The following is a 113,043-nucleotide window of genomic DNA, read 5'->3' on the forward strand; positions in this document are numbered from 1 at the left end:
GATTCGCCTGGCGGCGCCCCTCGGCGCCAGTGAGTCCGCCGCCGAGTCGGTCTCGACCGAGCCGGGGAACCAACCGAAGTTCCGGGGTGAATCCGCACCTGCGGTAGGGGTCACTGTTCCGTCCCGAACCCGTCAGCTAACCCGGTAGGCGGCGCGCGAAGGGACAGATCGTGGTCAATGCGCGACGCCGCGTCGCAGTGCTGCTGATCGCCGTGCTCGTCACCGTGGGCGCCTGGGCCGTGCCCGCATCCGGCGCACCGGGCGACCCGACGGCCCCGCCGGACGAGGGCTCGGCAAACATGACGCTCGGCGAGGCCTTGGACAAGGCCAACCGGGAGTGGCTCGACGCCCGGGCGGTGCTCGACGCCTCGAAGAAGAAGCAGGCCGAGCTCGACGAGCAGGTCGTCGCGATGCAGAAGGCGATGGAGCCGGTCCGCGCGAGCGTCAACGTCATCGCCGCCGCGGCGTACCGCACCGGCGGCCTGCGAACGACCGCGGCGCTCATGACCACCGACGGGCCGGAGCATTTCCTGGACCGCATGCTGATGGTGAACACCATCGCGCGATACAACGACCGGCAGATCGCCCATCTGACCCGGCTCGAGGCGGATCTCAACGCGTCGAAGAAGGCCATCGACGACGAGGTCGCCAAACAGCAGGCCCAGACCGACATCATGGGCAAGAAGAAGCAGGATGCCGAGAAGGCGCTCGTCAAGATGGGCGGGAAGGCCAACGGATACGTCAACGTGAACTCCCCGCTGGCGAACCCGGCCCCGCGCAACGCCGACGGTTCGTGGCCGAAGGAGAGTTGCATCATCGACGATCCGACGACGTCGGGCTGCATCACGCCGCGGATGATCCACGCGGTCAAGGAGGCACGAAGCGCGGGATTCACCCGCTACTATTCGTGCTTCCGGCCGTCTGGGCCGTATGAACATCCCAAGGGCCGCGCGTGCGACTTCGCCGCGCAGAGCAACGGATTCGGCGGCGTGGCCACCGGGGGCGACAAGACCTACGGCGGCAATCTGGCCGCGTTCTTCGTCCGCAACGCCAGCGCCCTGGGCGTCCTCTACGTCATCTGGTTCCGCCAGGTGTGGACCCCGGCGGCGGGCTGGCACGCCTACAGCGGCGGCAATGGCGATCCGTCGAGCGACCACACGAACCACGTGCATCTGTCGGTCTACTGAGCAGCCGCTCGACGGGGTCGGTCGGATCGCTCACGGGCGGCGGCGGGACCAGCCGAACGGGTCCTCCGCCAGGCCACGCTGGATGCCGACGATCGCATCGCGGATGGTCGACGTCACCTGCCCCTCGGCGGCGCCCGCTATCGTGAACTCGCCGTCCTTCGTCCGCGCCGTGCCGATCGACGTGATGACCACACCCGTGCCGCAGGCGAACGTCTCGCGCAGCTTGCCCGACTCCGCGTCGGCCCGCCACTCGGCCAGCGAGTAGGGGCGCTCGGCCACGCCGTAGCCGAGGTGCTCGGCCAGCCGGAGCACCGAGTCGCGGGTCACACCCGGAAGGATGGAACCGTTCAACGGAGGCGTGACGAGCAGCGGCACGCCCTCGTCGTCGTAGACGAAGAAGAGGTTCATGCTGCCCGACTCCTCGATCCAGCGCCTCTCCACCGCGTCGAGGAACACCACCTGGTCGCAGCCCGCCTCCTGGGCCTGCGCCTGAGCGAGCAGGCTGGCAGCGTAGTTGGCCGCCGTCTTCACCGCGCCGGTGCCGCCGGGCGCGGCCCGTGAGTAGTCCTCCGACACCCACACCGTCACGGGCTTGGCGCCGCCGGCGAAGTAGGAGCCGGCCGGCGAGGCGATGACGGCGAACAGGTACTCCGTCGACGGGCGGACACCGAGGAACGGGTCGGTCGCGATCATGAACGGGCGCAGGTAGAGGCTCTGGCCCGGGCGGGTCGGCACCCAGTCGCGATCGGCGTCGACCAGCGTCCAGACGGCGCGCAGGAACAGCTCCTCCGGTAGCTCCGGCATCGCGAGGCGCGCCGCGGTCGCGTTGAGGCGGCGCGCGTTGGCCTCCGGGCGGAAGAGCGCCACGCCACCGTCGGGCGTCGCGTATGCCTTCAGGCCCTCGAAGATCTCCTGCCCGTAGTGCAGGGCCGCGGTGGCCGGCGACAGCGAGAGCGGGCCGAAGGGGACCAACCGGGCGTCGTACCACCCTTTGGTATCGGCATACCGGATGGTGACCATGTAATCGGTGAAGACCCGGCCGAATCCGGGATCACCGAGCAGCGCGGCGCGCTCCTCGGCCGAGCGGCGAGGCGCGGGAACGATGTCGAATTCGAGCATTCCGCGACTGTATGCGGAACCTGAACGATCGCTAAGCCACGTCCCGACGACTGGACGGTAACGGTCCGCAAAGGGCCACTCAGAACAGATCGGCCGGCGGCGCGGGCGACGGTGTCGCGGTGGCGTCGGTGACCACCCGGGCGGCGCCCACGAGGTCGGCGAGGCCCTCGCCGTCGACCAGCCGGGCGGGGAACGGATCCGCCGCGGCGGCGCGGGCCAGCTCGGCGGCCGGGATCCGCCCCCGCGTCGGCGAGGCCACCAGGACGACGTTGCCGAAGCGGCGGCCGCGCAGCACCGGCGGCTCGGCGAGGAGCACGACCTCGGCGAAGACGGCGCGCAACGTCGCGGCCTGCCCCCGGGCGAAGGCCAGGCCGGCGCCGTCGGCGAGGTTGGCGACGTAGAGCCCGTCCGGCCGCAGCACACGGGCGGCCTCGGTCAGGAACTCGCGCGACGCGAGATGAGCCGGAACTCGCGCGCCACTGTACACATCAGCGATCACGAGGTCGAACCGCCCGGGCGCCGTCGACGCGACGGCGGCACGCGCGTCCGCGGCGCGCACGCGGATGTCGGCGCCGCGCGGCAGCGGCAGCTCCCGGCGCACGAAGGCGATCAGCGCCGCGTCGAGCTCGACGACCCGTTGCGCCGAGCCGGGCCGCGTGGCCGCGACGTACCGCGGCATCGTCAGGGCACCACCGCCGAGATGCAGCACGGACAGGGGCGCGCCGGCCGGCGCCATCGCGTCGACGACGGAGGCGATGCGGCGCATGTACTCGAAGTCGAGCCGACCGGGATCGGCGAGGTCCACGGCGGACTGCGGATAGCCGTCGAGCAGCAGCGTCCAGCGATCCGGGCGCCCGTCGTCGGGGCGCAACTCGGCGACACCACAGTCGACCTGCTCGACGATGCCGGCGTTGCGCTTCCGTCCGCCCATGAACTCAATCTTGCAACCTGCAACGACAGAATCTTGAGCCAGGCCAACAGGAACTACTCTCTGTTGATTGGCCGACTACGCTCGCGGAGTTGTTCCCTCCAGCAATTGGGACGACGATTTGGTCGACTCCTGACTCGGTGTCCAAGTGATGGAGACCTCAACCTCACACGGAGGCGCGATGCAAGTACCGGCCGCATTCGAATACGCGAAAGCCACGAGCGTCGACCAGACGTTGGAGTTACTGGCCCAGTGGGGCGAGGACGCCCGCCTGATCGCCGGCGGCCACAGCCTGATCCCCATGATGAAGCTGCGCCTGGCCCGCCCCACCGCGCTCATCGACATCAACGACGTCGCCGAGCTTTCGTATATCCGCGTCGAGGGCGCCGAGCTGCGCATCGGTGCGTTGACGCGGCACGCCGAGCTGCTCGCCTCCCCGCTGGTCGAGGAGCACTACCGCATCTTCGGCGACGCCGAGAAGGTGATCGCGGACCCGCTCGTGCGCAACCGCGGCACCGTCGGCGGCTCGCTCTGCCAGGCCGACCCGGCCGAAGACCTCTCCGCCGCCTTCGCCGCGGTCGACGCCTCGGCGGTGATCCAGGGTGCGCGGGGGTCGCGCACCGTGCCGCTGTCCGAGTTCCACGTCGGGCCGTACGAGACCGTGGTCGAGCCCGGTGAGCTGCTCACCGAGGTGCGCGTGCCGATCCGGCCCGGCGGCGGCTCGGCGTACTACAAAGTGGAGCGCCGTGTCGGCGACTGGGCGGTCGCGGCCGCCGGCGCCGCCGTGTGGCTGGACCAGGACGTGATCAAGAAGGTCGGCATCGGGCTGGCCGCGGTCGGCGCCGAGCACTTCCGCGCGGCCGAGGCCGAGGCGTTCCTGACCGGCGAGCCGGCGACGGAAGCGTCGTTCGCCGAGGCGGGGCGCATCGCCGCCGAATCCTGCAACCCGGTCGCGGACCAGCGTGGACCGGTCGACTACAAGCGACACCTCGCCGGCGAGCTCACCGTGCGCGCGCTGCGCGCCGCGACCGCGCGTGCGCGGGGTCAGGAGGCCTGAAACACATGCAGATCACCGTGACGGTGAACGGCGAGAAGCACACCCGCGACGTCGAGCCCCGGCTGCTGCTGGTGCACTTCCTGCGCAACGAGCTCGGCCTGACCGGCACCCACTGGGGCTGCGACACGTCCAACTGCGGCGTCTGCACCGTGACGCTCGACGGCGTGCCGGTGAAGTCGTGCACGGTGCTGGCCGTGATGGCCGACGGCAAGAGTGTCGGCACCGTCGAGGGCCTGGAGCGGCCCGACGGCCTCGACCCGGTGCAGCAGGGCTTCATCCAGTGCCACGGCCTGCAGTGCGGCTTCTGCACGCCGGGCATGATGATCACCGCTCGCGCCCTGCTCGACGAAAACCCCGACCCGTCGGAGCCGGAGATCCGTGAGGCGATCTCGGGCCAGCTCTGCCGCTGCACCGGCTACGAGAACATCGTCCGCTCGGTGCGCTGGGCCGCGGAGCACTCGGCCAAGGAAGGAGCCGACGCATGACCGTGACCGAGAATCCGACCCCCATGGGCTTCGGGCGTATGCACCGCAAGGAGGACGCGCGGTTCGTGCGGGGCAGGGGCAACTACGTCGACGACATCCAACTGCCCGGCATGCTGCACGGCTCGTTCCTGCGCAGCCCCTACGCCCACGCGAAGATCGTCTCGATCGACACGAGCGCGGCCGAGGCCCTGCCCGGTGTCAAGGCCGTCATCACCGGCAAGACGCTGGAGACCCTCAACCTCGCGTGGATGCCGACCCTCTCGTACGACACCCAGGCCGTCCTGGCGACCGACAAGGTCCGTTTCCAGAACCAGGAAGTCGCCTTCGTCGTGGCCGAGAACCACTACATCGCCCGCGACGCGCTCGAGCTGATCGAGGTCGACTACGAGCCGCTGCCGGTCGTCGCCGACGCCAAGCAGGCCCTCGCACCGGGCGCCCCGGTCATCCGGGACGACAAGGAGGGCAAGACCGACAACCACATCTTCGACTGGAGCGCCGGCGACGCGGAGAAGACCGCCCAGGTCTTCGCCGAGTCCGAGGTGGTCGTGACCGAGGACGTGCTCTACCCGCGGGTGCACCCGTCCCCGCTGGAGACCTGCGGAGCGGTCGCCGACTTCGACAAGGTCACCGGCAAGCTGACGATCTACTCGACCACGCAGGCGCCGCACGCGCACCGCACGGTCTACGCGCTGGTCGCCGGCCTGCCGGAGCACAAGATCCGGGTTGTCTCGCCCGACATCGGCGGCGGCTTCGGCGGCAAGGTCGGCATCTACCCCGGCTACGTGCTGGCGATCGTCGGCTCGATCGTCACCGGCAAGCCGGTGAAGTGGATGGAGGACCGCAACGAGCACCTGACCGCCACCGCGTTCGCCCGCGACTACCACATGCACGGCGAGATCGCGGCGACGAAGGACGGCAAGATCCGCGCCCTGCGGGTCAAGGTGCTCGCCGACCACGGCGCCTTCAACGGCACCGCGCAGCCGACGAAGTTCCCGGCCGGCTTCTTCCACATCTTCACCGGGTCGTATGACCTGGAGGCGGCGTCCTGCGACGTCACGGGCGTCTATACCAACAAGGCGCCCGGCGGCGTGGCGTATGCCTGCTCGTTCCGCATCACCGAGGCCGTGTACCTCGTCGAGCGGATGATCGACATGCTGGCCTTCGAGCTGAAGATGGACCCGGCCGAGCTGCGGATGAAAAACCTGCTCAAGCCGGAGCAGTTCCCGTACACGACGCCGACCGGCTGGGAGTACGACTCCGGCGACTATCCCAAGGCGCTCAAGCTCGCCATGGACATGGTGGAGTACGACAAGCTCCGCGCCGAGCAGGCCGAGAAGCTCCAGCGCGGCGAGTACATGGGCATCGGCATCAGCTTCTTCACCGAGGGTGTGGGCGCGGGCCCGCGCAAGCACATGGACATCCTCGGGCTCGGCATGGCCGACGGCGCCGAGCTTCGTGTGCACCCGACCGGCAAGGCGGTGCTGCGCCTGTCGGTGCAGACGCAGGGCCAGGGCCACGAGACGACGTTCGCCCAGATCGTCGCGGAAGAGCTGGGCATCTCGCCCGACGACATCGAGGTGGTCCACGGCGACACCGACCAGACCCCGTTCGGCCTCGGCACCTACGGGTCGCGCTCGACCCCGGTGAGCGGCGCCGCGACCGCGATCGTGGCCCGCAAGGTGCGCGACCGGGCACGGATCGTCGCGTCGGCGATGCTGGAGGTCTCCCCCGACGATCTGGAGTGGGAGAAGGGGAAGTTCTTCGTCAAGGGCGATCCCGACCAGGCCAGGACGATCCAGGAGATCGCCATGGCCGCGCACTCCAGCCTGGAGCTGCCGGAGGGCGTGGAGGGCCACCTCGACGCGACGACGGTCTACAACCCGCCGAACCTCACGTACCCGTTCGGCGCGTACATCTGCGTCGTCGACGTCGACCCGGCCACCGGCCAGGTCAAGGTGCGCCGGTTCATCGCGGTCGACGACTGCGGCGTGCGGATCAACCCGATGATCGTCGAGGGCCAGGTGCACGGCGGCCTCGCCGACGGCATCGGCATGGCGCTCATGCAGCTCATGGCGTTCGACGAGGACGGCAACCACCTGGGCGCCTCCCTCATGGACTACCTGCTGCCGACGTCGCTCGAGTGCCCGTCGTGGGAGCTCGGCGAGACGGTCACCCCGTCGCCGCACCACCCGATCGGCGCCAAGGGCGTCGGCGAGTCCGCGACCGTCGGTTCGCCGGCGGCGGTGGTCAACGCCGTGCTCGACGCGCTCAAGCCGTTCGGGGTCCGGCACGCCGACATGCCCCTCACGCCGTCGAACGTCTGGCGGGCCGCGCAGGGCCGCCCGATCCGCACCGACCTCGCGATCAGCTAACGGTAGGGAACCCGCAGATGAACCTCCTCACCCGCGCCGACGAGCTGCGTGAAGGCCGGACGCCGTTCGTTCTCGCGACAGTGGTACGAGCCGAGCGCCCGACGAGCGCCAAGGCCGGTGACCGCGCGTTGGTGCTGCCGGACGGCACGATCGAGGGGTTCGTCGGCGGAACCTGCGCCGAGTCGACCGTCCGTCTCCAGGGGCTGCGGCTCCTGGAGACGGGCGAGTCGGCCCTGCTCCGCATCACGCCCGACGACGTGACCGGGGACGACCGCCCGGGCGCCGAAGGGCTGCTCACGGTCGCCAACCCGTGCCTGTCCGGCGGCACGCTGGAGATCTTCCTGGAGGCGATGATCCCGGCCCCGCTGGTCTTCGTCTACGGCGAGGCGCCCGTCGCGCGCGCCCTGGCCGACGTCGCCACGGCGGTCGGCTGGGCGGGTTTCCGCGCGCCCGACGCCCAGACCCCGATCCCGCTCGACGCCGGCGCCGTGGTGGTCGCCTCCCACGGCCGCGACGAGGTGGAGATCCTCATTGCCGCCGTGAAGGCCGGCATCCCGTACGTCGCGCTGGTCGCCAGCCGCAAGCGCGCCGCCGCCGTGCTGGCGGAGCTGCCGCTCACCGACGCCGAGAAGGCGCGCATCCACGCGCCGGCCGGCCTCGACATCGGCGCCCGCACCGCACCCGAGATCGCGCTGTCGGTGCTCGCCGAGGTCGTCGCGAGCCGGCCCCGCCAGACCGCGCCGCCGCCCGACCGGCAGGCACCGGAACAGCCGACGCCACAGGGGCCGCCGCGCCGGCTACTGCCCTTGATCGAGCCCGTGCCCGCCGTCGCCGTCGCCAAGGACCTGGTCTGCGACATGGACGTGGCGGTCGTGCCCGACGCGTTGCAGTACGAGCACCAGGGCACGAAGTACTACTTCTGCGGCTCCGGCTGCCGCCGCGCGTTCGCCGACAACCCGGCCCGGTATCTCTGATGGAGTCGATCGACGAACTGGCCGACGGCCTGGCCGCACAGGGATACCTCGCCGATCCGGCGCTCGCGACCGCGCTTTTCCTGGCGGTACACCTGAAGCAGCCGATCCTGCTCGAAGGAGAGCCCGGTGTCGGCAAGACCGCTGCGGCGGCCGCGCTCGCGGGCGCCCTCGACACGCCGCTCATCCGCCTGCAGTGCTACGAGGGGCTGAGCGCGGCCGAGGCACTGTACGAGTGGAATTACCCCCGCCAACTCCTCGGCATCCGGCTCGCCGAGGCGCGCGGCGAGGTCCCGCGCGAGGCGGACCTGTTCACGCCCGACTACCTGCTGCGCCGCCCGCTGCTCGCGGCGATCGAGCACCCCGGCCCCCGTCCGGCGGTGCTGCTGATCGACGAGGTCGACCGGGCCGACGACGAGTTCGAGGCGTTCCTGTTCGAGCTGCTCGCCGAGGGCTCGGTGACCATCCCGGAGCTGGGCACCCGGACCGCCGCCGTGCCGCCGGTCGTGGTGCTGACCTCCAACCGCACCCGCGACCTGCACGACGCCCTCCTGCGGCGCTGCCTGTACCACTGGATCGGCTATCCGGAGGCCTCACGCGTCGCCGCCATCATCCGGCAGCGGGTGCCCGGCGCCGACCAGCTCCTCGTCGCCCAGGTCGCCGGCACCGTGGCCCGCCTGCGGGGGCTCGACCTGACCAAGCCGCCGGGCGTCGCCGAGGCGATCGGCTGGGCCAACGCGCTGCGCCTGCTGGGCCTGCCGCTCGACGACAAGTCGGCCGACCTGACGCTCGGCGCCGCCCTGAAGTACCGGGAGGACGAGGAGGTGGCCCGCCGGACAGGGTTGGCGGATCTCGTTGCGGGGTGACTTAGCGGCCCTCGTCGCGGGCTTCGGCGAAGCGCTGCACGATGCCGGCCTGCCGGTCGGCCCCGACCGCGGCGAGCGGTTCGCCCGCGCGGTCACGCTGCTGGGTCCGCAATCGACGGACGAGCTGCACCGGATCGCCCGCGCGACGCTGACCTGCCGGCCGGAGCAGTTCGAGATCCTCGACCGGGTCTTCGACGCGATCTTCCGCGGCTACGTCGACCCGGCCGGCGCCGCGCGGGGCGACCTCAACGCACCCGGCGCTTCGACAACCACGCAGCCGGGCGGCGGTGCCCCCGCCGTGTCCGACCGTCCGTCCAGCCGAGACGCCGAGCGCGAGATCGAGGCGCCGGTGTCCACCGTCGGCAGCGCGGCCGAGCGGCTCGCCTCCCGCGACTTCGCCACGCTGAGCGCTGAGGAGCTGGCGCTGCTCGCCGACCTCATGCGCCGGCTGGCGGTCGCCACCCCGCCGCGCCGCTCCCGGCGCCCGCGGCGAACGCCGAGCGGCCGGGCCATCGACCTGCGGACCACCCTGCGCCGGGCCCGCACGACCGGCGGCCATCCGTTGCGGCTGCTGCGCCGCGAGCCGCGGACCAAGCCCCGGCGGCTGGTCGTCCTGTGCGACATCTCGGGCTCCATGGAGCCCTACGCGAGAGCGATGTTGCAGCTCTTGTACTGTGCCGCCGCCACCTCCCGCGCCGAGGTGTTCACCTTCGCCACGCGGCTCACCCGGCTGACCCGGGTGCTGGCCCGCACCCGGCCGGCGGTCGCCCTGGAACGCGCCGGCCGGGCCGCGCCCGACTGGTCCGGCGGCACCCGCATCGGAGCCGCACTCAAGTGCTTCACCGACGACTACGGGCGGCGCGGCCTGGCCCGCGGCGCGGTCGTGCTGATCGTCTCCGACGGCTGGGAGACCGGCGATCCCGCCCAGGTCGGGCGCGAGATGGCCCGGCTCGCCCGGCTGGCGTACCGGATCGTCTGGGTCAACCCCCGGACCCAGAGTCCCCGTTACCAACCGCTGGTCGGCGGGATGGCCGCCGCCTGGCCGCACTGCGACGCCGTGGTCAGCGCGCATTCGCTGGCCGCGCTCCAACCCCTCCTCGACGCTCTGCAAGGGAGTGCCCCCCCATGCTGCTCACCAATGAGTTCGTCGTTCCCCGCCCGATCGACCAGACCTGGGCGGTGCTCACCGACATCGAGCGGATCGCGCCCTGCATGCCCGGCGCGCAGTTGACCGAGGTCCGTGGCGACGAGTACCACGGCAAGGTGAAGGTCAAGGTCGGCCCGATGACGGCGGCGTTCTCGGGCACGGCGGTCTTCAAGGAGCAGGACACCGCCGCCCGCCGCGCCGTGATCGAGGCACGGGGCCGGGACGCCAGCGGCAAGGGCCGCGCGTCGGCGCTGGTGACGGCGGTGCTGCACGACGAGGGCGCCTCGACCCGCGTCCGGGTGGAGACGGACCTGAGCATCGCCGGGCCGCTCGCACAGATGGGCCGCAGCACGATCGGCGACATCAGCACCAAACTGTTGACGCAGTTCGTGCAAAACCTGGAGCGGCAGTTGGCGGCGGAGGACCCTTCGTCCGGGCCGGCTCCCACGGCCGGGCCGGCTCCCACACCCGGGCCGACTCCCACGGCCGGGCCGACTCCCACGGCCGAGGCGGCACCCGCAGCCGGGACGGCTCCCGCGGCTGCCGGAGCGGCGCCTTCCGCCGTAGCTCTCGACACCGCTGCCGAGGTGGCCACCGTCCTGCCGGCCCCGGCCGCACCCGACGCAGCCGGCTCGACCACCGCCCCGGCCGCGCAGGCCGCCGTGGCAGCCGAGCCCGAGGTCCGGGTCATCAACGGCCCCGAGGCGGAGGCCGTCGACCTGACGAAGATCGCCGGCACCGGCACTCTCGTGAAGGTCGCCGTCCCGGTGATTGTCCTCGTCGCCGTGGTTGTCGCACTGGCGATCTGGCTGCCCCGATAGCCACATCTTTCCCATGATCATGGAGTCGCGCCCGGCCCGGAACCCGCGGCCCCGATCCAGCGGCGACCACGAGCGACCGACACCACCCCGCACGACGTGAGTCGACGGCGCCGGCCGGGGCGTTGGCGGTCCACCACCACGGGTCGGTGCCGCTGTCGAACGTTCCGTTGACGATCCGCTCAACAGGGCGGTGTGCGCGACGGACGAGGCCAGCGGCACGACCAGCGCCGCGGCCGTCGCGGCGAGTGAGGGCGCCGCATGGAAACCCTTTGGCGGACGGCACCGGGAGTGCTCCGGCTCGACACACGGGAGGTGTCAACCCTTCTCGATGACCGCTATCGCTTGAAGGCCGGATAGAGGTACCAGACCGAGATGAACGCGACGGCCAGGGCGATCGCGACGGCGATCGCCCACGACGTGGCCACGACGACCTCGAAGATCAGGAACACCGCGCCGACGATCGACAACCAGAGAAACACCAGACCGACCCCTGCGAGGTTGCTGCTCGCCTCGACGAGTTCCTTCTTGCGCCCGCGCCGGAACAGGATGCGGTGATGGCTCACGGGAGCGATGAGGCAGAGGCTGGCGAGGGAGGTCAGGATGATCGTAGCGATGTACGTTGCCCGCTGCCCGGCGGTGATCGTGTCGAAGCGCTGGTTGAACGGCAAGGTCAACAGGAAGGCGAACAGGATCTGCACACCGGTCTGAGCGACCCGTAGCTCCTGGAGCAATTCATTCCAATTACGGTCGAAACGCTCATCAGGGGTTTCATCGCGATCCGCCATGCGGGTGCAAATACCCAGCGAAACAACGGATCGAACCTGACGATCGGCCAGCGAGGGCTGCGCCGTGTCGCGTGATCGGCTTATGGTCGCGAGCGTGAGTGCCCCCTTCGATGAGCTGACCACCGGCCGGCGCGCCTGGATCGCCCGGGCCGGCCTCAGGGAGCTCGCCACCACGATCGGACGTCCCGGCCGCGAGGCGGTGGCGGCCCGCCCGGACCTTCTGGCGCGCGTTGACCAGCACGCCGCTTCGATCCGCGAGTCGCTCGGCGGCACGCTGCTCGATCCGGTGGCGCTGGCCGGCTATTCGGCCGCCATCCGTGACGCCGCCAGCGAGGCAGGCGACACCCTGGACGACTGGTCCCAGCCGAGCTGGGCGATGCTCCGCCTGCTCGCGGTCTGCACGCTCACCGACCCCTGACACCCACTTCCGCGTCGATCATGCAGTTGTGGTGCCTGACAAACCCGGCATCCCGGGAGTGTCGAGGCACCACAAGTGCAAGATCGACGGGTTGGGGAGGGCTTAGCGACCGAAGTCCTGGGTCCAGTACGGGGTGCCGTCGGCCTTGTACGCCACGCCGACGCCGACCGCGACGCTGGAGCAGTTGAGGATGTTGGCCCGGTGCCCCGAGCTGTTGATCCACGCGTTGACCACGTCCTGCGGGGTGCGGTAGCCCCACGCGATGTTCTCGGCCGAGGCACCGGTCGTGTAGCCGGCACGGGCCTCACGCTGGACGAAGTTGCTGCCGTCGGAGCCGGTGTGCGAGAAGAAGTCTTTCGACACCATGTCGGTGCTGTGCGCCCGCGCGGCGGTGACCAGGCGGCTGTCGATCCGCAGCGCGCCGCAGCCGTTGGCGGTGCGGTAGTTGTTCGTGAGCGTGACGACCTGGTTCTCCAGAACGCTGTAGTCGGTCGGCGCGGCCGGCGTCGGCGCCGGGGTCGACTTCTTCTTTTTCTTCGCCTTCTTCTTCGGCTTCTTCGGCGTCGCCTTCGTGGCGGCCGTGAGGTCGGCCGAGAGTGTCGCACCGGCCGCCTGGACCGTGGTGACGGCGACGGGTGCGGCGGAGGCGACGGCGGCGACGGCAAGCGTCAGGCCGAGCGGGGCCACCACGAGGGCGGCGGCGATGGCAGTGGCGCGGCGGGCGAACCGGGTCACGATGGGTGTGCCTTCCGTCAGGGGCTTGGACACACCTGGCATCGGGCGCATCGCACCGGCCGTGAGCAACTCAACCGGGACGCAACGCTCGGCAACCGACTCGATACCCGTGCGGACGAATCCCTAATGGTCCGGCACCTGAAGTTCGGTCAAAGGTTGGAGGGCGGACGGCGCGGGCATTTCTACGGTTGAGGTACCCATCGATGAAGGAGTCCAGTGATGTCCAGTCTCGTCAGGCCCCGTGACAACCGTTGGATCGCTGGCGTCTGCTCGGGTCTTGCTCGGCGGTTCGGCCTCTCGCCGAACATCATGCGGCTGATCTTCATCATCTCGTGCCTGCTGCCGGGCCCGCAGTTCGTCGTCTACATCGTCTTGTGGGTGCTGATGCCGGACGAGTCGAAGGCCCGCAGCTACGGCTGAGTTGCTTCCTCGGTCGAGCGGGGTGCGGCCCGGGTACCGGGGTCATCCGGCGGGTGGCGCGGCCGAAGTCGACGGCATGTTCAGAGACATGGTCGAAGCCACCCGCCACACTGCGGCACGGGCGACGCTCAACGGGTTGATGACCTGGCTGGGCGAGGCCGGCTTGCACGCCGCCGCCTCGTCCGCCGGCCTGCGGGCCGCCGTCGACCAGCACGCGGCGGCAGTCCGGGACGCGCTCGGCGATCCCGAACGCGGGCCGAGTGTCGTCGCGCTCGCGGGGTATGCGACCGGCGTGCGCGACACGCTGATCGAGGCCGAGTGGCAACTGCCGCCGGTCGCCGAGCTGGACTGGGCGAAGGCGGAGTGGCCGACCCTCCGTCTGGTGGCCGTCTGCGCCCTGGCCCGCTCAGCCGGCTACCTCTGAGCCGGCCGCGACGCCCGTCTCCCGCCGAGGAGCAGGCCGAACGCGGCACCCAGCAGGCAGATGACCGCGGTGATCAGGAAGATTTCGCGGTACTCCGTGTGAAGCGCGTCCTGCAGGTCCGCCACGTAAGCGTCCATGAGCCGGCGCTGCTCGTCGGCGGGCTTGCCGAACACGAGCGGGAAGTCCAGCGACGCCGTCAGCTCGTGGAAGCGGTGCAGGCCCCAGGCGGTCAGCGCCGCCACGCCGATCAGCATGCCCATCATCCGGGCCACCACCACGGCCGACGACGCGACGCCGTGCTGGTCGCCCGGGGTCACGCGGAGCACGGCACCGGACAGCGGGGCGATGACGAGCCCGAGACCGAACCCGGCGATGACCAGGTGCACGTCGAGAGCGCGGGACGACAGCCCGTCGGCGATCATGAGGTATCCGGCGGCGGCGACCACCAGCCCGCCGACCGTCACCCACCGTTCGCCGAGCCGGGCGACCAGCCACCCGCCCAGCACCGCGCCGACCGGCAGCGCCACCAGAAACCGGGTGAGCACGAGCGTCGCCTGCACGCCGGACTTGCCGAGCAGCGTCTGCGCGACCAGCTCCACATCGACCAACGTCACCATGAGGGCGGCCCCGGCGCAGAAGCTCGCCCCGAGGGTCGCGAAGAACGGTCCCTTGCGGACGTCGGTGAGGTCCAGCAGCTTCGTACGGGCGCGGAGCTCCCACAGCACGAACAGCACCGCCCCGGCGGCCGCGCCGGCCAGGGTCCACGACCCCCACGGCGGCAGGATGGACCGCTCGGGATCCGGGTTGTACAACGCGACGACCGCCGCGCCCAGCACCAGCGCCAGGAGCGTGCCGCCCACGAGATCGGTCTTCCTGGTGCGGCCGCCGGCCGGCCCGCCCGGCAGCGCCACCCAGACGAGCACGATCGCGATCGCGACCAGCGGGAGGTTGAGCCAGAAGATGCCACGCCAGCCCAGCCATGTCGCGATCCCGACACCGTAGAGCGGGCCGAGCACGCTGCCCAGTTCCTGTCCGGCGCCGACCGCGCCGAGGACGGTGGCGCGTCGGTGCTCGGCCCACAGGTCCCCGGCCAGCGCGAGCGTCACCGGCAGCAGCGCGCCACCGGCCAGGCCCTGCACGGCGCGGCCGGACGCCAGCAGCCAGATCGAGTCGCCCGACGCCGCGGTCAGCGCCGAGCCGGCCGCGAACCCGAGCAGGCAGGCGACGATCACGGGCCGCCGGCCGAAGCGGTCGGAGAGCGAGCCGAGCAACGGCATGCCGGCGATGTATCCGAGCAGGAACCCGGTGACGACCGGTGTCACCCGTTCCAGCCGGTTGACCGCGATGTGCAGCGCGTCGAGGATGTCGGTGAGCACGCCGACGACCACGTAGGCGTCGAGCGCGGCGAGCAGCACCGTAGCGCCGCCGACGCCGATGGCCAGACGGCGCCGCGGCTGCGGCGCCGTCACCTCCGGCGCTGCCGGCTCACTTCGGAGCACTGATGTTCACGGTCGCGTCGAACTCCTTGAAGGTCACGGTGACCGTGCCGCCCTTCGCGTCGCCGACGGCCGGCAGGTCGAACGTCGCCTTGATCAGCCGCTTGCCGTCCTTGGCGATCCACAGCTTGCCGGGCACGCTGCCGGTGACCCCGGGCACGACGTTGGAGAGGTGCTCGGCGGGGAACTTCGCGGAGACGCGGTAGGTGCCCTGGCCCTCGACCGACTCGGCGGCCTCGGTCTTGCCCTCCGTCGCCGTGCCGATCACCTTGGCGATGCCCTTGTCGGAGTTGAGAATCGCCGACGGGTCGTAGACGGAGGCGGCGAGTGCCAGCGGGAGCTGCTGGTAGCCGCCGGTCGCGCCCTTCAGCCACACGGTCTGCCCGACGATCGTGAACGCCATCTCGGCGGTGGTCCCCATCTGCTCGACCTGCGCGGTGCCCTGGGCGCTGCCCTCCTTGGTCAGCACACCCTCGGCACGCTTGAGGGCCACGCCGGCGATCGTGCCGTCGGCGGTGATGAGGAACTTGGCGGTCTTGATGTCGCCCATCGCCGCCGCGGACTCCTTGAGCAGCCCTTCGGCGGCCGGCAGGTTGGCATCCGCCGCGTCCGTGCCGTCCTTCTTGTCGGACTTGCTGGTGCAGGCGGTGAGCGTGACGAGCACCGCGGCAAGGGCGGCGACACCGGCGAGGAGGACCCCGGGGCGGGTCTGGGTGCGGGACATACCGGCATGCTAGACCGCTCCGTGAAACGGCGGCTGTGCGCGCGCTCAGGGTGTGCGCAGGGTGTGCGCAGGGTGTGCGCCGGGTCAGCGCCCTGCCAGCAGCTCCGCCAACGCGCGGCCTGAGGCGGCCGTCGCGCCGAAGGTCGCGATGTGGACGGTGCCGCGGGGCTGGGCGGGCACGCCCATCCTCGACGACCACCGCGTCGGGACGCACGGTGAGGGAGGCGCTCAGGCCGTCGGCCATCCAGGGGTACCGGTGCGGCTCCCCGCACGACCAGGACGAGCGGCGATCAACGGTGCGGACGGATCGTCCAGACGATTGTCATCTCGGTGGTCACCGCGCCGTCGGCGCGCGTGATCTCGACCGCCACCGGAAACTCGGGGCGCACCCCGTTGCCGAGCTCGGCCAGCACCTCACCCACGCCGCGACCGAGGGTGGCGGTGGCCCGGACCGGCCCGACGGCCAGCTTCTTGTAGGCGATGTCGGCCCGGACCGCGAGCGGCGTGCCGAGCGCCAGGTGCGGGCCGAAGGCGGCCGTCACCACCGCCCCGGAGGCGGTCTCCCCCAGGGCGAACAGTGCGCCCGCATGCGGCCCGGCGACGTGGTTGTGCAGACGTTCCTCGTCGGGCAGCGTGGCGACGGCACGAATGCCGCCGCCGTCGATGATCACGTCAACGATCTCGATGCCGACGGTGCGCGCGAACGGCACCGCGGACGTGAGCCCCGCCGCGAGGGCTTTGGCGTCAACAGTCATGCCGGGATGTTACCGGCAAGTAGCAACTCAGGTGAACAGGTCGGCGATCGCGTGGACGATGTTGACGTAGAAGTTTCCCTCGATCTTGCGGAAGACCTCGAACTTCTGGTGCGGCTCGCCGAAGAACGGCCGCAGCGTCCACGCTAGCTGGGTGCCGACGAAGCCGAACAGCAGAATCCAGACGTTGAGCAGGGCCATGCTCGCCGGGCGCTCGCCGGGCGGGATCTGGTGGGGCGCCGGCCGCACCGGCGGCTGCGGCCCGACGTGCGGCGGGATCGGGTAGGCGTAGCGGCCGTCGGGCATCAGCAACGGCGGGCCGAGGTGCGCCGCAGTCGACTGGGACAGCACGGCCACCTGCGGCGCCGCGCCGTTGCCGATCGTCGCGGGGACGGCCGCCGGCACCAACTCCCCGTCGCCCTCGCCGCCCGCCGGAGCACCGGCCGGGGCCGGCGACACCGGCACACTCTCCGCGGGAGCCTCGAGCGCGGCCAGCGCGGCCGCCTCGGCCCGCTCCTGTTCCTCCCGCTGCCGGCGCTTGGCGGCGGCGATCGCCGCGGTGTGCTCGTTGAGCGTGCGCATGCCGACGGTGAGGAACCGCAGGCCGACGAAGGCGGCGAGCGTCAGGATCCCCACATTCAGGATCTTGAAGAACGAGTAGCTGAACGCGGTGATCAGAAAGAACAGGCTGATCGGCGCGAACGCGAGCGACAACACCGACGTGACGGTGATCGTCACCATGACCAGTGCCAATGCCTGCTTCACCTGCAGCCGCGCACCGAACACGAGGTTGAACAGGTAGAGCGTCGGCAGGCAGATGGCCAGGGTGGTCAGGAACAACAGTGGCAGCTTGAGCGCGGACAGTCCGGCCTGTGCCACGCTGTTGGACGCGCCGAGCACGGCTCCGTAGCAGGCCAGGGCCACTACGGAGCTGTAGAGCATCTGTCGTGTGAGCTTGCCGAGATCACGTTCCTCGCCGATCTGTCGCCAGATCGAATCCCGGTCGCGCAGAATCCGCTCGATAATGAGCAGCCCGCCGCCGGACTCGCCGTGAGTCGCCATCGGAGCTTCCCCCTACTCCGTCGAAGTTCGCCGCAGGGTATTCGAGCCAGATCACTCAGCGCCACCCCACGTCGATGCGTTGTCCCCTTTCGTCGAAAAAGTGCAGTGCTTCCATGCGCACGGCGACCGACAGCGGGTGACCATGAGTGACTGCGGGATACGGCGCGAGTCGCACCGCGAGCTCCGCGGGGCGGCGGTGGTGCCGGCCCGGGTCGCTCAGCACGCTCTCTTTCGCGCGGCGCGGACCGCGGCCGTTGACGCCGGCGCCCACGAGCTCCGCGGAACCCGACCCGCCCCGGCCGGTCAGCCGGCTGACGAAGCGGCGCAGGCCGCCGCCGTTGATCGGCACGTCGGTGGGCGGATTGCCGATCTCGTCGACGATCACGGCGGTGGCGCCGATGTCGAGGAACGCGAGCGACTCGTGGCCGTGGTGTTCGAGGTACCGGATCCGGCCGCGCAGGACGTCGCCGCTCGTCGTGTCGGGCACCGGGGTGAGCGCCTCGGCCCGGACGCCGATGACGATCCGCTCGCCGTGGAAGTGCGCGACCTGGCGCGAGCGCAGGTCGTTCCACGGCAGGTGCAGGACCTGGTCGCCCATGTGCAGGGCGATGTGCCGGTCGAGGTGCACGTAGACCTCGGCCTCGAGCAGGTTCATGCGGGGGCTGCCGAGGAAGGCCGCGACGTAGAGCGTCGCCGGCCGGCCGTACACCTGCGTCGGGGTGCCGACGTCCTGGAGGACGCCCTTGCGGAGGATGGCGACGCGGTCCGCCATGGTCAGCGCCTCGGCCTGGTCGTGCGTCACGTAGATCGTCGTGACGCCCAGCTCGCGCACGAGGCCGGAGATCTCGGCGCGCAGCTCGGCCCGCAGTCCGCTGTCCAAGTTGGACAGCGGCTCGTCCATCAGGAAGAGCTTCGGGCGCCGCACGATCGCCCGGCCCATCGCCACCCGCTGGCGCTGGCCACCGGAGAGCTGGCCGGGCTTGCGGGCGAGCACGTCACCGATGCCGAGCGCACTCGCCACCTCGGCGACCTGCTCCGCCCGGGGCTCGGCGTCGACACCGGACAACCGGAGCGGAAAGCCGATGTTCTCGCCCACGGTCATGTGCGGATAGAGCGCGAAGTCCTGGAAGACCATGGCGACGCCCCGCTCCCGCGGCGGAAGGTCGTTGGCGAGCTCGCCGTCCATGATGACGGCGCCCGAGGTGGGGTCCTCGAGACCGGCCACCATCCGCAGCAGCGTCGACTTGCCGCAGCCGCTGGGACCGAGGAGCACCATGAACTCGCCCTGTCCCACGTCGAGGTTCACTCTGTCGACAGCAACGGTGCCATCGGCGAACACCTTCATCACATCTTTGAGCGCGACGGTAGCCACCGTCACCTCCGCCCCAGGTCAGCAGATCGCGGATCAACCAGTTACCCCGAGTCAAATACTGTGATGAGAGGCACGCAGCTTGGTCCATCGGGTAAATGACCAGTGTTCAGCGTGTTACCGCGCAACTACCGTTATGGAACCTCGCGGTCGAGAACTCCCGATCAGCCCGCCGGGAAGTTCACGGTGACGGAGGTGTAGCCCAAGGCCCCCAGGAATTGCTGGAGCATCCGGCGGGTGTTCTCCTCGGCGCGCTTGCCCAGGTCGGCCTGCTTGGCGGCGTCGCCGATCTTCTGCTCGGCGAGCTTGTAGACCTCCTGGAGCCGGTTCGGATCGGAGCTGAACACGTCACCGATGCGGTTGAAGACGCCGCGCTCCTCGGAGTAGACGTAGCTGCGCTCGTTGTTGATCCGCACCGGTCGGAGCTGCGGCGCGGGCAGCGTGATCTCGACCGAGCGCCGGTCCTCGGACTCCTTCACCGCGCCCTGGCCGATGCTCGCGAAGTCGACGTACACCTCGACCGAGCCGGCCGCCACGAACAGGATGCGCTCGTTGAGCAGGAAGTCCGGAATGTACTTCCGGTCCTTCTGCACGTCGACGATGACCTCGAAGTTGCCCTCGGCCGCGACGTACTGGCTCAGGTCCTGCACCGACTTGAGCAGGGCCGGGCCGCTGCGGTCGGTCCGCTCCTGGGCGAACGGGTTCTTCAGCTCGGGGAAGAGCCCGACGGTCTTCGCGCCCAGCACCACGGCGACGACCAGACCGATGGTGGCGACCAGCCAGAAGAGCCCGCGCATCCCACCGCCACCGGCCGCGACCGGGACGACGGTCTCCTTGTCGGGACGGGGCTCGACGGGATCGGTCCGCGGGCCGGTGACCTCCGGGTATTCCGCGGTCTTGGGCTCCTTCGACGCCTCCACGGAGGCGCCGTTCTCATCGTTGCGGGCCATGCTGGACTCCTCGGGAGACTCGTCTCCCTAACACGGTAAGGGCGTCCGCAAAACGTTGCGAGTCGATCTCAGCACGCTTTGTCGACGATTCACCCCACCCGCGTCAGGAGAACGCGGCGATCCCCGTCAGCGCCTGCCCGATGACCAGCAGATGGATCTCCGACGTGCCCTCGTAGGTCAGCACCGTCTCCAGATTGGCGGCGTGCCGCATGACGGGATACTCGGCGCTGATCCCGTTGGCGCCGAGGATCGTGCGGCACTGCCGGGCGATCGCGAGGGCCTCCCGCACGTTGTTGAGTTTGCCCACGCTCACCTGCTCGGGCCGCAGCACGCCCTGGTCGGCACGCCGCCCGAGGTGCAGCGCCAGCAGGTAGCCCTTCTGCAGTTCGACGGCGGCGTCGGCGAGCTTGGCCTGGGTGAGCTGGAAGCCGGCGATCGGCCGGCCGAACTGCTCCCGCGTGCCGGCGTAGTCGAGTGCGGTGTGCAGGCTGTCGCGGGCCGCGCCGAGTGCGCCCCACACGATCCCGTACCGCGCCTCGGTCAGGCACGACAACGGCGCCTTGAGACCGCGGGCCGCCGGCAGTTGGGCGCTCGCCGGGAGCCGCACGTCGTCGAGGACGATCTCGCCGGTGCAGGACGCGCGCAGCGACAGCTTGTGGTGCACCTCGCGGGCCGTCACGCCGGGCGTGTCCATCGGCACCGCGAAGCCGGAGATCCCGTCCTCGGTCCGCGCCCAGACGACCGCGACGTCGGCGACCGGCGCGTTGGTGATCCACATCTTGCCGCCGCTGAGGATCCAGTCGCTCCCGTCGCGCCGCGCCCTCGTGCTCATCGAGGCCGGATCCGAGCCGTGGTCGGGCTCGGTCAGCCCGAAGCACCCGATCGCGTCGCCGGCGGCCATGCGCGGCAGCCACTCGTCCTTCTGCTCGTCCGACCCGAATTTCCAGATGGCGAACATGGCGAGCGACCCCTGGACGGACACGAGGCTGCGGGCCCCGGAGTCGCCGGCCTCGAGCTCGAGACAGGCCAGCCCATAGGCGACGGCACTCGCCCCGGCGCACCCGTATCCGTGCAGGTGCATGCCGAGCAGCCCGACCTTGGCGAACTCGCGCGCCAGGTCGCGAACCGGGACCTGGCCCTGCTCATACCACTCGGCCACGTTCGGTCGCACGTGGTCGTCGACCACCCTGCGCACCACGGCGCGGATGGCCAGTTCCTCCTGGGAGTGCAGCGCGTCGACGTCGAGCAGGTCCAGCGGTCGTGTCGTCACGATGCCCAGCTTAGGGGTCGTTCATGCTCGACGACGCCGCCCGTCCGGCATGCCGGGCGGCTACGCCACCAGCACCCGGGCATGGATCGACGTGCGTTGCTGGAGCGCCGCCCGCAGGGCGCGGTGCAGACCGTCCTCCAGATAGAGGCCGCCCTCCCACTGCACCACGTGCGGGAACAGGTCGCCGTAGAACGTCGAGTCCTCGGCGAGCAACTTGTCCAGGGCCAGCTCACGCTTGGTGGTGATGAGCTGGTCCAGGCGCACCGGCCGCGGAGGAATCTCGGACCACTGTTTCAACGTCAGCCCATGCTCCGGATAAGGCCGACCGTCGCGGACCGCCTTGAAGATCATGAACGTTTCACCCCCCTGACCGTGCCAGGGTACCGACCCCGTACGACAGTTCCCGGCCCGCGCGAGATCACAAATCGGTCCTGGTGCCCCACCGACCACGATGAGTGACCGTCTCCGAGGCGCGACGGCCCCGTTTCAGGGACGGGGACTTCTTGTCCTCCGCCCGGTAGCCGAGGGTGATGGCACCGATCGGCGTGTAGGCGTCGGGCACTTCGAACGCCGACCGGTACGCCTCCGTGCGTGCCGGCGGGATGCCGAAGAAACAGGCGCCCAGCCCCTCGTCGACCGCGCCGAGCAGGACCAGCAGGCTGGCCATGCCGGTGTCGATGTGCCAGTAGGGCACCGGCCAGCGGGCCTCGTCGCGGTCCGTCCAGCCCTTGTCCGGCTCGGCGTACCGGTCGAGGTACGCGTCGCGGTGGCTGTGCGGCACGATGATCACCGGCGCGCGGCCCATGCCCTCCAGCCAGTCCGACGGCAGGGCGTCCTCGGGCGTGGTGACCGACCAGAACAGCGCGCGGTCCTCGGGCGATGTCAGCGTCAGGAACTCCCAGCCCTGCGAGAAGCCGGCCGACGGGGCGTGCACGGCGTAGCCGAGCAGCTTGTCGACCAGCTCCGCAGGAACCGTCCGGTCAGGGTCGTAGTTGCGCACCATCCGCCGCCGGCGGATCACCTCGGCAAGCTCCACGATGTGAGACTAGATCCTGCGGATTCCCCAGGTGCCGCGCCAGGTGGTCCCAGGGGCCAGCGTCACCACGTCGCGCCCCGAACGGAAGGCGTCGGGCGGGCAGGTCATCGGCTCGATCGCGAGGGCCTTGCGCAGGCGGTCGGCCGGGAGCGTGTCCGACGAGTAGACCTGCCACCAGCCGAAGGAGGAGTCCGCCCAGACCGTGACACCGCGCCCGTCGGGAGCGGTGACCACCACCTGGGAGCCGCCCTCGGCATCCGTGTCCAGCTCGCCGAAGGCCGTGTCCAGGACGGTGCCGCCGAGCCGGCGCCCCTCCGTGAAGTCGTACTCGCTGCCGGCGACCCGCGCCGCGCCGATCGGCAACAGCCGCGCGTCGACCAGCAGCCGGCTGCGGGCCGGCACGCGCAGCGTCAGGTCGTCGACCGGGACGCCGGGAATGATCACGTACGGGTGGGTGGCCAGGCCGAACGGCACCGCCGTCCCGCCGACGTTCGTCACCACGTGCGACGCGCGCAGGCCGGCGTCACTGACCGACCAGGTGGTCCGCAGGCGCAGCGGCCAGGGGTACCCGGGCTGCGGCACCAGGTCGTGCTCGACGGTGACGCTGTCGGGTGCGGCGTCGACGAGCCGCCAGCGGGCCCAGTTGACCAGGCCGTGGATGGCGTTGTGCCGCTCCGGCTCGGTGAGCGGCAGCCGGTGCTGCTCGCCGTCGAACGAGAACCGCCCGTCGCGAATCCGGTTGGGCCACGGCGCCAGGACCTGCCCGGCGAAGCCGATCGAGCGCTCGTCCTCGGCGAAACCGGCGACGACGTCCTCCCCGTCGACGGTATAGCTGCGGACACCACCGCCCACCTCGACGATGACGGCCTCGTGGCCGCCCGAGGCGATCGTCCACTGTGTACCCGAAGGGGCGAGCGAAAGCTGCGCGGTGTCCATGGTCGCGACAATATCGTCAGTTTGACCGGTCGGTGTACCGGAGCAGGACAGGGAATGTCAGCCCGAGGATGACCGCGACCGTCGCCGCGGCAACGCCGCCGCTGACCCACGAGAAAGTGGCGTCGGTCACATCAGCGACGGAACCCGCCCGAAGGTCACCCAGACGTGGCCCTCCGGCGACCACGGCGAAGAAGACGCCCTGGAGTCGCCCCCGCATCTCGTCCGGAGCGCTGAGGAGCACCGTCTGCCGGTACACACCGCTCACCATGTCCGCCGCGCCCGCGACGGCCATGAAAGCCACGCACGCCCACAGCCACGGCACCGCTCCGGCCGCCGCCACCGCGAGGCCCCAGCCCACCACCGCGAGCACCAGCGCGACCCCCTGCCGGTGCACGCGCCCGATCCAGCCCGACGTCAGCCCGGCGAGCGCCGCGCCGATGGCGATCGAGGCGTACAGCCAGCCGAGCGACGTCGCGCCGAAACGCTCGTCGGCCACGACCGGGAACAGCGCCTTCGGCATCGCCAGGACCATCGCGGCGATGTCGATCGCGAACGTCAGCAGGATGATCTTCGAGCCGGCCAGGAACCGCAGGCCGTCACGGATGTCGCGCAGGCCGCCGGTCGCCGCCGTGCCGCTCGGCGGGACGCTCGGCAGCCGCAGCGCCGCCCACAGCACGACGGTGAAGAGCACGGCGTCGATCGCGTACGCGGCGGAGACGTCGAACGCGGCGATGACGACGCCGGCGCCGACAGGTCCGCCGATCGCGGCGATGTTCGACACCGTGAAGCCCAGTGTCTGGGCCGCGGCGACCTCGTTCTTGTCGATCAACGCGGGGATGATCGCCTGCCGGACCGGGCTGTTGATCCCGAAGCCGGCCGACTGCGCGGCGACCAGTACGAGCATCAGCCAGACGTTCTCCACGTGCAGCAGCGCCTGCGCGAACAGGCCGAGCGTCGTCACCCACATCAGCGACGAGCTGACGAGCAGCACCTTGCGCCGGTCGAACGCGTCGGCGATCGCCCCGCCCCAGAGGGAGAACAGGACCAGCGGGATCAGCCCGACGAAGCTGGAGACGCCGACCCAGAAGGCGGACCTGGTGAGGTCGTAGATCTGCACCGGGACGGCCACCGCCGTGAACTGCACGCCGAAGAAGGAGACGGCGTTGCCGACGAAGATGCGGCGGTACGCGGCGTGACGCAGGGGGCGGATGTCGATGGCGTGCTTACGGATCCAGCCGGCCGGCTTGCCCGCCGTGACTGTCACGGGGCGAGTCTCTCGACTCCGTGCGGGGTGAAGCGCAGGCGGTCGTGCAGTCGGCTGGTGCGGCCCTGCCAGAACTCGACCTCTTCGGGCGCGACCCGGTATCCGCCCCAGTGCGGCGGCGGCTCGATCACGCCGTCGCCGAACCGCCGCCCGGCCTCCGCGAACCGCCGTTCCAGCTCCTCGCGGGACCGCAGCACACTCGACTGCGGGCTGGCCCAGGCGCCCAACTGCGCGCCCCTGGGGCGCTTGGCGAAGTACTCCTCGGTCTCCTCGCGTGCGACCTTCTCGACGGTGCCGAGGACGATGACCTGCCGATGGAGGGCATACCACGGGAAGACGAGCGACGCGCGGGGGTTGCCCGCGAGGTCGTTGCCCTTGCGCGAGTCGTAGTTCGTGAAGAACGTAAATCCGCGCTGGTCATACCCCTTGAGCAGCACGGTGCGGGCGGACGGGCGCCCGTCGGCGGAGGCCGTGGCGAGAAGCATCGCGTTGGGCTCGGGAACGTCCGACTCGACGGCGTCGGCGAACCAGGTGGCGAACTGCGAGAGCCAGTCGTCGGCGAGAGAGTCCTCGGTGAGTTCGCCCGCGTACTCCGTACGCATCCGCGACAAATCTTGCGGTGATGTGCTGGGTCTCACGCTCACATCCTTCCTCCGCCGATGTCATATGCGTGAAGATGTGTCACGTATGACACATCTGAGCCCCCGTTAAGTCGGCAACGGCAACGCACCGGGGTCAAGATGTCAGAGAGAAGACCGGCGGGTAACAAAAAGGTTCGACACCCCGACCCACAGGAGTGCGTGATGTCCGATTTCAAGCCGGGACTCGAGGGTGTCATCGCCTTCGAATCCGAGATTGCGGAGCCCGACAAGGAAGGCGGCGCGCTGCGCTATCGCGGCGTCGACATCGAGGATCTCATCGGTCAGGTTTCGTTCGGTAACGTTTGGGCGCTGCTGGTCGACGGGAAGTTCGGCCCGGGCCTGCCGCCCGCGGAGCCGTTCCCGGTGCCGGTGCACTCCGGCGACATCCGGGTCGACGTGCAGTCCGCCGTAGCCATGCTGGCCCCCTACTGGGGACTCGGCCAGCTCCTCGACATCGAGACGGCCCAGGCCCGCGAGGACCTCGCCCGGGTCAGCGTCACCGCCCTGTCGTTCGTCGCGCAGGCCGCCCGCGGGCTCGGCCTTCCGGCCGTGCCGCAGAAGGAGATCGACAAGGCGTCGACCATCGTCGAGCGGTTCATGCGCCGCTGGCGGGGCGATCCCGACCCGCGGCACGTCAAGGCCGTCGACGCGTACTTCATCTCCGCCGCCGAGCACGGCATGAACGCCTCCACGTTCACCGCCCGCGTGGTCGCCTCCACCGGCGCCGACGCCGCCGCCTGCATCTCCTCCGGCATCGGCGCCCTGTCCGGCCCGCTGCACGGCGGCGCGCCGTCGCGGGTCCTCGGCATGATCGAGGCCGTCGAGCGTAACGGTGACGCCGAGGGATACGTGAAGGGCGTCCTCGACCGCGGCGAGCGCCTGATGGGCTTCGGCCACCGGGTGTACCGCGCCGAGGACCCGCGTGCCCGCGTCCTGCGCCGCACCGCCAAGGAGCTCGGCGCGCCGCGCTTCGAGATCGCCGAGGCCCTGGAGAAGGCGGCGCTGGAGGAGTTGCACGCCCGCCGCCCCGACCGCGTGCTCGCCACCAACGTCGAGTTCTGGTCGGCCGTCGTGCTCGACTTCGCCGAGGTGCCGGCCCACATGTTCACGTCGATGTTCACCTGCGCCCGCGTGGCCGGGTGGAGCGCACACATCCTGGAGCAGAAGGAGCTGGGCCGGCTGGTCCGCCCGTCGGCGAAGTACGTCGGCCCGAGCCCCCGCAAGCCGCAGGACGTCGAGGGCTGGGACCAGATCCCGCACGACGCGTGAGCGATCCGGAGTACAGCCGACGGGACGCATGATCCGGGTGTGACGCTCGTCGCCCTGAGCGTCAATCGCACCGGGGTGTCGGCGGCGCAGGTGGCAGGATCCGCGAGGTACCCGCCCGCCGCCGCACCCCGGAGTACCGACATGGCCGACATCCGCATCCCTGACGAGCTCAAGCCCGCCGACGGCCGTTTCGGTGCCGGCCCGAGCAAGGTCCGGCCCGAGGCGGTGCGGGCACTTGCCGGCATCGCCACCACCTACCTGGGCACCAGCCACCGGCAGAAGACGGTGCGCGACCAGGTGGCCCGGCTGCGGCGCGGCCTCGCGGACCTCTTCAGCCTGCCCGAGGGCTATGAGGTCGTCCTGGGCAACGGCGGGAGCACCGCGTTCTGGGAGATCGCGGTCTTCGGCCTGATCCGCGACCGCGCGCAGTTCGCCAGCTTCGGCGAGTTCGGCGCGAAGTTCGCCGCGGCGGCCAAGAAGGCCCCGTTCCTCGGTGAGCCGACCGTCGTCAAGGCCGAGCCCGGCACCGGCGCCCTCCTGCGCGCCGAAGAGGGCGTCGACACGTACTGCACCCCGCACAACGAGACCTCGACGGGCGTCGCGGTGCCGGTGAAGCGGCTGGCCGGCACGGACGAAGGCGCCCTGCACCTCACCGACGCGACCTCGGGCGCCGGCGGGCTCGACGTGGACGTCAGCCAGACCGACGTGTACTACTTCGCGCCGCAGAAGGCGTTCGGCTCCGACGGCGGGCTGTGGATCGCGCTCATGTCGCCGGCCGCGATCGCGCGTGCCGCCGAGATCAAGGAGTCGGGCCGCTACATCCCGGACTTCTTCGACCTGCGGACCGCGATCGACAACTCCCGGCTGGAGCAGACCTACAACACGCCGGCGCTGGCGACGATCTTCCTGGCCGCCGAGCAGGTCGACTGGATGCTCGCCGGGGGCGGCCTGTCGTTCGCGGCCAAGCGCAGCGCCGAGTCGGCCTCGATCCTGTACGGATGGGCCGAGCGCTCGCCGGTCGCGACGCCGTTCGTCGCCGACCCCGCGGTCCGCTCGAACGTCATCGGGACGATCGACTTCGCCGACTCGGTCGACGCGACCGCGATCGCCAAGGCGCTGCGGGCCAACGGGATCGTCGACACGGAGCCGTACCGCAAGCTGGGCCGCAACCAGCTCCGCGTGGCGATGTTCCCGGGCGTCGACCCGGCCGACGTCGAGGCGCTGACGGTCTGCGTCGACTACGTCATCGAGCGCCTCTGATCAGCGCCGTTTCCCGTTTCTCTCGGCGCGGCGCGCTTTCTTCCAGCTAGGGTTGCCGTACTGTGGCCGATAGGCGCTGAGTGAAGGCGCCTGCTAGCGGGTGGGACGGAGGCACGCTATGCGGCCTGTGCGATTCGTCGCCCTCTCGGAGGACGGTCAGGCGTTCGTCCTGGCCGACGAGGTGGGGCGGCTGCTCGCCCTGCCCATCGACGAGCGCGTCCAGAGCGCGCTCCGCCCCGATCACAGCCACCCGGCGAGCCCGATCGAGACCGGCGCGTCCCAGCTCGCCCCGCGTGACATCCAAGCCCGCATCCGCTCCGGCGAGTCGGCCGAGGAGGTCGCGCGGGTCGCCGGCGTGCCGGTCGACCGTGTCCTGCGGTATGCCGGGCCGGTCCTCCAGGAGCGCGCGATGCTCGCCCAGCATGCACGGCGCACCCGGCTGAAGACGTCCGAGAAGGGCGCGTCGCTCGCCGAGGTCGTCGACACGCGGCTGGGCCAGCACGGCATCGACACCGAGAAGATCTCCTGGGATGCGTACCGGCGCGAGGACGGCACCTGGCGGATCACCGCGACGTGGCCGAGCGGCAAGGCGACCGCGCAGGCGGTGTGGGAGCTCGACAAGGCCCGCCAGCTCGTCGCGCCGCACGACGACATGGCGCAGTATCTTTGCACCGAGCGGGCGCCGCACATCCTCGGCCAGGAGCCGCCCGCGCCGGAGCGCACCTTGCCGGCCCGCGGCGAGAGCAGCCGCGGCGACCTGGGCCTGCGCCCCGACGCCGTCCGCACCGGCGGTCACGAGCCGATGCGCCCGGCCGCGCCGGAGCGCCGCCCCGGCGGTCGCGCGCTGGGCAACGACCCGATCCGGGCCGGCCGTGACGCGCTGCTGGCGTCGCTCGACCGCCCGTTGGGCCGCAACGCGTCCGACGAGCCGCCCGCGGTGACGCCGCCACCGGTCCAGGGTGAGAACCGGGCCCGAGGCGCCGCCGCGCTGATCGGCCGCTCGCCGTTCGACGACGACAGCGACCAGAGCAAGGAGATCCCGGCGGTGCCGTCGCTGGCCGTCCTGCGCCCGCGCCGCAACACGACCTCGGCCGCCGCCGCGGTGGATCAGCCGTCGGCCGCGTCGGAGAAGCCCCGCAAGCGCCTGCCGAGCTGGGACGATGTCCTGTTCGGCGGCGCACCGGCCGCGCGCGAGACGAGCTGACGTTCGCCGCCCCGTGCGGTTCAAGATCGCGCGATAGGTTGGCAGTCATGGAGTACACGAACCTCGGGCGGACCGGCCTGACGGTCAGCCGACTGTGTCTCGGGACGATGAACTTCGGGCCGAAAACGGCCGAGCCGGACAGCTTCGCGATCATGGACCGCGCGCTGGAGCACGGCATCAACTTCCTCGACACCGCGAATGTGTACGGCTGGAAGCTCGGCGAAGGCGTCACCGAGCAGATCATCGGCCGCTGGCTCGCCCAGGGCGGCGGCCGCCGCGAGAAGGTCGTCCTCGCGACCAAGGTCTACGGCAAGATGCAGGAGTGGCCGAACGGTCAGGGCCTCTCCGCGCGCCACATCATCGCCGAGGCCAACGCCTCCCTCAAGCGACTACAGACCGACTACATCGACCTCTACCAGATGCACCACATCTCCCGGGCCACGCCCTGGGAGGAGATCTGGCAGGCGATGGAGGTCCTCGTCATGCAGGGCAAGGTGTTGTACGTCGGGAGTTCCAACTTCGCCGGATGGCACATCGCCGCCGCCCAGGAGTCGGCGAACCGGCGCGACTTCCTCGGCCTGGTCGCCGAGCAGTGCCTCTACAACCTCATGGCCCGCACGGTCGAGCTGGAGGTCCTGCCGGCGGCCCGCCGGTACGGCATCGGGATCATCCCCTGGTCACCGCTGCACGGCGGCCTGCTCAGCGGGGCTCTCGCCAAGCTGGCGTCGGGCGCCGCGGGACGCACCGCCGAAGGGCGTGCGGCCGAGCACCTGGAGAAGCACCGGTCGTCGGTCGAGGCGTTCGAGAAGCTCGCCGCCGAGCTGGGCACCGACCCGGCGAACCTCGCGCTGGCCTGGCTGCTCGCGCAGGACGGCGTGACGGCGCCGATCATCGGTCCCCGAACGATCGAGCAGCTCGACAACACGCTCGGCGCGCTCGGGCTGCGGCTCGACGAGGCGACCCTGCAGCGGCTCGACGAGCTGTTCCCGCCCGTCGGCAAGGGCGGCCCGGGGCCTGAGGCCTGGGCCTGGTAGTCCCGCGACGTCCGGTGGCGCTGCCCTTCACGGGGTCAGTGCCACCGTCGTGATCGACTCGTACTCGGGTCTCGGCCCCATGAAACTGCGCACCAGTCGCACCTCGTCGACGGTCCACGACGGTCCTTCGTACGCGTCCAGGGCCGCCAGGTCGGCGGCGAGCTCGGCGGCGGGCAGCCGGTCCCCGGGCCGGGCGATCGTGATGTGCGGCCGGAAGGGTTTGTGATCGAACGGCACCCGTCGCCGCCGCAGGGCCTTGCGGACGGCGTCCGCGAGACCGGCCAACGCCTTGCGCTCCGCGACCGCGTCCTCTCCCCCGCGCTCCGCGACCCGGTCCTCTCCCCCGCGCTCCGCGACCCGGTCCACTCCACTGCGCTCCGCGACCGCATCCTCTTCCCCGCGCTCCGCGGCCGCGTCCACTCCTCCGCGTTCCGCGACCGCATCCTTTCCCCTGGGCTCCGCGGCCACGTCTCTGAGGTCGGCGACCATGATCGTGAATCGGCCCCGGCCGAAGCGGCTCCCGCCGGTGATCCGCACCGTGGGCGGGCCCACCCGCAGGTCGCGCAGCGCGTCGGCGGCGTCGTCCGCCTGCCCCTCCGTCAGGTCGCCGAGAAACGCGAGCGTCAGGTGCCAGCGGTCCGGGGTGGCCAGCCTGGTGGAGCACCCCGGCGGCATGGGGCGCGCGACCGCGAGCCGGGCAACCAGGTCCCCGAAGTGCTCACGGACATCGGCCGGCGGGTACGCCGCGATGAACAACCTCAACGCTGCTGCGCCCCCGCGTCCCGCAGCACCAGCCCGGCGCGCTCCAACTCGCCCTCCAGCCGCATCCGCTCGAGCTCGAGGTCGGCCCCGGCCAGGTCGTCGAGGAACTCATCGACGCCGAGCTGGCGGCAGGCGACCCGCAGCCCTTCGTCATATGCCCGCTGGACAGCGTTGAACCATACCGGCGACCGCAGGGCGATCCCGCCCCGGAGCCGGTTGAGCCGCCGAAGGTCTCCCGCCACCTGCTCGATCGGCGGGCAGGCGGGAGCGTGCCGCTCACCGGCGGTGGCTTCGTGGATGCCGCGTCCGAGGCGGCTGAGCTGCCAGCGGCGCCCGAGGCGGGTCTCGGTCCACCGCCCGCCGCGCGCAGGCTGATCACGCCGACGCCGCCGGACGATCCGCCGAACGGCACGCCCGACTCGTTCAAGAATTTCGTCGGCGGAGATCAGCAACAGGCAGACCAGGCACGGCGCCACGGCGATGAGCCCTATGGCGCCGGCGACCAGCAGGCCGTGCGGCACGCCCACGGTTCGAGGCTAAGCCCGCACCAACAACGATCGCCACCAATTTGGCGGAACCGATACCTCCCAAGCGGTCGCCGACCGGCAGTGACTCATGCTCGTAGAGTTTTCTTCGGTGTCCCAGGCCGCGAAATGCCCCGCAATCGTGAGACTCCGACGCGGCGACCGCAAAATGGACATCACGGCCGGCCAACGGCGGATCGCGTCGCCCGCTCATGATCGAGCAAGGCCGCGAAGTGCAGCCGTGCGGTCGCCCGTCAATCCCGGCGTTGCGCTACGGGACGATGACGCAGAGTCGTGCGGGGTGGGTCTCTGCCGCTCGCGGTCGCCACTGCCCCCGGGCAGCGTTCCATGCCGGACAACTCCATGATCATGGGAAAGATCTGGCTATCGGGGCAGCCACATCTTTCCCATGATCATGGAGTTGTCCGGCCTAGCGGCGGGATTGCGCCGGAACGCGCGCCGACCGACAGCCGCGGTTGCATGCCAACGGGCAAATTACGCGCAAGCGGACGAAAAGGAATCAGTACCGGCCCGCGCGAGCAGTGAACCAGAGGCCGAAGCACCGCCGCCAGCCGGTCTGGGCACATGCGCGGCGCGGGCCTGGTACAGCGGGGCTCGGTCGGCGGTGCCCCCTCGCCGCCGCCGACCCAGCCCCGCTACCCGGTTCAACGCGGCAGAGCGTCCGGCGGCTACTGGGTCGCGGTGGCCAGCAGACGGCGAACTTCTGCCAACGCTTCCTCGTCACCATCCACCCGGACCGGGGACTGCGCATCGGCCGTCGGGGCAGACTCTCGCGCCCACAACCACCGCAACACAGCCACCGGGTCGCCGCTCACCGTGGCGTCGGAGGATGGCGTGGTCGGGGAAGGGCCGGTGACCGTGACGCCGTCGGGGTCGGTGCGGACCAGCCAGGCGGGGCCGCCGTCCAGCTTGACGGCGACCGTGCGGCCCTTGGCGGAGGCGAGGTCGGGCTCGAACTCCTCGCGCCAGGTGTGCGAGCCGTAGGCGACGAACAGCTTGAGCACCTCGTCGATGCCGTCCACCGCCAGGTCGTCGGGGATCGGGGCGACCGGCGCGCCGATGGCGAGCTCGGCGTCGATGCGGTGGATGACGGTCTCCTGAGCCATGCGGCGAATCCAGAAGCGCACCGTCTGGTCGGGCTCGTGCCAGGTCCACGTGGGCTCGTCGTCGCCGCGCTGGGCGATCTGGTCCGTCAGCTCACCGTATGCCCGGTCGAGCAGGGCGATCGGCTCCTCGGACTCCAGACCGGCGGGCGGCCACGGGTCCGGCCGCTCGCCTTGCCGAATCGCCGCCGCCTTGTGCAGATAGACCTCGCCGACGTGCCGGACCAGGTCGGCCGCCGTCCAGTCCGGACAGCTCGGGACCTGGGCGGTGAGATCTGTCGTGGCGGCAGACCGCAACCGCTGGTAATCGTCGGCGAGACACTTCAGCCAACCTGAACGTTCCATACCCACGACTCAACCACAGGGGTACGACATTTTTCAGCGGACCGGCTCCAGCACGGGGGTGTCCACGTGGACGTGCGGGCGGGGGCGCAGGTGAACCCGGACCTTGCCACCGACCTTGCGGAGCTGCAACACGGTCACGATCAGCGCTGCGAGCATGGACGCCGCGCCGCCGACCCAGATGCCGGAGCGGGGGCCGTAGCGCTCCGCGCACCAGCCGATGACCAGCGCCCCGAGCGGCGTGCTGCCGAGGAAGACCAGGACGTACAGCGCCATGACACGGCCGCGGAAGGCGGCGTCGGTCCCGAGTTGGACACGCTGGTTGGCGGCCTGTGCGAAGTACACCATGAAGAACCCGGTCGGCAGCAGGAGCAGGACCGCCAGGGAGAAGGACGGCGCGAAGCCGACGAGGGTCTCGAAGCCGCCGAACAGCAGTGCCGCGGTGAGCACCAGCCAGATCGACGGACGCGCAAGGCGCCGCGAGCTGGCCAGCGCGCCGCCGAGGGCGCCGATGGCGATCGCCGTGGTGAGCAGGCCGAAGTACTGCGCGTCGACCTTGAACTCGACCCGCGCCAGCACGGCGAGGGTGAGCTGGAAGTTGAAGCCGACCAGCCCGATGACCAGCACCAGGAAGATGACCAGGCTGAGATCGGGACGGCGCCGGACATATCGCAGGCCGTCGACCGTCCGGGCCTCGCGCGCGGCGATCGTGCGCCGCTCGGCCCGGAACAGTTCGGCGGCGCGCATGCGGATCAGCGACACCAGGGGTCCGACGCTCAGCGCCGCGGTCAGCAGGAAGATCGGCCCGGTGCGGTCGTCGAGGAGTGCGATGATCATGCCGGCGACGGCCGGGCCGACCACCCGCGCGGTGTTGAACGTCGCGGACGACAGCGACAGCGCGTTGGGCAGCAGCTCATTGTTGACGAGCTCCGAGACGAACGCCTGCCGCACCGGCGCCTCGATCGCACTGATCGCACCGAACAGGCCGGCCGTGACGAAGACCCACCAGAGGTTGACCACGCCGGTGACGACCAGCACGCCGAGCAGGGTCGCGACCAGGGCCGCGGCGGCGTTGGCGATCAGCAGCAGGTGACGCTTGTCGTACCGGTCGGCGAGCTGCCCCCCGTACAACGTCAGGAGCAGCACCGGCGCGAACTGCAGCGCCGTCACGATGCCCAGCGCGGAGGCCGAGTTGTCGGAGAGTTGCAGGACCAGCCAGTCCTGCGCGGTGAAGAGCATCCACGTGCCGAGCAGTTTGACCAACTGGCCGGTGGTGAACAGCCGGTAGTTGCGAACTTTCAGCGAACCGAAGATTGTGCCGCTCATGCGCTGCGACCGATCCGCCCGAGGATCTCGGCCGCCTGCGCCAGGACGGACCGCTCCTCGGGGGTGAGCGCCATGAGCTGCTTGGCCAGCCACTCGTCGCGGGCACGGCGGTGCTCCACGATCACGGCGCGACCCGTCTCGGTGGCGGCCAGGATGACCTGGCGGCCGTCGGTCGGGTGCGGGGTGCGCTGCACGAGGCCGCGCTCCTCGAGCTTGGCCACGATCTTGGTGAGCGTCGGCGGCTGCACGCGCTCGGCTTCGGCGAGTTCACGCGGCGTGAGCGCGCCGTGCAGCTCGAGACTTGTCAGGGCGGAAAGCTGGGTGATCGTGAGATCCCCGAGCGGGCGGGCCTGGCGCAGTCGCCGGTTGAGGCGGGTGATGCTGTCCCGGAGCGCCGCCGCGAGCTGGGCACCTGCGATTTTGGGAACACGGATCATCACACTCGTTAGCATATCTAATGAGCATGGCTAACGACCTGTGGCGGTGATCACGGGGAGTACCGTGGGTGCGTGACCACGCCGCCGAAGCCGCTCGACCCGCCGATGGTGCCGTTCGCACTGGCGGGCATCGCGCTGTGGGTCGTCGCCGGGCTGATCATGCTGCCGTTCCGCGACGAGCTCGCCGACGCCGGCCACGGCAACTGGTTCGGCATCACGGTCGCCGGCGCACTGTGGGGCATCCCGGGCCTGCTCACCATGATCGTCCACGACCGGAACCGCCGCCGGCGCCGCGCGAAGGAGGCCGGGGCGTCCGATTCGTTCAAGACGGAGCGCCAGACCGCCCCATAGCGTGAGCCGCATGGCACCGAAACTCAACGTGATCGGCATCGTGGTCGCCGACATGGGTAGATCGCTCGCCTTCTATCGCCGCCTCGGCCTGGACGTGCCGGACAGCGAGAACGGCAGTCCGCATGTCGAGCACGTGCTCCCCGGCGGCACGAAGGTGACCTGGGACACCGAGGAGACCCTCCGTTCCTTCCACCCCGATTGGTCCGCCGTGCCGGGCGCCGGCCGGATCGGGCTCGCCTTCGAGTGCGACTCGCCGGAGGAGGTCGACCGGCTGCACGACGAGCTGGTCAAGGCGGGCTACGACAGCGAGCTGGCGCCGTGGGACGCGTTCTGGGGGCAGCGCTACGCCGTCGTGCACGACCCCGACGGCAACGGCGTCGACCTCTACGCCCTCAACCCGGCACGGCCCTGAGACGCCTCAACCCGGCGAAACCGCGAGGCCCGGCGAAACCGCGAGGCCCGGCGAAACCGCGAGGCCGGACGAAGCTGTGACACCGGGTGAGGCCACAAGGCCCAGCACAGCCGTGAGCGGCGCGCCGGCCAGCGCCTTCACCTCACGCGAGAGGTGGGCCTGGTCGGCATAGCCGGCGACGGCCGCGACCTCGCCGAACGCCATCCCGCCGCGGGCCAGGTCGAGCGCGTCGTTGACGCGGAGGATGCGGGAGAGCGTCTTCAGCCCGTACCCGAAATGGAACAGACAGCGCCGGTGTAGCTGCCGTTCGCTGAGGCCGACCTCGGTGGCGACCGCGCCCACCGAGGCACCGGTCCGCAGCCGGGCGACGGCGGCGCCCACCCACGGCTCCGGCGGCCGGACCTCGCCGATCAGCGCCGCCTCGAGGACGGCCGCCCGGTCGGACGCCTCGTCGAGCATCCCGGCGAGCCGACGGACCCGTCGCAAAGGCCAAAACGCCTCGAGTGGTACGCGCTGATCGCGCAACGCTTCGGCCGGGACGCCGAGGATCCCCGGCGCGGTGCCGGGCGCGAACCGGACCGCCGTGAAGCGCCGCCCGGCGGGGCTCCAGGAGAGATGGGCGGTCGTGTCCGGACCCGCGACGAACAGCTCACCGGTGCAATGGATGACGTCCATGCAGCCGTCGGGCAGGATGCGGCCGGCGCCGTCCTCGCGGACGTGACGCGACCAGACGACGGCGCCCGGGATGCGCGAGCGCCGCTCGGTGTAGTCGGACTCAGCCGTGACCATAGGGCTCGGCGGGCCCGGCCTCGTCGACCGAACCCGGCGCGCGGCTCACCGACACCGACTCGACCTCGCTGTCGTCGAACACGGTGGGCAGCTCGTCGACCGCCTGGACCTGCTCGACCAGCACCTCGGAGTGGGCGCCGCAGCCGTGGTCGGCGGAGACCACCTGCGCGTCGTCGGGGGCGAACTCGTTGCCGCACACCCCGAACGCCTGCCGCAACGAGCCGGCGAGCTGGAGGAAGAACCCGCAGGAGGCGCAGCGGGCCAAGGCCGGCGCGGCGACCGAGATGGGCGCGTTGGGGCCGCGGTCGCCGTCATACCAGCGCTGGGCGGCGTCGAGCCGGCCCTCCCGGGACATCACCCGGACCCGCCCGAGGCCCAGCTCCCAGTTGACCTCTTCGACCGCCGGGTCGTCGGACCGCACGTAGCCAGGCGCGAGCCGCGGGTCGTCGGGCGGGGTCGGCAGCAGGTCGCCGACGCCCAGGTCACCCGGCTGGAGCCGCTCCTGCCAGGGCACCCACTCGGGCGCGCGCAGGGCATCGGGGCCGGGCAGCAGCGTCGACTCGCAGATCGTGACCTGCCTGCTGCGGGGAATGCGGGTGACCGTGACCGCCCAGCGCCAGCCGCGGTAGCCGGGCAGGCCGCACTCGAAGAAGTGTGTGACCAGCCGATCACCTTCCGCGACGACGCCGAGGTGCTGGCCGACGTGGCCGGGATCGACCACGTCGAGGCCCAGCAGGGCGACCTCAACAGCGTCCGCGCAGACCTGGTCGGGCTTTGCGGCGCGGGTTCCGCGTGTGGGGGCAGTCGAGGCAGTCACCTCTCCATTCTTCCTCATCGCCACGCCCTTTGAGCACGGCGGCCCCGGCGTGCCGCAAGTTGTCGCACCCATGGTTCAGGATGGTGTGCATGTCGGTGATTCGAGGCGTCGCGCAGACCGTGGTGACCACCGTCCGCGCGGCGCGGGTCGCCACCGTCGGCACCACCAGGGCCGGCCGATTCCTCGGTCGCAACCTGCTGCGTGTCCGCGAGCGAGGTGCCGGCGGCGGCGCCGGCATGCTGCGCCTGCTCGATCTGCACGCGGCGTCGTGCGCCGGCGACACCCTCGTCGCGCTGGGCCTGGCCGGCACCATCTTCTTCTCGGTGCCGGCCGGTGAGGCGCGGGACCGCGTCGCGCTCTACCTCGTCGTGACCATGCTGCCGTTCGCGCTGCTGGCGCCGGTGGTGGGCCCCGTCCTCGACCGGTTCCGCCACGGCCGCCGATATGCGCTGGCCACCACGATGCTCGGCCGGGCGTTCCTGGCGTTCCTGATCTCCGAGCACCTCGCCGGCTGGGCGCTCTATCCGGCGGCCTTCGGCATGCTGGTCCTTTCCAGGGCCTACGGCGTGGCCCGCAGCGCGGCCGTTCCGCGGGTCCTGCCGGCCGGTCTCGGGCTGTCCGAGGCCGGCGCCCGGGCGTCGGTCTTCGGCACGTTCGCGGGCGCGATCGTGCTGCCCGTCGGCCTGCTGGCCGGCCACTTCGGTCCGGAATGGCCGCTGCGGCTGTCGATGATCGTGTTCTTCTACGGCATGGTCACCGCGCTCCGGCTGCCGCCACGTGCCGACTCCGACCCGCCGGAGACGATGCCGAGCATCCTGCGCCGCCCGGGGTACCGCGGGCCCAAGGTCCTGTCCGGCAGGATCGTCGTCGCCGCGCTGCTCGGCAGCGCCACCTTGCGCGCGCTCTACGGGTTCCTGACCCTGTTCCTGGCGTTCGCCATCAAGGAGGGGACGCTGCCGGTCCGCCTCGCCTCCTGGGAGTTGTCCGACCAGGCGGCGGTCGTGGCCGTGGCCGGCGCGCTCGGCGTCGGTTCCTTCCTGGCCACAGCGATCGGCACCCGCCTGCGCATCCACCGTCCGGCGCTGCTGCAGGCGATCGGGATCGTGCTCGTCGCGCTCGTCGCGATCATCGCCGCCGACCGCAACTCCCTCGGCGCCGTCGCTCTGCTGTGCCTGCTCACCGCGATCGCGAGCGGCCTGGCGAAGCTCGCCGTCGACGCCTCCATCCAGGAGCGCATCGACGAGCAGGTCCGGGCCAGTGCGTTCGCGCACTCCGAGACGCTGCTCATGGTGGCGTGGGTGCTCGGCGGCGCGGTCGGCCTCATCCCGTTCAGCGGCCGGTGGGGCATGATCGTCGCGGCCGCGTTCGTCACGCTGGGCGCGGTCCGGGCCCTGTATTCGGCGGTCGTCCTGCGCGGGGAGCGCCTCCACGGCGCCCCGGCGGAGGAGGCCGGCGCGGTGCAGGATCCCGACGAGACGACCGCGGCCGCCCGGGCCGGCGGAGCAGCCCGCAGCGCAGCGCCGAGCACCACACCGCCGCGCACCACCCGGAGCCCGGACTCCGACGCGACGACGGTGCCGCGCCCGGCCGGCGGCGACGCGGCCACCCGGCGGACGGCGCCGCCCGACGCGGCGACGCGGAAGATGCCGGCGCAGCCGACGGGCGACGGACAACGGCGGTTCGGCTGGCGGCGCACCCGCCGCCTCTCCGACGAGATGCCGCCGCCCGGCACACGATCGCCGGTGGGCGAGACCCGCAAGATGCCCCCGGTCGACGTCGACGAAGGCGTGACGCCCTCGGCGCCGCCCGGCTACACGCTGTATCGCCCCTCGGGCCTCGACCGCACGAAGCGACTGCCGGACGACAACCACTGAGATCGATCATGCGGCCCCGCGGAAGCGGAGTCGTGAGCGTCACACCGGGCGTTTCGCCACTCCGGGTGCGACTCTCGCGGTGCGGGCTAGATTCGGGCTTGTGACGCTTTCGCTCGCTTTCTCGCCGTGCCCCAACGACACGTTCGTCTTCCACGCTCTCGCCCACGGCCGCGTCCCCGGGGCGCCGGCGTTCGACGTGACCTACGCCGACGTCGACGTCACGAACACGGCGGCCGAGCGGGGCGAGTTCGACCTGGTCAAGGTGAGTTACGCGGCGTTGCCGTGGCTGCTGGACGGCTACACGTTGCTGCCCTGCGGCGGCGCCCTCGGACGCGGCTGCGGCCCGCTCGTGCTGGTCAAGGACCGGGGCATCACGAGCCTCGGCGGGAAGACCGTCGCGGTGCCGGGTGACCGCACGACGGCCTACCTGCTGATGCGCCTCTGGTCGGCCGGCGACCCGCCCGCCCGGGTCGAGATCGTGCCCTTCGCCGAGATCATGCCCGCCGTCGCCGCGGGGCGGTTCGACGCGGGACTGGTCATCCACGAGGCCCGGTTCACCTTCCAGCGGCACGGGTTGCACGCCCTCGCCGACCTCGGCGAATGGTGGGAGGAGGACACCGGGCTGCCGATCCCGCTGGGCGCGATCGTCGCGCGCCGTGACCGGGTCGACCCCGAGCAGGCGACCGCCTGGATCAAGGAGTCGGTGCGGCAGGCGTGGGCCGATCCGTCGGCCAGCCGCGACTACGTGCTGTCCCATGCCCAGGAGATGGAGCAGGACGTCGTCGACCAGCACATCAAGCTCTACGTCAACGAGTTCACCGAGTCGCTGGGGCCCGAGGGCCACGCCGCGGTCGACGCCCTGCTGACGAGGGCCGAGGAGGAGGGCCTGGTCCCGGCCACCCCGCTCGTCCGGGGCTGAGCATCCCGAACGTCGAATGGGCCCCGCATCGAGCGGGGCCCATTTCCGTCGCGGAACGCGATCTCAGACTTCCAGCTCCCGCGCGACGAGATGAACGGCCTCGGCGACGGTGCGGGACGTCTTCCGGTCCGGGAATCGGCCCCGCCGCAGGTCGGGCTGGATCTTGGCCTCCAACACCCGAATCATGTCCTCGATCAGGCCGTGCAGCTCCTCCGGAGCCCGGCGGTTGGCGATCGCCCGGGCCTCCTGCACCGACGGCGGTGCGTCGATCAGCTTGACCTGCAGTGCCTGACTGCCCTTGCGGCTCTCGACCACCCCGAATTCGACCCGCTGACCGGTCTTCAGCTCACTCACGCCTGACGGCAGGGCCGCCTTGTGCACGAAGACGTCGCCCCCGTCGTCGTTGGTGAGGAACCCGAAACCCTTCTCCTGGTCGTACCACTTCACTCGACCCGTCGGCACGCTGCCCCTGCTCCCCAGTCTCGACCCGTCCCGGCCGCACGGCGCCGGTATATGCACAACAAGGCTAGTCACCGCTTCCCGCACGGCCAACCGAGATCATGCGATGGAGAAATGCCGGAAACGGGTGCAGATCCTCGAACACAATTGTCGCGCCGGCGGCCCGGAGTTCGTCGGCCGAACAGGGGCCGGAGGTCACCCCGACGGCCGGAACTTCCGCCAGAACTCCGGCCTGCATGTCGGCCACGTGGTCACCGATGTACAACGAAGCGCCGACGGCACGCAGTACGTCGGCCTTTTGCGCATGGAACACGTCACCGTAGACGTGATCAACCGAAATGCCCAAATGTGCAAGATGGAGCTCGGCCAGCCGACCCAGCTTCGACGTGATGACCACGATCCGCCCGCCGGCCTCGCGGACGGCGACGAGTGCCTCGAGCGCCCCCGGGAGCGCCACGGATGGTGCGATCGCATGGTCCGGATACAGCGATCGGTAGATGCTGACGGCTTCTTCGATTCGCTCCGAAGGGAACCATTCCGACATTTCCTGCCGTAGCGGCGGACCCAGTCGACTGACGGCCAACTCCGCGTCGACGCGCACCCCGGTACGGACGGTAAGCGCTCGCCATGTCGCGGCGATGCCCCGCCGGGTATCGAGCAGCGTCATGTCGAGGTCAAAGCCAATGACAACGCGATATTGAGACACCCTTAAGGATGCCCAGGCCACAGTGGGTGTGCCAGCGAAATACCCGTAACAAGCGCATCCCGGCCAGCGAACTGCTCCTCGGCATCGGCTTCTACGGTCGCGGCTGGACCGGCATCACCCAGGCAGCGGTCTGAAGTAACCGCGACCCTGACGGGCGAGGGCGGGCCTTCCACAGGGCCGCCCTCATTCGTCACCCGGGCCGGATAGCGTATGAGGCGAGATGACGAGTTCGCTTGCCGACCACCTCCGCGCCCTGCCCGACGACGGGCTGATGGCGCTCATCCGGCTGCGCCCTGACCTGGTGATCCCGCCACCGTCGGACTTCTCGGCCATGGCGCACCGGGCCCAGTCGCGGGTGGCCGTCGCCCGGGCACTCGACGGCCTCGACACCTTCACGCTGGAGATCCTCGACGCGCTGCGATACACGCGTGTGGGACACACGACGTCGGTCGAGGCGGTGCTCGCCCTCACGGCCGCCGCCGGGCTCGAGGCCGCCCGCGTGCGTTGGGCCATCGACCTGCTGCGGTCCTACGCGGTGGTGTACGGCCAGGATCAGGCCCTGCGCATCGCGGGTGCCGTCGACGAGGTCTGCTCGCCCTACCCGGCCGGGCTGGGCCGGCCCGCCGACGAGCTCGACCCGATGGCCGGGGCCCTGGTCGCCGACGCCGCGGGACTGCGCCGCACGCTGATGGCGGCGCCGCCGGCCGCCCGCGCCGTGCTCGACCGGCTCGCCGCCGGGCCTCCCGTCGGTACCGTCACCCCGGCGAGCCTGCAGCCCGACTCCGACTCGCCGGTCCGCTGGCTGGTCGACCGGCACCTGCTGGTCCCGGTCGGCCGCGACGCCGTCGAGCTGCCGGTCGAGGTGTCGCTCGTCCTGCGCCGCGATGCCGGGCCGCTCGGCCAGCTACACCCCGACCCCCCGCCGATGGACACCTCGCAGCGGGAGCCCGCCCAGCTCGACCGCGCCGGCGCGGGCCAGGTCCTCGATCTCGTCCGCAACGCCGAGGCGCTGATCGAGACGATCGGCGCCGAGCCGCCCGCCGTGCTGCGCTCCGGTGGACTCGGCGTCCGGGAGCTCCGGCGGTACGCGAAGACGGTCGGCGTCGACGAGCCGACCACGGCGCTGCTGGTGGAGATCGTGACCGCCGCCGGTCTGCTGGGGGAGGAGATCGTCGACACCAAGCGGGTGGAGAGCGTCTTCCTGCCGACGGTGGCCTACGACGCCTGGCGGGCCGGCGGCATCGCCGCCCGCTGGCACCGGCTCGCGGCCACCTGGCTGACCATGACCCGGGCGCCGTCCATGGTCGGGCAGCGCGACGACCGTGACCGCCCGATCAACGCACTGGCGCCCGAGCTGTCCCGCCCCGGTGCGCCGGCCCAGCGCCGCGCGGCCCTGCGGGTGCTCGCCGACCTGCCGCCGGGCGCCACCGCGGCGCCCTCTGCGGTGGTCGACACCCTCGCCTGGCGTGCGCCCCGGCGGGTCTCCCGTGGCGCGTCGGCCGGGATCGAGGCGAGCCTGGCCGAGGCGGCGTACGTCGGGCTCACCGGCTTCGGCGGGCTGACCAGCTACGGCCGGCTGCTGCTCGACGAGCTCGCCGCCGACGTGGTCGACGCCGACGACCCGCTCGGGCTCAACGCGCCGGAGGGCGGCGTGCTGACCGGCTCGGCCGCACTGCTCGACACCCTGCTGCCGGCCCCCGTCGACCACGTGCTGCTACAGGCCGACCTGTCCGTGATCGTGCCCGGGCCGCCGGACGCGAGCCTGGCCGGTGAGCTGGAACTGCTCGGCGTCCAGGAGTCCGCGAGCGTCTACCGGATCACGGCCGACTCGGTCCGGCGCAGTCTCGACGCCGGCTATTCCGCCGCTGACCTGCACGCGCTGCTCGCGCGCCGGTCCCGGACGCCGGTGCCGCAGACCCTCACATATCTCATCGACGACATGGCCCGCAAGCACGGCGGCATGCGGATCGGCTCGGCCAATTCGTACGTCCGCAGCGACGACGAGTCGCTGATCGCCGAGGTGCTCGCCGACCGGCGCCTCCAACCGCTCGCCCTGCGCCGGCTGGCGCCGACCGTGCTGGCCTGCCGGCACACGCCGGCCCGGCTGCTGGAGGCGCTGCGCGAGGCCGGCTACCCGCCGGTGCAGGAGGACGCGACGGGTGCGGCGATGCTGACCCGGCCGAAGGTCCGCCGGGGTCCGCCGCGGCCCACCTGGGCGTACCGCGGCGTGGAGGATCCGGCGGCGGGCGTGCGGCTGTCGGCGCCCCGGCTGGCCGGGGTGATCGAGCAGATCCGCCGCGGTGACGCGGCCGCCCGGGTGGCGCGGCGCGCGCCGGTGACCGTGCGGGCCAACGGCTCGACGAGCGGGTCGCACACCGAGGCCCTGGAGGTGCTCCAGCAGGCGCTGCGCGACCGCACCCGGGTGTGGGTCGGCTACATCGACGCGCACGGCGCGACGGCGTCCCGGCTGGTGCGGCCGGTGTCGATGGGGTCCGGCTACCTGCGGGCCGAGGACGAGCGCACGGAGATGCTGCACACGTTCGCCCTCCACCGGATCACCGCGGCGGTCCCGGAAGACGAGAACTCCTAGCCCCCTCTGGCGTCCCCTTTTTTTGCGCGTCGATCTTGCAGTTGTGGTGCCTGACAAATCAGTCATTCTGGGAGCGTCCCGGCACCATAACTGCAAGATCGACGCGCAAAAAGGGGACCGGGCTAGTCGTCGGGGTCGCTGCGGCGGATCGAGCCGATGATCGACATGACCAGCAAGACGATCAGGATCGCGCCGAGCGACTCGCTGACGGCCGTCCGCACGTCGGTGTGCGCGACCCGCGAGGAGAGCAGAAACCAGCCGACGGCCGCCGCGAGCGCGGCCAGCCCGCCGAACGCCAAGGTCACTCTCGGACCCATGCGGTCGAGTCTAGGCCCTGTCCTGCCGTGTCCTGCCGGCCATGTCCCGGCTCGGCCTGATCGGCAGGACACGGCTTATGGGGTCCCGGGTCGGACGACGCGCCCGCCCCCGATGCGAACGGCCGCCGGCGACGCCGACGGCCCGAACGCGCTCGCCCGGTTCCCGACCACCACGACGACGGCCGGCGGCCGTCAATACGCAAGACGCTGGGCGCCCCGTCCACGGTTGCAAATTGCAGGATCATCCCGCTATCTGAGAATGTCGGAGGTGCGTGCGACACTGGTTGCCGTGCCAGAAGGTCCACTGATCGTCCAGTCCGACAAGACCCTGCTGCTCGAGGTCGACCATCCGGACGCGCTCGCGTGCCGCATGGCGATCGCCCCCTTCGCCGAGTTGGAGCGCTCGCCGGAGCACGTCCACACCTATCGGCTGACCCCGCTGGGCCTGTGGAACGCACGCGCGGCCGGCCATGACGCGGAGGGCGTCGTGGACGCGCTGCTGCGCTTCTCGCGCTATCCGGTGCCCCACGCGCTGCTGGTCGACATCGCCGACACGATGGACCGCTACGGGCGGCTCCAGTTGCTCAACGACCCCGTCCACGGCCTGGTGCTGCACGCACTCGACCGGGTCGTGCTGGTCGAGGTGGCGAAGAGCAAGAAGCTGGCCGGCATGCTCGGCGCGCACATCGACGCCGACACGATCGTGGTCCACGCCTCCGAGCGCGGCCGGCTCAAGCAAGCGCTGCTCAAGCTCGGTTGGCCGGCCGAGGACCTCGCCGGTTACGTCGACGGCGAGGCGCACGCCATCGACCTGGCCGAGGACGGCTGGGCTCTGCGGTCCTATCAGCGCGAGGCGGTCGACTCGTTCTGGGCCGGCGGCTCCGGCGTCGTCGTGCTGCCCTGCGGCGCGGGCAAGACGCTGGTCGGCGCCGCGGCGATGGCGGAGGCGAAGGCGACCACGCTGATCCTGGTCACCAACACCGTCGCCGGCCGGCAGTGGAAGCGCGAGCTGGTCGCGCGCACCAGCCTGACCGAGGATGAGATCGGCGAATACTCCGGCGAGCGCAAGGAGATCCGCCCGGTCACCATCGCGACCTATCAGGTGCTGACGACCCGCCGCGGCGGCGTGTTCCCGCACCTCGACCTGTTCGGCGCCCGCGACTGGGGCCTGATCGTCTACGACGAGGTCCACCTGCTGCCCGCGCCGATCTTCCGGTTCACCGCCGATTTGCAAGCCCGGCGCCGGCTCGGCCTGACCGCGACCCTGGTGCGGGAGGACGGCCGCGAGGGCGACGTGTTCTCGCTCATCGGCCCGAAGCGTTACGACGCGCCGTGGAAGGACATCGAGGCGCAGGGCTGGATCGCTCCGGCCGAGTGTGTCGAGGTGCGCGTGACGCTGACCGAGAGCGAGCGCATGGCGTATGCGGTCGCGGAGCCCGAGGAGCGCTACCGCGTGGCCGCCACCGCCCGCACCAAGCTGCCCGTCGTGCGGGCGCTGGTCGAGCGGCACAAGGGCGAGCAGATCTTGGTCATCGGCGGCTACATCGACCAGCTCCACCACCTCGGCGAGTTCCTCGACGCGCCGATCGTGCAGGGCTCGACGACCACGAAGGAGCGCGAGCGGCTGTTCGACGAGTTCCGCTCCGGCGAGCTGAAGACGCTGGTCATCTCGCGGGTCGGCAACTTCTCGATCGACCTGCCCGAGGCCGCGGTGGCCATCCAGGTCTCCGGCAGCTTCGGCTCACGGCAGGAGGAGGCGCAACGCCTCGGCCGCGTGCTCCGCCCGAAGGCCGACAAGCGGCAGGCCCACTTCTACACGGTGGTGGCCCGCGACACGATCGACACGGAATACGCAGCACACCGCCAGCGGTTCCTGGCCGAGCAGGGCTACGCCTACACGATCACCGACGCCGACGACGTCCTCGCATAGTCCCGCCCGTGGCCGGCCTCCTCTGCGAGGCCGACTCGGCGCGGCGTGCGGCAGGGTGGCCCGGTCTCGCCGCTCACTGCGCCGGCCCACGACTCATCCAGCACCGGCCGACGCGCCGTCCCTCTCGAGATTTCCAGCGGTGCCGTCACCGCTGCGAGGCCACAACGCGCAGGAGCCCCGCTACGGGCCCTCGGCGATCACCGACAGGGCCTCCTCGACGAGTTGCCAGGGATCGTCGACGCCGTCATTCTCGACCCAGATCATGATGGCATTGATGAGGGCGCCGACGCAGGCACCCATGAACGCCACCGTCCGGAAGTCGTCCGGTGCCCGGCCGAGCCGCTCGGCCAGCGGCGCGGCCGTGAACCGGATCGACGACTGCATGTTGTCCAGCAACCGCATGCGCAGGGCCGGCACGGTCAGCGACAGCTTCGCCCGCTGGAGCACCTGCTCGATCTCGCCAGGGTCAAGATGGCCGAAGGCGCTGGCAAACGCCCGGCGGACCGTGTCGAGCGGCGACAGCTCCGGCGGCGCTGCGCGGATCGCCTCCACCATCAGGTCGTCGTAGCGGTCCTGGATGACCACGTCCTCTTTGGTCTTGAAGTATCGGAAGAACGTGCTGGGCGAGATCTCCGCCGCCTCCGCGATCTGCTCCACAGTGGTCGCGTCGTAACCCTGCTGGACGAACAGGCGCACCGCGTGCTCCTGGATCGCCCAGCGGGTCTTCTGCTTCTTGCGTTCACGCAACCCTGGTGAGCTCATCCACCGATTCTTCCGCACTTCCGGACGGCTGAGTACCGGGCAGGAGCAGGGCAGCCAGTACCGCGCCGGCCAGTACCACCCCTGCGCAGACCAGCAGGACCGCGCTCATGGCGTCGACGAACGCCCCGCGGGCGGCCAGCGCGAGCGCCTGGTCCCCGGTGCGGGCCGCGACCGCCACGGCCGACGCCACGGAGTCCTTCGCCACCTCCGGCGCCGGCCCCAACCTGTCCCGGTACACCCCCGCGGTGAGGCTGCCGAGCAGGGCCACGCCGAGCGCCCCGCCGATCTGCCGCAGTGTCATGGTGATCGCGGTGCCCGAGCCGGCCTCGTCGCGCGGCAACTCGCCCATGACGGCGTCCATCGCCGGGGCCAGCGCCAGGCCGACGCCGGCCCCGGTGACGGCCAGCCAGGTCGCCACGAAGCCGTACCCGGAACCGCTACCGGTCGTCGCGCCGATCGCCAGGCCTGCCGCGCCGATCAGCAGCCCGGCCGCGACCGGCACCCGGGTCGGGACGCGGCCCGCGATCCGGGCGCCGAGCGGCGCGCCGACGAACATGCCGACGATCAGCGGCAGCAGTCGCAGACCGACGCCGAGCGCGTCGTGGCCGAGGACCGCCTGGAGGAACAGGGGCAGGATGAACAACACCCCGAACAGTGCGAACGACGCGATGGTCCCGGCGGCGGTACCCCATGCGAAGCGCGGCCGCCGGAACAGCCGCAGGTCGATCATCGGCGTGGCCACCCGCCGCTCGACGACGGCGAACGCGGCCAGCAGGACCAGGCCACCGGCGAGCGCGCCGAGCACGGGGCCGTCGGTCCAGCCCCGGCCGGGCGCCTCGATCGCGCCGTACACGAGCGCGGTCAGACCGATCGTGGACAGGATCGCGCCGAGGAAGTCGACCGGCTTGGGGATCGCCGCCTTCGACTCGGGCACCAGCAGCCCGACGGCGACGGCCGCGATCACCGCCACCGGGATGTTGATGACGAAGATCGAACCCCACCAGAAGTGCTCCAGCAGGTAGCCGCCGATGATCGGGCCGAGCGGCAGGCCGATGCCCGCGCCCACGGTGAGGGCCGCGATCGCCTTGCCCCGCTCGTGCGGTGCGAACAGGACCGGCAGGATCGCCAGCGAGATCGGCGTCAGGATGGCGCCGCCGACACCCATGACCGCCCGGGCGGCGATGACCTGCCCGGCGTTGCCGGCGAAGACCGCACCGAGCGACGCGGCCGCGAAGAGGAGCAGGCCGGTCATGAGCATGCGCTTCCGGCCGTACCGGTCGCCGAGGGCACCCATCGGCAGCAGCAGACCGGCGAAGACCAGGACATAGGCCTCGACGAGCCATTGCAGTTCGTCGTTGCCGGCGTCGAGTTCGGTCGCGAGCGTGGGCAGCGCGACGTTGAGGATCGTCGTGTCGAAGCCGATGGTGAGCACGCTCAGCACGATCGCGATGAGCGCCCACCAGCGGCGAGGAGCCGAACTGACAGCAGCCATATTTTGAGAGTAACTGCCAGTTGAGTCATACTGTCAATAGCGACCGGCAACACAAAACGCCCCCGGCCTCGGGCCGGGGGCGTTGCGGAAGAGGGGGTTCAGCCTTGCAGCTCGCGGGACAACAGCTCGGCGATCTGCGCGGTGTTGAGCGCCGCGCCCTTGCGCAGGTTGTCACCCGTGACGAAGAAATCGAGCGCTCTCGGGTCGTCGACCGAGCGCCGGATCCGGCCGACCCACGACGGGTCCGTTCCGACCGCGTCGATCGGCATCGGGAACTCTCCGGCGGCCGGATCGTCGACCAGGATGACGCCGGGCGCGTGGCGCAGGACCTCGCGGGCACCCTCGGCGTCGACCTCCGAGCCGAAGACCGCGTGGACCGCGACGGAGTGGCCGGTGACGACCGGCACCCGCACGCAGGTCGCGGAGACCTTGAGGTCGGGCAGCCCGAGGATCTTGCGCGACTCGTTGCGCAGCTTCAGCTCCTCCGACGACCAGCCGCCGTCCCGCAGCGAGCCGGCCCACGGCACCACGTTGAGCGCGAGCGGCGCCGGGAACGGGCCGAGGTCGTCGCCGACCGCCTGGCGCACGTTGCCGGGGCGCGAGCCGAGGCCGCGGTCGCCACCGACCCGCCGCAACTGGTCGTGCAGCGTGTCGACGCCGTCCTTGCCGGCCCCGGAAACCGCCTGGTAGGAGGCCAGGACGAGCTCCTTGAGACCGTATTCGCGGTGCAGCGGCGCGAGCGCCACGATCATCGTCAGCGTGGTGCAGTTGGCGTTGGCGATGATCCCCTTGGTGCGGTTGCGCACCTGCTCCGGGTTGATCTCCGGCACGACGAGCGGGACGTCGGGGTCCATGCGGAAGGCTGCGGAGTTGTCGACGGCGACGGCGCCGCGCGACACGGCGATCGGCGCCCATTCCGCGGACACCTCGTCGGGAACGTCGAACATCGCCACGTCGATGCCGTCGAACACCTCGGGGGCCAGCTCGTGCACGACGAGCTCCTCGCCGCGCACGACGAGCGTGCGCCCGGCCGACCGTTTCGAGGCGACGAGACGGATCCCGCCCCACACGTTCTTGCGGGATGAGAGCAGCTCACACATCACGGAGCCGACGGCTCCGGTCGCACCCACCACCGCCAGGCTCGGCAACTCGTGACCACCCACGATGACCGAACCTATCGTCCGGTCCCCGCGTAGACCACGGCTTCCTCGTCGCCACCCAGGTCGAATGCGTCGTGGATGGCCCGGACGGCGACGTCGAGGTCGGTGTCGCGGCACACCACTGACACCCGGATCTCCGAGGTGGAGATCATCTCGATGTTGACGCCCGCCTCGGCGAGCGCGGCGAACAGCTTGGCCGCGACACCAGGGTTGGACCGCATGCCGGCGCCGATCAGCGACACCTTGCCGATGTGGTCGTCGAACAGCACGTCCTTGTAGTCGACGCTCGCCTTGATCCGCTCCAGGGCGGCCTTGGCCGTCGCGCCGTCGGTCTTCGGCAGCGTGAAGGAGATGTCGGTACGGCCCGAGCTCTCCGTCGACACGTTCTGGACGATCATGTCGATGTTGGTCTCCGCGGCCGCGACCGTCTGGAAGATCCGCGCGGCGACACCGGGCTGGTCGGGAACGCCGACGATGGTGATCTTCGCCTCGCTGCGGTCGTGCGCGACGCCGGTGATGAGCGCTTGCTCCACGGAAAGGTCCTCCATCGATCCGGTGACCATGGTGCCGTTGGCGGTTGAGTACGAGGAACGGACGTGGATCGGCAGCGAGAAGCGCCGCGCGTATTCGACGCTGCGCAGGTGCAGCACCTTGGCACCGCACGCCGCCAGCTCGAGCATCTCCTCGTAGGTGATCTGCTTGATGTGCCGGGCGTTCTTGGCCACCCGCGGGTCGGCGGTGAAGATGCCGTCGACATCGGTGTAGATCTCGCACACGTCGGAGTTCAGCGCGGCGGCGAGCGCCACGGCGGTGGTGTCCGAGCCGCCACGGCCGAGCGTGGTGATGTCCTTGGTGTCCTGCGACACACCCTGGAAGCCGGCGACGATGGCGATCGCGCCCTCGTCGAGCGCGGCCCGGATCCGGCCCGGGGTCACATCGATGATCCGGGCCCTGCCGTGGGTCGACGTGGTGAGCACGCCGGCCTGGCTGCCGGTATACGACCGGGCCTCGTATCCCAGGTTGTTGATCGCCATGGCCAGCAGCGCCATGGAGATGCGCTCACCGGCGGTGAGCAGCATGTCGAGCTCGCGGCCCGCCGGGGCCGGGCTCACCTGCGACGCGAGATCGAGGAGCTCGTCGGTGGTGTCACCCATGGCGGAAACCACCACGACGACCTCGTTGCCGGCCTTCCGCGTGTCGACGATCCGCTCGGCGACGCGCTTGATGCGCTCGGCGTTGGCGACGGACGATCCGCCGTACTTCTGCACGATCAGCGCCACGCCGTCGAGCTCCTTCCGCCTCTTCGGGTCCGGCCGCACCTCGTTGTGCCGCTCCTGCTGGGTCAGATCCTGTCAGGTCGCCCGTTCGGGCGAGGTCGACGCAGCCGAGCGTACCGGCGTGAGGTTCCACTCGGCAGTAGCGTTCCACGATCCGGCCGTCCCGCGACGCCTGGTGTGGCGTTGCACGATCCCGGCACCCGACGGGCGAGAATACGCGGGTGCTTTCGCGTCGGGTCGGGGTTACCGCGATCACTGTGACCGCCGGCACGGCTCTCGCCGTGATGACCGGCGTGCTCGTCGCCGCTTGCAGCTCCACCGGGGCACCGGTGACCGCGGTGAGCTCCGAGCCGGCCCCCGTCCAGGCCGACCCGCGGGGGCTGCTCGCCGGCCGGGTCGCGGTCGCCAAGGATCAGCGGTACGTCGCCGCGTACGCACTCACCGTCTCCGGCAAGGCGCCGCGCTCGATCCTGGTGTCGATCGCGACGGACCGCACCTGGCGGGTCGACATCCAGGGCGGCGCGCTCGGCGGCACCGCGGACGTGGCGATCGCCGGCCGGCCCGAGGGGCAGTACCAGTGCCAACTCAACCCGGCCAGCGGCTGCGTCAAGATCGCCCCGGCCGGCAAGAAGCTGCCGGCCGCCAACGATCCCCGCATCCAGTACGTCTTCGTCGCCTGGCTCGACGTCCTGCTCGACCGGCAGGTGCCGCTCTCGGTGGCACCCGCCGACCCGCTCGCCGGCACGTCGGCACCCTGCTTCGCCGTCGAGCCGGGGGTCACCGCGATCCAGCCGCCGATCGACCCGGGCGTGTTCTGCTACAACGACAAGGGCATCCTGACCGCGGCGAAGCTTCCCTTCGGCCAGTTGGCGCTGACCGGCGAGGTGATCGGCGCGCCCTCGACCATCTCGCTGCCGGGCCCCGTGGTCGACGGCGCCCCGCTGCCGACGACCGCACCGCCGTCGCCGTCGCCGAACCCGTCCGGCTCCCAACTGCCGAGATCGGTTTCGCCGAGCCGGTCCAAGGGCGTAGCCTGACCTCGACATGTGGCAGACGTTTCTTCTTCGTCGCCGCGACGAGGCCACTCAGGCCGGCACCTCGTCGCGGGGATGACACGCGCGTCTGCGCTCCTGCCGGTCGATCCCCCTCGTAGTACTTCGGATCAGACCCTCAAACGCTCAGGAGCAGAATCAGCATGTCCGAGATCGCCAACCAGACGCCCAGCCGGATGCCCATTCACCGCTACCGGCCCTTTTCCGAACAGTTCTCGATCCCGCTGACCGACCGGCAGTGGCCCGGCAAGGAGATCGCCGTCGCGCCCCGCTGGTGCGCGGTGGACCTGCGCGACGGCAACCAGGCGCTGATCGACCCGATGTCCGTCGAGCGCAAGCGCCGGATGTTCAACCTGCTGGTCCGCATGGGATACAAGGAGATCGAGGTAGGCTTCCCGGCCGCCTCGCAGACCGACTTCGAGTTCGTGCGCACCCTGATCGAGCAGGACCTCATCCCCGAGGACGTCACGATCCAGGTCCTGACCCAGTGCCGGGACAACCTGATCGAGCGCACCTTCGAGTCGCTGCGCGGCGCCCGGCGGGCGATCGTCCACTTCTACAACTCGACCTCGACGCTCCAGCGGCGCGTGGTCTTCGGCCTGGACCGGGCCGGGATCACCGACATCGCCACGACCGGCGCTCGGCTCTGCCAGAAGTACGCCGAGGCGATCACGCCCGACACCGAGATCTACTACCAGTACTCCCCCGAGTCCTACACCGGCACCGAGCTGGACTACGCGCTGGAGATCTGCGGCGCGGTCATCGACGTGCTGCAGCCGACCCCCGACCGGCCGCTGATCGTCAACCTGCCGGCGACGGTCGAGATGGCCACTCCCAACGTCTACGCCGACTCCATCGAGTGGATGTCGCGCAACCTGCCCCGCCGCGAGTCGGTCGTCCTGTCGCTGCACCCGCACAACGACCGCGGCACCGCCGTCGCCGCCGCCGAGCTGGGCCTGATGGCCGGTGCCGACCGCGTCGAGGGCTGCCTCTTCGGCAACGGCGAACGGACCGGCAACGTCGACCTGGTCACGCTGGGCCTGAACCTGTTCTCCCAGGGCGTCGACCCGCAGATCGACTTCTCCGACATCGACGAGATCAAGCGGACCGTCGAGTACTGCAACCAGCTACCCGTCCACGAGCGCCACCCGTACGCCGGCGACCTGGTCTACACCGCCTTCTCCGGCTCCCACCAGGACGCCATCAAGAAGGGCTTCGAGGCGCTCAACCGCGACGCGGCCGCCGCCGGCGTGCCGGTCGACCAGTTCACCTGGGGCGTGCCGTATCTGCCGGTCGACCCGAAGGACCTGGGTCGCTCCTACGAGGCGGTCATCCGGGTGAACTCGCAGTCCGGCAAGGGCGGCGTCGCCTACATCATGAAGTCGGAGCACCAGCTCGACCTGCCGCGCCGCCTGCAGATCGAGTTCTCCGGCGTCGTGCAGCGGCACACCGACGACGAAGGCGGCGAGGTCAGCCCGCAGGCGATGTGGGACTTCTTCTCCGGCGAGTACTTCTCCGACCGGCGGTTCACGCTGGAGGGGTACGAGGCGGCGACCGTCGACGGCAAGGTCACCCTGACGGCCGACGTGAAGGTCGACGGCACGGTCCGGACCATCTCGGCGACCGGCAACGGGCCCATCGACGCGTTCGTCCACGCGCTGGGCGACGTCGGCATCGACGTTCGGGTGCTGGACTACGCGGAGCACGCCCTCACCGCGGGTGAGAGCGCCCAGGCGGCGGCCTACGTCGAGTGCTCCGTCGACGGCCAGGCCCTCTGGGGCGTCGGCATCGACGCCAACATCGTCACGGCCTCCCTGCGCGCGGTGCTGAGCGCGGCGAACCGCGGCTGAGTTCCTGATCGTCCGGCGGGGTCCGGCCTCGATGGGAGGCCGGACCCCGCCGTCATGGGCCCGGCCGCAGGACCGTCCCGGGCACCGGGGACAGCCGTCCGGGCTGCCGGGTCTCTTCCTCAGGGGGTGAAAGTGTCGGGAATCCCATCGTGGCGATTCCTGCGACAGGTGCGTTGATACAGCACAGTAGGGGCGTGCGCCCCTCAAGAAACGGCAAAGCCGTCCTCCTCTCGCTCGCGCTCGCGGCGGTGCTGACCGGCGCCGGTAGCTGCGAGGTCTCCTCCACGCCCGGCTCAGCCGGGCCGACGACCGCCCCGACGGGCGGCGCCACCACCGGCGGCGGCACCTCCGGCAACGCCGGTGCGGCGCTGGACTCCCTCACCGTGGCTTCGGCCGGGTCGATGTCGGGCTACAGCCGCGAGAAATTCACGCACTGGATCTCACAGGGCAACGGCTGCGACACGCGCGACGCGGTGCTCAAGCGCGACGGCAAGAACGTCAAGGTCGCCGACGGTTGCAAGATCACAAGCGGTAGCTGGTACAGCCCCTACGACGACAAGACCCTCACCAATCCGCAGGACCTCGACATCGACCACATGGTCCCGCTGGCTGCGGGCTGGCGGTCCGGTGCCAACAAGTGGACCGACGAGCAGCGCAAGCAGTTCGCGAATGACATGACCCGGCCGCAACTGTTCGCGGTTAGCCTGCAGTCCAATCGGGCAAAGGGCGACCAGGACCCGTCGACGTGGAAGCCGCCGAACCGGGCCTACTGGTGCACCTACGCGCAGGACTGGGTCACGGTCAAGAGCTTCTACAAGCTGACCGTGACGCAGGCCGAGAAGACGGCGCTGGCAGACATGCTGGCGACTTGTAAGTAGACCGCGGAAGGGACGGCAGAGATGGCAGAACCAGGGCTCGGACAGGCATCCGCCGGCTCGCCGCCGTCGGCCTCGGCCGCCCCGGCCGGGGCAGGCTCTCCGGCCGGGGCCGCAGCCGGCTCCCCGGCTACGGCTGCGGCTGCGGCTGCGGCAGGCTCCCCGGCTACGGCTACGGCTACGGCTACGGCTGCGGCAGGCTCCCCGGCTGCGGTGACCACGGCGCAGGCCGACTCCGCTGGCGCGGCGGGCGCGCGCGGTGCCGGCACCGCGCGGGGTGTGGCCTCGGACGCCACGGCCGACCGCCAGGCCTCCGGCCCAGCGGACCCGGCCGCCGCCGCACCCGCCGGGTCACCCCCGGCCTCGGCGGATGCCGGCGCCGCGACCCCACCCCCGGGAGCCGCGCCGAACTTCCTCCAGTCCGACGTCATGGCCGGCCCGGGCGGCGTGATGACCGACGAGGTCGGTGTCATCACCGGCGAGTTGACCCTGCGCACGGAGGTCGACGCCGACGGCGCCGTCGTCGTGCGGGTCCAGTACAAGGACGCCGAGGAGTGGTACGTGGTGACGGGCGCCCGCGCCCACCTCAACGACCCGGCGGACCTCTCGGCCGTGCACACCGTAGTCACCGGCATCCTGGACCGCCCCAACGGCTAAGTCCACCTGCGCGATCTTGCAGTTGCGGTGCCGGGACACTCCAAGAATGCCCGGTTTGTCAGGCACCACAACTGCAAGATCGACGCGTAGATCGACGCGTAGCAAGGCGGGGGCGCTGAACCGGCGTCCGGCGTTCAGATCGCCCTGCGGCCCTCGAACGCTCGGCCGAGAGTGATCTCGTCGGCGTACTCCAGATCGCCACCCACCGGCAGCCCGCTCGCCAGCCGGGTCACGGTGAGCCCCATCGGCTTGACCATCAGCGCCAGGTAGGTGGCGGTGGCCTCGCCCTCGGTGTTGGGATCGGTGGCCAGGATGAGCTCCTTGCAGGTGCCCTCGGCCAGCCGGGTCATCAGCTCACGGATGCGCAGGCTGTCGGGTCCGATGCCCTCCAGCGGGTTGATCGCGCCGCCGAGCACGTGGTAGCGCCCGCGGAACTCTCCGGTCCGCTCGATGGCCACGACGTCCTTGGGCTCCTCGACGACACAGAACACCTCGTCGTTGCGGCGCGGGTCGCGGCAGATCCGGCAGAGGTCCGCCTCGGCGACGTTGTAGCAGCGGGTGCAGAACCGCACGAGGTCCTTCACCCGCTGCAACGCCTGCGCGAGCCGCTTGACGTCGGCGGTGTCGGCCGACAGCACGTGAAACGCGATGCGCTGTGCGCTCTTCGGCCCGACCCCGGGCAGCCGCCCGAGCTCGTCGATCAGGTCCTGGATGGCGCCTTCGTACACGCCCGGCGCCCGCTAGAAACCGGGCAGCCCGAGGCCGCCGCCCAGGCCGCCGAGCCCGGCGGTGAGCGGGCCCATCTTCTCCTCGGTCAGGTCCTTGGCCGCCTGCGCCGCGTTGTGCAGTGCCGCGACGATGAGGTCCTCGAGCGTCTCGATGTCGTCCGGGTCGACCGCTTTAGGGTCGATCTTGATGCTGACGACCTCACCCGTGCCCCGCACGACGGCCGTGACGAGGCCACCGCCGGCCGTGCCGGTCAGCTCGGCCTCGGCGAGCTCCGCCTGCGCGGCGGCCATCTGCTGCTGCATCTTCTGCGCCTGCTTCATCATCTGCTGCAGGTTGGGCTGTCCACCGGGGCGCACAGTGTGCTCCTTTGAAGTCTCTGAGTTTGGAGACCAGCTTAGTCAGCCGGTGGTCTCCCCGATCTTCTCCGCGCCGAGCGCCTCCGTGAGCAGCCGGAGCGCGGCCTCTTCACTGGTCTCACGCACGACAGTGGCATCGTCGAGCAGCTCATCCCCCGGGTCCAGGCCGGGAAACCGCGGGTCGGCCACAGGCGAGTCGTAGTCCGGGTCGAACGGCGGCTCGTCCGCCACCGCACCGTCCCAGGCGGACTCCGCCGCACCGGCCGTGCTCGCCTGGGCGGCCGCCGATCGGCGCTGCCCGCTCGCCGCGGCCCTGGCCGCCTCCCGGGCCATCTCGATCGCGGTGCTCCCACCCGTTCGCGGCCGGCCGGCCGGACCGGTCGGGACCGGCGATCCGGCGCCGGGTCTGCTTCCCGCACCCGTTCCAGCCGCAGTCCCGCCCCGGACCGCCGCGCCCGGGTCGGCGAGAACACTCGCCGCGGTGGCCACACCGCCCGGGGTCACCGGCGTCGGCCACCCCTCGGCCACGCCCGGCGCCGAGGCCGGTCCCGCAGCACCCCCGGGGGTCGCCGGCGTCGGCCATCCTCCGCCAGGAGCCGCCTGTGCCGGCCGCCCTCCGCCCGGGGCCGCTGACGGAGCGCCGCCGAGGGTCGCCGGTGTCGGCCACCCCTCGGCCGAACTCTGCGCAACAGCCGATCGTGCGGCACCGCTGGGTGTCGCGGGAGTGGGCCAGTCCCCACCCGCACCGGCGTCTCCGCCGTTCGAGCCACCCGGGCCCCCACCAGCAGCGCTCATGCCGCCCGCGGCGGCCACAGCGACAGCGCCCGCACCCACTCCACCCGGAACAGCGGGTGTGGGCCATTCTCCGGCCGCCTGCGCCCCGACACGCGACCCGCCGACCGGCTCACCGATCGATGCCGGGCCGGCCTGGTGCGGGGCCTGGGCCGGGCCGGGAGGCGCCGACGGGCCCGACGGCTGCGGCGTGGGCTTCGGGGTCGCCGGCCTGCTGCCGCCCCCGCCGCCCGGCTGGCCGCCGACCTCGCAGCGCACCTGCCAGCGGCCGCCGAGCAACTCCTGCAGCGCGCTGATCAGCACGTCGGGCGAGTTGCTGAGCATGTTGGCATGGGTGACGTACTTGAACCCGAGCACCAGCGTGCTGCCCTCGACATCCTGCACGGTCGCCTCGCGCACGATGGCCGCGGCCTTCTTGCTCTTGCCGCTGACCAGCGTCAGCACGTCGGCCCAGACCCGGCGGACGGCCGCCGCGTCGAGCCCACCAGCGCCGGGGGCCGCCGCGGGCGCCGGACCCGGGGCGGGGGCCGGCCGCTGCACGGGAGCCGACTCAACCGGGACCGAAGCCTGGACGGGAGCCGGGACCGGGACCGGAGCCGAGGCCGGGACCGGAGTCGAGGCCGGAGATGCCGCCGGGGCAGGGCCAGCCGCCGGGGCCGGAGAATACGCCTCAGCCGGCACAGCGGGGGCCGGGACTCCGCCGGCCATCAGCCGCCGCTCCATGCGCTCCAGACGCTGCAGCAGCGCAGCGCTCGAATCGTCGGCGCCCGGCAGCAGCATGCGCGCCGTGATGAGCTCCAGCAGCAGCCGCGGCGCGGTCGTCCCGCGCATCTCGGTCAGCCCGTTGTGGACGATGTCGGCGAACCGCGACAGGCTCGCCTGGCCCAGTTGGGTCGCCTGTGCGCTCATCCGCTCCAGTTGGTCGTGCGGGGCGTCGAGCAGGCCCTTGTCGACAGCGTCGGGGACCTGCTGCAGCACGATCAGGTCGCGCAACCGCTCCAGCAGGTCGGAGGCGAATCGGCGGGGATCGTGCCCGGCCTCGACCAGACGATCGATCACGCCATAGGCACCGCGGCCGTCGTCGGCGGCGAGCGCGTCACACATTTCGTCAATCAGTGAGACATCCGTCACACCGAGGAGAGCGACGGCGCGGCCGTAGGTGACCCCCTCGGGGCCCGCGCCGGCGATGAGCTGGTCGAGCACCGAAAGGGTGTCACGGGCACTGCCGGCACCGGCCCGCACGACCAACGGAAAAACGGTGGGCTCGACCGTGACGCCTTCCGCGGCGGTCAACTGCTCGAGATATGGCCGGAGGACACCCGGCGGGATCAGCCGGAACGGGTAGTGGTGCGTCCGGGACTTGATCGTCCCGAGCACCTTCTCCGGCTCGGTGGTCGCGAAGACGAACTTCACGTAGTCCGGCGGCTCCTCGACCAGCTTGAGCAGCGCGTTGAAGCCGGCGGACGAGACCATGTGGGCCTCGTCGATGACATAGACCTTGAAGCGGCTCGACACCGGCGCGAAGATCGCGCGCTCGCGCAGGTCGCGAGCGTCGTCGACGCCACCGTGGCTGGCCGCGTCGATCTCGATGACGTCGATCGAACCGGCACCGTCCGGAGCCAGGTCGCGGCACGACTGACACTCGCCGCACGGCTCGGGTGTCGGGCCGCGCTCGCAGTTGAGCGAGCGGGCGAGGATGCGGGCACTACTGGTCTTGCCGCAGCCGCGGGGGCCCGAGAAGAGATACGCATGGTTGAGCCGGCCGGATCGCAGCGCCTGCGACAGCGGCTCGGTGACGTGCTCCTGCCCGATGACCTCGGCGAACGTGCGCGGCCGGTATTTGCGATACAGCGCGAGCGCCACCAGCGTCCCTCCGTTCGCGTGATGGTCGGTGTGCCAGAGCCGGGACCACGGTACCCCCACCGGCCGACAAATTTCCGCTGCCACCACCGCCGCCCGACCCGCCCGGGCCAGGAAACATGAAGGCCACCCGTGCACCCGTCAGAGCTCACTTATCCTTGCTGCCTTCCGGCCCTGGGGAGGTTCGTAAGATGACGCCGCACGAGTGGCTTGGACACCACAATACCCGGTGCGCGAGCGTCGCAAGCGATGGGTATCCTTGCGCACGGAGGATTCGCCTAGAGGCCTAGGGCGCACGCTTGGAAAGCGTGTTGGGATAAAACCCTCACGAGTTCGAATCTCGTATCCTCCGCACCGCCTAGCAGGCAAAACGCCGGGCGCCCCTGCCAGGGGCGCCCGGCGTTGCGGTGTCAGGAGCCCGTCCGAGGCCCGCCGGCTCCTCCACCCGCCTCGGCGTAGGTCGTGCCGCGGTGTCCCCCGGCCGCTTGATCTCGACCGTGTTCCGGCGAGAGCGAGCCGGCCATGCCACGCCAGACGGTCCGACGCCCGCAGGGGTTCCCGGAGTCGTACCTGGTGAGACCGGCGTTTGCGCAGCTCACAGCGGTCTGCTACCTGCTGGACCGCCACTGGTAATACCGCAATCTGCGATATCGCAGATTGTCATCTAGCGTCTCGGGATGCGGCATGCGACCATATGGATACGAGCCATCAGGGCCCGTGGGGTGGAAACGCAACAGCACCCGGCGGCTACCGGGTGCTGTTTGTCGCTTCCTCCTCAACGCTCACGCGGAGGGGCAGCGGTGATACCCGACGTAATCCTTACGCATCCAGACCCCTCCCGCAATACCGAGAACGGAGGGAAGATGCGGATGTTCTACCGAAGTGCGGACATCCTGGTGACCAGTGAACACTTCGTCATCCTCCGGCCCCGCGAGATCCGGTTCCGGCTGGAGTACCTCCACGACGCCTACATCGTCCGCCACAGCGGCCGGTTCCGGGCGCGCCAGGAGATCCGGGCCCGGTACGGCCGGTCCGACGTCCTGCTGTTCAGCACTACGGATGCGACCACGTTCGGTCACGTACGGCGAGCGTTGATCCGCGCGCTCGAGCACCGCGAAGATTTGCGAGCCCGTGCACTTTCCGCATGAAGTCGCTGGCCAGGGTCGCCTGCGGAGCCGTTCACCCGCAGGCGACCCACTGTGAGTAGGTCACGATCCGCTACAAAGCTGGAAGACAGGTGGCAATTCCCGCGACTGAGCGTCAGACTGTCTGCGGCCCAACACGGCCTCCGCTCGTCCGGCATGATCCGCCACAGATGGGGCATCCGGCGAGCGACACGTTCCAGCTTTGCATCCCAACCGCTCGCCGGGCCCGTATGGTGAGCTGCATTCTGCGATACAGCTACTCGACATACCCCACCTAGTCGTATACCAGGTCCAACGAGGGGCACAAGCGTCATGAACTCGGGTGAGACGCCCGCGGTCGCACGCCGGCGGGTTCGGCTGGCGATCCGCGACGCGCGCAACGCCAGGAGTTTCACGCAGACCGAGGTGGCCGACGCCATGGAGTGGTCGCTGTCCAAGGTAATGCGGATCGAGAGCGGCGAGGTGACGATCTCGCAGAACGATCTGCGCCCCCTGCTGGCGTTCCTGGGCATCCGCGACCGCGCGGTGGTCGAGTCGCTCGTCCAGTCGGCGCGGGTGTCACGTCAGCGCCGCTGGTGGGACGAGGCGCGGTTCAAGAACATGCTCACCGCGGCCACGAAACAACTGATCGCTTATGAGGCCGAAGCGACGGTCATCCGGCACTTCTATCCGATGTTCTTCCCCGGCGTTCTGCAATCCGAGGCGTATGCCCAGGGAATCATGGGACAGTACACACATGAGCTGAGTCAGAAGGAGATCGAGGCAAGGATTCAGGCGCGTCTCCGCCGCAAGGCCGAATTGCTGCAACGCATCCCTCGGCCCAAGGTCTTCACCCTGCTCGACGAATCCGTGTTGCTGCGCACCATCGGAGTGGGACAGCGCGCACTGGGCGAGCAGTTGGCCGAGGTCTCCGAGGCCATCAAGGACGGCTGGCTGGTCGCGCGAATCCACCCGTTCGACAACCCGCACCCGGGAATCGGGACATTCGAGATCCTCTATCTGGGCTCCGAGGAGCTCGCCCACGCGGTGTTGTACCGCGAGAGCCTCACCCTGGACGAAATCGTGGACGACCACAGCCGCATCAAACAGCACCGCGACCTCTGGGACCGGATGTGGGACGCGGCCATCGACGCGGAGCGTTCGGCGGAGATGATCGCGACGCGCGCCAAAGAGCTGCTCGGGGCCGACCAATAGTCTTCGAGCGCCACGCTCGGAGGTTGAAAGGGGCCGCCGTGCTCACTGCGGGCCCGATAAGGAAAGGGTGAGAATATAGTGCAACAAGCGGACACGCGTCTGGAGTGGCGCAAAAGCGAATTCTGTGGGTCCAGCGCCTGCGTTGAAGTCGCCCAGCATGCCGACTCGCTTCTTGTGCGTGATTCAAAGAACCCGAACGGGTCGGTGCTCACCTTCGATCGTGCGGAGTGGGACGCGTTCGTTGCCGGTGTAAGGGCTGGAAACTTCGACTTCCAGTAGGCTCACCCTGTCGGTTGAGCGCGAGGTGACCTTCCTCGTTGAAGGCCTTCGCGCTCAACCTCACCGCGCTTCCGTGCGCAGCCCGCCACTGCGGAGCTCGACCATGAATGCGGCCCAGTCGCTCTTGCTGAAGGAGAGCACTTCCCCCCGCTCTTCCTTCGAGTCGCGGACGAGCAGGGTATCCCCCTGCTCGGCGACCTCGACACACGCATTTGTGCCGCACCAGGCACTTCGGCGCCAGCTCAGTTCGCCGTTGTTCTCGGCCATGGGCCCTCCCCTCACCCTGGGACCTGAATCTTCAGCATACGTAGTGGCATGGGCGCCGCCACACGGAAATACGGGATATGGCACGAGGTGAATGCCTTATAAGGCCACAAAACGGGCGGTCCAGAGATGAATGAATGCCCGCCGGGCGGGAATGCCCAGCGAGCGATCATTCTCAATACTCACAGCGTCCGGTCGAGCCTCCGGAAAGCCTCGCCATAGCCGGCCCGGTCCAGTCGCTCCACGCTGGCGGCGTTGGCCGCGAATGCGCGCAGCAGGCTCCGGCGAACCCGGTTGAACACGATGGCATTGGTCGATGCGAACAAGGTCACTTCAGCGCCCGAATAGATCGCCTTGAGCGACCACGTCACAGGCCCCAGAATGCGCAGGGCGCGGCCCGCCACCGGCGGCACCGCGATCACCACGGCTGCCACCAGGTAGCCACCGGGCCCGTGGACCAACGACCAGCCGGCCACCGCCCCCACGGCGGCCAGCGTCCCGACGACCAGAAACGCGAACAGCGCCGGACGACAGTCGTCGTGCTCGACGCGCACGCCTTCCAACGCCTCCAGGTCGTAGACCTGGGGGTCAGGTTTCCAGATGGCGAAGACGTCGTCGGTGATGACGACGTCGTGGCCCTGATAGAAGACGGTCGGCATAAGTTCCCCCCTTAGCCCCGCCGTTTCGGCCCCTTATCAGTATGAGTAGCCGCGTCACAGATCGCCAGGCCCCAAGGTGCTATATCGCAGAATGGCGTACGCCAACCGGCCGTGCCACTCCATACGTCCTGATCGATCTTCCCTGCTCAGTGCCAGCTCCAGGGTCACCCCGAGCCACGCCCAGGGCAACGCATTTCACACGGGGGTCGCCCGCGGAGCGGAGCCGCTCATGACCGCCGTCCTGACGCGAGCCCCGCGAAGTTCAGCCCAACAAACAACCCCACTCGGGCGCGGGTCTCGCGAGGTGTGCCGGCGCCCGTTCCGCCGCCACGCCGCTCGACCTCAGATCATGGGAAAGATGCGGCTGCCCCGGCAGCCAGATCTCTCTCATGATCTGGAGTCGCCCGGCTTGGACCCGCCGCCCCGGGTCCAGCGGCGACCACGAGCGACAGACACCACCCGCACGACCGGGCGTCACCGTCCGGCAGAGCAACACCGGGGTGGACAGACGGGCGCGCGGCTGAACTGGTCGCGGCCTTGCGTCCTGACGACCGAAAGTTCGCTGGCTGCGGGCGGGATTCCAGAAAATCGCCGACCGACCCTTGACGCGAGAAGCGGCCGGGCCGGATGACCTGCGAGGCAACTGCGACGAAGTACGACAAAAGCCGAACGCCCGGCTACCTCCAACGGAAGATTCCGGGCGCTTCTGCTGGCCAGAGTGCGGTGGCGCGGGGATTCGAACCCCGGGAGGACTTGCGCCCTCACACGCTTTCGAGGCGTGCTCCTTAGGCCACTCGGACACGCCACCGCCGAAGACCTTACCCGACCCCTCATCCCCATCCCCACAGGGGCTCACCATTTGGCAGGATCGTGGCCATGAGCACGCACATCGGCGCCGAGCCGGGCGACATCGCCGAGCGGGTACTCCTTCCCGGGGACCCGCTGCGGGCGAAGTGGATCGCCGAAACGTACCTCAAGGATGCCCGCTGCTACTCGACCGTTCGGAACATGCTCGGGTTCACCGGAATGTACGACGGCGTCGAGGTGTCCGTCCAAGGGTCGGGCATGGGGATGCCGAGCGCCAGCATCTACGCACACGAGCTGATCAACGACTACGGCGTCAAGAAGCTTGTCCGCGTCGGTAGCTGCGGCGCGATCGTCGCGTCGCTCCGACTGCGTGACGTCGTGGCCGCCATCGGGTCGAGCACCGACTCGAACATGAACCGGGCCCGGTTCGACGGCCTGATCGACTACGCGCCGGTGGCCGACTTCGAGCTGTTGCGCCGGTCCGTCGACGCCGCGGCGGAGAAGGGCATCTCCATGCGGGTCGGGCCGGTCCTCGCCGCCGACGCGTTCTACACGGACCGGCCGGACCTCTACGACCGGCTCGCCGACTACGGGGTGCTCGCGGTCGAGATGGAGTCCGCCGCGCTCTACACGATCGCCGCCCGCTTCGGGGCCCAGGCCCTCACGCTGCTGACCGTCAGCGACCACATCAAGACCGGCGAGCGGACCACCGCGCAGGATCGGGAGCAGACGTTCGGCCAGATGGTCGAGATCGCCCTGCAGACGATCATCGCCTGAGCGGTCAAGGGAAGAGGGGGCCCGGGTGTGCGGGCCCCCGTTCAAGACGACAACACCTCCGTCGGCGACAAGCGCGCCGCCCGCATGGCCGGGCACAGCCCGGGCGACCGCTGGAACGGAAGGCGGCCGCACCGTGATGGTGACCCTGCCCACAAAAAACTAACCGACCGGTCGGACTTTTTGTTGGTACGGTCTGGGCATGGTCCCTGGCGCCACCACCGACGGCCGGCTCGCCCGCGGCGAGCGGTCCCGCGCCGCCGCGCTCGACGCCGCCGTCGTCCTTGCCACCGAGTCCGGCCTCGACGGGCTCTCGCTGAGCCAGCTCGCCGACCGGCTCGGGGTGAGCAAGTCCGGACTCTTCGCGCACTGGCGCACCAAGGAGGAGTTGCAGCTCGCCGCGGTGGCGCACGCACAGGAGCGCTTCACGAACACGGTGGTTCGCCCGGCCCTGCGCGCGCCGCGAGGCATCCGGCGGCTGTGGGCCTTGCACGAGTCGCGCCTCGCGGACGTCTCGTCGGGCGCGCTGCCCGGCGGCTGCTTCTTCACCAACACGCAGTTCGAGTTCGTCGCACGGCCCGGCAGCGTCCAGGACGCGCTGTCCGGCGCACTGGCGGCCTGGCACGTGCTGCTGGAGCGGCTGATCGTCGAGGCCGTCGAGCTCGGCGAGCTGCGTGACGACGTCCACCCGGCGCAGCTTGCCTTCGAGCTCAACGCGTACGGCACCGCGGCGGTCTACGAGTCGCGGCTGCTGGACGAGGTCCAAGTCTTCACCTACGCGTGGACGGCCGCCCTCGTGCGGCTCCGCGGTCTGAGCCCGACACCGTCTCTCCTTCCGGAGGTCTGATCCGATGCACGGTCACGTCCAGCCCTTCGAGGTCCACTTCGACGACCTCGACGCGATGGGCATCGTCCACAACGCGCGCTACGCCGTCTTCCTCGAGCGCGCCCTGTCCCAGTGGTGGGCCTCCCGCGGCCACTCCTACGCCGGCGGCCGGCCCACGACCTCCGACGTGATGCACGCCGTCGCGGAGTATTCGATCTCGTACCGTTCGCCGGTGCGCGGCACGGGCGAGATCGGTGTGCACTTCTGGGTCGAGACCCTCGGCGAGAGCAGCGCGGTGTACTGCTTCCGCATCCTGTCCGCCGACGGGCAGACGGTGCACGCGGAGGGCCGGCGCGTCAACGTCAAGCTCGACCCGCGGACGCTGCGGCCGGCCCCGTGGAGCGACGACGCCCGCTCGGCGGTGCGGGAGCTACTCGCGGTGCCGGTGGAAGAACTCGCGCAGCAGCACTGACGACTCGGCCTCCAGCACCCCGCCGATCACCTCCGGCCGGTGGGTGAGCCGCCGGTCGCGCATGACGTCCCACAGCGAGCCGGCGGCTCCCGTCTTGGGCTCCCAGGCCCCGAAGACGACGGTGCCGACGCGGGCCAGCACGACGGCTCCGGCGCACATCGTGCACGGCTCGACGGTGACGACGAGGACGCAGTCCTCGAGCCGCCACTCCCCGCGCCGCTGGGCGGCCCGCCGGAGCGCCAGCAGCTCGGCGTGGGCGGTGGGGTCCCCGGTCTTCTCCCGCTCGTTGTGCGCGGCGCCGAGCTCCTGCCCGTCGGGCCCGAGGACGACCGCCCCGATGGGCACGTCGTCCCCGGCGCCAGCCGCCACGTCGAGCGCCCGGCGCATGGCCCCTTCCCACCGCCGCACCCGGTCCTCCCTCCGCGCCCCGGCACCGTCCCGGCGCTCGCCTCCAGCGGCCCGCGCTCGGAGCAGGCCGCCGGCGGCGGTCACGTCCGGGGACATACTGCCGGCGGCCCGGGCAGGCGCGCTCAGGCGTCCCGGAGTTCCTCGATCTCGTCGCCCGCGCCGACGGCCTGGCAGATCTCGGCCGTCAGGTCGGCCGGGAGCATGCCCTCCTGGGCGCACAGCTCCAGCAGGCGGCCGCCCGACAGGCCGAGATCGGCGAGCAGCTCGGGGTCGCCGACCGGCTCGACCTCCGGCTCCGCCGACGGGCGCTCCTCCTCATCCTCCTCGGACGGCTCCTCGTCGACCGCGGCGACCTCCGGCAACTGCTCCTCGATGTCGCCGAGGAGGATGGCGCCCAGGCGCGACTCCTCGGCGAACACCGAGTCGGAGCCGAAGACGCGCAGGTCCTCTCCCTCGTCGAGGCGCAGGATCGCCAGGTAGGCATCGTCGGACTCGACGAACAGCAGCGACACCGACGCCTCAGCGTCGACGTCGCGCAAGCGATCGGTGATCTCTTCGATGTCGGCGGCGCCACTGAGGTCGAGCTCGGCAGCAGCCCAGCCCTCGGCGCCACGCGTGACAGCGGCAGCGAAGTACGACACGGTCCCCCCGGTCGGTGCTCGTCGTTACGCGTGAACACTATTCGAGCGAGTCACCGGTTGGCGGTGAAGGCCCCCGGATGTGTTTAGTCGGCGAGTCGTCGCCGGTTTGCGATCAGCGCTCGGAGGCGGTCGGCACGCAGCCGACGGGGACGGAACCGCTCGCGGAGCGCCTTCGCGTCCGCAAGCTCAACCAGCAGCGCGAGCCGCCGGCGACGCCGCTCGGGGTCGAGCCGCTGCAGCCTCAAAGCCATGTTGCTGAGCGTGATGCTCGCCGCAATCCACGTCAAGAGCACACGCCAAAGTCCGCGCAACGGCTACCCAGCGTCGCTCGCCCCATCCAGGAACGTGGCTACCAGAGCAGCCAGTCACCACCGGCCATCCGGTAGCCGACGACAAGGCCGGCGATCGCCACCGCGACCCCGCTGGCGATCGCCACGCCGACCGCGACACCCCGGTCGCCGAAGCGGGCGAGGACCGCCGAGGCGCCCCAGGCGAGGATGCCCGCGATGAGCGTCAGCCAGATATACCCCCGGGCCGAGGTCGCCAGCAGCCCGAACAACAGCATCCAGCCGGCACCGACGGCGGCGCCGGCGGTGACCATGGGGCTGCGCACGGGGAGCGGCTCGCGATAGGTGGGCCTGGGCTGGCTCACCACGAACACGGGCGGGCGCAGCGCACCCTGCCATGCCCCGTGTTGCGCGGCGGGCGTCGGCGGGCGGGAAGCACTCATCCGCGGCGGCGGTCCGATCACCGGCGGGCCCATCGCGCCGGGCCATGACTGCCGCGCCGCGCCCACCGGAGCGGGCATGCCGGCCGTCACCGGACGGGGCCAGCCGGCCGTCGCGGGTGCCGCCTGCCCGGCAGGCGCGGGACCGGACGCGTCCGGCTCCCTCCACTGCGACTCGCTCACTGCCACAAAAAGCAGCTTAGCCCGGCCGTCCGAGCGGGACGACCGGGCCGCAGCCCGCGACTACCGGCTGCCGAATGTCATCCGAACAGGGCGAGGCGCTTCTGACTCACGCCGCCGATGGTCGTGAACTCCCCGGTGGCGGCGACAAGGCCGAGCCGCGGGTCGGCGACGAGCGCCCGCACACCGGCGATCCCGTTGGCCTGTGGCGCCCAGTCGAGCAGCTTGCCGTCCTTGTCCGCGGCGGCGAGCTTGACCCGGGAGACCGAGCCGTCGGTGCAGGCGCCCTTGGCACCGTTGTTGCCGGTGGTGCAGGCCTTGTCGAAATGGCCCCCGATGTACGCCACCCCGCCCATCGTGGCGACGGCCTGGACGTCACCGTCGAAGACCCTGGTCCAGCGGGCATTGCCGGTGGGGGTGAACGCGATCGCGCGGCCGCCCTGGCCGCCCATGCCGGCGTAGACGGTGCCGTCGTCGCCGACGGCCACAGCCAGTACCACCGCTGATGGCCGCGGCAGGAAACCCTTGTCCAGCGATCCGCTGACCGGGTCGACGGCGGTGAGCCGGAGGGTGTTGCTGACGCCGTTGGTCTTGTGGAACGAGCCGCCGAGGTAGACCCGGCTCGCGGTCACGGCCAGCGTCTCGACCCGGTCGTCGGTGGTGGGCGCCCAGCGGGTGTCCAGCGCGCCGGTCGCGATGTCGAACGCGGCCAGGTTGGTGCGCTCGGCGGCGTCGATGGCGGTGAACCGCCCGCCGATGTAGAGCCGGCCACCGCCGACCCCGACGGCGACCGGCGCGCCGCCGGAAACCGAGTGGCTGAACGCGCTGACGGCGCCCGTGGTCGCGTCGAGCTCGGCGATCGAGTCCCGTTTCACCCCGGACACCTTCAAAAAGTCACCAACCACATACACAGAGTTACCGGCAGTGGCGAGCCCGCGAACCGTGGCGTCGGCCGCGGGAGCCCAGTCGAGCAGGGCTCCGGTGCGGGCGTTGAAGGCCGCGAGCCGGGTCCGCGGGTAGCTCTTGCCGCTCACGATCGCCTTGCTGAAGGACCCGCCGACGAAGACGGTATCGCCCAAATAGGCCGCTGACCACACGGTTCCGTCGAACGACGGGGACCGCAGAGGGCTGCGCTCCACGACGGCGGCACCCGCCGCCTGGGCGCCGGCCAGCGCGGCGGCCGTGGCGGCGGCCACTACGCAGAGAGCGGTTTTCAGGATGAGTCGCATGGAGCACACCGTAACGACTCGTAACTGACGAAAACGCCACTAATCGGGTCGCATAAGGCGTTCGGCGGGACGTCCCGAGCCGAAAGGGTGATCCGGTGGTGTGCGACAGTTCCGCAGTGCGTGATGCGACGTTGAACGTGGCGGTCATCGGTCTCGGGCTGATCGGCGGATCTGTCCTGCGGGCGCTCGCGGTGCACGGGCACCGGGTCAGCGGCTACGACGCCGACCCGGCCACCCGGGCGACCGCCCGCACCGCCGCCGCGCAGGCACCGGCCAATGCCCGCTGGCACGTCACCGGCACCATCGCCGACGCGGTCCGGGACGCGGATCTGACCGTCGTCGCCGTGCCGCTGCCGTCGGTCGGCGCGGTCTTCGACGAGCTGGCCTCCCTCGCGTACGTCGGCGTCGTCACCGACGTGACCTCGGTGAAGGGGCCGGTCCGCGACCTGGCGCTCGACCGGCTGCGCACCGGCGGCCAGTCCCTGGCGACGTTCATCGGCGGGCACCCGATGGCCGGCCGGGAAACGTCCGGTTTCACGGCGGCCGACCCGCGGCTGTTCGAGGGCTGCGCCTGGGTGCTGTGCCTGACCGGGGACGGCGCCGGCATCCGCGACTGGCTCGAACTCGCGGCGCTGGTCACCGGCCTGGGCGCCCGGGTCGTGCCGGCCACCGCCGACGAGCACGACCACGCCGTGGCGGCGATCTCGCACGTGCCGCACCTCGTGGCGGCGGCCATGGCGGCACGGGTGGCCAGCGACCCGCTCGCCGGCACGCTGGCCGCGGGCTCGTTCCGCGACGGCACCCGGGTCGCCGCGGCCCGGCCGGAGCTGACCGCGGCGATGTGCGGCGGCAACGCGCCGGCGGTGCTGGCCGCCCTGGACGCCGTGCTCGCCGACCTCAACGCCGCCCGGGCGATCCTCGACGGCTCAGACCCGATCGGCGCGCTGACGCCTTGGCTGACACCCGGCTACACCGCCCGGCTGGCCTGGCCGCCGCGGCCCGGCGAGACCGCCGACCTGCCGGCCCGGGCGGACGTGCTGCTCCGCCTGGGCCGGGTCGGCGGCTGGATCGAGTCGGTGTCGACCGATCGCAAGACCGTCCACGCGGCCCGCCCGTCCTGACCCACCCTCCTTGCGTTGATCTTGCAGTTGTGGTGCCGCGACACTCCCGCGATGTCCGGGTTCGCCAGCACCACAACTGCAAGATCAACGGGGTGGGGCGGGGCGCCAGACGCGCCGGTCGGTGACGATCGCGGTCACCAGCGACGCCGGGGTCACGTCGAACGCGGGGTTCACGGCCGACGTGCCCTCGGGGGCCGCCGCGCCGACCACCTCGGCCGAGCCGCGGTCCTCGATCTCGACCTTGTCGCCGCTCGGGGTGTCCGGGTCGACGGTCGACTCCGGCGCCACGCAGATGAACGGGATACCGGCCGCCGCCGCGCCCAGCGCGTGGGCGTAGCTGCCCACCTTGTTCACCACGTCGCCGTTGGCGCAGATCCGGTCCGCGCCCAGGATGACCGCGTCGACCTCGCCGCGGGCCATGAGGAACGGCCCGGCCGAGTCCACCGCCAGCCGGTGCGGCACGCCGGCCCGGCCCAGCTCCCACGTCGTCAGCCGCGCGCCCTGGAGCAGCGGCCGGGTCTCGCTCGCGATCACACCGGCCAGGGCGCCCCGGCGGTGCAATTCGAACACCACCGCCAATGCCGTGCCCTCGACCACCGTCGCCAGCCCGCCGGTGTTGCAATGCGTCAGCAGCCGGGCGCCCGGGCCGCACAACTCCTGCACCAGGTCGGCGCCCCGCCGCCCCATTTCCGCCGAACTCGCGATTTCCTCGTCCCGCACCCGCAATGCCTCTTCGAGCACCGCGTCGAAAGACGGCAACAACGCCGCCGCCCGTCGCGCGCCGCGGGCCAGGTTCACCGCCGTCGGCCGTGCGGTCTCCACGAGGTGTACGGCCTGAGCCCGCGCCTCGCCGTCCGCGTGTTGCCTGGCGGCCAGCGCGACCCCCAACGCACCCGCCACCCCGAGCGCGGGAGCGCCACGCACCGCCAGCCGCTGGATCGCCTCGACGAGCTGCTCGACGGTCGTCAGCCGCAGGAAGACCATCTCCTTGGGCAGGAGGGTCTGATCTACGACGACAACCGCGTCGTCAATCCAGTCAATGGTGCGCATCAATGGTCCGTTCCCGATGGCCGCGCCGGGTGAAGCGCGGGAATTCGTCCGTTCGGTTTTGTGAAAGTCCCGACGCCTGACGTTGACGAGCGTACATTCGGGATTCATGAGCACCGTATTGGCGCTCGCGACAGTCCCCGTCCTCATGGCCGCCGGACTGCTCGCGTTGATGAAGGTCCCGACACATCTCCAGCTCACCGTGACCGACACCGCGCTGATCATCGAACCACAGGGACTCGACCGCTGGTGGACCCGCCGCGAGCGGATCGAGGTGCCGCTGACCACGGTCAGCTCCATCCGCATCGTGCCCCGGTCCGAGACGCCCGCGCTCGGCGGCCGGCACGGCGGTCTGCACCTCGACGGCATCATCACGGCCGGCGTCTTCGGCGGCACGTTCTGGGATGTGCGGCGCGGCGACCAGCTTCTGATGATCCGCTGCCACCCGGGCTCGGAGTTCACCACGCTGGTGCTGCAGTTCGCCAACCCGTTCGCCACGCTGACCCGCACCCGGACCGTGGTCGCGCACAAAGGCTCGCGGAGCACTAGCGTCTGACGCATGCCAACCGCTCGCGACCCGCTGGCCGATCTGCGACGCATCGCGTTTCTGCTGGAGCGGGCCCACGAGAAGACCTATCGCGTCCGTGCGTTCCGGGGCGCCGCCGCCGTGCTGGCCAAGCTGCCGGAGGGCGAGATCGCCACCCGTGCCGCCGCCGGCAAACTGACCGAGCTGGCGGGCGTCGGCGACGTGACGGCACGCTGCGTGGTCGAGTCGCTCAACGGCGAGGAGCCGGTCTACCTGCGCCGGCTCGAGTCCACCGCCGGTCAGGACCTCGACGCGGAGACCGCCGCCCTGCGCGCCGCGCTGCGCGGCGACTGCCACGCGCACTCCGACTGGTCCGACGGCGGTTCGCCGATCGACGAGATGGCGCTGGCCGCCGCCGAGCTCGGCCACGAGTACCTCGTGCTGACCGACCACTCGCCGCGCCTGACCGTGGCGCGTGGGCTGTCCGCCGAGCGGCTGGCCGAGCAGCTCGACGTCGTCGCCGAGATCAACGCCGGCTTCGCGGGCCTCGACATGTCGTTTCGCATCCTCACCGGTATCGAGGTCGACATCCTCGCCGACGGGTCGCTCGACCAGACCGACGAGTTGCTGGCGCGGCTCGACGTCGTGGTGGGCTCGGTGCACAGCAACCTCAAGGACGAGTCCGCGGTCATGACCAAGCGGATGGTCACCGCGCTGACCAATCCGCACCTGGACATCCTTGGCCACTGCACCGGGCGGCTGATCACCGGCGGCCGCGGCACCCGGGGCGAGAGCCAGTTCGACCCGGCGGCCGTCTTCGGCGCGGCGGTCGAGCACGACAAGGCCATCGAGATCAACTCGCGGCCGGAGCGGCTCGACCCGCCGAAGCGGCTGCTGCGGATCGCGCTCGAAACGGGCTGCCGGTTCTCGATCGACACCGACGCGCACGCGCCGGGCCAGCTCGACTGGCTACCCAACGGCTGCGCGCGCGCCGTCGCCTGCGGTGTCCCGGCTGACCGCATCGTCAACACGATGCCCGCCGCCGGCCTGCTCGCGTGGACGGCCTCGCACGGCTGAGAACAGGCCCTGCGAGGCGGCGACGCCGGCCAGGACGATGATCCCGCCCACCGGCTGGTGCCAGGTCAGCGTCTCGCCGAGGAAGACGGTGCCGGCGACCGCGGCCACGAACGGCGGCAGGTAGGTGACCATCGAGCCGGTGGTCACGCCCGCGGTCCGGACGACGTGGAAGTTCAGGGCGAAGGCGATGCCGGTACCGAAGACGCCCAGGGCGACGACAGCGAGGTACACGCGGGGCGAGTGGCCCAGCGGGTTCGGCGGGGCACCGGCGATCAGCGGGGCGGCGATCAGCAGGTGGAGGGTCGACATGACGAGCTGGCCGATCGAGAGCTGGAGCGGGGTCATGTCGAAGTGCTTCATGAGCCAGCGCGTGTAGTTGAACGCGATGCCGTAGCAGAGGACCGCGCCGAAGAGCATGACCTGACCGGTCAGCGAGCTGCCGCCGACCCCCTCCCAGACGCCGAGGACGACGAGCACCCCGGCGAAGCCGATGAGCAGGCCGCTGAGCTGGCGACGGCCGGGGCGCTCGCCGCGCACCGCGATCAGGGTCACCAGCAGCGTGGTGAGCGGCGCGGTGCCGTTCCAGATGCCGGCCAGGACCGACGGCACCCGCTGCTCGGCGTAGCCGAACAGGGTGAAGGGGATGGTGGTGGCGAACAGCGAGAACACGAAGAGGTGGCCCCACAGCCGGGCACCGCGGGGCAACGGCAGGCGACGCAGGGCCAGGTAGCCGAGCAGTGTGAGCGCGCCGAGCGCGACGCGGTAGCCGGCGATGTAGACCGGCTCCAGCTCGACGAGCGCGTCCTTGATGAACATGAAGCTGGTGCCCCAGATGAGCGCGACCGCCAGGAAGGCGGGTAACCAGCGGTTCACCGGAGCGTCAGGGGTGCGGCTCGACATGGGCCTTACTTTGCTCCGCGCGGGGCGTCGCCGTCGCGCGGATTTCGGACCTTGAAACGCAGGTCAAGCCACCCGTTGGGAATTGGCCTGCGCCCGGACCGCGGCGGAGCGCCCTGTCGCGTAGGGTCGGCGCGTGGGATCTATCGATGACATCGCCGACCGCTATGTCGAGCAGTGGGCGCCCCTCGACCCGATCGGGGCGACCTTCGTCGGAGTGGCCGGCCACGACGACCAGTTGACCGACCTGTCGCCCGAGGGCTTCGCCGCACTCGCCGACCTCGACCGGCGCACCCTCGCCGAACTCGACGCGCAGACCCCGGCCACGGAGACCGAGCAGGTCGCCCAGGAGGCCATGCGGGAGCGCCTCGGGCTCGCCCTGGAGCGGTTCGAGGCGGGCGACATCACCAGCGACGTCAACGTGATCTCCAGCCCGCTGCACGGCGTGCGCAGCTCGTTCGACCTCATGCCGACGGAGGGCGAGGAGGCCGCCGCCAACATCTCGGCCCGGCTCGCCGCGGTCCCGCAGGCGCTCGCCCAGTGGCAGCGGACGCTGCTGCACGAGGCGCAGCGGGGCAACGTGGCACCGGCCAAGCAGATCATCGAGGTGGCCAAGCAGTGTGCGGTCTGGGCCGACCCCGAGGGCGACAACTTCTACCCGGACCTGGCCGCCCGCATCGGCACGGACAGCCCGGCGCTCGCCGCCGACCTGGCCCGCAACGCCGAGGCGGCGCGCGCGGCGACCGTGGCGACCGGCGAGTTCCTGCGCCGCGAGCTGGCCCCGCTGGGCCGGCCGAAGGAGGCCGCCGGCCGTGAGCGCTACCGGTTGGCGTCCCGTTACTTCCTCGGCGCGACCGTCGACCTCGACGAGGCGTACCGGTGGGGGTTCGAGGAGCTCGCCCGGCTGGAGAGCGAGATGCGCACCGTGGCCGACAAGATCGTCCCGGGTGGCGGCATCGACGACGCGGTCGAGGCGCTCGACACCGACCCGGCCCGCACGATCCACGGCAAGGAGGCGTTCCGCGACTGGATGCAGGAGCTCGCCGACACCACCGTGCGGGAGCTCAACGGCCGGCACTTCGACATCCCGCCGCAGGTCCAGCCGATCGAGTGCATGCTCGCGCCGACGTCCGACGGCGGCATCTACTACACCGGCCCCAGCGAGGACTTCTCCCGCCCGGGCCGCATGTGGTGGGCCGTGCCGCAGGGCATCGACAGCTTCTCGACCTGGCGCGAGGTCACGACGGTCTACCACGAGGGCGTCCCGGGTCACCACCTACAGATCGGCCAGACGTATGTGCGGGCGGAACTGCTGAACCGGTGGCGGCGTATCCTGGCGTGGTCGTCCGGGCACGGTGAAGGCTGGGCGCTCTACGCCGAGCGGCTGATGGACGAGCTGGGCTATCTCTCCGACCCGGGTGACAAGCTCGGCATGCTCGACGGGCAGGCGTTCCGCGCCACCCGCGTCATCGTCGACATCGGCATGCACCTGGAGCTGGAGGTCCCCCGCGACAACCCGTTCGGGTTCGCCCCCGGCGAGCGGTGGACGCCCGAGCTGGGCTGGGAGTTCCTGCGGGCGCACTGCCGGGTCGAGGAGAAGAGCCTGCGGTTCGAGCTCAACCGGTATCTCGGCTGGCCCGGGCAGGCCCCCTCGTACAAGCTCGGCGAGCGGGCCTGGCTGGCCGCCCGGGACGAGGCACGGGCCCGCAAGGGCGCCGACTTCGACCTCAAGGCGTTTCACCGCGACGCGCTCAACCTCGGCTCGCTCGGGCTCGACCCGCTGCGAGCAGCCCTAGCCCGCCTGTAGCCCCTCCCCCGCGCGTTGATCTTGCAGTTATGGTGCCGGGACACTCCCCGAATGCCCGGTTTGTCAGGCACCACAACTGCAAGATCAACGCGCGACGGGGCGACGGGGCGACGGGGCGACGGTCAGTGGGGGGCGTAGGAGATGTCCAGTGCGGGGGCGGTCAGGACGTTCGACGACACGTAGACCAGCTCGATGTCGCACTTGGTGTAGAAGCCGGGCAACGGGATCGGCGGCGGCGGCGTCGACGGAGTGAACGTCATCGGCAGGATGCCGAGCACGTTCGCGGAGAACCGCGTCGTGTAGAACTTCACGTTGCCTTCGACCGTCAGCGACGAGCTCTTGGTGATGAGCGGCTTCGGCGCGCCCGGGGTCCGCAGCTCGAAGGGTGTCGAGGTCGACTTCTTCATGCTGAAGGCGAGCACCTTGACCTTGCTGCCGTCCTTCTTCGTCAGCTCGGCGACACCGTCGTAGGCGAGGTTGTCCATCGTCATCACGTCGGCCCTGAGGATCGACGGCGCGGCGGCGACGTGCGGCTGTCCGGGGGCGACCTCGGCCTTCTTGTTGTTCGGCGACTTGTCCGGCGACGGCGAGGCGTTCGACGGGACGCAGCCCGGGCTCTTCGACGGCGCCTTGGAGCCGGACGGCTGCGGCACCGGGCTCTCGCTGGGGGCCGCCTGCGTTTCGGGTTCCTTCTTCGCGCCGCCGCCGAAGAGGTTTCCGAACCAGTCGAGCAGACCCGGGCCCTTCGCTTCGGCTTTCGTGGGTGACGGGCCGGGGCTCACGCTCGCGCTCGGGCTCGCCGTAGTGCCCGGTGCGGCCTCGCCCGACGGTTTGGTGCTGGCCTTCACGCTGGGGCCGGCGCACGGGGCGGCGTACGCCTCCCCGGGCCGATGGGCGGCCCCGACGACCGCGGCGATGACGGCGACGGCCAGCAGGAGGCCGCCGAGTCCCCGGTGCCTGGGCAGCCCGCCGGCGCCGTCCGGCGGGCGCTGCTCGTCGGCACTGCCGGCCCCGCCCTTGTCGCCGCGGTGCAGGGGGCTGTACTGGGCGGTGGGCAGTTCGTCGGTGAGGACCCCCGACGGCTGCCGCGGCTCGTCGACCAGGATGTCTTCGAGTTGCGTGTCCCGGTAGTACGGCTCCGGATCGGGCTCGTCGATCACCGTGTCGTCATCGGCCGGCACGGATGGTTCGGCGGGGGCCCAGGAGACGGCCAGGCCGCCGCCGACCACGCCGAGGACCGTGCCGAGGAAGAAGCCGCCGAGGTTGAGCCCGATCAGCGCATAGAGCGCGGTGAGGGTGCCCAGGATGCCGTAGAACAGCCGCTGACCGGGCGAGAACCAGGTTAGTAGGCCGCAGAGCAGCATCATCGCGGGCAGCACGTAGGACAGGAACCCGGTCGGTCCGAAGTGGACCTCGAGGGCGAGTTCCAGGTTGCCGCTGAGGAACAGCTCCAGCCCGGACAGCAGCAGGAACACTCCACCCCAGAACGGGCGCTGGGCGCGCCACCCACCGAAGGACGCACGGTACTTCGCGTGCGCGGCGTGAGAGGGGGTCACGGACGTCCTCCAGATCGCTCACAATGCAAGCCCGCGGGCCCGGGCGGCAGAACTAGCGCCTGTCTCATAGCTGGGGTCGAGGCGAGGCGGAATCCAAACGTTTGCCGGGTGCGCGCCGGGCTTGGTCGGATACCGGGGGTGTATCCGACCAAGCCCGGCGCGGGCAGGGGGTGTTCGGGCCTGCCGCAGCCCGGCCTCAGCCATGAAACAGGCGCTAGAAGCACTCCTCCGGTTTGGCACCGGTCGAGATGCTCAGGTCGAGGCCGGTGAGCTTGAACGTGCCGGCGGTGGTCGACCAGGCGACCTGCTTGAGATTGGTGATGGTCACGCTGTCGGCCTGCTGGGCGAAGCTGCCCTGCAGACCCTTGGCGTCCGCACCGCCCTTGGTGAGGTCGGAGGCGTCGATGCCGATCTGGATGTTGTTGAACGTCGCGTCACCCTTGAGCGACGACAGGTTGATGAGCAGGTCGGTCGCCTCGGCCGGAGCGCCCTGGCCGGCGTGGATGACCATGCTGACCGGCAGGCCCGGCACCTTCACCGACTGGCACAGGTTGTAGAGCTTGGCCTCCTTGATGCCCGAGACCGCCACGAAGTGGTTCTTCGGGTCGGCGGGGTTCTGCGGGTTGCCGCCCTTCTCGGTGGCCAGGCCGCCGTACTGCACGAAGCCGGTGCCCTCCAGCTTGTCGGCGGAGACCTTGAACTGCTGGCCGGAGACGGCGAACGACGCGGCGATCGCGCCGGTCGCCTGGCCGAAGACGATGGCGCCGGCGATGAAGCTGGCCGGCACGACGACGGTCGCGAAACGCTTCCATCTCGTGCGGCCCTTCACCGCACTGCCCTGAGCTACGGACACGTAGGGCTCCTCTGGTCGCGGGGTGCTGGGGTGCGGCGCTCCTGCCTTGCGGGCGCTCACATCGCGCCTCCGCTGCGGTCTTCTGTCGCTGCCGGGCGGTTTCTTCACAGAAGGCCGGGGCGGGGCGTGCGGACGATGTTGCCGGGTCGCTGATGCAGGTACAAGACCGGTCATTACTGGCCGGTAACCAGTTCCGCGCGAAAAACGAACGCTGCGTGACGAGCTATCGGAACGTTCCGATCGATGTCAGGTCATCAAGGCCAACAAATCCGGCATTGCGGTCTGGTGATCGTCACCACAGGTGAGCAAGCTTGGCGAAGGTCACGGTTCCATAACGACAAACCCCGAAGGTTCTTCACTCGCCATCGACGATGGTGAGTTTCCTCCCAAAGCCGTCAAAAGCCTTGTCTCGAACACTCGGCATCGCCAGCGGGTTGACCCCGGGCGGGGCCTTCTCGGCGTCGGTCCCGAACGCCCGCCGCTGGTCACCGAGCGACCCGCTCCTCGCCACCGCCCGCGCCCCGCCGACTCGGCGTGCCGGCCACGCCCCGGTCGAACGCGGCCGATCATCAACGCCACGCCGGGGCGGCCGACTCAGCCGGCTCCTGCCGGGTGAGGCAGGCCCGACAGCCCCGGGCGAACAGCGGGAGCGGCTCGTCAAGCGCGCATGACTGTGGCGATCGGGATCCGTGCTGCGCGGACGGCCGGGATCGAGCCGCCCAGCAGGCCGGCCACCAGGCCCGCGATCACGCCGGCCACGCCCGCCTGCCAGGGGAACGTGACGTCGGTCAACTGCGGGACCTTCGAGCCCAGGATGCGGACCACCAGGTCGAGGGCCAGCACCGACAGGCCGATCGCCGCAGCGGCGGTCAGCAGGCCGGTCAGCAGCGTCTCGGCCAGCACGATGCCGGCCAGCAACGACCGCGGCGTGCCCACGGCTCTTCGCAGCGCGAACTCCTCGACCCGCTCACCCACCGTCGCCAAACCCACGTTGAGGATGCCGGCCACGCCGATCAGCAGTACCAACGCTGCCATGCCCAGGAAAATCCAGCGGATGATCGAGAGCTCCTGCTCGATGCTCTCCCGGGCCTTGACCACCTCGACGTGCAGGGCGTCGGCCGGGACCCCGGCGCCGGCCAACTTGCGGGTCAGCAGGCGCTCGGTGTCGCCCGCCGACGGCGAGAACATCACCTGGAGCCCCATGCCGCCGAGAGCGGGCCGCCCGGACTGCGGCGGCATCCAGTTGCGCAGCTCGTCGGCGCGGACGTAGGCGGTGGGCTGGGAGTTGCCGTCGTCGATCACGCCCACGATGCGCGGCGTGAGATTGGCGGTCGTGCCGTCCAGACGCATCTCGGCGGGCACCTGGTGCTGGTTGAAGCCGCGCGCCGCCTCCTTGTTGAGCACAAGGCGCGGTGAATACGACGGCGGGCCGGTGAGGTCGAGCCAGGAACCGGCGACCGGCCTGTACGGCCGGAACTGCCGCACATCGCCGACCACCGCGTTGAGCTGCACCTCGATCGCCTGCCCCTTGGGGGCCACGTCGGCCGGGCCGAGCGGCACCGGCCGGCACATGCCGGAGGGGTCGCACCGCATCTCGTACTGCCCGGGGCCGTAGCCGAAGCCGCCAGCGTCGTCGAAAGGCGCCGCGCCCGGGTTGACCGGGGTAACCTTCGGTTCGCCGATGATCGCCTGGTAGCCGACCATCGCCGCCGCACCGGGACGGCCGGAGATCGTGGCGACCGTCGTGTCGATCGCGTCGCCGAAGGGCGGGATGTACATCTGGCGCGTGCCGTCCTTGCCGGCGTGCAGTTCGACATCCGCGAGGCGCAGCGTCTTCGCGGTCTCCGCAGCCGCCTGGACGGTGACCACGGCCAGCACGCCCAGGAACAGCGACACCATCGACAGGAACGTGCGCGTCTTGCGGGCCCGGATGCCCTGCCCGCCGATGATCAGCGCCGACCGGAACCGCCCCGACAGCCTGATCATGCCGACTCCAGCACACCGTTGCGCAGGTGGACGACGCGGTGCATCTTGGCGGCGTGTGCCTGGTCGTGGGTGACCAGGATCAGGCCGCAGCCACGGTCGGTAGCGGCTCGCATGACGTCGATGACGAGGTTTCCGGTCTCCGTGTCGAGGGCGCCGGTCGGCTCGTCGGCGAGCAAAAGGCTCGGGTTGCGCACGAGTGCCCGGGCGACCGCGACCCGCTGCTGCTCACCGCCGGAGAGCTTGGGCGGCCGGTGCTTGGCGAGGTCGGCTATGCCGACCTGGTCGAGTGCTTCCAGCGTGCGGGCCTTGCGCTTGCGCCGCGGCAGCCAGCCCTGCCCGTTGACCAGCGCCATGGCGACGTTTTGCGCGGCGGTGAGGTGCTTGAGCAGGAAGAAGCGCTGGAAGATGAAGCCGAACTCGGCACTGCGCAGCCCGGCGGCCTTGCGCTCGGGGATGCGGGCCAGGTCGCGGCCGCCCATGAAGTATTGCCCCGAGTCGGGCCGGTCGAACAGCCCGATGAGGCTCAGGAGCGTGCTCTTGCCGGAGCCGGAGCGGCCCAGGATCGCCACGCTCTCACCGCGCTCGACAGCGAGGTGGACGCCGTCGAGGATCGTGCGCGGCTGCTGCTGGCCCTTGAGCGTCTTGGTGATCCCGACGAGCTCGATGAGCGGGCTCATTTGGTCATCCCCGGAACGGGGTCGCCACCGGGGTTCTGCTTGGCGGGTGGCAGGTTGGGCCCCGGCACCGAAACCGTCTCGTCGCCGTCGAGCCCGGACTTGATCTCGATGACCTTGCCGTCGGTGAGGCCGAGCGTCACCTCGCGCACCTCGCGGGTCTGGTCGGGCTTGATGACCTCGACCTGACCGCGGCCCTGCGCCCCGGCGACCGCCTCGACCGGCAGGACGAGCACGTTGGTCGCCGTCGCGGTGACGACCTCGACGGTGGCCGTGGCGCCGTTGATGAGCTTCACGTCGGCGGGGCCGACGCAGACGAGCCGCATGCCGGTCGGTTCGGAGCCTGGCTGCTGCTGCGTGGGCGCTTTGACGACCGGTGGCGCGGCGACACTCGCGCTGGGGTTGGGCGCCGGCGGCTGCTCCTCGGGGATCGTGCCGGCCGGCAGCGCCGCGAGCGTGCCGAGCACGGTGCAGGGAAACGGGCCGGGGCCGTTCTTGACCTGCACCTGTACGGACTGGAGGGTGTCGGAGATCTGGTACGCCTGCGCGCCGTCGATGTCGGCCACGACGCCATACCCCACCCGCTTCGCCGACACGATCGGCATGCCGGCGGTGACCTTCGACCGGTCGTCGACGAGCCGCCCGGTGAACACCGCGCCGGCCGGCACCTCGACCGGAGTGGACTTGCCGCCGGCCCAGATGTTGGCCACCTTGGTCGGCTTGGTCGGCGTGCTCGTCGGCGCCTTGACGTTCAGATACCGCACCTCGCCGTCGACCGGCGCCACCAGGCCGAAGGTCGGCCCGAGGGTCACCTTGCCGGAGAGGCTGACGCGGTTGGTGAGGTCCTGACGGGTCGGTTTGGCCGTGGTCATGGCGGTGCCGCGCTCGGCCATGCCCGGGGTGTCGGTCTCTTGGGCGCTCGACGGCGTACAGCCGGCCAACAGGCCCGCCGACAGCGCGGCGCCGAGCAACGCGGGGAGGAATCTTCGCACCGGTGCAACCCCCAGATTCGCGAGCCGATCGAAGTCCGCCAAAGGGTATCGGCCGGCCGTGCCACGCGGGTGCCCGAAAGAGGGTGATCGCGAAAATACCACTCGCAGTAAAAGCGCGGAAGCCGACAGTATCGATTCGGTTTGCCGGTACGGCAACTGGAAGGCGTTCGCGCCGGCCGAGCGGCCCTGACCGTCCGGGGTGACCGCGGTCAGTCCAGCGCACAACCGCGGCGATGTGAGGCCGCCCGGTGGTCCTGTGGTCCGACACCACGGCGGTACCGCCGTGGTGTGTCACTCGCCTGTCTGTCCACGTCCAGTTCGAGCATCCGGGGTGAGTTCGCCGACGGGGGTGTGGCGGCCGAGGGTGAGGCCGGCCGGGTGACGTGTCCTCGATCACCCCGATAGGGAATATGCTGCGGAAATGGCTCTGTGGAGACCGGATCCGACCTTCTACCCGTCGCCACGCGACGCGCTGCGGGCGCCGCCGGAGAAGCTCGCCTACGTGGCCGCCTTCGACCGCGCCGCCGAGCGGCCCGACGCCATCGCCGTCGTCGACACCGACCCGTCGTCTGCCGCCTACGGCACCGTGGTCGGCTGGACCGAGCTGCCCAACACCGGTGACGAGCTGCACCACTTCGGCTGGAACGCGTGCAGCACCGCGCTGTGCCCGTATGCGCCACACCCGCACGTCGAGCGCCGCTATCTGATCGTTCCCGGGCTGCGCTCGTCCCGCATCCACGTCCTGGACACCGGCCCCGACCCGCGCTCACCCGCGATCGTCAAGATCCTCGAGCCCGACGAGCTCGGCAAACGCGCGGGCTACTCCCGGCCACACACCGTCCACTGCGGCCCCGAGGGGATCTACGTCTCCGCGCTCGGCGGTGCCGACGGCGCCGACGGCCCGGGCGGCATCGCGCTGCTCGACCACACGTCGTTCGAGGTCCTCGGCCGTTGGGAGATCAACCGCGGCCCGCAGTACCTCGCCTACGACGTCTGGTGGCACCTCGGGCACGACGTCGTGGTGACCAGCGAGTGGGGCACGCCGTCGATGATCGAGCACGGCGTGGTGGGCGAGCTGCTGCTGGGCCGCGAATACGGGCACGCCCTGCACTTCTGGGATCTGCGCAAGCGCCGCCACCTGCAGACCGTCGACCTCGGTGACCAGCACCAGATGGCACTCGAACTACGCCCCGCCCACGACCCCGGCAAGGAGTACGGGTTCGTCAACACCGTCATCAGCGTCGAGGATCTGTCGGCGTCGATCTGGATGTGGCACCGCGAAGGCTCGCGCTTCGCCGCCGAGAAGGTGATCACGATCCCGGCCGAGCCGGCCGCGGCCGCCGGCCTGCCGCCGGTCCTCCAGCCGTTCGGCGCCGTCCCCCCGCTGGTCACCGACATCGACCTGACGGTCGATGACCGCTTCCTGTTCGTCTCCGCCTGGGGCACCGGTGAACTGCTCCGCTACGACGTCAGCGATCCGTTCAACCCGGTCTTCGTCGACTCGGTGCGCCTCGGCGGCATCGTCCGCCGCACCGCCCACCCGACCGACCCGTCGCTGCCGCTCGCCGGTGGACCACAGATGGTCGAGGTCAGCCGGGACGGGCGGCGCGTGTACGTCACCAACTCGCTCTACGGGTCCTGGGACGACCAGTTCTACCCGGACGGCGTCGGCGCCTGGATGGCCAAGCTCGACGTCACCGAGCAGGACGGGCTCCACCTCGACGCGCGATTCTTCCCGCACGGCGCCGACTTCCGCGGGCGGCGCGTCCATCAGACGAGACTCCAGGGCGGCGACGCGTCTTCCGACTCGTATTGTTTCTCGTAGTGAGCATCGCCGCATACGTCGCACTCGCGGCCATGGGCGCATTCCATGGCCTGAACCCCGGCATGGGGTGGCTGTTCGCGGTTGCGATCGGATGTCAGGAGCGGCGCTGGGCAGCGGTCCTGCGCGCTCTGGCGCCGATCGCCGCCGGCCACGCCGTGTCGATCTTTGTCGTCGCCGGGCTGGTGAGCGCGCTCCAGTCGGTGGTCGCCACGAGGGTGGTCGCGATCTGCGGCGGCATCGTGCTGGTGGGGTTCGGTCTGTGGCGCAGCCTGTCGCGGCGCCACTTCCGGTGGGCCGGCATGCGGCTGTCGTGGACGCAACTGGCGAGCTGGTCGTTCCTCATGTCGAGCGTCCACGGCGCCGGCCTCATGCTGGTCCCGGTCCTGGTGGCCGGCGCGCCGGCCACCAGGCACCACCACGGCGCCGCGGCGGCGACCGCGCCGTTGTGGACGGGCTTCCTCGCCACGGCGGTCCACACGGTCTCGATGGTCGCCGTGGCCGGCGCGGTGGCACTGCTCGTCTATCAGGTCGTCGGCCTGCGCATCCTGCGGTCCACATGGGTCGACCTGGACCGGATCTGGGCGGTGGCGCTGGTCGGCGCCGGCATCGCCACCGTGGCGGTGGCGGTCTAGCGCCGTGGCGCGCCTGGACCGGGGATCGCGTCCGGCAGCGGCCGTCGCGCTCGCGGCTGAAGGGTGAGCCGGCGGCGTGGGCCGGGCCGGAGGATCGTCCCGCCGGCGATCCTCCGGCCCGAGTCATGGGGGTCAGCCCGCCGGCACCAGGAGCGGCATCAGAGCCTCGGCCGTCGCCGGGTGCACGGCGAGCAGGGCGAGGACCGCCGCCGGCGCGGTCTCCGCCGTGGCCCGCTCCTGCCAGCCAGAAGCACAGCCGAGCAGGTCGGCGAGGGCGTCCGTCGTGGCCGGTTGCGCCGCGAGGAAGGCGCCGACCGGGCCGGCCGGGGCCAGGGGCGCCGCCAACCGGCGCTGGGCTTGCGGCTGGGCGCTCCACGGCGGCACGAAGGCGTCGACGGCCTGGAGGGTGCCGGGGAACGTGCGACCGGCCTCGCGGATGAGGACCGGCACCAACTCGCCCGCCTGGTCCCGCAGCGTGGTGATCAGCGACGGCAGCCAGGGCAGGAGGACCGGGTCGGGAAGCTTGGCGAACGCGTTCGAGATCATCTCGACCGCGAACGGGGCCAGCTTCGGGACCGGCTCCAGCGCCTGTACGAACCCGCTGAGGTACTGCGGGAACGACGGCACGACGAGCGGGTTGGCCAGCAGCGCGGCGCAGCGGGTGCGCAGCTCCGCGAGCGGGAGCAGGCCGAGCTGGTGGTGTGCCGCCCACAGCAGCGCCACCTTCGCCGGCGCCTCCGGGTGTGACTGGCGCACGGCCAGCTCCAACTGTGCCCGGTCACAGCCGAGCGACAGCGCCAGGCTCTCCATCGAGAACAGGAACCCGAGCATCGCCGCGACCTGCCGCACGCCCGTCTCGTCGTCGACGAACGCGGTCGGCAGCAGCGTGCAGTAATGCGCGTATCCGGCGGTCACGAACGCCTCGCACCACGTCGGCAGCGTGGACTCGGTCGCCCGGTAGTGCGCCAGCAGCCGCCGGATGCGGCGTAGCACCTCGGGCGCGTCGTCGACCGTGCGCTCGGCCGCGAGCAGTTCGACGGCCCGAGCGCCCAGCTCGTCGGTGAAGCGCCGGCTGCCGAGGAACAGGATCGAGTCCTCGACGGCACGCAGGGCGACCGCCGCCGTCGCGTCCTGCGCCCACACCGATCGGCGCAGCCGCTGCTCGACCACCTGCTCGACGGTGACGCCCTCGTAGCCGAGCTCGATGATGTACCGCTGGTGCTTGCCGATCGCCAGGTCCCAGCTCTCCTGGACGGACTTCTCGCCGAGCCGGCGGGAGCCCATGATCGGGCGGACCGCCCCGTCCGGCAGGAGATACCGCAGCATCCAGAGCAGATGGGAAGCCGGCACGAGCTCCGGCCTGCCGGCCAGATCGAGCAGCGCCCGCTGCACGGTGCTCTTCCGCAGGTCGAGCCCGATGGGGGCGAGCCGGTCGTAGACGTCGCGCGCCAGAGGCGGCAGCGCGTCGTAGCCGACCTGGCCGACCCGGTCGCCGCCGAGCAGGATCTCGCAGAGCCGCCGCACGTCGCGCCGGCCCGGGACGACGTCCTTCTCGATGCAGGTGACCGCCGCGTCCTGGAAGTCGTACGGCGTCGGGCGGGCCCGATTGCGCATCCCGGCCAGCAGGATCGACGTCTCGAACACCGCGATGGCGTCGGCGGTGCTGGAGAGATACCCGTTGCGGCGAGCCAGCCGGACGATGTCGACGCACCACCCGAGCAGTTCTTCCTCGTCCAGCCCGTCGAGCGCCGGCGGGCTGGCCAGGAACCCGGAGAGCCGATCGGCGACCGGCTCGGTCGTGGCGGTCGCGGCGGGCAGCGCCTTCGCCGCGCGCTTGCGGCTGCCGCGCTGCCCGTCGAGCTGAAACGGCGTGAGTCGCGACCGGGTGATCGCCTTGGCCCACGTGGCGGCCGCGATCGAGACTGAGCCGGACGCGAGCCCGAACTGCGCCTCGATCGCCGAGTGACTCGACGGGATCAGCCCGTAGAGCCACTTCGTCGCCGTGCGCGGGCTGATCTCGAAGTCGGGCACACCGTCGGCGGTCCCGAACTCGTCGACCCGGCTGGCCGCATGGAACGCCCCGCACACGTACAGGCAGTCGGCCTTGTCGACGCCCGACGCGGCCAGGTGCTCACGCATGCGGGTCCACATGTACCGCTCGCGGTCCTCGTCGACCCGGACCCGCCGGCTGTCGGCCGGGGCGAGCCGCCGGAACAGGCTGCCGATCAGCACCATGACCTGCCGGTAGGTCGCGTAGTCGGCGCCGGCGAGCGGCTGCTCGACATACTGGTCCCACCACTCCGACCAGTGCCGCACCTTGCCGTGGTGCAACAGGTGCTGCTCCAGCTCGGCGAAGCGCGGCCGCAGGTCACCGATCTCGATGCCGACGGCGTCACCGTGCAGGTCGTCCTCCTCGGCGGTCTTCTCGGCAGAGCGCTGCGGCTCCCACTGGAAGACGTGGTCGGTCGACCGGTCGACCAGCACCAGTTCGACCCCGGGTGTGTCGAGCGCGTAGGAGATCGCCTGGTATTCCGCCGACGCCTCGGTGATCGGGGCGACGACGCTCAACGGCCCCCAGTCCTTCGGGAAGCCGTCGAGATCGGAAGCGAAGGCCTGCAGCGCCACCGGCAGGCGGCAGTTGCGCAACTCCGTCAGCAGTGGCTGGAGGTCTTCGCACAGCTCCAGATAGATGACCTTGGGCTGCTTCTCCCGCAGGCGGCGGACCATCGCCAGGCCGGACGCCGGCGAGTGGTGGCAGACCGGAAAGATCTCCAGCTCCTCACGCAGCGCCCGGTCGACGTCGTCGACGATCCCGGCCAGGATCTCGGGCACCGCGCCGGCACCGCCGGCGAAGGCGGTGGCCGCCTCCACCAACTGGCCGCGCAGCGCGTCGAAGGGCTCCGTCCGCGATGTCATGACAGGGTTGCGATCGCCTGGCGGCCGCCCTCGAGGAACGCGGGCCACTCGCCGCCGTCCTGCTTGCTGCGCGGCTCGACCACCCCGTGCCAGTACTTGTTGAGGATCGCCAGGTCCTCCGGGCTGCGCCGGGCGAGCGACCCGACCAGCGACCCGGCGAGCGTCTCGGCCCGCAGCTCACGGTCCCCGAAGAACGTGCTGTGCAGAATCGCGTCCTCCAGCACGCCGATCTGCTCGGCGGTCGACAGCGCCGACTCGAGCTTCTCGTCGTCACTCGTCGCCGAGTCGGCCGCGGCGCGCAGGTCCGCGAAGCTCTGCAGCAGGATGTCGAGCAGGTTGGGCGGCACGTCGAGCTCGATCCGGTGCCGGTGCAGCAGCTCGGTCGTGCGGAACCGAACGATCTCCGCCTCGCTCTTCTTGTTGGTCACGACGGGGATGCGCACGAAGTTGAACCGCCGCTTCAGCGCCGAGGACAGGTCGTTGACCCCCCGGTCACGGCTGTTGGCCGTCGCGATGATCGAGAAACCGGGCTGGGCGAAGACGATGTTGTCCTCGTCGAGCTCCGGAATCGAGATGTACTTCTCCGAGAGGATCGAGATCAGCGCGTCCTGCACGTCGCTGGTCGAGCGGGTCAGCTCCTCGAACCGCCCGATCACGCCACGCTCCATCGCGGTCATGATCGGCGACGGGATCATCGAGGCCCGGGACTGCCCCTTGGCGATGACCATGGAGACGTTCCACGAGTACTTGATGTGGTCCTCGGTCGTGCCGGCCGTGCCCTGCACGACCAGCGTGGAGTTGCGCGAGATGGCGGCGGCGAGCAGCTCGGCGAGCCAGCTCTTGCCGGTGCCGGGGTCGCCGATGAGCAGCAGCCCGCGGTCGGAAGCGAGCGTCACGATGCTGCGCTCGACGAAACTGCGATCACCGAACCACTTCTGCGAGACCTCCCGGTCCAGGCCGTCCGCGCGCTCGGAGCCGAGGACGAACAGCCGCACCATCTTGGGGCTGAGCCGCCACGAGAACGGCTTGGGGCCGTCGTCGATCGACTCCAGCCAGTCGAGCTCCTCCGCGTACTTCACCTCGGCGGGGGCGCGCAGCATGTCGTTGGTCATCTCTGGGGTCTCCTAAGCGAGGAAGCTCTTGAGTTCGGAAACAAGCTTTTTGATGTGGCCGGACAGCACCGGCGCGCCCATGTCCTTGAAGCGCTGCCGGAACCAGGGGTTGACGCTCTGCTGGCCGCCGCTGCTGACCGAGCCGACCGGGATGAACTTCACCCCGGAGCGGTGCATCGCCTGCATCGAGTCGAACAGCACCTGTGACTGCCACTCGTAGAAGTCGGAGATCCACACCACGACCGTGTTGCGCGGGTCGGCGACCTTCGGCTGAGCCAGCGCCATCGCGACCGTGCCGTCGGTGCCGCCGCCCAGCCGAGTGCGCAGCAGCACCTCGAACGGATCGTGCACCCACGGCGTCAGGTCGAGCGCGCGTGTGTCATAGGCGATCAGGTGGACGTCGACCTTCGGCAGGCCGGTGAAGATCGAGGCGAGGATCGTGCAGTTGACCATCGCGTTGACCATCGAACCGGACTGGTCGACGACCACGATCATCCGGGCCGGCGTGGTTCGCTTGGCGGTCTGCTTGTAGAAGAGCCGGTCGACGTAGAGCCGCTCGTCCTCGGGGCTCCAGTTGGTCAGGTTCTTCCAGATCGTGCGCTCGAGATCGAGGTTGCGGAACACCCGCTTGGGCGGCACCGAGCGGTCGATCTCACCGACGCTCGTCTGCTGCACCTGGGTCCGCAGCACCTCGGCGACCTCGTCGACGAACCGGCGGATCAGCGCCTTGGCGTTGGCGAGCGCGACGCCGGAGAGGTTGTCCTTGTCGCGGAGCAACTGCTCGATGAGCGACATGCTCGGCGTGAGCTGCCGAGCCAGCGCCGGGTCTGCGAGGACCTCGCGCAGGTGCATCCGGCGGACCAGGTCGCCCTCCAGCCCGGCCAGGACCGTGGCCATGCCGCCGGCGTTGGGCCGGCCGCGCAGCTCGCCCGGGTCCATGCCGAGGGCTCGCTCGAACCAGCCGGCGTCGGACTGCCAGTTGGCCAGTTGGGTCGCGCTGACGTTGCCGCTGCCGGTGGCGAAGACGTTGACGAGCAGCTTGGCGACCAGAGCCGCGCGGCGGACCTCGTCCCCGGGCACGGGCTCCGCCTCGGGCTTCATCAAGCCGTCGAACTCGCCGGCCAGATCGGGGTGGCGCTGCACGAGCGTGTCGACGGAGACGGTCGGGTCGAGCAGTGCGGGCGGCAACCCGAGGTCGTCGACGATCGCCACGCTGGCGGACTCCAGCGTCATCTGCTCGTCGGCCTCGAACAGGCGGCCCAGCATCCGCCAGTACAGCACCTGGCGCCGGTTCTCGTCGGCGGTGTTCATTTGCGCAGCAGCCTTCCCGCGCGCTCGCGCAGCACCTGCACCGCGTCGCCCGCGGCCTTGGCCGCCTTGGCGTCGGTCGGCCCGAGCGCCCAGTCGGCGGTGTGCACGGCGACGGTCTTCTTCTTCACCGTGGCCTGCACGGCGATCGGCTGCACCGTCCACTTGCCGGCGTCCCAGCGCAGGAGGCCGATGCAGGCGGACGCGCCGGCGACGAGGTCGGCGGTCAGCGGTCCGCAGGCGGGCAGCCGCGTCGCGTCGAGCGGGACGGCGCTGTCGCCCTCCACGAACACCGGCTCGGCGATGCGGGCCGGGTGCCGGTCCAGCGGCGGCACGGCGGGAGCGAGCGCACCGGGGAGCAGCACCCGCGCCGTCGCGAACGGGTCGGCCGGCTCCCCCGCCTTCGCCCGGGTGTCGTGCCAGATCAGGTCGCCGCTCGCGAGCAGCGGCACGTCGGTCAGGTCGAGGCTGCGGCGCTCGGCGAGCGCGGTCATCAGCACCGGGAAGCCCTGGAGCAGGCCCCAGATCGCCGGACCGACGATCGTGTCGACCTTGCCCGCGGTCACGCTGGTGCGGACCAGCCGGGTGACGCCGCCCGCCTCGAGCACGCCGTGGACCTGAACCTGCACCGCCGTGCTGTGCTCGTGGACGTCGACGCCGAGCACCAGCAGCCGGCCGGAGACGGTCTCGGCGTCGGCCGCCCGCCCGGCCCGGCCGCCGTCCTGGGCCAGCAGCAGCGCGCGGCTCCACAGGTCGGCCCACCGGCGCACCGGCAGCCGCTCGAGCGTCGCGATGGGGCTGGCGGCGCGCAGCTCGGCGGCGAGCCCGTCGAGCAGCACCGCCAGCCGGCGCAGCTCCGGGTCGGCCAGCGTCGCCTCGATCACCTGGCTCGACGCCGTGACGAGATCGTGGTCGACACCGCGCCAGCCGGTGATGGCCAGCTCACGCAGCCAGGAGCGGCTGCCGGCGAGCAGGTTGGCGGCGCCGGCGGCCGGGCCGGGCTGCCCCTGCCACGGCGCGCGGGTGCGGCTGAGGGCGCTGTCGACGCGGGCGAGCAACGCGTCGTGGACGGCGCCGAACACCGCGACGCGTGCGGCGGCCAGGGCCAGCAGGTGCTCGTCGGCGATGGAGCCGGCCGCGACCTTGTCGACGGCCTCGGCGATCCGGTCGCGCAGCGGGCTGCCGGCGAACGCGCCGGCCAGCGCGGCCAGTGCCGCGGCGCGGTCCTCGTCGACGCGGGCGAAGCCGTGGACGAGGCCGTCGTCGACCGCGGCCACGACATCGAGCGCCTCGGTGAGTCCCGGGTCGGTGCCGTCGAGGAGGGCAAGCATCAGCGGGCTCCTGTCGCCGGGAACCAGTGCAGCTCGGGCACCGGGTCGGTGGAGGTGGGCAGCTCCAGATAGGCGAGGTGGCGCAGGAAGCTGCTGAACACCGTCGCGGCCGGCGCCGGCTCGTGGTGCCCGTGCAGGCCGTGCACGAGGCTCTTGCCCTCCTCGACCTCGATACGCAGATAGCGCGTGACGCGCTCCGCACCGTATTGCAGCACCGCCTCGTCGAGCAGCGCCTGGAGGTGCTTGCACGGCCACGACCCGCGCAGCCCGCCGCAGGGCCGGTTGTTGTTGGTGCTGCAACTCAGGCCGTGCGAACCGGCGCCGATCGAAGAGACATAGACCCGCTCGATGTCCGAGCCGCTCGACACGACGCCCTGCAGGCGCCCGTCGGCCAGCTCCACGAACGGGACCTTCGCGAGCTTCCGGGGTTGTACCGGCGCGATGAACGGCGCTGTGGAGCGCCGCTCGATATCCAAGTCCAGATCCACGCGGGTAGTTGTACAACACCGGTACGACAAAACCGGGTCACGCCTGAGCGACGGCCATCCGCAAGCAGGTCGGGACGTCTTCCGCGTGGTACGGCCATTCGGATGGCTCGATGTGATGGATGAAGTTGGCGTAGCTGGTCGCGCCGAGCAGCGGCCGCACAGGGCGCAGCAGCTCGGCCGCCCGGACCGGATCCGAGCCCGGCGCCGCCCGCCGCCACAGCGCCGCCCAGCGCGCCACAATCGGCGCCGCCTCCTCGTCCGGCAGCCCGCCGCACATCGTCAGCAGGTCGAACGCCGGATGCCCGAGGAACGCGTCACCCCAGTCCAGCACCGCGGGCGGTACCGACGCGTCGGAACGCACGTTGCCCGGGTGGAAGTCGCCGTGCACGAGCGTGTCCGGCACGCCGCAGTCCGCGACGGCCGCCAGCCGCTCGCGGAGCCCGGCGAGCAGCTCACCGAGGCCGAAGATCTCGGACAGCCACGGCTCCGCGGCGATCATGATCTGGTCGTACAACAGCCCGCCCCGGCGATCGGTGACCCCGCGCCCGGCCAGGAGCGGCAGATCGTCGAGCGCCCGCCGCTGCAGCCCGTGCAGCAGGTCGATCATCGACAGCCGCTCCGCGGCCGGCGCACCGAAGCGGTCCTCACCCGCGAGATTGCCCAGCAACTGCCGTCCGGTGCCGTCGGCCGCGAGCAGCCGGGGTGCGGCGCCGGGCGCCACCGCGCCGAGCCACGCCAGGACCTCGCTCTCGGCCTTCAGGAAGCCCGGCAGGTGCTTGAGCCACAGTGGCCCGGCAGCCCGGTCCAGTTGCCACAACGCCGACAGGTTCCAGGTTTTGCGCTGGATGATGCGCGACGGCGTCCCGAGGCCGAGATCGCGCATGGCGCCGACGGCCCAGCGGATGCTCTCCGCGGGCCCGCCGACCTCGGCGTAGGGTGCGCGGTGCGGATGCGGCGCGAGGTTGACCCGCGCCGGCTCGACCGGCGGCACCGGCCCGTCGGCCTGGGCCAGGTAGGTGACGGTCCCGCCGTGCGGACGCGGCCGGTCGGCGTGCAGCAGCCGGAGGACCGTGACCTCGACCCCGAAGCGCTCCCGCGCCCCGGCGACGACGTCCGCGACCTCCGGCCACCACGGCGCTTCGACCGTGAACGCTGGCAAGGCCCCGAGTAACTCCCCCGCCCCGTCCACCAGGTCGAGCGTCACTGTCCGCACAAGCGCACAGAATACTCAGGCGACGCTCGCGTGAGCGGCTATTAGGCGCCAGCCGCGGGACGGATCGTGGAGCCAGGTGCGGGTGTACCTCATCCGCCAGGCGAACGACTCACCCGCGAACGTGCCCTCCAGCGTCCCCAGGAACCAGGTCACCCCCAGCCCGCCGTCGACCAGGACGTCCAGGGACTCCTCCGCGACCTTGGTCATGACCTGGCGGCCGGTGCGATGGACGTGCAGATCGTCCTGTTTGCCGTACAACTTGCCGTCCGGGCCGGTGAAGATCAGTCGCTCGTCGATCAGCGCGTCCAGCTCCGCCACGTCGCTCGCCCGCTGCGCCGCCTGCAGGCGGCGCTCGGCCGCCCGCAGGCTCTCGACGTCGGTCACAGCGTGCGGGCCAGACGGTCGGCCAGCAGTCGGGTGAAGCGGGACGGGTCGGCCAGCTCGCCGCCCTCGGCAAGCAGGGCCATGCCGTAGAGCAACTCGGCGGTCTCACCCAGGGCGGGGTCCTCCGCGTTCGCCGTGTGGGCCGCGCGCAGGCCAGAGACCAGCGCATGCTCCGGGTTGAGCTCCAGGATCCGCTTGGTGTGCGGCATCTCCTGGCCCATCGCGCGGTACATCTTCTCCAGCGTCGGCGTGAGATCGTGCTCGTCGCCGACGATACAGGCGGGCGACGTCGTCAGGCGCGACGACAGCCGGACCTCCTTGACGTCCTCCTGCAGCTTCTCACCCAGCCAGGACAACAGCGGCGCGAAGTCGGTGGCCTGCTCCGCGGGGATCTCCGAGGAGCCGAGGTCGACCTTGCCCTTGGCGACCGACTGCAGCGGCTTGCCGTCGAACTCGGTCACCCGCTCGACCCAGATCTCGTCGACCGGGTCGGTGAGGATCAGCACCTCGTATCCCTTGGCGAGGAACGCCTCCAGGTGCGGCGAGTGCTCGACCATCGCGCGCGACTCGCCCGTCATGTAGTAGATGTCCTTCTGGCTCTCCTGCATCCGCTCCACGTATTCGCGCAGCGACGTCGACTCGGCGGCGGTCGACGGGACGAGCACCAGGTCGAGCAGCAGGTCCTGGTTCTCCGTGTCGTCGAGGAGGCCCTCCTTCAACGCGCGGCCGAACTCGGCCCAGAACTTGCCGTATCGCTCCGCATCGTTAGCCTTGAGGTCTTTGAGGGTGGTCAGGACCTTCTTCACCAGTCGGCGGCGGACCACCTGGATCTGGCGGTCCTGCTGGAGGATCTCGCGGGAGATGTTGAGCGAGAGGTCGTGTGCGTCCACGACGCCCTTGACGAATCGGAGGTACTGCGGGACGAGCGCCTCGCAGTCGTCCATGATGAACACACGCTTGACGTAGAGCTGCACACCGCGCTTGCCGTCGCGGCTGAACAGGTCGAACGGCGCGCGGGCCGGAATGAAGAGCAGCGCCTCGTATTCGAACGTGCCCTCGGCCTTCATGTGGATCGTTTCGAGCGGATCGGTCCAGTCGTGGCTGACGTGCTTGTAGAACTCGTGGTATTCCTCGTCGCTGACCTCACTGCGGGGCCGCGCCCACAGCGCCTTCATGGAATTGAGCGGCGCGTCAGAACCTTCGGCGCCGGCCATCCGGATCGGCCAGGCGATGAAGTCGGAGTAGCGCTTGACGATCTCGCGGATCTTCCATTCGACCGTGTAGTCGAACAGCCGGTCCTCGCTGTCCTCCGGCTTGAGATGCAATGTGACCGACGTGCCCTGCGGCGCGTCGTCGAGCGACTCGATCTCGTAGGTGCCCTCGCCGGTCGACTCCCAGAACGTGCCCTGGCTCTCGCCGGCCCGCCGGGTCACCAGCGTCACCTTGTCGGCGACCATGAACGTCGAGTAGAAGCCGACGCCGAACTGCCCGATGAGCTCCTGGGACGCCCCGGCGTCCTGCGTCTCCCGCAGCTTGCGCAGCAGCTCGGCGGTGCCCGACTTGGCGATCGTGCCGATGAGCGAGACGACCTCGTCGCGGGACATGCCGATGCCGTTGTCGCGCACGGTCAGCGTGCGCCGACCCTGGTCGACCTCGAGCTCGACGTGCAGATCGTCGGTGTCGACCTGCAGCTCCTTGTTGATCAGAGATTCGAGCCGCAGCTTGTCCAGGGCGTCGGAAGCGTTCGAGATCAGCTCGCGCAGAAAGATGTCCTTGTTCGAGTAGATCGAATGCACCATCAACTGCAGGAGCTGCCTCGTCTCGGCCTGGAACTCCAGCGTTTCCCTGCTCACTGAGACCCCTTTCACGGTCCGTGCCTGCCGCCGAGAAGGATATCCGCCCGGGGGTCGAATCGGGCCGGGCGTGTTCAAGCAAGCGGGTGAAGGTACGAGGACGTGGGACCGGCGCGGGCTGGGATCGAGCGGATCTTCCGCGAGGACCTCTGCACGGAGGCGATCCGCCTGGGTCGAATGCCCGCCGGCCCGGGGCTGCGCGAAAGACAGCGATGGCGTTAAATCACCTGGTGACCTCCGACGCGCCCGGCTGGGACGCTATCGACGCCGCGCTCGACCGGCTCTACCCGGGCGTGGAGCCCAAGCACCTCGCCACGATCGTCAAGTGGCGCCTCGGCGGGCCCGACCCGCTCGACGGCACCAGCTTCTATCCGCGCCTCGACCCGGTGCCGCACTGGCACGTCGTCACCTTCGGCATGTCCGAGCTCTACGAGAAGGAGTCGGAGGACCCGGACGAGTCGGGGTGGGGCTTCGAGTTCACGTTCCGCGTGCGGCGCGATCCGGCGGAGACCGAGCCGCCGGTCTGGGTGGCCAACTTCCTGCAGAACCTCGCCCGATACGTCTTCCAGACCGGCAACTGGTTCGAGGCCAACCATCACATGGACCTCAACGGCCCGATCGCCCTGGAGCGGGAGACGCTCATCCGCGCGATCGCGTTCACCGAGGACCCCGAGCTCGGCACCATCGCGACCCCGCACGGGACCGTGCAGTTCCTCCAGGTCGTCGGCCTCACCCTGGACGAATACACGGCGACCCAGACGTGGAGCGTCCGGGAGTTCCTCGAGCTGCTCGCCGAGCGGGTGCCGTCGCTCGTCACCGATCTCGACCGGCGTTCGATCACCGACGACCCGGCCGTCGCCGATGCGGTCGCGGACGGGCGGCGGCGCGACGGCTCGTCGACCGGCAGCCTCGCCGTCGCCGAGTTCGGCTGGCGGCCCGACGGCGACCTGATCCGCCTGACCGTCGGCGCGCACATCGCCGACCGGGTCGCGCACACGCTGCTCGGGCGCCTGCCGTTCGGCCGGCCGCTGGTCGTGAACGGACCGGACAGCACGGTCGTGTTCTCGTCCGGCAGCTACTCGGTCGGCACCGGCGAGGACCCGGAGGCCCTGGAGGTCGTCCTCACCGACGAGGCCCTCGACGGCCTGATCGGGGTGCTGGTGCCGGTCTCCGGTGTGCGTACGGTGCCGACCGCTCCGCCGCTCGTCGTGGAGATCATCCGATCGGACATCCGCGACCACGACGGCAACGTGGTGACGACGATCGGCTGACCCTCCGGCGTCCCGCCTCCCCACGGTGAACTCCCGAAAGAAGCCAGCGGCCTGCTCGTCTCCGCCGCGCTCCGGCGGTCATGCCGCCTCGACAGCCTTCTCGGCCGTGTCGTAGACGGGCAGCACGCGATCGAGATTGGTCAGCGTCAGCGCCGTGCTGACGATCGGCCGGAGACCGGCCAGGCGCAGCCAGCCACCTGCGGCAGTCGCCCGCCGGTGCACATCCACGAGGGTGCTCAAGCCGCTGGAGTCGCACAGGGTCACTCCCGACAGGTCGAGCACCAGCCGGACCTTGCCGCCGTCGAGCGCCTCGTCGGTCGCCTCACGGAGGACCGAACGGCTGCCGTAGTCGATGACCCCGCGGGCGGTGATCACCGTCCGGTCGCCCACGTCGCGGGCGGACACGGCCAGGATGAGGTCTGGCATCGGGGCTCCTCGGTGCTCGGTCACGGCAGGTTTCGCTCCAGGGTCGTGTCGGACCATTCCAGCAGCAACAGGCTCGCGTCGTCGCGCGGCGGGCGGCCCTGGTGGTCCAGGACGGCGTGGCAGAGCCGGCGCAGGGTTTCCGGCGTCGGCAACCCCTGCGCCTGGTGCCGCACGGCGAAGGCGACGAGCCGCTCGACGCCGAACGGCTCACCGCCGGGGCCGGGCGCCTCGATGATGCCGTCGGTGTAGAGGAGCAGCCGGTCCTCGTGCTGGAGGGTCGCGGTGGCCGGACGGCCGAAGTCGCCGGCGCCGAGTGCCGTCGCCGACAGGCCGAGCGGCATGCGCCGGCCGCCGGACAACACGCCGTGCAGCCCGCCGCCGCGCAGGACGAGCGGCGGCGGGTGACCGGCGTTCAGATACCGCAGCCGGCCGCTGTCCAGATCCAGCTCGGCGATGACCGCGGTGACGAACCGCGCGTCGGTGAACTGCTCCGCCAGCGCCGTGTCGGCGGCGTCCGCCTGCGCCTCGATGTCGCCGCCGGCCCGGCGGGCGGCCCGGATCGCCGCGAGCGCGACGGTGCAGGCCAGCCCGGCGCGCAGCCCCCGGCCGGCCGCGTCGAGGATCACCACGTGAGCGGTCGACCGGTCGGCGGCGTAGTCGAAGCCGTCGCCGCCGACGTCGTAGCAGGGCTCCAGGATGGCGCTGATCGTCATCCGGTCGGAGGTGAACGTCAGCGGCGGCAGCATCTGCCACAGCAGCTCACCGGCGGTCGACATCAACTCGGTACGGCGCACCGACTGCAGTGCGTCACCGTAGGGCAACTTGGTCGTGACCAGGTGACCGAACAGCCCGGCGATCAGCTCGCAGTGCCACCGCACCGCCTCGTCCTCGGCGTGCATGCCCTCGGGGAGCCGGAACTCGACCACACCGAGCCGCTCGGTGCCGTCGACCATCGGCGTCCAGAGCCGGTCCGGCGCGGTGGCATGCGACCGCACGAACGCGAAGGCCCGCCCGGCCGGCGAGCCGTCGACCGGCAGCGGCTCCGGCGGTGGCCGGTCCGGCCCGGGCACCGGATGCAGCGCGAGCTGCTCCCGATCCACGAGGTAGACCCGCGCCTCGACCCCCAGCGGATGCAAGGCCTCCACCAGGTGACCGGTCAACCGGTCCGACTGCGACAGGTGCGAACGGCGCAGAAGGTCGGCCACCGCCTCCAGCCACTGGATCCGCGCTGTCACGTCCACGCTCGTGACTGTACGAGCCCCTGGGACGCCCGGCATCCGATTCAGAATCCGGCCATACCCCAACACGTGCGTCGCCGGCGTGGCCGGCGGTTCCTGCTGTTGGACGGCCACCCGCCCGGGTGAGCGAGGGTAAGGCACATAATCTGTGACGCCGGTCCCGACCGCCACCGGTCCATGGAGCACCGGGTCGGGCATCAACCTCTGGGGCCGGTCCAGCTCGTCCTGAGCGCATCGACGGCTGCCAGCCCGCCGGCGAGCGTGAGCACCACCTCGGCCAGGATCGCCCGCGCGGTCCCGGCGTCGCCCAGCGCGCGGGGTACACCGAGGCGAGGTCGGCGGCCGGATCGGCGGACTGACCGGCTGCGCAACCCGCCGCAGGGCGGCACGTGGGCCCCGAACACCGCGTACACCGCTGCCTCCAGGCGCACACGTCCCAGGTCGGCTGGGAACCCCCGAACGTCGCTGCGCTGTGGAGCGCCGTTCGCTCAGGACGAGCCGGTCGGCACGCACCGACTCCTCGGCCTTCAGCATCCGGGCACTTGGAGGAGAGCGCGGTGAAGGTGGTCGCCAGGCCGTACGGCCGTCGCCGTGCGCCTGACCTCCGAATTCGGGCCGGACCGGGTCAACGACGGCGGTAGTGGCGGATCGCCCGGGCGGCGAGGAGCTCGGTGCTGCGGGCGGCGTTGACGGCACCGAGCAGTGGGGTGACACCGGGAAGCACACGCCTGGCCAGGCGGGCCGTCGCGGCCTGGAGGAGGCCGGTGCCGAGCATTCCGGCGAAGGGGGCCGACAGGCGACCCACGCCGACGGCCCGGGTCGAGCGGCGGGTCGTCGCGGCTTGTTCGGCGGCTCGGAGCGCGGCCTCGGCGGTTTCGACACTGCCGTGCACACGCTGGAGGACCAGCAACTCGGCGGCGCGCCGGCGGTCGAGGGGATCATGGCCGTACACAGCCGCGAGGTGCAGGACAAGTTTGGCGTGGAGCCAGTTGACCCCGGCGACCTCGACGATCAACCCCAGCGGCCCGGCGACACCGGCGGCGAACCCCTGGCGGCGAGCCCGCCGGACAAACTCGCGGACGACCGCGCGGGAGACGGCGTCCGGCCCGGCGGAGGGATAGGTGGCCGTGTACCATTCCACGCGCCGACGGGCAGCGGCCCCCAGCCGGTCGACAGCGACGAGGGCGAGCACCTCGGGCAGGTAGGCAGGGTTGACCCCGGACCATCGGTTCCGCTGCGGACTTCGCGGCTGGGGCGGGGCTGTTTCCTGGAGGTCGGCCTCCTCGACGGCGGTCTGCTCGACCGGCGCCCGCTCGGCGGCCGCCTCCTCAATCACCGGCTCGTCAACCAGTGACTCCTCAACCGGCGTTGCCTTGGCAGCGGTCTTTTCCGCTGCCGCCTTCATGGCGGGAGATATCCTGACGGCCGGTTCGACGCTGGCGAGCAGCTCGAGTTGCTCGGTCGACGAAGGCGACGGCGCGGCAGGGACCTTCTTCGCCACGGCCTTTGGGGCAGCTCTCTTCGGGGTGACCTTCTTCGCGGCGGCCTTCTCGGCCGGCTTCGCAGTGGCCTCGTCGGCGGGTGCGTCCTTGGCCGGTCCGTCCTCCGCTGACGTCTTCTTTGCCGGCACCTTCTTTGCCGCTGCCTGCTTAACCGGTGCCTTCTTGGCCAGTGCCTTCTTTGCCGACGTCTTCCTTGCCGGCACCTCCTCGCCCCTGGCCGGCGCCTCCTCGACGTCCGCCGGCCTTTCCGCGACCGGGGCACTCGCGACCGCGGGTTTCTCCGCTGGAGCCGACTCAGCCCGGGCCCCCTTCGCTACGGACGGCTTCGCCGCGGGAGCCTTCGCCGCGGGAGCCTTCGCCGCGGGCGCCTTCACCGGTTGCGCGGCATCCTCCGGCGCAGCCGTCATCGCCGGCTCCGCTTTCTCGTCCGGTGTCCCCTCCACCACCGGCTCGACTTTTTTCAATGGGCCCGCCTCCACCTTCCTCGATGGGGCAGCCTCCGCTACCGGCTCGGCTTTCTTCAATGGTGTCGCCTCCACCGCCGGCTCAGCTTTCGTGAACGGGGCCGCCGAAACGGCCCCGGCGGCAGGGGCCGCCTTCTTGGCCGGCGTTTTCTTCGGCACCGCGGGCTCGGTGGGAGCGTCACTCGCGCGGAAGGGCGAGGGCGGGACGAAAGGGGCGACGGGAGGATTACGCGGGCGCGGGGGCACCTGCGGCACGCTCGCGGGCGGGATCTCCTGCGGCGGAGGCTCGAAGCGCAGCGAGGTGTCACCAAGCACCTTGGCTTGCGGACTCGTCGTCGGGGGCGTGGTGGCCGACGGGCTCACAGGCGGTACAACATCCGCTTTTGGGGTTTTTTGAGCTTTTCGAGGCTGCGGCGGGGTAGCGTCCTCTCCCATCTGCAAGAGCGTAGTGGGGAATGCCGCCGCGCGCCGGGTGTGACCGAGACCATCGCCAGAATGGCGGTGTCGGGCGTCACACCTGGCCGGGAGTGCAGGTCAGCGGGGCTGCCGACGAGCACCGCACTCCAGGAGGATACCCACTTTGCCGGACACTCGGGCGGCCCTGTATCCTCGGACGGCGGCCACCGGCGACGGGGCTGCTGGAGGCTTCGCCTAGTTCGGTCTATGGCGCCGCACTGCTAATGCGGTTTGGGTCTTAAAGCCCATCCCGGGTTCGAATCCCGGAGCCTCCGCGCAAAACCCGGTGTGTACACTGGGCCGAGCAACTGAGCGCCCGTAGCTCAACGGATAGAGCATCTGACTACGGATCAGAAGGTTAGGGGTTCGAGTCCCTTCGGGCGCGCCAGCACTGAGCAGGCAATATAGCCAAGAGGCTATGTCTGTTCGGCTCGTGTGGGTCAGATGTGGGTCACGGTCGTGACCCACATCTACGAGCAGGTTGACCCTGGTGAGCTGGCCGTTCGCAGTGGCGACGCATGAGATTCCGTTGTGCGCCCGGAGGGACTCGAACCTCTGACCGTTCGTGATCCGTGGTCCTCTAGCTGTTGAGGGGATCGTTTTGATCATGTTCGTTGGTGTCACGACTCGGTTCAGGTGCTCGAGATGGTCGTGACGGTTGAGCAAGCGGAAGCGCGGCTGTACCGCCGGTGTGGGTGCCGCGACGCGGCGGGCCGGCAGGTGTGGCGGTGTCCCAACCTGGAGGATCCCAGTCACGGCCGTTGGTACTTCGCGGTGCAGGTGGCCGGGCCGGATGGGCGACGGATGCTGGTCCGCCGGGGCGGGTTCCTCACCCGCGGGGATGCTGAACGCGGCTATTGGGACCTGCTGCGCGTGCCGGGTCCGGAGGCGTTGGCTCGGACGTGGACGGTGCGCCGGTTCCTGGAGTTCTGGTTGTCGGAGATCCCCGGCCGGCTGCGTCCGACGACCGTGTCGAACTACCGGTGGATCACGTACAGCTTCCTGATCCCGTTACTGGGTGGGCACCGGCTGGCGAAGCTGCGGACCAGGCATGTGCAGCGGTTCCTGGACGAGGTGGGGCGCCGCGTCGGGGTGCGGACCGGGCGGTTGATCTCGCCGGGGACGGTGCACCGGGTGCATGCGGTGCTGCGGACCGCGTTGTCGGAGGCCCGCCGGTTGGGGATGCTCGGCCACAACCCGGCCTGGCGGGTTCGGCTGCCGGCTGGCGGTCGGGTGTATCCGGTGTTGTGGGACGCGCAGCGGGAGGCGGCGTGGCGGCAGACCGGGATCCGGCCACGGGTGGCGGTGTGGGATCTGTCGCAGTTGGCCCGGTTCCTGGAGGCGGTGCAGGACGACTTCCTGTTCCCGTTGTGGTGGCTGGTCGCGCTGCGCGGTCCGCGGCGGGGGGAGATCGCCGGGCTGCGGTGGGAGGACATCGACCTGCCCGGCAAGGAACTGCGGATCCGGGAGCAGGTGTACGTGGTCGACGGTGTGGAACGGGTCGGCCCGACCAAGTCCGCCGCCGGTGTCCGAACCATTGCCCTGGACGACATGAGCGTCGCAATCCTGCGGGCGTTGTGGCACGCACAGCGGCACCGGCACGGGCATGTCGATCCGCAGGGCCGGGTGTTCCGGCACCGCAACGGCAAACCGGTGACCGCGGACTGGCTGACACGCCGCTTCAAACACCTGGTCGACGAACTGGACCTGCCACCGGTACGCCTGCATGACCTGCGGCATGCGGCGGCGAGCATCGCCCTCGCTGCCGGGTCGGACCTGAAGGCGTTGCAGGAGCAGATGGGCCACTCCCGGATCATGACGACGTTGGACATCTACGCGGTGATCATCCGGCAGGTCGCCCAAGCCGCGGCGCAGGCGACCGCAGACCTGCTGCTGTCCCAGGCCCGGCTGCGAGTTCCTTTGGACGGCGCCTGGGAGGCGTAGTCGCTGGTGTATCGCCGCGACCGGCGTGCCGTTCCATTAGGGCGGCGCCGGCCGCGGCGTGGTGGTTGGTCGGCTGTGTGCTGTGCTCTTCGATGTGACGCCGACCGATGACGAGCCGCTGGAGTCGGCCGTAGTCGTCGCCGAGGGTGCTGGCGGTCGACAGTTCGCCGCCGGCCCGCCTCAAACCTCAGGCGTGTGAGATCTTGGTTGGCGTCAGGTGCCGGGAAGGCCGGCCAGTCCGGCGGCGATGCCGAGGGCGGCGCCGCGCACGGGATCCTGGCCGGGGTCGCCCACGTGCACGCCTTCGACGCGGCGCTGGCGCTGCTCAGCCTGGTGCTACTGGCGACCTCGCTGCTCGCGGTCGCCGGCACCGCGGTTCGGCCCGGTTCCGCCGAGCCGAGGCTGCCGGGCGCGGCCCGGTGGATGGGCATCGGCTCCACCGGCGGGTTCCTCGCCGCGGAGTCGGTCGCGTACGCGATGTCGCAGACGCATGTCGTGCCGCCGCCGCTGCTGTTGCTGGCCGGCGCGGCCGTGCATTTCCTGTGCGGCACGGTCGCCGCGCTGCTGTGGCGGCGCGGCATCACGAGTCTGCTCCGTCTGATCAGCGGGTGGTGCGCCGACGGCACCCGCCACGGCGGCGTCGTCAAACCCCGCTCCCACGCCAGGGCCATCTTCACGATGCCGCGTTGGCCGACGTTGCGTCTCGCGGGACGCGCCCCGCCGCGGTGACACCCGCCGGTTCCGTCCGGCACTGATCGCCGCGCTTCTGCTCGTCCCGAACCTGCCACGGGCGCGATACCACCGTGCCCGAATCCGAGAGGTATTCGCATGCGTCGTTTGCTCCCGACCCGCGGGCCGCGTTCGTCGTGGCCGCCGCCACCTGCCTGCTCCTGCTCACCTCGCCAGCCGCCTCGGCGCACGGGGTCAGCGGCGGCGGTCGCAGCACGCCCGAGTTCGTCTGGCTCGGCATCACCCACATGCTGCTCGGCTGGGATCACCTGTTGTTCGTCGCCGGGGTCGCGCTCATCGCCGGCACGGCCCGTCGCGCCGCCGCGCTCGTCTCGTTGTTCGCGCTCGGTCATAGCGTCACGCTGATCTCCGCCTCGCTCATCGGGTGGCGGGTGAGCCCGGTCAAGGTCGATCTGGTCATCGGCCTGAGCGTCGTGGTCGTCGGCCTGGTCGCCTGGTTCGCCCGGCCCCGCACCCAACTGCACTGGCGGTTGTTCGGCGCCGCTGTGGTCGGGTTCGGCCTCATCCACGGTCTCGGCCTGTCCACCCGCCTGCGCGACATCGACGTGCACGGCGTCGACAGCCTGGGGCGGATCGTCGCGTTCAACGTCGGCGTCGAGGTCGGCCAGGTCATCGCCTTGCTGGTCGTCGCGTTCATCGCCGGTTACCTGCCGGCCAGGCTCACCTCCGCCAAGGCGCAGCGGTACGCGGCGATGGGCCTGGTCGTGCTCGGTCTCGCCGCCGCGGTCCTGGTGGTCGTCGAGCGGTACAGCCGCCCCGCTCCGGTCACCGCCGCCGCGTCGGGGCCCTGCGGCGAGGGAAGTCCCAGCGGAGGCCTGCCCGTCGGGCAGGGCGGACACCCCGGCAAAGACTTCTTCGAGCCGACCGAGACCGCGCCGCTGGACGACTTCGGCCACGTCCTCGGCGACGGGTACGTCATCGTGCAGTACCAGCCGACGCTGCCCACCGACCAGCTCGACGCGCTGCGCGCGTTCATCATCGGTAAAGACGGTGCCCGCGTCGCCGGCGGGGCGCGTACGGACCTGGGCCCGGTGCTCACCGCCACCCACCGCTTGCAAACCTTGACGTGTACCGGGTTCGACCTTGCCGCGCTGCAGGATTTCACCAAGCAGTGGTTCGCCGACGCGCGTTCCCGTACCCAGTGAGCCGATCGCAGGGACGCCGGATCACGGCGTCCCTGCGGCCGGCGCGATGCCGTGCCACAGGACCCGGGTGAGCGCGTCCACGGTGCTGTGGTCGAACTGTCCGTTGTGGACGCCGATGCGTTCGAACATCGCCAGCGCGTAGGCGGTGGCGATGAGGTTGAGCACGACCGGGCCGGGGTCCGGGCAGTCGATCTCGCCGTTGTGGTGTTGTTCGGTCAGGGCGGCCATCAGCTCACCGGTGAGGGTTTCCAGGGCGGCGTCGGGATGGCGTTCGGCGAACGTCGGGTAGTGGAAGGCCGGGTGGGTCGACAGCGCGGCGAGCACCGGGGCGAGCTGGCGGAAGTAGTCCAGCAGCCCGGCGGCGATGCGGGCCAGCCGCGCCTCGGCGGGATCGTCGGCATCGTCGCGGGTGAGCAGGGCCGCCAGGTCGGGGGCGGGGGGTGTCATCGCGGCGAAGAACAGGTCCTCTTTGGAGCCGAAGCGTTGGAACAGCACCGAGCTGGAGATGCCGATCTCCTGGGCGATCTGGCGGCTGCCGACGGCGATGCCCTCGCGCATGAAGATGTCGCGGGCTTTCGCCAGGAGCTGCCCATCTTCAATGATCTTGCGTCGGCCCACCTGACACCGTCCCGGAAGCGTGCGGCCATGGTGTGCCCATCATGCCGTTCGGTCCGTGGGCGGATCCTTGTGGGCGGTGGCCCGCAGGTACCGCGCGGTCGGCGCCAGCCAGCCGAGTTTCCTGGTGCCGGTGTCGGTTTCGACGAGGCCGACCTCCGCCATGGGTCCGCTCAGCGGGTCCAGTGCGGCGGTGTCGACCACGAGGAACGTGCCGCCGGCCCGCAGTACCCGGGAGATCTCACGCAGCCCGCGCTGGCGGACGTTGCCGGGCATGTGGAAGATCATGAAACTGCAGACCGCCACGTCGAACGTCGCGTCGGGAAACGGTAGGCGCTCGATCCGGCCGACCTGGAAGGTGGCCGGAACGTCGGCGCGGGTGTTCTTCCGGCCGGCCACCCGGATCATCTGCGGTGCGATGTCGACCCCGTGGACGCGTCCGGTGGCACCGACCTGCTTGGCCAGCGCGAGGGTCAGGGTTCCGGTGCCGCACCCGACCTCGAGGACCGTGTCCCCGACCTTGGCCGAGGACAGGTCCACCTCCATCTGGCGCAGCGCCCGTTCCCGTCCCAGGGTCAAGACCTTCATCGTCAGGTCGTAGAACGGCGCCCAGGCCCCCAGTTGACCAGGCTGCTTGGTGTTGGACGCCGATGCGGGTCGGTTCATCAATGATCGCCTTTCGTTCGCCGCCGGTGGGTACCGACACGTTTATAAGCGATCGATCGATTTTAAATGTGGACCGGTGGCGGTTGTCAAGCCGGTCGGTGTTGGCCGCCGCGCTGGGCGGGCTGGCGGGTCGGCGGGTCGGGCGGTTCGTCGGGCGGGGTGTGGCGCAGTCCGGCGCGGACGGCTGCCACGGCGGCGGTGCGGAACATCCGGTCGATGTCTTCGGCCGGTTCGGTACACCCACCGCCGACCCAGGCGCGGATCGCGGTGGTGAGCATCCCGACGATCATGGCGGCGAGCAGCGGCGGCGGGACCGCCGGGGTGGTGTCGGCGGCGAGCCGGGCGGTGAGGCGTTCGGTGAGCATGGTGGTCAGTTCGTCCTCGAGCGCGGTCATGAACAGGTGCAAGCCGCGGCCACGGGCGAGGACCTGATACATGTCGGCCTGGGCGCCGATGTGGTGCAGCAACGCCAGGCTGGGCAGCAGGTGCCTGCCGGTGGCGGCGGTGGCGGTGGTGAGCCCGGCGAGCATGCGGTGCACGCCGTCGACGAGCAGGTCGTCCTTGTCGGTGAAGTGGGCGTAGAACGTCGACCGGCCGATGTTGGCCTGGTCGGTGATCTCCTGCACGGTGATGCTGTCGTAGCGCTTCGAGCGCATGAGGTCGACCATGGCGCCCATGAGCATCTGCCGGGTCCGCAGTGACCGGCGGTCGGTCTTCATCTGGCGCATCGGGGCCTGGCTTTCCTGGACAGTTCGGCGCTGGTGTCCGGTAGTGGACGATGCCGGCGTTGTGTGGCTTGACGGGGGTCCGTGGCGCTGAACGATACTCCTTTACAAAACAGGTGTCCATTAACTAGCGACCGTCTGGAAGCGTGGCATCTGAACGTTGGGAGTGAGCATGGCCAGGTCGGTCGGGCATCCATCGTCGGCGGCCGGTGCCTCCGGCGAGCAGCCGATGGTGCGGGTCAGCGCGGTCAGCAGGACGTACCGCCTCGGCACGGCGGTGTTCGAGGCGCTGCGGGGTGTGGACCTGACTGCCCACGCGGGCGAGTTCGTGGCCATCGTCGGCCGGTCCGGGTCGGGCAAGTCGACGCTGCTGAACCTGATCGCCGGCATCGACCGCCCGAGCGCCGGGAGTGTCGTCGTCGCCGGCACCGACCTCGGGCAGCTCAGCGAGAACCGGCTCGCCGCGTGGCGCGGGCGCACCGTCGGGGTGGTGTTCCAGTTCTTCCAGCTACTGCCAACCCTGACCGTGGCCGAGAACGTGATGCTGCCGATGGAGCTGTCCGGCGGCGTGCCGGGCGCGCGGCGGCGGCCTCGCGCGCTGGAACTGCTCGACCAGGTCGGCATCGCCGCCCTTGCCGACAAGCTGCCCTCCACATTGTCCGGCGGCGAGCAGCAACGGGCCGCGATCGCCCGGGCCCTGGCCAACGACCCGCCCGTCCTGGTGGCCGACGAACCCACCGGCAACCTCGACGCCGCCACCGGCGACGCCGTGCTGAACCTCCTCGAAGGGCTCGCCGCCGCCGGCACCTGCGTACTGATGGTCACCCACGAGCGGGACATCGCCGAGCGGGTGCCGCGCACCGTCACCCTCGCCGACGGGCGCGTCGCCCAGGACACGGAGGCCGTGCCGTGCTGAACGTGCGTTCCCGCAAGGTCCTGCGCGACCTGCGCCAGCAGTGGGGCCGAGCGGTCATGGTGATCGTGGCCATGGCGCTCGGCGTGGTCGGCACCACCGCGATCTCGACGAGCTACTACGTCGCCAAACGGGAGCAGCGCGACGCGTTCCTCGGCTCCCACCCCGTCTCGGCCACCCTCGTCGTCGACGGCCTCACCCCGCAGGCCCTCACAACGGTGCGCGCCGTGCCGGGCGTCGACGCCGCCGGGTCCCTCGTCGAGGCCCCCGGCGCCCGGATCCGCGTACCCGGCGGCGACTGGGTACCGATGCACCTGACCGCCAGAACCGACGACGCGAACATGACGATCGCCCGGCCCATCCCGCAGACCGGCGCCTGGCCCCCACCGCCCGGCCAGATCGTCGTGGAGTCCTCGTCGGACGGCGCGATCCGCACCGTCAAGCCCGGCGACACCGTCGAGGTGGAACTGCCCGGTTCGGCGACGCAGACCCTCACGGTCGCCGGCACCGTCAACGACCCCAGCCTCGCGCCCGGCTGGGTCGAGGGCGGCGCCTACGGCTTCGTCACCACCGACACCATGGCGCGGCTCGACCCCACCGCGACACCGCGCAGGCTGCGCCTGCTCATCGGCGACAACCGGCTCGACCGCGCCCAGGTCGAGGCGGTCACCGCCGCAGTCAGCGCCCGCCTCACCGCCGCCGGCGCCCGGGTCGCCAGCCTCGACGTGCCCAACCCCGGCGAACACCCGCACCAGAAGATCATGGACGCGATGCTCGGCCTGGAACTGCTCTTCGGCGCGCTCGCGCTGACCCTCAGCGCCCTGCTGACCGTCACCGTCGTCTCCGCGCTGCTGTCCGGCCAGGTCCGCCAGATCGGCACCCTCAAGGCGGTCGGCGCCCGCACCGGGCAGATCCTCGGCGGCTACGCCGCGATGATCGCCGCGCTCGGCGGCATCGCCTGCGCCGCCGGCTGGACCCTCGGCCGGCTCGCCGGCCTCGCCTACGCCGACTTCGTCGCCCTGTTCATGAACTTCGAGATCGCCGACACCGCGATGCCGGCCTGGCTGATCGCCGCTCAGCTCCTCACCGGGCTCGCCGTGCCGGTCCTCACCATGGGCGCTGTGCTGTGGCGCGCCACCCGGATCACCGCCGCGCAGGCGATGCGCGAGCACGGCGCGGTCCGCTCCGCCCGGACCGCCACCGGTCTCGCCGCCGCGCTCTCAGCTCGGCGGCTGCCCCGGCTGCCGCTGATGGGCGTCCGCAACGCGTTCCGGCGGCGGGCCCGGCTGATCCTGGCGGCCAGCGCCCTCGCCATAGCCGGTGGCATCTTCATGGCCGCCGGCAACCTCACCACCGGGCTGGAGCAGACGTTCGTCGAATCCGAGATCGACTCCGAGCCCTACGACGTGTCCGCCCGCGTCGACAAGCCGTATCCGATCGACCGGCTCACGGCCGCGGTCGCCACGGTGCCCGGCGTGAGCCGGGTGGAGGGCTGGCTCACCGTGCCCGCCACCGCCGGCGCCGCCGAAACCGTCAGCCTCCAGGGCGTCGACGCCGCCAGCCCGGTACTCGACCTGGCGGTCCTCGACGGCCACGCCCTGACCCAGGATGGCCGCAACGAGCTCGTCGTCAGCCAGGGCCTCGCCCTGGAGCTGCCCGACGTCCGCGTCGGCACCGACCTGACCCTGCAGATCGCGGGCCGGGCCACCACGTGGCACGTCGTCGGCGTCGCCCGGACGGTCCGCGGCGGGATCGCCTGGGTGTCCCGCGACGACCTGGCCGCCGCGCTCGGCACCCCCGGCACCGTCAACACGGTCCGGATCGTCACCACCGGGCACGATCTGTCCGCCGTCCAGACCACCCAGGACGCCCTCGACCGGGCGCTGACCGGCGCCGGGATGACCGTCGTCGGCCGGACCACCCTGTTCGACACCCGGAAAATCCTGGAGGAACACAAGGTGATCTTCAACGTGCTGCTCAACCTGATGACGCTGCTCAGCGTCGTCGTGGGCGGCATGGGCCTGGCCATCACCCTCACCGTCTCCGTCGTCGAACGCACCCGCGAGATCGGCGTCCTGCGCGCCATCGGCTCCACCACCGCGAAACTGCTCACCCTCATCGGCGTCGAGGCGGCGGTGACCGGCGCGGTCAGCTGGGTCCTCGCGCTGGCCTTGGCCGGCCCGGCGACGGTGCTGTTCGACCAACTCTTCGGCAACCTCCTGCTCAACGCGCCGCTTGCCTTCGCCGTCAACGGCCCGATGATCGCCGCCTGGCTGGCCATCGTCACCGTCTTCTGCGCCCTGGCCAGCATCGTGCCCGCCCGCCGCGCCGCCGCCATGACCGTCAGCGACACCCTCGCCTACGAGTAACCCGGCCGACCCCGTCCCGAGTCGACCGATCGTCACAACAATTCGATGGGAGAACCTCCATGTCCCGTACCACGAACCGTGGCCGACGCGTCGCGATCAAGGCCGTCGTGATCACCGCGCTGGTCCTCGCAGGCAGCCTCGGCGTGCACTTCCTCATCCGCGCCGTCGTCGCCATGCACACGTCCTGACCCAGACGTGGGCGCCGGCCGGCACCGACCCGGCCAGCGCCGCATCTATCGGTGACGGCCATCCGGTACCAGGGCGATCGTCGGGTCGACGTTCGCCCGGAAAGGACCTTGAGGAATGCCACCCTGGACCGCGGCCGACATCCCGAACCTGGCCGGACGCACGGTGATCGTCACCGGGGCCACCGGCGGGATCGGCTGGCACACCGCCCTCGAACTCGCCCGCCGGGGCGCCCGCACCGTCGTGGCGGGCCGCGACCCGGACAAGGCCGAGGCCGCTGCGGCATCCATCCGAGCCCGGACCGGTCCCCGTACCACGGTGCAGGCGGCGCCTCTGGATCTCGCCGACCTCGCCTCGGTACGCCGGTTCACGGCGCGTTTCCTCGCCGACCACGACGGCCTCGACGTGCTGGTCAACAACGCCGGCGTGATGGCGATCCCCCGCGAGCTGACTGCCGACGGGTTCGAACGCCAACTCGGCACCAACCACCTCGGCCACTTCGCCCTGACCGGGCTGCTGCTGTCGGCGCTGCTCGCCCGGCCCGGCGCCCGGGTCGTCACGGTCAGCAGCAGCCTGTACGCCAGCGGCCGCGTCGACTTCGACGACCTCATGGGCGAACGCAACTACGGCCAGCTCCGCGCCTACAACCAGTCCAAACTCGCCAACGTGCTCTTCGCCTTCGAGTTGCAGCGCCGCGCCGACGCCGTCGGAGCAGCGTTGGCCAGCGTCGTCGTGCACCCCGGCGTCGCCCGCACCAACCTCGCCCACACCGGCGGTCCCGTCCGGGCCGTGCTGCTGCGCCTCATGCGCCTCACGGCACAGACACCCGCCGAAGCGGCCCGCTCATCGCTGTTCGCCGCCACCACCCCCGACATCCACGGCGGCGAGTTCATCGCCCCGGGCGGGCCCGGCCAACGCAGCGGCCACCCGACCCGGATCGTCCCGGACGAGCGCGCACGCGACACCGCCACCGCCAGCCGGCTGTGGACCGTCTCGCAGGAACTGACCGGTGTCCGTTTCACCGCCTTCGACCGGGCATAGCCGCCGGGCCGACCGCGGAACGCTGTCCGGGCCTATGGCCGCGGCTAGGGAGGAGAGCAATGCCGGTCCACGGCGGCCGTGGTGCCGTCGACCGCTGGGTCAGTCGTGGTCGGCGGCGCCGGTCAGGTGGTGGTCGGCGGCGAACAGCACTTCGGCGACGAGGCGGCGGACGTGGCCACCCCGGGCGCGGTACACGCTGCGGCGCCCGTCGCGGCGGACCGTGACAAGGCCGGCCAGGCGCAGCTTGGCCAGGTGCTGGGAGACGGCCGGGCGCGCCGCGCCGACCTGCGCGGTCAGGGTGGCCACGTCGTGCTCGCCGACGCTGAGGTGCCACATGAGGCGTAGCCGGGTCGGGTCGGCCAGCATCCGTAGCGCGGTCACCGCCGCCTCGACCTGAGCCTCGGCCGGTGGCTGGGCGTCCGGTGCGTACATGGGCACCAATCTTGCCACCGCGGGATCGGCGGCCCGCTACCCGACGCGGGCGCCCTCGTGGTGGTGGGCGAGCCCGGCGTGGTGGTCGGCGCCGGTTGGATCGGCGTGCACGAACGCCCGGGTGAGCCGCGGCACCGCGTGGATGAGCCGGTGCTCGGCGTCCACCGCGATGCCGTGCGCCTGCGTCAGGCTCAGTTCGGCGTCCACCACGATCTCGCACTCGGCGCGTAGCTGGTGGCCGATCCACCGCAGGTGCACGACACCGACGTCGAGGACACCGGGGGTAGCGCGCAGCGTGGCTTCGACCGTGTCGACGAGGACCGGGTCGACCGCGTCCATCAGCCGCCGGTACACCTCCCGGGCGGCGTCTTTGAGCACGAACAGGATCGCCACGGTGATGAGCAGGCCGACGACCGGGTCGGCCCACCGCCAGCCGAGCGGGACGCCGCCGGCGCTGAACAGCACGGCGAGGGAGGTGAATCCGTCGGTGCGGGCGTGCAGCCCGTCGGCGACGAGCGCGGCCGAACCGATGCGTCGGCCCACGCGGATCCGGTAGCGGGCGACGATCTCGTTGCCGGCGAAGCCGACCAGCGCGGCGAGCGTGACGTAGGGCAGGTGCGCCACGTCGGCAGGGTGGACGAGCCGCTGGACCGCCTGGTAGCCGGCCAGCGCAGCGGAACCGGCGACGACCAGGACGATCAGGACACCGGCGAGGTCCTCGGCCCGGCCGAAACCGTAGGTGTACCGGCGGGTCGCGGCCCGCCTGCCCAGGACGAACGCAATGCCCAGCGGAACGGCGGTCAGCGCGTCGGCGACATTGTGCAAGGTGTCACCGAGCAGCGCGACGGAACCGGAGAAGGCGACCACGACCGCCTGCATGGCCGCGGTGGCACCCAGCACCGCCAGGGAGATCCACAGCGCCCGGATCCCCTCACGGCTGGACTCCAGCGCCGGATCGACCTTGTCGGCGGCGTCGTGCGAGTGCGGGGCGAGGATGTGGCCGAGCCGGTGTCGCAGCGCGGCGAGCCGACCGCCGTGCCCATGGTGATGACCACGCCCGTGATCGTGCTCGTGCGGCTCGGGGTGGACCTGGTGTGCCCCGGATCGGTGATAGTGGCCGTGGTCGTCGCCCACGATGGGGCCCCCTTTCGCTCACGGCGTGCTGCGGTCGACCCGAATAATATGTGCTCAAGTGCGCACGCGACAATCACGCAATTGCGAACGCCGTGCAACAGCACACGGTGCGACACGACGCCGCGATCTGAACTGCAGGCGCGATGGTCGGGTGATCACCGATCACCGCGCCGGCCAGCTCTTGACGGCCTACCGATCTCGGCACCTCTCGCTGCTCCTGCGCTCGTTGCTGCGCCGAGGCTGGCGACGAGTGCTGCGGAGCAGTCGGGCGGTGGCTTTGGCACAGCGGCGCTGCACGGCGGGCAGGACGGTGGTGTAGATGTCCGCAGTGACCGCGATGCTGGCGTGCCCGAGTTGGTGTTGGAGGGTCTTCAGGTCGGCGCCAGCGGCGTGGGCCAGGCACGCGGCGCCGTGCCTCAGGTCGTGCAGCCGGATCGGCGGCAGGTCGGTCGTGCCGAGCAGGCGAACGAAGCGGCGGGTGACGGCATCCGGGTGCAGCGGCCGACCGTCCGGGGCGGTGAACACGTAGCCGCTGGCGTCCCACGCTCCATCGTGGACGCCTCGTTCGAGGCGCTGTCGGCGCTGGTGGGCGTGGAGCACTTTGACGGTGTGTTTGTCCAGGGCGATGGTGCGCCACCCGGCCTGGGTTTTCGGGTCGCCCTCGTACACCTGGTAGGCGGCGGTGGTGCGGGCTTTGCTGATGGTGAGTTCGGCGTGGTCGAGGTCCAGGTCGCTCCAGCGCAGTGCGGCGGCCTCGCTGCGGCGTAGGCCGCGCAGGGCGAGCAGCCACCACAATCCGTACAGCCGGTCGTCTCGTACCACGTGCAGGAACGCCTTGAGCTGGGTCGGGGTCCACACCGCGACGGCGGGGCGGCGGCCGGTGGCCTGCCAGGCGGCGACGCGGGCGCGGGACCAGACCACCGGGCGGGGCTTGGCATGGGTGGGCAGCTCCAGCCGCCGGGCTGGGTTGTCGGGCAGCAGGCCCTCGCGGACAGCGGCGTTGAGCGCGGCCCGCAGCGTGGTCCGAATGTGGGCGAGGGTGCACGGGGTGTGTGGTTTGCCGGAGCGGTTGGTCTCCTGCCCGATGCGTTCGAACGCCGTCGCCAGGTGCTGCACGGTCAGTTCGCCCAGCCGGATGTGACCGAGGTGCGGGATGAGGAACTGTTCGATGTAGCCGGTGTGCGACAGCCGGGTGGTGGGGCGGATCGCGGTGCGGGTGGACAGCCAGAACCGCAGCCACCGGGCCACGGTCCACCCGGCGACGGTACGGTCAGCCACGCCTTGGGCGAGGAACGCCTCCATCGCCTGGGCCGCCGCCGTCTGCGACGGGTGGCCTCCCCGCCGGACCCGCTGCGCCCGGCCGAAAATGTCCACTGTGGAGCAGTGGAAGTACCAGGAGCCGTGATTCGGCGCCACGAGGCGGGAGCAGGACCTGCCCCGCCGTCGGCCGGTCGCCGGATCGATGCACCCGCACCGTTTGACCACAACACCTTTGCCTGCCATCGCGAACACCCCTTTTGGGACGCAACCGTGTGAGGTTGTTGAGGATGCCCGCACGATCAATCGGATATTGTCGATTGATCGGGTGGATCTTTCAGAAATCGAACCCGAGGTCATCGGCTGTACGGGCTGGCCGGATGGCTTGAACGCGACGCCGGGCGTGAAACCGCCGCAGGCGGGTGGGATCGACGTGACCAAGGCGGCGTCAGTCACGGCGCTCGGATCGAACTCGACGACGCGTCGCAGCACAACGTCGTGTTCCCGAATGGCCGGTAGCCGGTGTCGGCTGGGCAACAGCACGTCTGGGGACGGTGCATCCCACCGCGCCAGCCGGAGGTGCTGGCTTGCAGCTCCGGTGGTCTGCGCGGTGCGCCGGGGCTGTTCTGGTTTGTGTGATCTTGCTGGTGACTAGTCTAGGCGAGTTCGCGGAGATCTATGCCAAGGGCGTTGGCCAGCGACAGCATGGTGAAGTAGCCGGGCTCGACCACGCGGCCGGATTCGATCTTGCGCAGGGTTGACA

Annotated in this window: 112 protein-coding genes, 4 tRNA genes, 1 other RNA gene and 1 riboswitch (1 of these 118 only partly in view); of the genes, 50 read left to right on the top strand and 67 right to left on the bottom strand. The window is 70.9% G+C overall.

All coding sequences use genetic code 11. The annotated features are described in order from the left end of the window. Positions 1–29: 29 nt before the first annotated feature. Positions 30–166, top strand: a riboswitch (cyclic di-AMP (ydaO/yuaA leader). Positions 167–170: 4 nt separating this feature from the next. Beyond that, complete coding sequence (locus Drose_RS35560) at positions 171–1,187, top strand: coiled-coil domain-containing protein (RefSeq protein ID WP_260725589.1); 1,017 nt, start codon at positions 171–173, stop codon at positions 1,185–1,187. A 30-nt stretch (positions 1,188–1,217) separates the two neighbouring features. Here Drose_RS35560 and Drose_RS35565 read toward each other — a convergent pair whose 3' ends face one another. Further along, positions 1,218–2,306, bottom strand: coding sequence for a branched-chain amino acid aminotransferase (locus Drose_RS35565; RefSeq protein WP_260725590.1), 1,089 nt, complete (start codon positions 2,304–2,306; stop codon positions 1,218–1,220). A gap of 79 nt (positions 2,307–2,385) precedes the next feature. Beyond that, positions 2,386–3,237 carry a spermidine synthase gene (locus Drose_RS35570; protein WP_260725591.1) on the bottom strand — a complete coding sequence of 284 codons (852 nt, stop codon included), beginning with the start codon at positions 3,235–3,237 and terminating at the stop codon, positions 2,386–2,388. A gap of 178 nt (positions 3,238–3,415) precedes the next feature. On the opposite strand from Drose_RS35570, the gene Drose_RS35575 reads away from it, so the two are divergent. From Drose_RS35575 to Drose_RS38880, 7 genes are read left to right on the top strand one after another with little or no spacing between them, the layout of a single operon-like run. Next, complete coding sequence (locus tag Drose_RS35575) at positions 3,416–4,291, top strand: FAD binding domain-containing protein (protein ID WP_260725592.1); 876 nt, start codon at positions 3,416–3,418, stop codon at positions 4,289–4,291. Between the two features lie 5 nt (positions 4,292–4,296). Further along, positions 4,297–4,776: a (2Fe-2S)-binding protein gene (locus tag Drose_RS35580; protein WP_260725593.1), complete on the top strand. Its 480-nt coding sequence runs from the start codon at positions 4,297–4,299 to the stop codon at positions 4,774–4,776. Then, a complete protein-coding gene (locus tag Drose_RS35585) occupies positions 4,773–7,148 on the top strand; it encodes an aerobic carbon-monoxide dehydrogenase large subunit (protein WP_260725594.1) in 2,376 nt (791 codons plus the stop codon). Before Drose_RS35580 ends, Drose_RS35585 begins: the two co-directional genes overlap by 4 nt. 17 nt (positions 7,149–7,165) lie before the next feature. Further along, positions 7,166–8,122, top strand: coding sequence for an XdhC family protein (locus tag Drose_RS35590; RefSeq protein ID WP_260725595.1), 957 nt, complete (start codon positions 7,166–7,168; stop codon positions 8,120–8,122). Further along, the gene (locus tag Drose_RS35595; protein ID WP_260725596.1) at positions 8,122–8,985 is read left to right on the top strand and encodes an AAA family ATPase; all 864 of its coding nucleotides are present in this window, start codon (positions 8,122–8,124) and stop codon (positions 8,983–8,985) included. The genes Drose_RS35590 and Drose_RS35595 overlap by 1 nt, the downstream gene beginning before the upstream one ends. Further along, on the top strand, positions 8,975–10,216 hold the full coding sequence (locus tag Drose_RS35600) for a vWA domain-containing protein (RefSeq protein ID WP_260725597.1): 1,242 nt from the start codon (positions 8,975–8,977) through the stop codon (positions 10,214–10,216). The genes Drose_RS35595 and Drose_RS35600 overlap by 11 nt, the downstream gene beginning before the upstream one ends. After that, positions 10,111–10,953 carry an SRPBCC family protein gene (locus Drose_RS38880; RefSeq protein WP_313899971.1) on the top strand — a complete coding sequence of 281 codons (843 nt, stop codon included), beginning with the start codon at positions 10,111–10,113 and terminating at the stop codon, positions 10,951–10,953. Before Drose_RS35600 ends, Drose_RS38880 begins: the two co-directional genes overlap by 106 nt. Positions 10,954–11,288: 335 nt before the next feature. Here Drose_RS38880 and Drose_RS35610 read toward each other — a convergent pair whose 3' ends face one another. Beyond that, positions 11,289–11,738: a DUF6328 family protein gene (locus tag Drose_RS35610; protein WP_260725598.1), complete on the bottom strand. Its 450-nt coding sequence runs from the start codon at positions 11,736–11,738 to the stop codon at positions 11,289–11,291. A gap of 94 nt (positions 11,739–11,832) precedes the next feature. Here Drose_RS35610 and Drose_RS35615 point away from each other — a divergent pair, with 94 nt between their 5' ends. Then, positions 11,833–12,156, top strand: coding sequence for a DUF6401 family natural product biosynthesis protein (locus Drose_RS35615; protein WP_260725599.1), 324 nt, complete (start codon positions 11,833–11,835; stop codon positions 12,154–12,156). Positions 12,157–12,258: 102 nt separating this feature from the next. Here the strand turns inward: Drose_RS35615 and Drose_RS35620 are convergent, their stop codons facing one another. Beyond that, entirely contained in the window at positions 12,259–12,924 is a 666-nt protein-coding gene (locus tag Drose_RS35620; protein ID WP_260725600.1) for a CAP domain-containing protein, read from the bottom strand. Between the two features lie 186 nt (positions 12,925–13,110). On the opposite strand from Drose_RS35620, the gene Drose_RS35625 reads away from it, so the two are divergent. Together Drose_RS35625 and Drose_RS35630 are read left to right on the top strand one after the other, a co-directional pair. After that, complete coding sequence (locus Drose_RS35625) at positions 13,111–13,311, top strand: PspC domain-containing protein (protein ID WP_260725601.1); 201 nt, start codon at positions 13,111–13,113, stop codon at positions 13,309–13,311. 88 nt (positions 13,312–13,399) lie between these two features. After that, entirely contained in the window at positions 13,400–13,735 is a 336-nt protein-coding gene (locus tag Drose_RS35630) for a DUF6401 family natural product biosynthesis protein (RefSeq protein WP_260725602.1), read from the top strand. On the opposite strand, the gene Drose_RS35635 is transcribed toward Drose_RS35630, so the two are convergent. The 12 genes from Drose_RS35635 to pdxH form a co-directional block, all read right to left on the bottom strand. Beyond that, positions 13,726–15,234 carry an MFS transporter gene (locus tag Drose_RS35635; RefSeq protein WP_260725603.1) on the bottom strand — a complete coding sequence of 503 codons (1,509 nt, stop codon included), beginning with the start codon at positions 15,232–15,234 and terminating at the stop codon, positions 13,726–13,728. The genes Drose_RS35630 and Drose_RS35635 overlap by 10 nt on opposite strands. Then, positions 15,221–15,955, bottom strand: coding sequence for an LppX_LprAFG lipoprotein (locus Drose_RS35640; RefSeq protein ID WP_260725604.1), 735 nt, complete (start codon positions 15,953–15,955; stop codon positions 15,221–15,223). The genes Drose_RS35635 and Drose_RS35640 overlap by 14 nt, the downstream gene beginning before the upstream one ends. Before the next feature lie 290 nt (positions 15,956–16,245). Further along, a complete protein-coding gene (locus tag Drose_RS35645) occupies positions 16,246–16,710 on the bottom strand; it encodes a DUF4442 domain-containing protein (RefSeq protein ID WP_260725605.1) in 465 nt (154 codons plus the stop codon). A gap of 27 nt (positions 16,711–16,737) precedes the next feature. Next, positions 16,738–17,769 (bottom strand): hypothetical protein, encoded by a 1,032-nt coding sequence (locus tag Drose_RS35650; protein WP_260725606.1) that lies wholly within the window; start codon positions 17,767–17,769, stop codon positions 16,738–16,740. A 55-nt stretch (positions 17,770–17,824) separates the two neighbouring features. Then, positions 17,825–19,141, bottom strand: coding sequence for an ABC transporter ATP-binding protein (locus Drose_RS35655; protein ID WP_260725607.1), 1,317 nt, complete (start codon positions 19,139–19,141; stop codon positions 17,825–17,827). Between the two features lie 161 nt (positions 19,142–19,302). Beyond that, positions 19,303–20,088 (bottom strand): DUF4230 domain-containing protein, encoded by a 786-nt coding sequence (locus tag Drose_RS35660; protein WP_260725608.1) that lies wholly within the window; start codon positions 20,086–20,088, stop codon positions 19,303–19,305. 103 nt (positions 20,089–20,191) lie between these two features. Next, complete coding sequence (locus Drose_RS35665; RefSeq protein ID WP_260725609.1) at positions 20,192–21,358, bottom strand: acyl-CoA dehydrogenase family protein; 1,167 nt, start codon at positions 21,356–21,358, stop codon at positions 20,192–20,194. Between the two features lie 60 nt (positions 21,359–21,418). After that, a complete protein-coding gene (locus tag Drose_RS35670) occupies positions 21,419–21,709 on the bottom strand; it encodes a type II toxin-antitoxin system VapB family antitoxin (RefSeq protein ID WP_259860041.1) in 291 nt (96 codons plus the stop codon). A 67-nt stretch (positions 21,710–21,776) separates the two neighbouring features. After that, entirely contained in the window at positions 21,777–22,394 is a 618-nt protein-coding gene (locus Drose_RS35675; protein ID WP_260725610.1) for a nitroreductase family protein, read from the bottom strand. A 9-nt stretch (positions 22,395–22,403) separates the two neighbouring features. Continuing rightward, a complete protein-coding gene (locus tag Drose_RS35680) occupies positions 22,404–23,330 on the bottom strand; it encodes an aldose 1-epimerase family protein (protein ID WP_260725611.1) in 927 nt (308 codons plus the stop codon). 16 nt (positions 23,331–23,346) lie between these two features. After that, positions 23,347–24,594 (bottom strand): MFS transporter, encoded by a 1,248-nt coding sequence (locus Drose_RS35685; RefSeq protein WP_260725612.1) that lies wholly within the window; start codon positions 24,592–24,594, stop codon positions 23,347–23,349. Then, a complete protein-coding gene (gene pdxH / locus Drose_RS35690) occupies positions 24,591–25,196 on the bottom strand; it encodes a pyridoxamine 5'-phosphate oxidase (protein WP_260725613.1) in 606 nt (201 codons plus the stop codon). Before pdxH ends, Drose_RS35685 begins: the two co-directional genes overlap by 4 nt. 201 nt (positions 25,197–25,397) lie before the next feature. On the opposite strand from pdxH, the gene Drose_RS35695 reads away from it, so the two are divergent. From Drose_RS35695 to Drose_RS35710, 4 genes are all read left to right on the top strand, one after another. Beyond that, a complete protein-coding gene (locus tag Drose_RS35695; protein ID WP_260725614.1) occupies positions 25,398–26,504 on the top strand; it encodes a citrate synthase 2 in 1,107 nt (368 codons plus the stop codon). Between the two features lie 141 nt (positions 26,505–26,645). Then, positions 26,646–27,764, top strand: coding sequence for a phosphoserine transaminase (gene serC / locus Drose_RS35700; protein WP_260729931.1), 1,119 nt, complete (start codon positions 26,646–26,648; stop codon positions 27,762–27,764). Between the two features lie 118 nt (positions 27,765–27,882). Next, a complete protein-coding gene (gene sepH, locus Drose_RS35705; RefSeq protein ID WP_260725615.1) occupies positions 27,883–28,968 on the top strand; it encodes a septation protein SepH in 1,086 nt (361 codons plus the stop codon). Positions 28,969–29,015: 47 nt separating this feature from the next. Next, positions 29,016–30,002 (top strand): aldo/keto reductase, encoded by a 987-nt coding sequence (locus Drose_RS35710; protein ID WP_260725616.1) that lies wholly within the window; start codon positions 29,016–29,018, stop codon positions 30,000–30,002. Positions 30,003–30,029: 27 nt separating this feature from the next. Here Drose_RS35710 and Drose_RS35715 read toward each other — a convergent pair whose 3' ends face one another. The 5 genes from Drose_RS35715 to Drose_RS35735 all read right to left on the bottom strand — a co-directional run bounded on the left by Drose_RS35715 (position 30,030) and on the right by Drose_RS35735 (position 34,517). After that, positions 30,030–30,764: a 2'-5' RNA ligase family protein gene (locus tag Drose_RS35715; RefSeq protein WP_260725617.1), complete on the bottom strand. Its 735-nt coding sequence runs from the start codon at positions 30,762–30,764 to the stop codon at positions 30,030–30,032. Then, positions 30,761–31,291: a hypothetical protein gene (locus Drose_RS35720; protein ID WP_260725618.1), complete on the bottom strand. Its 531-nt coding sequence runs from the start codon at positions 31,289–31,291 to the stop codon at positions 30,761–30,763. Before Drose_RS35720 ends, Drose_RS35715 begins: the two co-directional genes overlap by 4 nt. Before the next feature lie 686 nt (positions 31,292–31,977). Next, on the bottom strand, positions 31,978–32,757 hold the full coding sequence (locus tag Drose_RS35725; protein WP_260725619.1) for a maleylpyruvate isomerase N-terminal domain-containing protein: 780 nt from the start codon (positions 32,755–32,757) through the stop codon (positions 31,978–31,980). Positions 32,758–32,790: 33 nt separating this feature from the next. Further along, a complete protein-coding gene (locus Drose_RS35730; RefSeq protein ID WP_260725620.1) occupies positions 32,791–34,080 on the bottom strand; it encodes an MFS transporter in 1,290 nt (429 codons plus the stop codon). Beyond that, positions 34,077–34,517, bottom strand: a complete 441-nt coding sequence (locus Drose_RS35735; protein WP_260725621.1) for a MarR family winged helix-turn-helix transcriptional regulator — start codon at positions 34,515–34,517, stop codon at positions 34,077–34,079. The genes Drose_RS35730 and Drose_RS35735 overlap by 4 nt, the downstream gene beginning before the upstream one ends. A 105-nt stretch (positions 34,518–34,622) precedes the next feature. On the opposite strand from Drose_RS35735, the gene Drose_RS35740 reads away from it, so the two are divergent. Beyond that, positions 34,623–34,868: a DUF2530 domain-containing protein gene (locus Drose_RS35740; protein WP_260729932.1), complete on the top strand. Its 246-nt coding sequence runs from the start codon at positions 34,623–34,625 to the stop codon at positions 34,866–34,868. Positions 34,869–34,878: 10 nt separating this feature from the next. Then, a complete protein-coding gene (locus Drose_RS35745) occupies positions 34,879–35,280 on the top strand; it encodes a VOC family protein (RefSeq protein WP_260725622.1) in 402 nt (133 codons plus the stop codon). A gap of 6 nt (positions 35,281–35,286) precedes the next feature. Here Drose_RS35745 and Drose_RS35750 read toward each other — a convergent pair whose 3' ends face one another. Continuing rightward, positions 35,287–36,069, bottom strand: a complete 783-nt coding sequence (locus tag Drose_RS35750; protein WP_260725623.1) for a helix-turn-helix transcriptional regulator — start codon at positions 36,067–36,069, stop codon at positions 35,287–35,289. Next, a complete protein-coding gene (locus Drose_RS35755) occupies positions 36,056–36,904 on the bottom strand; it encodes a DUF3027 domain-containing protein (protein ID WP_260725624.1) in 849 nt (282 codons plus the stop codon). The genes Drose_RS35750 and Drose_RS35755 overlap by 14 nt, the downstream gene beginning before the upstream one ends. Before the next feature lie 71 nt (positions 36,905–36,975). On the opposite strand from Drose_RS35755, the gene Drose_RS35760 reads away from it, so the two are divergent. Together Drose_RS35760 and Drose_RS35765 are read left to right on the top strand one after the other, a co-directional pair. Beyond that, the gene (locus tag Drose_RS35760; RefSeq protein WP_260725625.1) at positions 36,976–38,760 is read left to right on the top strand and encodes an MFS transporter; all 1,785 of its coding nucleotides are present in this window, start codon (positions 36,976–36,978) and stop codon (positions 38,758–38,760) included. Between the two features lie 100 nt (positions 38,761–38,860). After that, positions 38,861–39,679, top strand: a complete 819-nt coding sequence (locus Drose_RS35765; protein WP_260725626.1) for a 1,4-dihydroxy-6-naphthoate synthase — start codon at positions 38,861–38,863, stop codon at positions 39,677–39,679. Between the two features lie 63 nt (positions 39,680–39,742). On the opposite strand, the gene Drose_RS38885 is transcribed toward Drose_RS35765, so the two are convergent. Then, positions 39,743–40,141: a cold-shock protein gene (locus Drose_RS38885; protein WP_313899972.1), complete on the bottom strand. Its 399-nt coding sequence runs from the start codon at positions 40,139–40,141 to the stop codon at positions 39,743–39,745. A 64-nt stretch (positions 40,142–40,205) separates the two neighbouring features. After that, a complete protein-coding gene (locus Drose_RS35775) occupies positions 40,206–40,805 on the bottom strand; it encodes an HAD family hydrolase (protein ID WP_260725627.1) in 600 nt (199 codons plus the stop codon). A 47-nt stretch (positions 40,806–40,852) separates the two neighbouring features. Here Drose_RS35775 and Drose_RS35780 point away from each other — a divergent pair, with 47 nt between their 5' ends. Both Drose_RS35780 and Drose_RS35785 read left to right on the top strand, forming a co-directional pair. Next, positions 40,853–40,978, top strand: a complete 126-nt coding sequence (locus Drose_RS35780; protein ID WP_260729977.1) for a hypothetical protein — start codon at positions 40,853–40,855, stop codon at positions 40,976–40,978. Positions 40,979–41,064: 86 nt separating this feature from the next. Further along, entirely contained in the window at positions 41,065–43,434 is a 2,370-nt protein-coding gene (locus Drose_RS35785) for a helicase C-terminal domain-containing protein (protein WP_260725628.1), read from the top strand. 122 nt (positions 43,435–43,556) lie between these two features. Here Drose_RS35785 and Drose_RS35790 read toward each other — a convergent pair whose 3' ends face one another. Continuing rightward, positions 43,557–43,751 carry a hypothetical protein gene (locus Drose_RS35790; protein ID WP_260725629.1) on the bottom strand — a complete coding sequence of 65 codons (195 nt, stop codon included), beginning with the start codon at positions 43,749–43,751 and terminating at the stop codon, positions 43,557–43,559. A gap of 289 nt (positions 43,752–44,040) precedes the next feature. On the opposite strand from Drose_RS35790, the gene Drose_RS35795 reads away from it, so the two are divergent. Further along, the gene (locus tag Drose_RS35795; protein WP_260725630.1) at positions 44,041–45,681 is read left to right on the top strand and encodes a DNA repair helicase XPB; all 1,641 of its coding nucleotides are present in this window, start codon (positions 44,041–44,043) and stop codon (positions 45,679–45,681) included. A 180-nt stretch (positions 45,682–45,861) separates the two neighbouring features. Here the strand turns inward: Drose_RS35795 and Drose_RS35800 are convergent, their stop codons facing one another. From Drose_RS35800 to Drose_RS35815, 4 genes are all read right to left on the bottom strand, one after another. Next, positions 45,862–46,443: an acyl-CoA-like ligand-binding transcription factor gene (locus tag Drose_RS35800; protein WP_260725631.1), complete on the bottom strand. Its 582-nt coding sequence runs from the start codon at positions 46,441–46,443 to the stop codon at positions 45,862–45,864. After that, a complete protein-coding gene (locus Drose_RS35805; RefSeq protein WP_260725632.1) occupies positions 46,421–47,935 on the bottom strand; it encodes an MFS transporter in 1,515 nt (504 codons plus the stop codon). Before Drose_RS35805 ends, Drose_RS35800 begins: the two co-directional genes overlap by 23 nt. 98 nt (positions 47,936–48,033) lie before the next feature. After that, positions 48,034–49,035 carry an aspartate-semialdehyde dehydrogenase gene (locus Drose_RS35810; RefSeq protein WP_260729933.1) on the bottom strand — a complete coding sequence of 334 codons (1,002 nt, stop codon included), beginning with the start codon at positions 49,033–49,035 and terminating at the stop codon, positions 48,034–48,036. 74 nt (positions 49,036–49,109) lie between these two features. Beyond that, positions 49,110–50,375 (bottom strand): aspartate kinase, encoded by a 1,266-nt coding sequence (locus Drose_RS35815; RefSeq protein WP_260725633.1) that lies wholly within the window; start codon positions 50,373–50,375, stop codon positions 49,110–49,112. A 218-nt stretch (positions 50,376–50,593) separates the two neighbouring features. Here Drose_RS35815 and Drose_RS35820 point away from each other — a divergent pair, with 218 nt between their 5' ends. The 4 genes from Drose_RS35820 (at position 50,594) to Drose_RS35835 (ending at position 54,806) form a co-directional block, all read left to right on the top strand. Then, positions 50,594–51,409, top strand: a complete 816-nt coding sequence (locus tag Drose_RS35820; protein ID WP_260725634.1) for a hypothetical protein — start codon at positions 50,594–50,596, stop codon at positions 51,407–51,409. A gap of 158 nt (positions 51,410–51,567) precedes the next feature. Then, a complete protein-coding gene (leuA, locus tag Drose_RS35825; RefSeq protein ID WP_260725635.1) occupies positions 51,568–53,274 on the top strand; it encodes a 2-isopropylmalate synthase in 1,707 nt (568 codons plus the stop codon). Positions 53,275–53,468: 194 nt separating this feature from the next. Beyond that, on the top strand, positions 53,469–54,152 hold the full coding sequence (locus Drose_RS35830; protein WP_390891475.1) for an HNH endonuclease family protein: 684 nt from the start codon (positions 53,469–53,471) through the stop codon (positions 54,150–54,152). Positions 54,153–54,362: 210 nt separating this feature from the next. Next, positions 54,363–54,806, top strand: coding sequence for a hypothetical protein (locus Drose_RS35835; protein WP_260725637.1), 444 nt, complete (start codon positions 54,363–54,365; stop codon positions 54,804–54,806). 134 nt (positions 54,807–54,940) lie between these two features. Here the strand turns inward: Drose_RS35835 and recR are convergent, their stop codons facing one another. The 4 genes from recR to ffs all read right to left on the bottom strand — a co-directional run bounded on the left by recR (position 54,941) and on the right by ffs (position 58,758). Continuing rightward, positions 54,941–55,534, bottom strand: a complete 594-nt coding sequence (recR, locus tag Drose_RS35840) for a recombination mediator RecR (RefSeq protein WP_260725638.1) — start codon at positions 55,532–55,534, stop codon at positions 54,941–54,943. 12 nt (positions 55,535–55,546) lie between these two features. Continuing rightward, on the bottom strand, positions 55,547–55,867 hold the full coding sequence (locus Drose_RS35845; protein ID WP_260729934.1) for a YbaB/EbfC family nucleoid-associated protein: 321 nt from the start codon (positions 55,865–55,867) through the stop codon (positions 55,547–55,549). A gap of 66 nt (positions 55,868–55,933) precedes the next feature. Further along, positions 55,934–58,546, bottom strand: coding sequence for a DNA polymerase III subunit gamma and tau (locus Drose_RS35850; RefSeq protein WP_260725639.1), 2,613 nt, complete (start codon positions 58,544–58,546; stop codon positions 55,934–55,936). A 113-nt stretch (positions 58,547–58,659) separates the two neighbouring features. Then, positions 58,660–58,758, bottom strand: an RNA gene (gene ffs, locus Drose_RS35855) — signal recognition particle sRNA small type. Between the two features lie 52 nt (positions 58,759–58,810). On the opposite strand from ffs, the gene Drose_RS35860 reads away from it, so the two are divergent. The 4 genes from Drose_RS35860 to Drose_RS35875 all read left to right on the top strand — a co-directional run bounded on the left by Drose_RS35860 (position 58,811) and on the right by Drose_RS35875 (position 61,161). Further along, positions 58,811–58,895, top strand: a tRNA-Ser gene (locus Drose_RS35860). 517 nt (positions 58,896–59,412) lie between these two features. Then, the gene (locus Drose_RS35865) at positions 59,413–59,691 is read left to right on the top strand and encodes a hypothetical protein (protein ID WP_260725640.1); all 279 of its coding nucleotides are present in this window, start codon (positions 59,413–59,415) and stop codon (positions 59,689–59,691) included. A 402-nt stretch (positions 59,692–60,093) separates the two neighbouring features. Beyond that, entirely contained in the window at positions 60,094–60,882 is a 789-nt protein-coding gene (locus Drose_RS35870; RefSeq protein ID WP_260725641.1) for a DUF5753 domain-containing protein, read from the top strand. A 78-nt stretch (positions 60,883–60,960) separates the two neighbouring features. Then, positions 60,961–61,161, top strand: a complete 201-nt coding sequence (locus Drose_RS35875; protein ID WP_313899973.1) for a DUF397 domain-containing protein — start codon at positions 60,961–60,963, stop codon at positions 61,159–61,161. Positions 61,162–61,221: 60 nt separating this feature from the next. Here Drose_RS35875 and Drose_RS35880 read toward each other — a convergent pair whose 3' ends face one another. The 3 genes from Drose_RS35880 to Drose_RS35890 form a co-directional block, all read right to left on the bottom strand. After that, positions 61,222–61,428 (bottom strand): DUF397 domain-containing protein, encoded by a 207-nt coding sequence (locus Drose_RS35880; RefSeq protein WP_260725642.1) that lies wholly within the window; start codon positions 61,426–61,428, stop codon positions 61,222–61,224. A 179-nt stretch (positions 61,429–61,607) separates the two neighbouring features. Beyond that, positions 61,608–62,084 (bottom strand): DUF6232 family protein, encoded by a 477-nt coding sequence (locus Drose_RS35885; RefSeq protein WP_260725643.1) that lies wholly within the window; start codon positions 62,082–62,084, stop codon positions 61,608–61,610. A gap of 721 nt (positions 62,085–62,805) precedes the next feature. Further along, a tRNA-Ser gene (locus Drose_RS35890) sits at positions 62,806–62,892 on the bottom strand. 68 nt (positions 62,893–62,960) lie between these two features. Here Drose_RS35890 and deoD point away from each other — a divergent pair. From deoD to Drose_RS35905, 3 genes are all read left to right on the top strand, one after another. Next, the gene (deoD, locus tag Drose_RS35895) at positions 62,961–63,668 is read left to right on the top strand and encodes a purine-nucleoside phosphorylase (RefSeq protein WP_260725644.1); all 708 of its coding nucleotides are present in this window, start codon (positions 62,961–62,963) and stop codon (positions 63,666–63,668) included. A gap of 199 nt (positions 63,669–63,867) precedes the next feature. Further along, entirely contained in the window at positions 63,868–64,512 is a 645-nt protein-coding gene (locus tag Drose_RS35900) for a TetR/AcrR family transcriptional regulator (RefSeq protein WP_260725645.1), read from the top strand. A 4-nt stretch (positions 64,513–64,516) separates the two neighbouring features. Continuing rightward, positions 64,517–64,963, top strand: a complete 447-nt coding sequence (locus Drose_RS35905) for an acyl-CoA thioesterase (protein WP_260725646.1) — start codon at positions 64,517–64,519, stop codon at positions 64,961–64,963. Here Drose_RS35905 and Drose_RS35910 read toward each other — a convergent pair. From Drose_RS35910 to Drose_RS35930, 5 genes are all read right to left on the bottom strand, one after another. Next, positions 64,922–65,350, bottom strand: coding sequence for a nucleoside deaminase (locus Drose_RS35910; RefSeq protein WP_260729936.1), 429 nt, complete (start codon positions 65,348–65,350; stop codon positions 64,922–64,924). The two genes, Drose_RS35905 and Drose_RS35910, sit on opposite strands and share 42 nt — an antisense overlap. 143 nt (positions 65,351–65,493) lie before the next feature. Beyond that, on the bottom strand, positions 65,494–66,012 hold the full coding sequence (locus Drose_RS35915) for a tRNA adenosine deaminase-associated protein (protein ID WP_260725647.1): 519 nt from the start codon (positions 66,010–66,012) through the stop codon (positions 65,494–65,496). 83 nt (positions 66,013–66,095) lie between these two features. Continuing rightward, positions 66,096–66,263 (bottom strand): hypothetical protein, encoded by a 168-nt coding sequence (locus tag Drose_RS35920; protein WP_260725648.1) that lies wholly within the window; start codon positions 66,261–66,263, stop codon positions 66,096–66,098. Positions 66,264–66,361: 98 nt separating this feature from the next. After that, positions 66,362–66,928 carry a hypothetical protein gene (locus Drose_RS35925; RefSeq protein WP_260725649.1) on the bottom strand — a complete coding sequence of 189 codons (567 nt, stop codon included), beginning with the start codon at positions 66,926–66,928 and terminating at the stop codon, positions 66,362–66,364. 71 nt (positions 66,929–66,999) lie between these two features. After that, positions 67,000–68,148, bottom strand: coding sequence for a PQQ-like beta-propeller repeat protein (locus tag Drose_RS35930; protein WP_260725650.1), 1,149 nt, complete (start codon positions 68,146–68,148; stop codon positions 67,000–67,002). Between the two features lie 116 nt (positions 68,149–68,264). Between Drose_RS35930 and Drose_RS35935 the strand changes: the two genes are divergently transcribed. After that, a complete protein-coding gene (locus Drose_RS35935; protein WP_260725651.1) occupies positions 68,265–69,269 on the top strand; it encodes a prephenate dehydrogenase/arogenate dehydrogenase family protein in 1,005 nt (334 codons plus the stop codon). An 84-nt stretch (positions 69,270–69,353) separates the two neighbouring features. Here the strand turns inward: Drose_RS35935 and mtnA are convergent, their stop codons facing one another. Next, positions 69,354–70,319, bottom strand: coding sequence for an S-methyl-5-thioribose-1-phosphate isomerase (mtnA, locus tag Drose_RS35940; RefSeq protein WP_260725652.1), 966 nt, complete (start codon positions 70,317–70,319; stop codon positions 69,354–69,356). Between the two features lie 106 nt (positions 70,320–70,425). Here mtnA and Drose_RS35945 point away from each other — a divergent pair, with 106 nt between their 5' ends. Together Drose_RS35945 and Drose_RS35950 are read left to right on the top strand one after the other, a co-directional pair. Then, entirely contained in the window at positions 70,426–70,872 is a 447-nt protein-coding gene (locus tag Drose_RS35945) for a hypothetical protein (protein ID WP_260725653.1), read from the top strand. Positions 70,873–70,875: 3 nt separating this feature from the next. Beyond that, positions 70,876–71,919, top strand: a complete 1,044-nt coding sequence (locus Drose_RS35950) for a PHP domain-containing protein (RefSeq protein ID WP_260725654.1) — start codon at positions 70,876–70,878, stop codon at positions 71,917–71,919. Here the strand turns inward: Drose_RS35950 and Drose_RS35955 are convergent. Next, complete coding sequence (locus Drose_RS35955; protein ID WP_260725655.1) at positions 71,812–72,819, bottom strand: DMT family transporter; 1,008 nt, start codon at positions 72,817–72,819, stop codon at positions 71,812–71,814. The genes Drose_RS35950 and Drose_RS35955 overlap by 108 nt on opposite strands. A 133-nt stretch (positions 72,820–72,952) precedes the next feature. On the opposite strand from Drose_RS35955, the gene Drose_RS35960 reads away from it, so the two are divergent. Next, entirely contained in the window at positions 72,953–74,623 is a 1,671-nt protein-coding gene (locus Drose_RS35960) for a DUF885 domain-containing protein (RefSeq protein ID WP_260725656.1), read from the top strand. A 122-nt stretch (positions 74,624–74,745) separates the two neighbouring features. On the opposite strand, the gene Drose_RS35965 is transcribed toward Drose_RS35960, so the two are convergent. The 5 genes from Drose_RS35965 to Drose_RS35985 form a co-directional block, all read right to left on the bottom strand. Then, positions 74,746–76,179 (bottom strand): DUF6114 domain-containing protein, encoded by a 1,434-nt coding sequence (locus tag Drose_RS35965; protein ID WP_260725657.1) that lies wholly within the window; start codon positions 76,177–76,179, stop codon positions 74,746–74,748. A 214-nt stretch (positions 76,180–76,393) separates the two neighbouring features. Beyond that, positions 76,394–77,032, bottom strand: coding sequence for a DUF6230 family protein (locus Drose_RS35970; protein WP_260725658.1), 639 nt, complete (start codon positions 77,030–77,032; stop codon positions 76,394–76,396). 657 nt (positions 77,033–77,689) lie between these two features. Next, complete coding sequence (locus tag Drose_RS35975; protein WP_260725659.1) at positions 77,690–79,018, bottom strand: ABC transporter permease; 1,329 nt, start codon at positions 79,016–79,018, stop codon at positions 77,690–77,692. After that, the gene (locus tag Drose_RS35980; protein ID WP_260725660.1) at positions 79,015–79,695 is read right to left on the bottom strand and encodes an ABC transporter ATP-binding protein; all 681 of its coding nucleotides are present in this window, start codon (positions 79,693–79,695) and stop codon (positions 79,015–79,017) included. Before Drose_RS35980 ends, Drose_RS35975 begins: the two co-directional genes overlap by 4 nt. Next, a complete protein-coding gene (locus Drose_RS35985) occupies positions 79,692–80,684 on the bottom strand; it encodes an efflux RND transporter periplasmic adaptor subunit (RefSeq protein WP_260725661.1) in 993 nt (330 codons plus the stop codon). Before Drose_RS35985 ends, Drose_RS35980 begins: the two co-directional genes overlap by 4 nt. 421 nt (positions 80,685–81,105) lie before the next feature. On the opposite strand from Drose_RS35985, the gene Drose_RS35990 reads away from it, so the two are divergent. Together Drose_RS35990 and Drose_RS35995 are read left to right on the top strand one after the other, a co-directional pair. Next, on the top strand, positions 81,106–82,509 hold the full coding sequence (locus Drose_RS35990) for a selenium-binding family protein (protein WP_260725662.1): 1,404 nt from the start codon (positions 81,106–81,108) through the stop codon (positions 82,507–82,509). Beyond that, the gene (locus Drose_RS35995) at positions 82,509–83,141 is read left to right on the top strand and encodes a hypothetical protein (protein WP_260725663.1); all 633 of its coding nucleotides are present in this window, start codon (positions 82,509–82,511) and stop codon (positions 83,139–83,141) included. Before Drose_RS35990 ends, Drose_RS35995 begins: the two co-directional genes overlap by 1 nt. A 132-nt stretch (positions 83,142–83,273) precedes the next feature. Here Drose_RS35995 and Drose_RS36000 read toward each other — a convergent pair whose 3' ends face one another. From Drose_RS36000 to htpG, 8 genes are read right to left on the bottom strand one after another with little or no spacing between them, the layout of a single operon-like run. Further along, positions 83,274–86,057 (bottom strand): DUF5682 family protein, encoded by a 2,784-nt coding sequence (locus Drose_RS36000; protein WP_260725664.1) that lies wholly within the window; start codon positions 86,055–86,057, stop codon positions 83,274–83,276. After that, on the bottom strand, positions 86,054–87,169 hold the full coding sequence (locus Drose_RS36005; protein ID WP_260725665.1) for an ATP-binding protein: 1,116 nt from the start codon (positions 87,167–87,169) through the stop codon (positions 86,054–86,056). The genes Drose_RS36000 and Drose_RS36005 overlap by 4 nt, the downstream gene beginning before the upstream one ends. 12 nt (positions 87,170–87,181) lie before the next feature. Beyond that, positions 87,182–88,480, bottom strand: a complete 1,299-nt coding sequence (locus tag Drose_RS36010) for a vWA domain-containing protein (RefSeq protein WP_260725666.1) — start codon at positions 88,478–88,480, stop codon at positions 87,182–87,184. Further along, positions 88,477–89,808, bottom strand: coding sequence for a hypothetical protein (locus Drose_RS36015; RefSeq protein WP_260725667.1), 1,332 nt, complete (start codon positions 89,806–89,808; stop codon positions 88,477–88,479). The genes Drose_RS36010 and Drose_RS36015 overlap by 4 nt, the downstream gene beginning before the upstream one ends. Then, positions 89,808–90,296: a hypothetical protein gene (locus tag Drose_RS36020; protein WP_390891271.1), complete on the bottom strand. Its 489-nt coding sequence runs from the start codon at positions 90,294–90,296 to the stop codon at positions 89,808–89,810. The genes Drose_RS36015 and Drose_RS36020 overlap by 1 nt, the downstream gene beginning before the upstream one ends. Before the next feature lie 37 nt (positions 90,297–90,333). After that, positions 90,334–91,509, bottom strand: coding sequence for a phosphotransferase family protein (locus tag Drose_RS36025; RefSeq protein WP_260725668.1), 1,176 nt, complete (start codon positions 91,507–91,509; stop codon positions 90,334–90,336). Positions 91,510–91,524: 15 nt separating this feature from the next. After that, complete coding sequence (locus tag Drose_RS36030; RefSeq protein WP_260725669.1) at positions 91,525–91,893, bottom strand: nuclear transport factor 2 family protein; 369 nt, start codon at positions 91,891–91,893, stop codon at positions 91,525–91,527. Next, positions 91,890–93,746: a molecular chaperone HtpG gene (htpG, locus tag Drose_RS36035; RefSeq protein WP_260725670.1), complete on the bottom strand. Its 1,857-nt coding sequence runs from the start codon at positions 93,744–93,746 to the stop codon at positions 91,890–91,892. The genes Drose_RS36030 and htpG overlap by 4 nt, the downstream gene beginning before the upstream one ends. Before the next feature lie 230 nt (positions 93,747–93,976). Between htpG and Drose_RS36040 the strand changes: the two genes are divergently transcribed. Next, a complete protein-coding gene (locus Drose_RS36040; protein ID WP_260725671.1) occupies positions 93,977–95,017 on the top strand; it encodes a suppressor of fused domain protein in 1,041 nt (346 codons plus the stop codon). Positions 95,018–95,095: 78 nt separating this feature from the next. On the opposite strand, the gene Drose_RS36045 is transcribed toward Drose_RS36040, so the two are convergent. Together Drose_RS36045 and Drose_RS36050 are read right to left on the bottom strand one after the other, a co-directional pair. Next, positions 95,096–95,443 (bottom strand): STAS domain-containing protein, encoded by a 348-nt coding sequence (locus Drose_RS36045; RefSeq protein ID WP_260725672.1) that lies wholly within the window; start codon positions 95,441–95,443, stop codon positions 95,096–95,098. Positions 95,444–95,463: 20 nt separating this feature from the next. Continuing rightward, complete coding sequence (locus Drose_RS36050) at positions 95,464–96,684, bottom strand: PP2C family protein-serine/threonine phosphatase (RefSeq protein ID WP_260725673.1); 1,221 nt, start codon at positions 96,682–96,684, stop codon at positions 95,464–95,466. Positions 96,685–97,070: 386 nt separating this feature from the next. Between Drose_RS36050 and Drose_RS39260 the strand changes: the two genes are divergently transcribed. Then, positions 97,071–97,322, top strand: a complete 252-nt coding sequence (locus Drose_RS39260) for a carbohydrate-binding protein (protein WP_390891272.1) — start codon at positions 97,071–97,073, stop codon at positions 97,320–97,322. Here the strand turns inward: Drose_RS39260 and Drose_RS36055 are convergent. Next, positions 97,307–99,010, bottom strand: a complete 1,704-nt coding sequence (locus tag Drose_RS36055; protein ID WP_260729978.1) for a hypothetical protein — start codon at positions 99,008–99,010, stop codon at positions 97,307–97,309. The genes Drose_RS39260 and Drose_RS36055 overlap by 16 nt on opposite strands. Before the next feature lie 277 nt (positions 99,011–99,287). Between Drose_RS36055 and Drose_RS36060 the strand changes: the two genes are divergently transcribed. The 5 genes from Drose_RS36060 (at position 99,288) to Drose_RS36080 (ending at position 102,942) form a co-directional block, all read left to right on the top strand. Continuing rightward, positions 99,288–99,378, top strand: a tRNA-Ser gene (locus tag Drose_RS36060). 37 nt (positions 99,379–99,415) lie between these two features. Continuing rightward, positions 99,416–99,491: transfer RNA gene (locus Drose_RS36065), tRNA-Arg, on the top strand. A gap of 257 nt (positions 99,492–99,748) precedes the next feature. Then, positions 99,749–101,047 (top strand): tyrosine-type recombinase/integrase, encoded by a 1,299-nt coding sequence (locus Drose_RS36070; RefSeq protein WP_260725674.1) that lies wholly within the window; start codon positions 99,749–99,751, stop codon positions 101,045–101,047. Positions 101,048–101,242: 195 nt separating this feature from the next. Next, positions 101,243–101,776, top strand: coding sequence for a hypothetical protein (locus tag Drose_RS36075; RefSeq protein WP_260725675.1), 534 nt, complete (start codon positions 101,243–101,245; stop codon positions 101,774–101,776). 74 nt (positions 101,777–101,850) lie between these two features. Beyond that, a complete protein-coding gene (locus tag Drose_RS36080; RefSeq protein ID WP_260725676.1) occupies positions 101,851–102,942 on the top strand; it encodes a HupE/UreJ family protein in 1,092 nt (363 codons plus the stop codon). Between the two features lie 21 nt (positions 102,943–102,963). Here the strand turns inward: Drose_RS36080 and Drose_RS36085 are convergent, their stop codons facing one another. The 3 genes from Drose_RS36085 to Drose_RS36095 form a co-directional block, all read right to left on the bottom strand. Then, positions 102,964–103,560 (bottom strand): TetR/AcrR family transcriptional regulator, encoded by a 597-nt coding sequence (locus tag Drose_RS36085; protein WP_260725677.1) that lies wholly within the window; start codon positions 103,558–103,560, stop codon positions 102,964–102,966. Positions 103,561–103,599: 39 nt separating this feature from the next. Next, complete coding sequence (locus Drose_RS36090) at positions 103,600–104,223, bottom strand: class I SAM-dependent methyltransferase (RefSeq protein ID WP_260725678.1); 624 nt, start codon at positions 104,221–104,223, stop codon at positions 103,600–103,602. Between the two features lie 86 nt (positions 104,224–104,309). Further along, positions 104,310–104,942: a TetR/AcrR family transcriptional regulator gene (locus tag Drose_RS36095; protein WP_260725679.1), complete on the bottom strand. Its 633-nt coding sequence runs from the start codon at positions 104,940–104,942 to the stop codon at positions 104,310–104,312. Positions 104,943–105,120: 178 nt separating this feature from the next. On the opposite strand from Drose_RS36095, the gene Drose_RS36100 reads away from it, so the two are divergent. The 4 genes from Drose_RS36100 (at position 105,121) to Drose_RS36115 (ending at position 109,457) form a co-directional block, all read left to right on the top strand. Beyond that, entirely contained in the window at positions 105,121–105,864 is a 744-nt protein-coding gene (locus tag Drose_RS36100; protein WP_260725680.1) for an ABC transporter ATP-binding protein, read from the top strand. Then, positions 105,858–108,230, top strand: coding sequence for an ABC transporter permease (locus Drose_RS36105; protein WP_260725681.1), 2,373 nt, complete (start codon positions 105,858–105,860; stop codon positions 108,228–108,230). The genes Drose_RS36100 and Drose_RS36105 overlap by 7 nt, the downstream gene beginning before the upstream one ends. A 59-nt stretch (positions 108,231–108,289) precedes the next feature. Then, a complete protein-coding gene (locus tag Drose_RS36110; protein ID WP_260725682.1) occupies positions 108,290–108,418 on the top strand; it encodes a hypothetical protein in 129 nt (42 codons plus the stop codon). A gap of 115 nt (positions 108,419–108,533) precedes the next feature. Beyond that, on the top strand, positions 108,534–109,457 hold the full coding sequence (locus Drose_RS36115) for an oxidoreductase (RefSeq protein ID WP_260725683.1): 924 nt from the start codon (positions 108,534–108,536) through the stop codon (positions 109,455–109,457). 99 nt (positions 109,458–109,556) lie between these two features. On the opposite strand, the gene Drose_RS36120 is transcribed toward Drose_RS36115, so the two are convergent. From Drose_RS36120 to Drose_RS36135, 4 genes are all read right to left on the bottom strand, one after another. Continuing rightward, positions 109,557–109,889: an ArsR/SmtB family transcription factor gene (locus tag Drose_RS36120; RefSeq protein ID WP_260725684.1), complete on the bottom strand. Its 333-nt coding sequence runs from the start codon at positions 109,887–109,889 to the stop codon at positions 109,557–109,559. A 36-nt stretch (positions 109,890–109,925) separates the two neighbouring features. Further along, positions 109,926–111,023, bottom strand: coding sequence for a cation diffusion facilitator family transporter (locus tag Drose_RS36125; RefSeq protein ID WP_260725685.1), 1,098 nt, complete (start codon positions 111,021–111,023; stop codon positions 109,926–109,928). A 189-nt stretch (positions 111,024–111,212) separates the two neighbouring features. Beyond that, a complete protein-coding gene (locus Drose_RS36130) occupies positions 111,213–112,439 on the bottom strand; it encodes a tyrosine-type recombinase/integrase (RefSeq protein WP_260725686.1) in 1,227 nt (408 codons plus the stop codon). Between the two features lie 497 nt (positions 112,440–112,936). After that, on the bottom strand, positions 112,937–113,043 hold the 3' end of the coding sequence (locus tag Drose_RS36135) for a helix-turn-helix domain-containing protein (protein WP_260725687.1). 136 nt of this gene lie beyond the right edge of the window; the window shows 107 of its 243 coding nt (coding positions 137–243); the start codon falls outside the window, past its right edge; its stop codon occupies positions 112,937–112,939.

The organism is Dactylosporangium roseum (assembly GCF_025264685.1).
In the GTDB taxonomy this organism is placed as follows: domain Bacteria; phylum Actinomycetota; class Actinomycetes; order Mycobacteriales; family Micromonosporaceae; genus Dactylosporangium; species Dactylosporangium roseum.

Bases quoted from the DNA above. Each gene is read 5' to 3' on its own strand.
- Drose_RS35755 (WP_260725624.1), bottom strand. From the start codon at position 36,904: ATGAGGAAGAATGGAGAGGTGACTGCCTCGACTGCCCCCACACGCGGA.
- Drose_RS35650 (WP_260725606.1), bottom strand. From the start codon at position 17,769: ATGGCGACTCACGGCGAGTCCGGCGGCGGGCTGCTCATTATCGAGCGG.
- leuA (WP_260725635.1), top strand. From the start codon at position 51,568: ATGTCCGAGATCGCCAACCAGACGCCCAGCCGGATGCCCATTCACCGC.
- Drose_RS35750 (WP_260725623.1), bottom strand. From the start codon at position 36,069: ATGGTCACGGCTGAGTCCGACTACACCGAGCGGCGCTCGCGCATCCCG.
- Drose_RS35710 (WP_260725616.1), top strand. From the start codon at position 29,016: ATGGAGTACACGAACCTCGGGCGGACCGGCCTGACGGTCAGCCGACTG.
- serC (WP_260729931.1), top strand. From the start codon at position 26,646: ATGGCCGACATCCGCATCCCTGACGAGCTCAAGCCCGCCGACGGCCGT.
- Drose_RS35680 (WP_260725611.1), bottom strand. From the start codon at position 23,330: ATGGACACCGCGCAGCTTTCGCTCGCCCCTTCGGGTACACAGTGGACG.
- pdxH (WP_260725613.1), bottom strand. From the start codon at position 25,196: ATGCGTACGGAGTACGCGGGCGAACTCACCGAGGACTCTCTCGCCGAC.
- Drose_RS35900 (WP_260725645.1), top strand. From the start codon at position 63,868: ATGGTCCCTGGCGCCACCACCGACGGCCGGCTCGCCCGCGGCGAGCGG.
- Drose_RS35955 (WP_260725655.1), bottom strand. From the start codon at position 72,819: ATGTCGAGCCGCACCCCTGACGCTCCGGTGAACCGCTGGTTACCCGCC.
- Drose_RS35695 (WP_260725614.1), top strand. From the start codon at position 25,398: ATGTCCGATTTCAAGCCGGGACTCGAGGGTGTCATCGCCTTCGAATCC.
- Drose_RS36095 (WP_260725679.1), bottom strand. From the start codon at position 104,942: ATGAAGACCGACCGCCGGTCACTGCGGACCCGGCAGATGCTCATGGGC.
- Drose_RS35945 (WP_260725653.1), top strand. From the start codon at position 70,426: ATGAGCACCGTATTGGCGCTCGCGACAGTCCCCGTCCTCATGGCCGCC.
- Drose_RS38880 (WP_313899971.1), top strand. From the start codon at position 10,111: ATGCTGCTCACCAATGAGTTCGTCGTTCCCCGCCCGATCGACCAGACC.
- Drose_RS35595 (WP_260725596.1), top strand. From the start codon at position 8,122: ATGGAGTCGATCGACGAACTGGCCGACGGCCTGGCCGCACAGGGATAC.
- Drose_RS35930 (WP_260725650.1), bottom strand. From the start codon at position 68,148: ATGCGACTCATCCTGAAAACCGCTCTCTGCGTAGTGGCCGCCGCCACG.
- Drose_RS35565 (WP_260725590.1), bottom strand. From the start codon at position 2,306: ATGCTCGAATTCGACATCGTTCCCGCGCCTCGCCGCTCGGCCGAGGAG.
- Drose_RS36045 (WP_260725672.1), bottom strand. From the start codon at position 95,443: ATGCCAGACCTCATCCTGGCCGTGTCCGCCCGCGACGTGGGCGACCGG.
- Drose_RS35790 (WP_260725629.1), bottom strand. From the start codon at position 43,751: ATGGGTCCGAGAGTGACCTTGGCGTTCGGCGGGCTGGCCGCGCTCGCG.
- Drose_RS35645 (WP_260725605.1), bottom strand. From the start codon at position 16,710: ATGACTGTTGACGCCAAAGCCCTCGCGGCGGGGCTCACGTCCGCGGTG.
- Drose_RS35990 (WP_260725662.1), top strand. From the start codon at position 81,106: ATGGCTCTGTGGAGACCGGATCCGACCTTCTACCCGTCGCCACGCGAC.
- Drose_RS35910 (WP_260729936.1), bottom strand. From the start codon at position 65,350: ATGCGCCGGGCGCTCGACGTGGCGGCTGGCGCCGGGGACGACGTGCCC.
- sepH (WP_260725615.1), top strand. From the start codon at position 27,883: ATGCGGCCTGTGCGATTCGTCGCCCTCTCGGAGGACGGTCAGGCGTTC.
- Drose_RS35580 (WP_260725593.1), top strand. From the start codon at position 4,297: ATGCAGATCACCGTGACGGTGAACGGCGAGAAGCACACCCGCGACGTC.
- Drose_RS36005 (WP_260725665.1), bottom strand. From the start codon at position 87,169: ATGACCAACGACATGCTGCGCGCCCCCGCCGAGGTGAAGTACGCGGAG.
- Drose_RS35730 (WP_260725620.1), bottom strand. From the start codon at position 34,080: ATGAGCGGCACAATCTTCGGTTCGCTGAAAGTTCGCAACTACCGGCTG.
- Drose_RS36010 (WP_260725666.1), bottom strand. From the start codon at position 88,480: ATGAACACCGCCGACGAGAACCGGCGCCAGGTGCTGTACTGGCGGATG.
- Drose_RS35570 (WP_260725591.1), bottom strand. From the start codon at position 3,237: ATGGGCGGACGGAAGCGCAACGCCGGCATCGTCGAGCAGGTCGACTGT.
- Drose_RS35885 (WP_260725643.1), bottom strand. From the start codon at position 62,084: ATGCCGACCGTCTTCTATCAGGGCCACGACGTCGTCATCACCGACGAC.
- Drose_RS35975 (WP_260725659.1), bottom strand. From the start codon at position 79,018: ATGATCAGGCTGTCGGGGCGGTTCCGGTCGGCGCTGATCATCGGCGGG.
- Drose_RS35575 (WP_260725592.1), top strand. From the start codon at position 3,416: ATGCAAGTACCGGCCGCATTCGAATACGCGAAAGCCACGAGCGTCGAC.
- Drose_RS35585 (WP_260725594.1), top strand. From the start codon at position 4,773: ATGACCGTGACCGAGAATCCGACCCCCATGGGCTTCGGGCGTATGCAC.
- Drose_RS35735 (WP_260725621.1), bottom strand. From the start codon at position 34,517: ATGATCCGTGTTCCCAAAATCGCAGGTGCCCAGCTCGCGGCGGCGCTC.
- mtnA (WP_260725652.1), bottom strand. From the start codon at position 70,319: ATGCGCACCATTGACTGGATTGACGACGCGGTTGTCGTCGTAGATCAG.
- Drose_RS35640 (WP_260725604.1), bottom strand. From the start codon at position 15,955: ATGTCCCGCACCCAGACCCGCCCCGGGGTCCTCCTCGCCGGTGTCGCC.
- Drose_RS35805 (WP_260725632.1), bottom strand. From the start codon at position 47,935: ATGGCTGCTGTCAGTTCGGCTCCTCGCCGCTGGTGGGCGCTCATCGCG.
- Drose_RS35775 (WP_260725627.1), bottom strand. From the start codon at position 40,805: ATGACGCTGCTCGATACCCGGCGGGGCATCGCCGCGACATGGCGAGCG.
- Drose_RS35660 (WP_260725608.1), bottom strand. From the start codon at position 20,088: ATGGCCCGCAACGATGAGAACGGCGCCTCCGTGGAGGCGTCGAAGGAG.
- Drose_RS36000 (WP_260725664.1), bottom strand. From the start codon at position 86,057: ATGACATCGCGGACGGAGCCCTTCGACGCGCTGCGCGGCCAGTTGGTG.
- Drose_RS35625 (WP_260725601.1), top strand. From the start codon at position 13,111: ATGTCCAGTCTCGTCAGGCCCCGTGACAACCGTTGGATCGCTGGCGTC.
- Drose_RS35865 (WP_260725640.1), top strand. From the start codon at position 59,413: ATGTTCTACCGAAGTGCGGACATCCTGGTGACCAGTGAACACTTCGTC.
- Drose_RS35670 (WP_259860041.1), bottom strand. From the start codon at position 21,709: ATGATCTTCAAGGCGGTCCGCGACGGTCGGCCTTATCCGGAGCATGGG.
- Drose_RS35800 (WP_260725631.1), bottom strand. From the start codon at position 46,443: ATGAGCTCACCAGGGTTGCGTGAACGCAAGAAGCAGAAGACCCGCTGG.
- Drose_RS35880 (WP_260725642.1), bottom strand. From the start codon at position 61,428: ATGGCCGAGAACAACGGCGAACTGAGCTGGCGCCGAAGTGCCTGGTGC.
- Drose_RS35725 (WP_260725619.1), bottom strand. From the start codon at position 32,757: ATGGAACGTTCAGGTTGGCTGAAGTGTCTCGCCGACGATTACCAGCGG.
- Drose_RS35745 (WP_260725622.1), top strand. From the start codon at position 34,879: ATGGCACCGAAACTCAACGTGATCGGCATCGTGGTCGCCGACATGGGT.
- Drose_RS35920 (WP_260725648.1), bottom strand. From the start codon at position 66,263: ATGGCTTTGAGGCTGCAGCGGCTCGACCCCGAGCGGCGTCGCCGGCGG.
- Drose_RS36115 (WP_260725683.1), top strand. From the start codon at position 108,534: ATGCCACCCTGGACCGCGGCCGACATCCCGAACCTGGCCGGACGCACG.
- Drose_RS36070 (WP_260725674.1), top strand. From the start codon at position 99,749: ATGGTCGTGACGGTTGAGCAAGCGGAAGCGCGGCTGTACCGCCGGTGT.
- Drose_RS35810 (WP_260729933.1), bottom strand. From the start codon at position 49,035: ATGTGTGAGCTGCTCTCATCCCGCAAGAACGTGTGGGGCGGGATCCGT.
- Drose_RS35980 (WP_260725660.1), bottom strand. From the start codon at position 79,695: ATGAGCCCGCTCATCGAGCTCGTCGGGATCACCAAGACGCTCAAGGGC.
- Drose_RS35905 (WP_260725646.1), top strand. From the start codon at position 64,517: ATGCACGGTCACGTCCAGCCCTTCGAGGTCCACTTCGACGACCTCGAC.
- Drose_RS35950 (WP_260725654.1), top strand. From the start codon at position 70,876: ATGCCAACCGCTCGCGACCCGCTGGCCGATCTGCGACGCATCGCGTTT.
- Drose_RS36090 (WP_260725678.1), bottom strand. From the start codon at position 104,223: ATGAACCGACCCGCATCGGCGTCCAACACCAAGCAGCCTGGTCAACTG.
- Drose_RS35760 (WP_260725625.1), top strand. From the start codon at position 36,976: ATGTCGGTGATTCGAGGCGTCGCGCAGACCGTGGTGACCACCGTCCGC.
- Drose_RS36015 (WP_260725667.1), bottom strand. From the start codon at position 89,808: ATGCTTGCCCTCCTCGACGGCACCGACCCGGGACTCACCGAGGCGCTC.
- Drose_RS35785 (WP_260725628.1), top strand. From the start codon at position 41,065: ATGACGAGTTCGCTTGCCGACCACCTCCGCGCCCTGCCCGACGACGGG.
- Drose_RS35780 (WP_260729977.1), top strand. From the start codon at position 40,853: ATGCCCAGGCCACAGTGGGTGTGCCAGCGAAATACCCGTAACAAGCGC.
- Drose_RS36110 (WP_260725682.1), top strand. From the start codon at position 108,290: ATGTCCCGTACCACGAACCGTGGCCGACGCGTCGCGATCAAGGCCGTC.
- Drose_RS35590 (WP_260725595.1), top strand. From the start codon at position 7,166: ATGAACCTCCTCACCCGCGCCGACGAGCTGCGTGAAGGCCGGACGCCG.
- Drose_RS36100 (WP_260725680.1), top strand. From the start codon at position 105,121: ATGGCCAGGTCGGTCGGGCATCCATCGTCGGCGGCCGGTGCCTCCGGC.
- Drose_RS36120 (WP_260725684.1), bottom strand. From the start codon at position 109,889: ATGTACGCACCGGACGCCCAGCCACCGGCCGAGGCTCAGGTCGAGGCG.
- Drose_RS35630 (WP_260725602.1), top strand. From the start codon at position 13,400: ATGGTCGAAGCCACCCGCCACACTGCGGCACGGGCGACGCTCAACGGG.
- deoD (WP_260725644.1), top strand. From the start codon at position 62,961: ATGAGCACGCACATCGGCGCCGAGCCGGGCGACATCGCCGAGCGGGTA.
- Drose_RS35740 (WP_260729932.1), top strand. From the start codon at position 34,623: ATGGTGCCGTTCGCACTGGCGGGCATCGCGCTGTGGGTCGTCGCCGGG.
- Drose_RS35610 (WP_260725598.1), bottom strand. From the start codon at position 11,738: ATGGCGGATCGCGATGAAACCCCTGATGAGCGTTTCGACCGTAATTGG.